The sequence below is a fragment of the Cellulomonas sp. HD19AZ1 genome (assembly GCF_004535805.1).
Classification (GTDB): domain Bacteria; phylum Actinomycetota; class Actinomycetes; order Actinomycetales; family Cellulomonadaceae; genus Cellulomonas; species Cellulomonas iranensis.
The window spans coordinates 461374-553858 of the sequence record NZ_SPHX01000003.1 but is presented as its reverse complement, the minus strand read 5'-3'; the positions used below and the strand labels follow the sequence as shown (position 1 = coordinate 553858).

The following is a 92485-nucleotide window of genomic DNA, read 5'->3' as shown; positions in this document are numbered from 1 at the left end:
GCAGTGGGTGGCGACGAGGTGGGAGGTGCGTTCTTCGATGGTGAGGGGGGTGCTGGTGGTGGTTGTGGTGGCGGTGCCGTTGATGGTGTGCCAGGTGGTGGTGCCGTCGATGAGGTAGCGGCCGGTCCAGGTGGCGGTGAGGGTGATGGTGGTGGTGCCGGGGGTCTCGTATTCGTGGAAGACGTCGTGGTGGGGGTAGGGGTGCCCGGGGCTTCGTGTGGTCAGGGTGTGGCCGTCGCCGAAGTCGTAGGTCCAGGTGGTGGGGGTGGCTTCGACGGTGATGCCGTGGCCGAGCAGGTCGGTGCGCAGGGTGATGGGGTCGGGGTCGGTGGTGACGATGGTGGCGATGTTGATCAGGACCCAGCCGCGGTCGGGTTGCAGGGTGAGGGTGGGTGCGGGCAGGGGCAGGCGGCGGAAGTCGGCTTCGGTGAGGGTGGGCAGCAGGTCGGTGCTGCAGCCGCCGAAGTCCAGGCGGGTCCAGGGGCCCCAGGGTGTGGCGGGGGTGGTGCGTTCGCGTCGCCACATGGGCCACACGACGCTCTGGCCGGGGCCGGCGCACAGGACGGGTGCGTTGGGGGTGCCCTCGCCGTGGGGGCAGGTGCCGTCGCCCGAGCCGCGGATCCAGGTGCCGTCGGGGTTCTGGCAGTTCGGGGCGCGCTGGTAGTCCACGAGCCGCTGCTCCAAGGGGACTGACTGGTTCCGACGCGCCTGCTCCTCGGCACGATTTGCCGCGAGGTGCGCGGCACCGTCCTGCAGGTTTCCCCCGAAGATCGGCGAGCCGGGCCCGTCAGCGTTGGCAGACGTCGCGATGAGCGTCGCGCAGCAGGCTGCCGCCAGTGCCATCAGCCATCGGTTGACCGTCATCGCCGATCACGACTCCGTTGTGGCGGCGGGCCCGATCTCGTCGATCTGCCAACCGTCGGACCACGTCATCACCACATCGATGGCGCGGTCCTCGGCAGGGTGCTCCCGCACCGGCGCGTCCTGCGGGTCTACCTCCGTCGACGGACCGATCGAGACGTGAAGCGTGGCGGAGTACCAGCGGTTGGCCTCGATTTCGAGGCCTGACGCGGAGAGGACCTCGGCCGAGCTGAGCGTGCGGTTCCCGCGACCGCGGACCTCGACGACATCGGATCTCACCCCCGAGCAGAACTGGCATCCAGGAGCCGAGAGGGCGTCCCACTCGGTGAAGTCGCCGGTTGCGTGCACGTAGGGAAACAGCGAGATGAAGTAGCTCGCTGCCGCAGCGGCGCCGTCGGCGTTGGGCGTCGCCATGGCGTCCGGCCGCTCGGGAGGGGCCGTCATGCCCTGCGTCGGGGCCGATGTCGGCGTCGCGCTCGGGGAAGGGGGCGCGCTTCTGTCGGGAGTCGCAGACGTCGTGGGCTCGGGTGTCGGCGACCCCGTGCACCCGAAGGCCGCCAGCGCGACCAGCCCCGTCGTCAGCACCGCGCGCATCGCTCGCCCCTGCATCCGCATGCCGGGAAGGTACCGGTTCGCGACGGTCCGGCGAGAAGGGTTCAGCGGATCTGTGGACGGACCGGGGTGGGGTCGAGGGCGAGGGTCCGTGGGTCAGGAGGGGCTGTCGACCGTGGCCAGCGCGAGCGCGGCAGCGGCTGCGGCGTCCGCCGCGAGCACGTCGCGTGGCAGGTCGTCGCCGTCGAGGAGGCGCTGCGCGGCGTACAGCTGTGCGGGCCGCCCGGCGGGATCGGCCAGCTGGGTGATCGCGGCGCGGAACCCGGCGAGGTACTCGCGCTCGCGCCCGGCGGGCAACGCGGCCAGTGCCGCTCGGGCTCCGGCCACCGGCCCGCCGGCGATGTTGTGGAGCAGGACGAACGCCAGGTCGTACGGGTCTCTGTCCTGCCGTCGGCCCAGCACGGCCGCGGCCTTGGCCAGCAGGTAGCCGCCGAGGTCGGCGAACGGCGCGTCCACGGTCGGCGCCCCCTCGTCCGTCAGCGGGATCGGACGCATCACGCGAGACCCCAGCGCCGCTCCGGGCCCGGCGACGTTCATGACCGCCATCCGGTCGCAGCCGGGGACCGCGATCTGCTGCCCGACGTGGTCGAGCACGTCCACGAGCAGGTCGATCCGGATGGGCACCCCGTCGACGCTCGTCACCCACTGCCACGCCCGCGCATCACCGGTGGGCTGGAAGTCCGCCGCGTCGAGCGCGTGCTCGAGCCACCCGAGGTCGAGCTCGTCACGGTCGTAGACGACGCCGATCTCGATCACGAGGTCGATGTCGGCGGTCCCCTGGTGGGGTGCGTCCGGCACGGGCGCCAGCAGGTCCGGGTTCAGGCCGCCGACGACGACGAACTCCTCGGCGTGCCCGGCGGCGTGCGAGACGAGGCGGGCGAGCGCGCGCTCGGCGAGCGCACGCGTGCGACGGTCGCGCATCAGAACCCGATCCTCTGCTCACGAAGGTGCGTCGCGTACTCCTCGGCGCGCACGCCGCCGCGGCGGCGCAGGTCGCCGTACAGCCGGACGTCGCCGACGGCCGGGAAGGGGGCGGCGGTCGCGGCGGCGCGCGCGAGCGGGAGGGTGTACCTGTCGGCGCGGATCACGCGCACGCGCACGCCCGTCTCGGCGCGGCGCATCCCCGCGGACGCGAGCAGCGTGTCGATCGAGCCGTCGAACTCGGGGCCGTCCAGGTAGAGGTCGATGGGCGACGGCGTGGTCCCCAGCGGTGCGCGTGCGTCGAGCGCGACGAGCCCGGTGACGGCCCACGCCGATGGCGGCCAGGCGCGGGCGACGACGTCGGTGATCCAGGTCTCGGCGTCACGGACCAGGGTGTGCGCACCGACCGCGTCGTCGGCGCGCGACGCGTACCAGGTGCACCAGGCGTCGAGGAGCGCGCCGCGTTCGCTCACCTCGCGTGCCGCGGTCGGGCCGCGGCGGGGGCCGACGGCCGTCGTCCAGCCCTGCGAGTCGAGGTACGCCAGGGCTCGCGAGGTGGCCCCGCGCGACACGTGCACCGTCGCGGCGAGCTCGTCGACCGGGGGCACTCTCGTCTCCCCGGTCGCGCAGCGCTGCAGCAGGTGCTCGGCGACGGCGGCTCCCGCGGCGGTGAATCGTGCGGGCGCAGCAGGCGGCGGGGCGGGCGGGCTCGGGATGCGGATGAGGACCGGACCGGCCGTGAGGTCGATGCCGCCAGCCTCGTCCGCCCAGCTGACGCCGCGTTCGGCGAGCAGCGCACGGCTGCCGGGTGACAGGCGGCGCGCCACGACGACGGGCGTCGCGTGCGCATCGACGGCGTCCTCGATGGTGCGCAGGGCGAGCGCGACGTCGGCAGGGTAGCCCTCGCCGGCCCACACCGGAACGAGGTGCTGTGCGTCGTGGTGCTCCAGGGTGACCGTCGTGCCGTCGATGGTGACCGGACTAGTCGGCACAGCATCCCGCAGGGCGCGAGCGAGTGCGTTGGTTGCCCTGCGCCGGCTCGCCTCCATAGTTGTTCACTGTAACAGTGAACAACTCGGATGCGTGTGATCCGTGCCTCCGTCAGCAGTCGGCGGGCTTGGGGCGGGTGTTGCAGTGGGTGGCGACGAGGTGGGAGGTGCGTTCTTCGATGGTGAGGGGGGTGCTGGTGGTGGTTGTGGTGGCGGTGCCGTTGATGGTGTGCCAGGTGGTGGTGCCGTCGATGAGGTAGCGGCCGGTCCAGGTGGCGGTGAGGGTGATGGTGGTGGTGCCGGGGGTCTCGTATTCGTGGAAGACGTCGTGGTGGGGGTAGGGGTGCCCGGGGCTTCGTGTGGTCAGGGTGTGGCCGTCGCCGAAGTCGTAGGTCCAGGTGGTGGGGGTGGCTTCGACGGTGATGCCGTGGCCGAGCAGGTCGGTGCGCAGGGTGATGGGGTCGGGGTCGGTGGTGACGATGGTGGCGATGTTGATCAGGACCCAGCCGCGGTCGGGTTGCAGGGTGAGGGTGGGTGCGGGCAGGGGCAGGCGGCGGAAGTCGGCTTCGGTGAGGGTGGGCAGCAGGTCGGTGCTGCAGCCGCCGAAGTCCAGGCGGGTCCAGGGGCCCCAGGGTGTGGCGGGGGTGGTGCGTTCGCGTCGCCACATGGGCCACACGACGCTCTGGCCGGGGCCGGCGCACAGGACGGGTGCGTTGGGGGTGCCCTCGCCGTGGGGGCAGGTGCCGTCGCCCGAGCCGCGGATCCAGGTGCCGTCGGGGTTCTGGCAGTTCGGGGCGCGCTGGTAGTCCACGAGCCGCTGCTCGAGAGGAATCGCGGCGTTCTGCTCTGCCCGACGCTCAACGGCGCCGACGGTGATCAGGTAGGCCTTCTGGTCGTCGGAGACCGCAGCGTCGAGGTCGTCAGCCCGTGCGGCAGGGGAGGTGCTGGCCGCGAGAACGGCCGCGACGAGCAGAGCTGGCCCGAGCCTGTGGAGCCCTGCACTACGCACGGGCCGCGTCGATCGCTCGGACGACCCAACCCGACTCCCACCCGAGGGCAACGTGAATCTGGAACCGCCCTCCGTCGCCGTCGGGGACTCGTTCCCCGTCCTTCGTCACTTCGAATGACGGTGCCTGAACGACGACGAGATCGGCCGCATACGTCTCCCCGGGTGCCACTTCGATGCCTTCAGCGGACTCGATCGTGATCTCGGCGCCTTCTCCCACGACTCCGCGTGCTGTCTGGTCTTCGACGCTCCTCCTGACGTTCTGGCAGTACTCGCACGTCTCCGACGACAGCGCCGACCACTCCGTCAGGTCGCCGCTCGCAAAGACGTAGGGGTACAGCGCGAAGAAGTAGGAGGCGGCGGCGGACGCCCCGGTGGCACTCCGGTCCGACATCTCGGCTGGCCGCTCAGGCGGCATCATCGCGTCCAGTGTTGGTGAACTTGATGGCGTCGCGGTCGGCGAGAACGTCGTGTCTGTGGTCGCAGACGTCGCGGGCCCCGGTTCCGGTGACCCCGTGCACCCACCGGCCACGAGCACGACCATCCCCGTCACCACCGCCGCGCGCGTCGTTCGCCCCTGCATCCGCATGCCGGGAAGGTACCGGTTCGCGAGGGTGCGGCGGTGAGGGTTCAGCCGATCTGTGGACGGCCCCTACCCGCCCGGGCTCGTGTCGGCGCGGCGGTGTTCACTGACCCGGTGAGCAGAGCAGGAACCGTGCGCGACGAGCCGCGCAGGTACGTCGGGCTCGACCTCGCGTGGGGACGGGCGGCCCGCACGGGTGTCGCGGTGCTCGACGAGCGTGGTCGGCTGGTGCACTCGTCGTCCGTGCGCACGGACGACGAGATCGACGCGGTCCTCGACCGGCACACGGGCGGGCGGGACGTCGTCGTGGCGGTCGACGCACCGCTCGTCGTGCCGAACCTCACCGGGCGGCGGCTGGGGGAGGCGCTGGTGACGCGGCACTTCGGGCGGTTCCACGCCGGTGCGCACCCGTCGAACCGGGGCCGTCCGCACATGGACCCGCCGCGCGCCGAGACCCTCGCGCGGCGGCACGGCTGGCACGTCGACCCGGACGTCCGGCCCGGACGCGGGGTGTCCGTGGCGGTCGAGGTGTACCCGCACCCGGCGATGGTTGTGCTGTTCGGGCTGCCGTGCGTGCTGCCGTACAAGGCCAAGCAGGGGCGGTCGCTCGCGGTGCGGCAGGCCGCGTGGGCCAAGTTCCTCGACCACGTCGAGGACGTCATGGGCGACACGCTCGGGCTCGGCGACGACGCACGGTGGGCGGCGATCCGCCACGAGGTCGCGGGCGCCGAGCGGGCCGCCGTGCTCGAGCGGGTCGAGGACGAGGTCGACGCGATCGTGTGCGCGTACCTCGCGTGGCTCTGGGGGACGCAGCGCGAGCGGATGATCGTGCTGGGGACGGTGGGCGAGGGGTACGTCGTGGTGCCGGGGCTGCCGACGTGAAATGCCGTGCTGGTACTTCGACGCCTTGGGGCGATTCTTGCTCAAGAGCGTGTCGCAGCCGCCCGATCCTCCGGGTGAGGCCCTTCGCCCGCGCCGCGGACACCTCCGAACGGCGAACGGACCGAGATGACCGAACAGAACACGGAGACGACCGCGACCGGCACGGTGCCTGGGCCCGACCTCGTGGATGCGGCGCGTGGAGCTCTCGGGGCCGAGGGTGTGCAGGCGCAGATCTACAAGGCGATCGCCGTGCAGCGGCCTGTCGTCCTGGAGTACCTCCGTTCCTTGCGCCGCGATGCGCCTGAGGCGACGGCGGCCGAGCTGCGCCGAGAACTCGATCGACGGTACGTGCGGACGGTGACGACCGCGAGCACCGGGGTCGGTCTGTCTGCGGCGATCCCTGGTGTCGGAGTAGCGATCGCGCTCGGACTGGGCGCAGCGGACCTCCTGTTCTTCTACGAGACGACGGCGCTGTACGTGCTTGCGGTGGCCGAGCTGCACGGCGTCGAGGTGAGCGACGCGGCACGTGCTCGGCCTCTGGTCTTCGGGATGATGCTTGGCGAGAAGTCCCAGAGCCAGGTCACGAAGGTGGTCCTCGGGGCGATTCCCGGGATGGACGGTGCCGACGCCCGCACGGTCGCGGCGGGGGTGGTGGGGACGGCACTGCCGAACGGTTGGGGCGAGGTGCTCACCCAGCAGCTGCCAGACTCGGCGCTCGCGCCGGTGCTGACCGTGCTCGCACGGGAAGCGATCAAGGTCGGCGGCAAGCTCGGGGCGGGCACGGTCGGCAAGGTGATCCCCTTCGGCGTCGGAGCCGTGATCGGCGGGGTCGGGAGCTTCACGTTCGGTCGGGACGTGGTCAAGGCGTCACGCGCTGCGTTCCCCGGCGAGCCCGAGACGTTCCCATCCGCGCTCGTGGACTTCGCGAAGGCTGAGCGCGGACCGGCGGAACCGTCTCGCGCGGTGCTCGCACTCCAGGCGGCGGCCGGTGAGGTCGCCGAGCTCGGCGGTGACGTGAGAGCGGCGGCGACACGCTTGACGGACGTGTTCCGATCCGTCGATCTCGACGGGGACGGCGTGCCCGACGAAGCCAGGGCCGTGACGGCGGTGAAGGGTGCCGGCTCCGCCGTGAAGGGCGCGGCGGCCGGTGCTGCCAGCGCGGTCTCGGGTGTGGTCAGACGAGGACGGGGGCGCAAGGTCGGTGCCGATGACCCGACGACGCCCGAGCCTGGGGAGACGTCCGCGGACTCGTGATGGCGTCTGCCGGAGGGAGGGGTCGTTCCAGACGACCTCCGGTGTCACGCGAGGTGCGTGGTGAGCGCTCGGATCTGCGCCCAGATGAGGGCAGGCGGTGTCGAGAGGTCGATGGAGTGCACCATGATGGTCGGCCCGCCGTGGCGCACGACGAGCGCGGGGATGCCCTCAGCTCGTGCGTAGACCAGGTGGCCGCGTTCCAGTGCCAGCGCCGTGCAGTACGCGAGCATCTGGTAGACGTCCGACGGAGGGGCCGACGTGCCGTCGGTGACCTTGTACTTGGTGTCGAGAACGACTGACGGCACCCCGCGGGCGTCGTACACGACGAGGTCCGGTCGGAGGTGGACCGTGCCACGTTCGTCGAGGCGCCACGTGGTGTCCTGCGGGGCCGGTCGACCGCCGCGCCCCGACAGGACGTCTGCGAGCGCGCTGCAGACGAACCGCTCGAAGACGGAGTTCATGTCGACCGCGAGGCCCACGGCTGCGGTGTCGCCGAGCGCCAGGTCGAGGCCGGACCCGCCGAGCACGAGGCGGGCGAGGTCGACGGCGGGCCGGTAGCGGACGTTCAGACGCGTCCAGGCGACGTCCGGGACCGGCCCGTCGATGCGCAGCGGCGTGACGTCGTCGAGTGCCGCGACGATGCGGTGGAGGCTGCGCTGGACGTCGGGGTGCGGCCGGAGACGGGTCAACGCGCGGGCGGCGGTGAGCAGGAGGCGGTTCTCGAGGACGTCCTCGTCGTGCTCGTCGTACCGGACGGCGACGGGCGCCCCTCGTCCGGGGCGTCGGCGCAGCTGCTCGGCGACGTCGACCCGTCCGCGGACGGTGTGACGTGTCTCTGACACCGGTCGGTATCCGCGCAGCACGCCGTCCTGGAGCACCCGCTCGGTGACGCGGGCGAACAGTGCCGCCACCGCGGTGGTGAGGTCGGGCGCCTGCGCGAGCTGGACGACGTCGTCGAGGACGGTGTCAGCCTTGCGGCCGGCGGCCACCCCGAGCAGGAAGAGCACGTTGCCGACCGGCGTCTTCGGTCGGACGACGACGTCGGCGCCGTCCGCAGAGGCCGCACCGACGATGCTCGTCGGAGTCACCGACCACCGCACGGTGCCGTCCGGCGTCCAGGACTCGGCCTCGACCTTTGCCCGGAAGGTCTGCTGGAGCAGCCGGACCTGCGCGGGGGTGAGGGCCAGGCCGCGGGTCGTGCGCCACTCAGTCAGCGTCAGCGTCGTCGACATCTGCCGCCGCCGTGGGTGCCCCCGTGCCTCGCAGCGCGTCGAGCGTCAGGGAGTCGAGCAGGGCCGTCCGTCCCCACAGATGCTCGCGCAGCGTGGGCAGCACGTCGAAGGTCCAGATCCGCTCGACGTGCGCGGCGGTGAGGTCCTTCCGGAGGAAGTGGCTGGGGCCGATCGAGGCGGCGGGGTCGTCGATGAGGCGGTTGGCCTCGCGCAGGACGTCGGCGACCCAGGCGAGCGTGGGCGCGTGGGTCGCGAGGAACGTCGGCAGAACCTCGGACAACGGCGGCTGCTGCGGGTCGAACTCGACGAACGAGAAGCGTCGCCGCAGGGCGGAGTCGAGCAGGGCGATCGACCGGTCGGCGCTGTTCATGGTGCCGATCAGGTACAGGTTGGCCGGCAGGTGGAAGGGTTCGTCCGAGTACATGAGCCGGGCGTCGTCGCCGCGGTACTCGAGCAGCAGGTACAGCTCGCCGAACACACGGGCGGCGTTGCCGCGATTCAGCTCGTCCACCACGAGGACGTAGCTGTGCGCGGGGTCGGCCGCGGCGGCGCGTGCGATCGTCTTGAGCGGACCCTCGCGCAGCACGTACCCGTCCTGCTGCGGGCGGTAGCCCTCGACGAACTCCTCGTAGCCGTAGGACGGGTGCAGCTGGACGATCTGGCAGCGGTCGGGGCTGCCCGCGAGCCACTGGGCGTACTCGCGCGCGACGTACGTCTTCCCCGTGCCGGGGCTGCCGGTGAAGATCACCTGGTTGCGGTCCTGGAGCAGCTCGTCGACGGTCTGGAGGAATGACTCGTCGAGGTGGAGCCGGTGTGCGAGGTCCGCCAGGCTCTCGTCCGTCACGGGAGCGTCAGTGGCCGTGGGGTCGGTCGTCTCGGGGCCGTCAGGCGCGGTCGGGGCTGACGGCGGGTCGACGTGCTTGCCCTTGCGCCACGCGAGCAGCGCGTCGAGCTCGGCCGGCGTGCTCCCGGGCACCTCGGCGGCGTCGACGGCGGTCCAGATCAGACCCTGCGCGTCGAGCCGGTCGCGCAGCGGGGTGCCGCGTCGGTGCATGAGGTCGAGGACGAGGTCGAGGAGCGCCAGGAAGCCGTCGTAGACCTCGCTGTCCGGTGCGGTCGGCTCGCTGCGCCGGTACGCGACGATGTTGGCGAAGCGGCCGACGTAGCGTGACCGCCACGGCGGCTGGACGTCCGCACCGTGGACCATCCGGAGCATGGACGACACGCTGAGGCGTGACCCTTGCTCCGCCAGGACGTCGCTCGGCAGCGCTCGCCGGAAGTCGTCGAGCGCTGCGGCGCTGGGGTCGGTCCACAGGGCGAGCAACGCCCGGCGGGCTGCGGTCTGGTCGGCCTGGACCCACGCCAGCAGCTCGTCGTAGGCGCGGTAGTTGACGAGGTTCGTCCCGCGGAAGGCCTTGGCCAGGTCGGCGGCCCACGACGGGTCGTCGCGTTCGACCAGGTCCCGCACGGCGACGAGGCGCTGCGTCGCCTCCAGCTTGTAGGCGCGCTCGTCGGCCTCGAGGTCGATGCGCTCGGACGTCCACTCGAGCCAGCGCCCCGCGCGCGTCCACGCGGGGGAGGGCGGTGCGTCCCACTCCCAGTAGTGCGGGGCGCGCCAGAGGTTCACGAACCGATCGGGGGCTCCCGCGCGCTCGGCGAGACCGCGGTAGACGTTGCCGAGCCGGACCGACTGCGGCAGGTCCGCCGGCCCGGCGAGGTCGGGCCACGTGGCGACGATCCGGCTGCGGCCGCTGGTGCCGACGACGGGTGGGAAGGCGTCGGGGAAGAGCAGGTGCTCCAGTGCGGCGCGCTGGATCCCGGCGCCCTGGGTGAGGTCGAGGTTCCCCAGCGCGGCGCTGAACCGGTGAGGGTCGTCGAGGAGTGCGCGGCGCTCGTCGAGGGGGAGACTCTTCACCATCGCCACGACCTCGACCAGGAAGCCGAAGAGCTTCCAGCGGTACGTGCCGTAGGCCGTGCCCGTGCGCACGAGACCGGCGTCCAACGCCTGGGCCAGCTCGCTCGGCGGTGGGGTGGTGCCGTCGGCGAAGCCGAGGATCCGGCCGACGATCGCACGCTTCTTGCTGCCGCCGATCACGTCGGAGCGGGCGATCAGCAGGTGGACGAACATCAGCTCGGCGGCGAGCTGCACCGCGCCGCGGGACGACGTCGCCAGCTGGGTCGACAGCTTGGAGACGAACGACCCGCTGCCGGTGTCCGGGCGCTCGACGAAGTCCCGCACCAGCTCCGCGGCCTGGTCCAAGGTCGAGCCGGGACCGCCGCTGAACAGCGACCGGTCGTCGACGAGGCACTCGTCGCGCCAGCGCGCCGCGGCGGCGTACACCGGGCGGGCGGTCGGGTACGGGATGCGCGTGGCCGACATGGGCGACAGTCAAGCAGGGGGCAGTCCCAGTCGGTGGCTGCTCGAGGGTGAAGGTGTACCCGGGATCGAGTCCAGCGGTCTGTGCGGGAGTGCTCTCCGCAGACTGCGCCAGTCGCGGTCGAGATCTGGGCGAGCATGGCTCTTGGTTCCGAGCAGTGGCCTGGCTCCCTGCGGATCCAGGCCGACGACGACCTGAGTGTCTCTCCGGTGTCGAACCGTCAGTAGGCTAACTCGCCGTGATCACCGGCGAGCTGAAGAGCAAGGTCGACCGCGTCTGGGACGCCTTCTGGTCGGGCGGGATCTCCAACCCGCTGGAGGTGATCGAGCAGATCACGTACCTGCTGTTCATCCGGCGGCTCGACGACCTGCAGACCGCCGAGGAGAACAAGGCCAACCGCCTGGGCACCCCGGTGGCGCAGCGGTTCTTCCCGGAAGGGCTCGCGCCGACCGGGGCGCCGTACGCGCACCTGAGGTGGTCATACTTCAAGAACCAGGCGCCGCAGACGGCGTTCGACCTGGTGGACAAGCACGTCTTCCCGTTCCTGCGCACCCTGGGCGCGGACGGCTCGACGTACGCCGGGCACATGGAGGGCGCGCGTCTGACGATCCCCTCGCCGGGTCTGCTGGCCAAGGTCGTCGACCTGCTCAGCGACGTGCCGATGAACCGCCGCGACACCAACGGTGACCTGTACGAGTACATGCTGGGCAAGCTGGCGGCGTCGGGGCAGAACGGCCAGTTCCGCACCCCGCGGCACATCATCGAGCTGATGGTGCAGCTCATGGCGCCGTCCCCGCAGGACGAGATCTGCGACCCCGCGTGCGGCACCGCCGGGTTCCTCATGGCGGCGAGTGAGTACGTGCGCGAGCACCACCCGGCGGTGCTGACCGACGGCGCGCAGCGCAGCCGGTACCACTCGTCGATGTTCCACGGGTACGACTTCGACCGGACGATGCTGCGCATCGGGAGCATGAACATGCTCATGCACGGTGTGGAGAAGCCGGACATCCGCTACCGCGACTCCCTCTCCGAGGCGGCCGGCGGCGACGAGGGCAAGTACTCCCTGATCCTGGCGAACCCGCCGTTCGCGGGCTCGCTGGACTACGAGGCCGTGAGCAAGGACCTGCTCAAGGTCGTCAAGACGAAGAAGACCGAGCTGCTGTTCCTCGCCCTGTTCCTGCGGCTGCTGCAGCCCGGCGGGCAGGCGGCGGTGATCGTGCCCGACGGGGTGCTGTTCGGCTCGTCGACCGCGCACAAGGCGCTGCGCAAGACGCTGGTCGAGGACCACAAGCTCGACGCCGTCATCAAGCTGCCCTCGGGGGTGTTCAAGCCGTACGCCGGGGTGTCGACGGCGATCCTCATCTTCAGGCGGACCGACTCCGGAGGCACGGACAACGTCTGGTTCTACGACGTGCAGGCCGACGGGTACTCGCTGGACGACAAGCGGAACCCCGTCGAGGCGAACGACCTGCCGGACGTGCTGGCGCGGTGGGAGAAGCGCACGACGACGGAACGTGATCGCGCGCGGACCAAGCAGTCGTTCGTGGTGCCGAAGGCTGAGATTGCGGCAGAGGGGTACGACCTGTCGCTGAACCGGTATCGCGAGGTCGTTCGCGAGGATGTCGAGCACCGCAGTCCGCTCGCCATCATTGAGGACATCAAGGTGCTCAACAATGAGATTGCCAGGGGCATCACCGAGCTTGAGGCGATGCTCGGATGAAGAGCGTTGGAGACTGGCTAGAACTCACCTACGGCAAGGCGCTGAAGGCAGCGGACCGCGACGGCGGATCAGTCCCCGTTGTTGGTTCGGGTGGTGTCGTTGGTGGCCACTCCTCCGGACTGACTTCCGGCCCGACGATCGTGGTCGGACGCAAGGGCAGTATCGGGAGCATCACCTGGATAGATGGTCCTGCTTGGCCGATCGACACCGCATACTTCGTCACTCCGCGCCGCAGCGACCTAGATCTGCGCTGGGCGTTCTGGATGCTCCAGTCGCTCGGCATGAGCTCGATGAACAAGTCAGCGGCGGTGCCGGGGCTCAACCGGGACGACGTCTATAGGCTCCCGGTCGACGCTCCCCCCATCGAGGAGCAGCGGCGGATCGCGGCGATCCTCGACCAGGCGGACGCGATCCGCACCAAGCGCCGCCAGGTCCTCGCCCACCTCGACACCCTCGAGCGTTCGGTCTTCGATGCCATGTTCATTTCCGACGCCGCAGGCGATTACATCTCGCTCAAGCATGCCATCAAGTGGAGTAGTGGCAAATTCCTACCTGCCAGCAAGCAGGCAGGTGGGCCCTTCGCGGTGTACGGGGGCAACGGAGTCGCCGGTGGTCATGACGCCTACATGTTCGAGGACTCGCGGCTTGTCGTCGGTCGCGTGGGAGCCTACTGCGGAGCAGTCCACCTGACCGAGCCTATGTCGTGGGTGACGGATAATGCATTGATAGGCACATTGCTCGTGGATGACCTTTCTGTCGAGTACCTTCTCCCGGCCCTTGCGGCGGCCAATTTGAATCAGTACGCAGCGACGTCTGGGCAGCCGTCGATCAGCGCCAGTAGAATCGGCGACGTGCGAATCCCGCGCCCGCCTGTCGCTCTCCAGAACTGTTTCGCCGAGCGGGTACGTTCGATTCAGAAAAGTCGCTCGGTTGCCGCAAGGGCGCTCGCGTTTGACGACGAGTTGTTCGCCTCCCTACAGTCCCGCGCGTTCCGGGGAGAGTTGTAAGCATGTCCGAGCCGAACGCGACGGAGCCCCCTCTACGATTACCGTGTGATAACGACCAGAGTCGGGATGCCAGCCGCGGTCGGTCGCGGTGGCCGCATCGCAGGCAGGTCGGTTGCGACTACGGGCGCTCCGCCGGAGTCAGTCGAGCTGTATTGGGTGATGTCCGGGTGCCCGACGGCCCATCAGGTAGTCCAGACGGTCCTGCGCGGCGTGATGAGCAGCTTGGGCGGCCTTTGTGTACCAACCGATGGCTGCGCTGCGGTCACTTCGCCTCTCCGCCATCAGCCCGAGGTTGAACATCGCGTCGCTGTTCCCCTCCGCAGCAGCTTTGCCGAACCACTTCAGCGCGCCAGCGGTAGCTACTTCGGCGTGCGCGAGGTCTTCCGCACTGATGTCCTGGCCGAGGGAGCGACGGAACGGCACGTCGTCCGAGTCGCTAAGGAGCACCGTCCCGAGCTTGACCATCGCGATCACGTTGCCGGCGTTCGCCGCCCGTTCGTACAGCTCCATCACCTGGGCGCGGTGACCACCCCACCCGAGGTAGACCCGGCCAAGTTGCAACATCGCCTCGACGCTGCCGGCGTCCACTGCGCTGCGCCACCAGCTGACGGCCATGTCGAGGCTGTTATCGGTCGCGCCGAGCGCCAGGTCGCTGGTTCCGATCCTCAGAGGGCTGCGGGCCGCATACCGTTTGCCTACCTCGAGCATCACGTCCGGGTTCTGGGTCGGGTCCGGCGCCTCGCCGCGCTCGACGATGCCCGCCGCGATGGTATGAACCTGCTGCGGCGTGGCGTCGGGCTGTGACTGTCGGGTGCGGGGAGCTGACTGCGCCTTCCTACCGGAGAACCAACCCATGACCATTCCCTCCGCTGTGCAGACCCGGGCAAGCCTGCGTATGGGTGCCGTGGGTCAGCGTCCCACACGCCTCACCGAATGGATGGGGAGGCGCGGGCGTGCTCGACACAAGTTCCTGGCCGGTGCTCCAGGACGCGGAGGACGCCGCCGACCGGAGCAGCAAGAGCGTCGTCCTCGTCGACGGGCAGGAGCTCGCCAGGCTGATGATCCGGTACCGGGTCGGCACGCAGGTCCGGCGGACCGTGGAGATCGTCGAGGTCGACGAGGACTTCTTCGAGTAGGCAGCACTGTCTCACCCGCCCGATAGCCTCCGCGCAAGCCTGGTTCTGGAATGCTGCAACCCGCAGCAGTCGCCACTCGATCCCAGCGCCGTGACCAGGGGGGCACGTGACCAACTTCGGGTTCCTGCGGGACGAGTTCCCGGCGGTGTTCGCCGAGGCCGCGCGCGCAGAGCAGTTCGCCAAGGTCGACCCGCGCACGTCGTGCTTCTACGCGCGCCGCGCCCTGGAGGTCGCGCTCACCTGGGTGTTCCAGTACGACGCGTCACTCCGGCAGCCGTACAAGGCGGACCTGTCGGGGATGATCCACGAGCCGACCCTGCGGCAGCTCGTCGGCAACGACGTCCAGGCAAAGATGGAGATCGTCCGCAAGAAGGGCAACGCCGCCGTCCACTCCACGCGCCCCGCCTCGGCGCAGGACGCCGCCGTGACGCTGCAGCAGCTCTTCCACGTCCTGTACTGGTACGCCCGCACGTACACCACGCACCCGGGCAGCATCCCGGCGAGCCTGCAGTTCGACGTCGCCGCGCTGCCCGATCCCGGGGCGACGAAGGCCAGGACCCAGGCTCAGCTCCAGGCCCTCGCCACCGACCTGGCGACCAAGGACGCGCGGCTCGCCGAGGCCGAGGAGAAGACCACCGCACTGGAGGCGGAGCTCGCCTCCCTGCAGGCGCAGGTCGCCGCCGCGAAGGCCGCGAACGACACGGTCCCCGACACCCACGACTACGACGAGGCCACCACCCGCGACCTGTTCATCGACACGCTCCTCGAAGAGGCGGGCTGGGTGCGCGACGCCGCCGACGGCAGCCCCGCCTACACGATCGAGCACGAGGTCGCCGGCATGCCCAACGCTCAGGGCGTCGGGTTCGTCGACTACGTCCTCTGGGGCGCCGATGGGCGCCCGCTCGCCGTCGTCGAGGCCAAGCGCACCCGCAGCGACCCGCAGGTGGGGCAGCAGCAGGCCAAGCTCTACGCCGACACGCTCGAAGCCCGGTACGGGCGTCGGCCCGTCGTCCACTACACCAACGGGCACGAGCACTGGATGTGGGACGACGCCGCCGGATCCGGCTACCCGCCCCGGAAGGTCGCGGGCTTCCGCACGCAGGACGAGCTGGAGTACCTCGTCAGCCGGCGCGGCCACCGTGCGAGCCTGCTGACGGCACCGATCGACGAGCACGTCGCCGGGCGGTACTACCAGCAGCGCGCGATCCGGGCGATCGACAAGGCCTTCGAGACGGACAACCAGCGCCAGGTGCTGCTCGTCATGGCGACAGGGTCGGGCAAGACCCGCACCGTCGTCGCGCTCGTCGACCAGCTCATGAAGGCCGGGTGGGTGCGGCGCGTGCTGTTCCTCGCGGACCGAGTCGCCCTGGTGAACCAGGCGACCAACGCCTTCAAGGAGCACCTCCCGGACTCGTCACCGGTCAACCTGGTGACCGACCGGCACGGCGAGGGCCGCGTGTTCGTCTCCACCTACCCGACGATGATGAACCTCATCGACACCCGCTCCGAGGGCACCCGCAAGTTCGGACCCGGGTTCTTCGACCTCGTCGTCGTCGACGAGGCGCACCGGTCGGTGTACCAGAAGTACCGGGCGCTGTTCGGGTGGTTCGACGCGCTGCTCGTCGGGCTCACCGCCACACCCAAGGACGAGATCGACCGCAACACCTACGAGCTGTTCCACCTGGAGAACGGCGTCCCCACCGACGCCTACTCCCTGGAGCAGGCCGTCGCCGACAGGTACCTCGTGCCGCCGACGCCCATCTCGGTGCCGTTGAAGTTCCAGCGCGAGGGCATCAGGTACGCCGATCTCTCCGAGGCGGAGAAGGACGAGTGGGACGCCCTGGAGTGGGGTGAGGACGGCCCGCCCGACGAGGTCGACCCCGACGCGGTGAACAAGTGGCTCTTCAACACCGACACCGTCGACAAGGTGCTGCAGACCCTCATGACCCACGGCCTGCGGGTCGCGGGCGGTGACCGGATCGCCAAGACCATCGTCTTCGCCAAGAACGACGCCCACGCGCGGTTCATCGCCGAACGCTTCGACCGCGCCTACCCGCAGTACGCCGGGGAGTGGGCTCGCGTCATCACGTACTCGACGACGTACGCGCAGTCGCTGATCGACAACTTCTCGACGGCCGACAAGGCCCCGCACATCGCGATCAGCGTCGACATGCTCGACACCGGCATCGACGTGCCCGACGTCGCCAACCTCGTCTTCTTCAAGATCGTCCGGTCGTCGTCGAAGTTCTGGCAGATGATCGGCCGCGGCACCCGCCTGCGGCCCGACCTGTTCGGCCCCGGGCGGCACAAGAAGGAGTTCTACGTCTTCGACTTCTGCCAGAACCTGGAGTACTTCGGGCAGAACCCGACCGGCCACGAAGGCTCCGTCCAGCAGTCCGTGTCGCAGCAGATCTTCACCGCCCAGGTCGAGCTGCTCCTGGGCGTCGAGAAGCTGACCGGCGACGCCACAGCCGACGAGGGCGACGACGGCACGACGGCGCTGCCCGCGCTGCGCGAGGACATCAAGGCCACGCTGCACGAGAAGGTCGCCGGCATGACCCTCGACAACTTCGTCGTCCGGCCCCACCGGCCGTGGGTCGAGCGGTTCGGCGTGCGTGAGGCGTGGTCCGGCATCGACCAGCAGACCGCACGCGACGTCGTCGAGCACCTGGCCGGGCTGCCCACCACCGTCGTCGACGAGGATGAGAAGGCCAAGCGGTTCGACCTGACGATGCTCAAGCTGCAGCTCGGTGCCCTCGACCCGACGCTGGCCACCGACCGGCTGCGCCGTCAGGTCCAGCAGATCGCGTCCGGGCTGCTCGAGCAGACCAACATCCCGCAGATCAAGGCCCAGGCCGCCCTGCTCGACGACCTCGCCGGTGACGAGTGGTGGGTCGACGTGACCGTCCCCATGCTCGAGCTGGCGCGCCGTCGGGTGCGGTCACTGGTCCGCCTGCTTGCGCGCACCAAGCAGCCGATCATCTACACCAACTTCGAGGACACTCTCGGGCAGTTCGAGATCATTGACCTCGGGCGCCCGCACGTCGGCGTCGACCCCGAACGCTTCCGCGAGAAGGCCCGCGCCTACCTGCGCGCCCACGAGGACCACACCGCCCTGCAGAAGGTGCGCCGCGGACGCCAGCTCACACCGACCGACCTCGACGAGCTCGAGCGCATGCTCGCCGACTCCGGTGCCGGGACGGACGTCGAGATCGCGGAGGCGAAGGCCGTCGAGGGCGGGCTCGGAGTCTTCATCCGGTCACTGGTCGGCCTCGAGAGGTCGGCCGTCGAGGAGGCATTCGGGGAGTTCCTCGCCGGGGCCACCTACACGGCCGAGCAGATCGACTTCATCCACCTCGTGGTCGCCGACCTCGCGTACAACGGTGTCATGAAGCCCGAGGTGCTGTGGTCGCCGCCGTTCACCGACGACGCACCCCGCGGCCCTGACGATGTCTTCAATAGTGCACAGATCGATCTGATCGTCGGCAAGATCCGATACCTCAATGAGACCGCCGAGGTCACGGAGGCGTCCTAGGGATCTCGGTGCTCGTGTGACCGTCTCGGGGTCGTCCGATCGTGTAGGTGGAGTACCGATCGTTGGTGGGGAGAAACGTCACGGATTTCCCGACCCGTATCGCGTTGGTGAGGGAGATGGCGAGCTGCCGGTGGACCGTGGCGGTGGCGACGACAGGCTGACGCAGCGCCAGACCGACGAGCAGCCCGGCGTCTGAGTCCGCCCTCGGCGGCGGGCGTAGCCGCTCGGAGCGGCCGCACGTCGAGGTCGTCGCTGGCGGGTACGAGGCGCGCAGTAGAGATGACGGAGGTTCTCGGGCAGATCGTGCCCGTAGGTCGGTGAGGGGGCGATCGCCAGTGCTGCTTCTCCCGCGACAACGCAGGCCACCGAGGCGTCGTCGGCTGACCGATACGGCGTCCGGAGAGAAGCTCACGCAGCCCCTTATCCATCTATGCGTGTCTAGGGATGGATAGCGGCCGCCATTACGCACGCTTCTACGATGACTTCCGCGACGACGCCAGGCATCACCGCCCCGCGACCCCCACCCCAGCGAACCCCTCCCACCGCAGCGCCAGCAGCTCCCGGTCCGGCCGGTCCTTCACCTCCCCGGGGAGCGTGAGCCGCCGTCCCTGCATCTCCTGCAGCCCGTGCTTGAGCATCGGGCCGTCGACCTCCGCCATGAGGTCGCGGTCGACGTGCACGACGTAGTCGGGGGAGATGCCGAGCAGGTTCTGGTCGAACGCGGCGTGGTGGATCTTGCACAGCGCGAGCCCGTTGGGCGTCGTGGGGATGCCGCGCTCGGAGGCGTCGGGGGCGATGTGCGCGGCGTCGAGCAGGGAGCCGTGCTTGAGGGTGCAGATCGCGCAGCGCGTCTCGTAGGCGAGCAGGACGCGGGTGCGGAACGCGGGCTGGTGCAGGCGCTGCTTGGCGAGCCGCAGCGCGTACGCCTTCTGCGGCGCGGACAGGTGCCGCACGTCGCCCATGTACCGGAACGACTCGTCGAGCGCGATGAGGAACGCGCGCTCCTCGGCGACGTCGTCGACCACGTAGACCGGTGCGATGGGCGTGTAGTAGTTGGGCTGCTCCTTGCGGAACAGGATGAGCGGCATGCCCGTGGCGATGGCGTTGCGGAGCTTGCGGTTGTCACCGCCGTCCGGGTCGCCGGTGCGGTACGCGTAGTGCAGGAGGCCGTCGTCGGGGTCCTCGACGTCGTCGTACGGGCCGTGCGCGGACTGCACGATCGCGAGCGTCGAGCCGAAGCCCTGCGGGTTGCGGATGCCGCGCGAGTAGTCGATCAGCGGCAGGTCGCGACCGTCGGCGCGGTAGCTCAGCAGGTCGTAGCGGTGGACGTACCCGCCGTTCGCCTCGGCGCGGGCCAGCACCCACGCGATGATCTGCTGACGCAGGGCGGACTCGACGGCGGTCTCCACCCGCTGAGCTCACCAGACGCGCCGGCGTGGCACAACGGCCGTGGCGCCTGGCGCGCCGGCGTCAGCCCGCGAGCATGCGCGGCAGCACCACGTTGACGAGGAACAAGACCGCCCCGAGCCAGAGGACGAGCCGCGTCAGTGCCCCACCGAGCGCGGCCCGCCGTCGTCGCCGCCTGTCCACGGCGCCGGGCAGCCCGCCGGAGGACCGTCCTGCCGACCGCCCGGCAGCCCGCGCGGACGTCCGCCCCGCCGACCCCCGTGGCGTTCGCCCGCCCGTCCGCCCGCCACCCCGCCGCGGCGCGGGGACGGTCGCAGGCGCGGCCGCCCCCAGCTCGGCGTCCAGGTGGCGTGCGATGTCGACGACGTCGTACACCGACAGCCGGACGGGCTGGGCGAGCAGGTGCTCGGGCAGGTGCCACCGCCCGCACACGGTCACGCCCTGCACCGTGACGACCGGCTGGTCCTCCTGCCCGGCGAGGCACAGGACGCCGCGCACGGCGGACCGGTGCTGCGGTGCGAGCAGCGTGGTGACGGCCGCCGCGGCCTGACTCACACCCTCGACGGCGGCGTCCCGCCCGTACCCGTTCTGCCGCAGGCCGTCCGGCGAGACCCGCACGTCGCCGGACCAGTTCTTCGCGTCGACGACGAACACGCCGCCGGGCCCGATCGCCACGTGGTCGAGGTTGGCGCGCTGCCGGCCGGGCCAGCGCACGTCGTGCAGCACGGTCCAGCCGTACCGCGTGAGATGCGCGAGCACGTCGGCGACGCGGCGCTCGCCCTCGGCGCCCGCGGCCCACGCGCGCTGGTCGCGGCGCAGCCGCTCGAGCGCGGCGGCGTCGACCGCCTCGCCACGTTCCTGCGCGTCCCGCAGCTGGGCGACGCGTCGCGCGCGCCGGCTCACCTGCTCCTCGGCGCCGCGCCCGGCGTCGTCCCCTGCAGCCCCCTGCACGACCCGGCCGCCCTACTCGCAGCCCACGCCGTCGTTGTCGCGGTCCAGGTGCGACGCGTACCCGGGCTCGCCACGCCGCACGGGTGCGGCGCCCGCGGCGCGGGCCTCGGTGCAGTTCTTGTAGTACACCGACCCACCTCCCGACGCCGCGGCCGACGTCCCACCGGACGAGCCCGACGAGCCCGACGTCCCCGACGGCCGCGCCGACGACACGCGCGCCTCGCGCGCGTCGAGGTCCGCGGACCGCGCGTCGAGCTGGCTCTGCCGCCCGTCGAGGTCGGCCTGGCGGGTGTCGAGCTCGCCCTGCCGGCCGTTGAGCGCGGCCTCGCGCGCGTCGAGGTCGGCGGCGCGCTGGTCGAGGGCGGCGACCTGGGCGGCGGCGTCGGCGACCTGCTTCTGGGCGGCCGTCAGGTCGTCGCGCGCCTCGGTGAGGTCGGCGTCGAGCTCGTCGCGGTCCTTCGTGAGGTCGTCCTTCTCGCCGGTGAGCGCGGCGATGGCCGCGCGGTCCTCCTGCGCCTGCGAGCTGGCGGACGACGTCGCCCCGACGCCGCCGAGGATCAGGCCGAGCACCAGCGCCCCCGCCCCGACGGCGGGCGTCAGCCACTTCCGACCCCCGGTGCGCGGCTCGACGTCGACCCACAGCTGCCAGTCGTCGGGCGCCGCGGGCCACGCCGGGTCGGGCGACCAGTCGGCCGGCGGCTGCCAGCCCTTCGGCGGGATCGGCCACCCGGGCGGTGGGTTGAAGCGCTGCGACATGGTGCCCCCTGACGTCGTCGATGCCGGAGCATCGACGTCGCGGGCCGACGACTTGAGGGGACCGGCGCCCGCTCGCCGCCCGCCCTGGGTGCTACCGCCCACGGCGGCCGACCCGCCGGCGACCCCGCACCGGCCCGCCCCGGCGCCCAAGGCCACGCCCGCCAAGCCCCGCGCCCACCGCGCCCCATGCCCTTCACGCCCCATGCCCGCGGCGCCCGTTCCCAGCGCCGACGCCTACCCCGCCGGGTCCAGCTGCGCCCACAGCGCGTCGGCGTCGGCGCGCAGCGCGGCGACCCGCGCCTCCTCGGCGGCGATCTCCGCGGCCGTCGCCGCGAGCGTCTCGGCGCGGGCGGCGAGCTCGGCCTCGTCGCGCGCGAGCAGCTCGCGCGCGCGGGCGAGGGTCTGCTCGGCGGGCGAGGACGGCAGCACGGTCCCGTCGCGCCACGTCCACGACAGCAGCAGCCGGTCGCGCTCGCGGGGTGCCATCGCGGCGATCTGCGTCTCCTGCTGCTCGAGCGCCGCGCGGTAGCTCGCGAGCGCCGCGACGTCGGCGTCGTACCGCTGCTGGTCGAGGACCTGGGTGAGCCCGCGCGCGTCGAGCGCACCCTGCGCGGCCGTGACCTCGGCCGACACGGCGTCGAGCATGTCCCGGAAGCCGGTGTGCACCGCGACGAGCGCCTCGCGGTCGGCGACGTACCGCGCGTACAGCTCCTCGACGCGCGGCCCGAGGCCGCCGGGCCGCCAGACCTGCGTGCCGACGTACGCGAACAGCTCGGTGGGCCGGCTCTCGGGGTAGGGGCCGACGGACCCGGTGAGCTGCTCGTGCACGGGGTCGGCGGGGTCGAGCCCGGCGACGACGGCCTCGAGCAGGGGCGTGACCTCGGTGCGCTCGGCGGCTGCGAGGTCGTCCCACGCGGCGTGCAGCAGCTCGTGCGCCGCGGTCGTGACGACGAACCCGTGCAGGCGCGCGTCGGCGGGCCGGTAGACGACGATCTCCCCGTCCGCGTGCCGCAGGTCGGCGCCGCGCGGCCCGACGTAGCAGCCGACGGCACCGCCCTCGGCGGCCGTCGTGTCGGGGCGGTCGCAGCGCCCCGCGAACGCTGTGGCGTCGAGGAGTTCGGGCTGCGCGCGGTACAGCAGGTCGCGGCCGTGCGCGGTGAGGTGCATGTCGTCGGCGAGCGCGACGACGTCGGGCGCGGGTGCGGGCACGCGCCCGGCGACCACGCCGTCGAGCCAGGGGAGGTCCGCCGAGCGCAGCAGGGCGGGGAGCGGGCCGGTGACCACCACCCACCCGAGCAGCGCGAGCGACACGACCGTGAGGATCCGCTGGCCGAGCGGTCGGCGCGGGCGCGCGCCGGGCGGCGGGGTGCTCGGTGCGGGCGCCCACGCGTGCGGCGGCACCCGCCGGTTCGCGGCCTCGTCGACGACCCAATGCGGCACGCGCCCCGTGGGGGAGCGGGGCAGGTCGTCGGTGGTCACGTGGAGGGGATCGGCTCGTGACGGCGCCGCGTTGAGGCCCACGCGCGTCGGATCGTCGGCCGCCGGCCGTGGCTGCGCTCCCACCTGCGGGTGGCTCCGCGCTTCACCCCGCCCGCACCCGGACGAACCCACCTACCGAGTAGGTACTCAGGACCACGGTCCCGCAGGCGCCCCGAGATCCCGACGGACGATCGACACGTCGTCAACCGCCCCCGACGCCGGAGGAGGCCCCCGTGTCCTCGTACCCCCACCTGCTCGCCCCCCTCACGCTCGGCTCGCTCGAGCTGCCCAACCACGTCGTGATGCTCCCCATGGGCACCGAGATGGGCACGCACGAGGGCCTGTTCACCGAGCGGGAGATCGCCTACTACACCGAGCGCGCCGCCGGCGGCGTCGGCCTGGTCATGACCGGCATCTCCGCCGTCTCGCAGGACTACGAGCAGATCAACCCCGGCCTGTGCCGCGTCGACACCGACGACGCGCTCCCCGGCCTCACCGCGCTCGCGGAGTCGATCCACGCGGTCGGCGGGCGCGTGTCGCTGCAGCTCACCGCCGGTCTCGGCCGCAACATCAACGTCGTCGACCCCGAGCGCCTGCCGATCTCGGCGTCCGACAACCCGCACTACGCGCACCCCGAGGTGCTGTGCCGCCCGCTCGAGGTCGACGAGATCGCCACGATCGTCCGCCGCTTCGGCGAGGCCGCCGCGCGCGCCAAGGCCGCGGGCATCGACGCGCTCGACGTCCACGGCCACACCGGCTACCTCATCGACCAGTTCATGAGCCCCGTGTGGAACCGTCGCGAGGACCAGTACGGCGGCTCGGTCGAGAACCGCTGCCGGTTCGCCGTCGAGATCATCCAGGCCGTCAAGGCCGCCGCCCCCGGCCTGCCCGTGAGCTTCCGCCTGTCGGTCGACCACAAGTTCCCCGGCGGCCGCACGCGCGAGGAGTCGCAGCGCATCGCCGTCGTGCTCGCGGAGGCCGGCCTCGACTTCATCCTCGCCGACGACGGGTCGTACGAGGCCATGGACTACGTCTTCCCGCCGTACTACCTGGGCGACGGCTGCATGGTCCCCGCCGCGCAGGCCCTCAAGGAGGTCGTCGACATCCCCGTCGTCGCGTGCGGCAACCTCGACCCCGACACCGCCGAGCAGGTGCTCGCGGCCGGCCACGCCGACGTCGCGGGCGTCGGGCGCGGCCTCATCGCCGACCCGCAGTGGTGCGCCAAGCTCGCCGACGGGCGACGCGAGGACATCCGCCCCTGCATCCGCTGCAACGCGATGTGCGTCGGCAACGCGTTCTTCGCGCTGCCGATCGGCTGCTCGGTCAACGCACAGGTCGGGTTCGAGCGCGAGCGCGCGCTCACGCCCGCCGAGACGCCCAAGCACGTCGTCGTCGTGGGCGGCGGGCCCGCCGGGCTCGAGGCCGCGCGCGTCGCCGCCGAGCGCGGCCACCGCGTCGACGTCTACGAGCGCGACGCCGCGCTGGGCGGCGTGCTGCGCCCGGCCGCGACGCCGGACTTCAAGAAGGAGCTGCACGCGATGATCGGCTGGTGGGAGCGGCAGATCGCGCGCCTGCCCGTCACCGTGCACCTCGGCGTCGAGATCACCGCGGACTCCCCGGAGCTCGTGGGCGCCGACGAGGTCGTGCTCGCCACCGGCTCCACGCCGCTCGTGCCCGGCACGATCCCCGGCATCGACGGCCCGAACGTCGTGGGCGTCATCGAGGCGCACCTCGGCGCCGACCTGGGGCAGCGCGTCGTCGTCGCCGGCGGCGGGCTCTCGGGCGCCGACCTGGCGCTCGAGCTCGCGCAGGCCGGACGCGACGTCACGATCGTCGAGATGACCGACGAGATCGCGCGCGACCTCATCGTCATCAACCGCATCACGCTGCTGCGCGACCTGGCCGCCGCGGGCGTCCGCACGCTCACCGGTCACACCGTGCTGTCGGTCGACGAGGGGGGCGTCGTCGCGCGCGGCCCCGAGGGCGACGTGCGGGTCGACGCCGACACGGTCGTCACCGCGTTCGGCGTGCGTCCCGCGACGACGCTGGCCGAGCAGCTCACCGCCGCCGGCCGCACCGTGCGCACCGTGGGCGACTGCGTGAGCCCCGCGAAGGTCGGCGAAGCCATCAACGGCGGCTTCCTGGTGGGCGCCGCGATCTGACCCCCGCCCGTCGTCGCGCACGCGTCTCTCCCCGAGCGCGTGCGCGCCGACGGCCGGGCGCGAGTGCGGCACCCACGCGCCGACCGCGGCACCCGCGCGCTCACGTGCACTCGCGAGCCCACCGTGGCACCCCGCTCGCCGGCCGCGGCACCCGCTCGCCGACCGTGCCGGAAGCCGTCCGAGCGCGGCAGAAGCTCGCCGACCGCGGTAGAGACGCGCCGAGCGCGGTACCAACGAGTACCGCGCTCGGCGCACGTCTACCGCGCTCGGCGCGTCCGGTGCTCTCCGCGTCCGGTGCGTCCTGCGTCTGGGTCGGCCAGGCGGGCATGTCCCGCCGAGTGCGGCACAAGCACGCCGACCGCGGCAGAGACGTCGCGAGCGCGGTACGAACGAGTACCGCGCTCGGCGCACGTCTACCGCGCTCGGCGCGTGTCGGTGCTCCCGGTGTGCACTCGCTCGGAGCCGCCAGGTGGTGACGGCCCGAGCGCGGTACGAGCACCCCGAGCGCTGTACGAGGTCGCCGACTGCGGCAGACGTGTCCCGAGCGCGGTACGAACGGGTACCGCGCTCGGCGCACGTCTACCGCGCTCGGCGCGTTCGGTGCGCTCCGCGTCCGGTGCGTCCTGCGTCTGGGCCGGCCGGGCGGGGACGTCCCGCCGAGCGCGGTACGAGCACGCCGACCGCGGTAGAGATGCCGCGAGTGCGGTACCAACGAGTACCGCGCTCGGTCGGTGAGTACCGCGCTCGGGGCGCAGGGTCCTGCCGAGCCGCGGCCGCGGGCGCGGTGCGGGTGTGCGGTGTGCGTCGCGGGGTGTTGCCGGTGGGCGCGGTCAGCGGCGGACCGCGCGCGCGGCGAGGTCGGTGAGGGCCGCGGCGTCCAGGCCCGGCCACCCGTGCAGCACGTCCCGCCACGCGGCGGGCACGGCCGACGCACCGTCGCGTGCGCCGACCAGCGCGCCCGCGATCGCGGCGACAGTGTCGGTGTCGCGGCCGCCGCGCACGGCCCGCTCGAGCACGTCGACCAGCGTCGTGCCGTGCGTGATCGCCGACCACGCGGCCTGCAGCGCCTCGACGACCCACCCGTTGCGGTCGAAGTCCCGCGGGCGGCTGACCTCGGCGTCGGCGATCCGCGCCGCCCACGGGTCGCGTCGCGTCGCGGGCAGCCACGGCAGCCCGACGCGGACGTCCGCCACGCCCGTCCGGATCGCGTGCCGCACCGCGAGCGACCACAGCACGCACGCGTCCCCGGCGTCGTCCTCGGCATGCGTGAGATCCGACACCGCGCGCGCCGCGCGGGCCAGGTCGCCCTCGCGGCCGTCACCCAGGTACGCCAGCGCGACGGGTCCGGTGCGCATGAGCGACCCGTTGCCGCCCGACCGCCGGTACGTGTCGTGGAACGCGCGCGCCGAGCGCCTCGCCGCGGCGGCCGTGCGGGGCGCGAGCCCCCCGAGCACGGCGCGCGTCTGGTTCCCGACGTCCTTCGCGTCGACCGCCCACCCGCACCACGCGTCGACGACGCCGTCGAGCGTGCGGTCGTCGTCGAGCGGCTCGCCCGCGGCGAGCGCGCGCAGCACCGCGACGGCCATCGACGTGTCGTCCGTCCACTCGCCGGGCGCCCACGCGAACGTGCCACCGCCGACCATGCCCACGCGGGCGTCGTCGGGCAGCGGCGGGCCGAACTCGTAGCCTGCACCGAGCGCGTCGCCCGCCGCCGAGCCGATCACGGCACCCGCGGCGCGGTCCAGCACGGCGTCGGTGGGAGCGGCGTCGGTCGGCCGGGTGTCGGTGGGCTCGGGGTCGGTGGGCAAGGCGTCCACGGGGCCTCCAGGTCTGCGGTGCGCGTCGGGACGAACGCCGTCCGTCGTCCTCTCCATGCTCCCCCACTCCGCGTTGACCCCTCACTCCCGGACCGTGAGAGTGCGATCCAGTCGCTTGCGGGGACGGAAATGCACTCTCAAGGTCAGGGGGTGCGGGCTGCGGCAGGATCACCAACCGCGGTCGTGAGAGTGCGATCGAGTTGTCGGCGGGCACTGGGAGGTGTCGTGAGCGTGCGATCCAGTTGTCTGCGGGGACTGGATTGCGCTCTCGCGGTCAGGGGGCGTGGGGGTCGGGTGGGGGCGGGCTGCGCCGGGGGCGTGCCGCGGTTCTGGCCCGTGGCGGGCGGGGCGGGGGACCCGGGCGGTGCGGTGCCGTGCGGGTGGGGTGCGGCGGCGGAGTGACTGGATCGCACTCTCGCCGTGGGGTGGGGTGGCGGTGTGCGCAGGACAGCGCACCGTGCCCGTGCCACGATCGATGACCACCCGGACGCAGCGCCGCGCCCGGGTGCCACCCAGCACACCCGAGCACGACGCACGCCCGAGCACTGCCGAGAGCCAGGGAGGCCGAAGATGTCCGTTCCCGACGACACCGTGACCCCGACCCCCGACGAGGTCCCCGACCCCGTGAAGGCCACCGCGCCGCAGGCGCCGCCCGCGCCCGGTGAGGACGGCGACAACAGCGGCCTGCCGGTCATCGAGGAGGCCGTGCTGCCGAAGGACGGCTCCCGCACCCCGGGTCTGCCCGGCAACGCCTGACCCGCCGGTGCCCGGGGCCGCGTGCACGCCCTGCGGCTCGGCCCGACCCCGCGCACCCACCCGCCGCGGGCGCGTCGACGGACAGGCTCCCGGCTCGACGGACACGTGCACGCCCGTGTCCGTCGAGCCGTACCGCTGTCCGTCGACGTCGGAGGGGCGGTGCGCGGGTGCTGGGCGCCTGCGGGCGTGCCGCTCGCGGGCAGGGTGCTCGCTCCGTCGCGGCAGCGGCGGGTCAGGCGTGGCGGGTCAGGCGCGGCGGGTCAGGCGCGGCGGCGCAGCGCGACCGACGCGGCCGCGACCGACCCGACGCCCCACGCGAGCAGCACGACGAGCGAGCGCGTGGGCATGCTGAACGTGTCCTGCGCGAGGCCCGCGCGCACGAGCTGCGCCATGGGCTCGATCGGCAGCCACTCGTGCGCGCTCTGCAGCCACGCGGGCATGCGCTCGGCGGGGTAGGAGACGGGCGAGAACAGCAGCACGATGAACACGAGCGCCTGCGTGAGCAGGTTGGCGAGCTGCGGCGGCAGCACGGTCGCCATGCCGTAGCCGACGGCCGCCGACGTGAGCGAGACCAGCACGGTCGCGGGCAGGAACCACGGGGCGATCGACAGGTGGATGTCGAAGCGCAGGACGCCCGCGAGGATGCCGAGCGCCATGCCGGGCAGCGCGATGAGCGTCCACACCAGCAGGTCGGACACGAGGAACGCGGTGCGCGGCACGGGCAGCGTGCGCATCCAGTCCAGCGAGCCCTCGGTGCGGGCCTGCGACACCATCTGCGGCGTCATGACGATGCCGACGGTGATGAGCGTGATGGTCGGGGCGCCGGTCGCGAGGAACAGCGCCGTCGCGGGGTCGGGGTCGCCGACGAGCAGGCCGTAGCCGACGACGGTCGTCACGGCCATGAACACCTGCACGACGACCATGAGCGGCAGGTACTGCGACTGCCGGCGGAGCTGCCACTGCACGAGCAGCAGGGTCTGCCGGACGGCGTCGAGGCGCGACGACGTGGTCGCCGGGGACGCGGTGAGCGTGGTCATGCGGCGGGCACCTCCGAGGTGGCGTCGGCGGGCTCGCCGACGAGCTGCACGTACACGTCCTCGAGGGACGCGGGGGTGAGGGCGTAGCGCTCGAGGCGCCCGGCCTCGACCTCGTCCTGCGCCCAGCGGACGACCTCGGCGGCTGCGTCGGCGGGCACGGCGGCGGTCGCGCGCAGGTGCCCGGCGGTGACGTCGCGGGCGGCGGCGTGCCAGCGCACGGGCTCGCCGGGGACGGTGTCGACCTCGAGCGTGAGCGCGCCGCTGAGGCGTGACGTGAGCCCGGCGGGGGTGTCGGCGGCGATGACCGTGCCGGCGTCGAGGATCGCGAGGTGGTCGACGACGCGCTCGGCCTCGCGCACGTTGTGCGTGACGAGCAGGACGCCGTGCCCGGAGTCGGCGAGGCCGCGGATCTGCTGCCAGAGCAGGCGGCGGCGCACGGGGTCGACGTCGTTGGTGGGCTCGTCGAGCACGACGAGCGTGCCGGGCACGACGGCGGTCATGGCGAACGCGGTGAGGCGGGCGATGCCGCCGGAGACCTTCTCGGACGGTGTGTCGGCCCAGGGGCCGAGGTCGAGCGCGTCGAGCAGGTCGGTGGTGCGGCGGCGGATGTCGGCGGGCGCGGCGCCGCGGATGCGGCCCACGAGCTCGATGGCACGCCGCGGCGTGAGGCCGCTGATGGGCACGTTGGCCTGCGCCTGGATGGACACGAGCCGGCGGGCGCGGGCGGGGTGCGCGACGGCGTCGACGCCCTGCACGGTGATGGTGCCGGCGTCGGGCCGGACGAGGCCGACGACCTGGTGCACGAGCGTGGTCTTGCCCGCGCCGTTGTGGCCGAGCAGCCCGACGACCTGGCCCGCGGCCACGTCGAGGTCGATGCCGTCGTTGGCCTGCACGCCGCGTCGTCCGCGGTACCGCTTGCGCAGCCCGCGGACGGTCAGCACGTCCGTTGCGTCCATCCCCGCCTCCAGTCACATACCGATGAGTACGTGCCGCACGGTACGCACAAATACTCATCGGTATCAACCCATTGGTATGCGGGTTGCGTATCCTGGTCCCATGGCCGACGACCGGGACACCCTCAAGGCGGCCTCCCGCGCCCTCGCCGACGCCGCCGCGCAGCTCACGCGCGCGCTCGGCACGCAGGCCCGCCAGCACCTCCCCGAGGTCGGCGAGGTCATCGCGCAGGGGCTGCGCGAGGCCGCGCTCGAGCTCGCCGACGTGTCGGAGTCGATGGACAAGAAGTCCGGCAAGGGCGAGGCGCGCCGCCGCAGCAAGGTCGACCGCACGCGCGCCGACCTCCTCGACGCGGCCGCGCGCGTCTTCTCCGCCAAGGGCTTCGAGGGCGCCTCGGTCGACGACGTCGCGACAGAGGCCGGGTACACCAAGGGAGCCGTCTACGCGCACTTCGGGTCCAAGCGCGACCTGTTCCTCGCGGTCGCGAGGTCGGTGCTCGACGCCGAGAGCGCCGGGGAGCACCGGCTGCCCGGCGTCACGACCGACGGCGTCGACGTCGCCGCCCTCGAGACCGCGCTCGCCGCGAGCGCCCAGGACCCGCGCCTGCTCCTGTCGATCGAGCTGCTCGCGTACGCGATGCGCCACCCCGGCACGTCCGAGGAGCTCGAGGTCGTCTACGCGCGCGCGTTCGACGCGCTCGCGTCCCACGTCGCCGACGTGCGCCGCGCACGCGAGGCCCGCGCGGGCCACGACGTGGTCCCCGGCGTCACCGAGCACGACCGCGACACGACGCTCGGCGTGGTCGCCGTCCTCAACGTCGCCCCGTTCGGGGTCCGCCTGCTCGGCGAGCCCTACGCGGGCCCCGCGGCCGGCGCGCGCGTCATCGCGCGGCTCCTCGAGGGCTGACCGCGCGCACCCGGGCGGTCCGGTGCCACGTCACCCCGCCCGCCGCGCCCGCACGTCCGCCCGCCACACCCGCACGTCCGCCGCCCGCCACACCCGCACATCCGCTCGGGCGCCACGCCCGCACGTCGGCCGGCGTGCGGCTGCCCACCGCGCGCCCGGGCGTCGCGGCGTCCGTCAGGCGCCGCGTCGCCGCCGCGTCGCGGCCGCGACCCCGGCCACCCCGGCGGACGCGACGAGCGCCGCGAGCGCGAGGAGCGGGAGCGGCGCGAGCCCCGTGCGCGGCAGGCCGGACGCCGTCGGCGTCGTGCCCGCGGTCCCCGGTCCGGCTCCGACGGGTGCCGTGCCGGCTCCCGTCCCCGGCGCGCCGGTGCCAGGCGTGCCACCACCCGGCGAGCCGCCACCCGGCGTGCCACCGCCTGGAGTGCCGCCGCCCGGCGTGTCGACGCCGACCACGTCGAGCACGGTGCTCGCGGTCGCCGTCCCGCCCACGGTGGACACGGTGAGCCGCACGAGCGCGCCCTCGTCGGCGACCGACGGCGTGAGCGTCAGCACGTGCTCGGTGCGGACCGCCGGGCCCGCCGCGCGCGCCGCCGCATCTCCCGCCGCCGCCCCTCCCGCCGGGCGGGCCGACGTGGCCCACGCGAGCGGCACCGGCTGCCACGTCGCCCCGCCGTCGCGGGACACGTCCCACGTCGCGCTCGCGTCGGCGCCCAGCACCGTCCACGCGAGCGTCGCCGGCACGCCGGTGGTCAGCCGCGTCACGGGGCCCGGGCCGTCGACGACCTCGGGTGCCGCCGCGACGACGAGCTCGGCCTCGGCGCTCGTCACCGACACCGGTCCCGCGACGAGCGTCGCGGTGGCGACGGCCCGCACGCGCAGGCCGTCGTCGGCGAGCGTCGGGGTGAGGCGCAGCGTCGTGCCGGTGCCGACGGCCGCCCACGTCGTGCCGTCGGACGTCGCCTCCCACGTCACGTCCGGCACCGGGCGGCCCGTCACCTCGACCGTGAACGCGACCTGCGCACCGGGCGCCGTCGCGACGTCGAGCGGGTCGCTGACCGTGGGGGCGACGAGCACGCGCAGCGCCGCGTCGGCGCTGGTCACCGACCCGCGCGAGGACGTCGCGACGGCCCGGTAGCGGGTGCCGTCGGCGGCGGGGTCACCGGGGACGACGAGCGTCGTGCCGGTCGCACCGGCGACGTCGTCCCACGTCGTGCCGTCGCTCGAGGACTGCCACGTGACGGCCGGCGCCGGGCGTCCGGCGACGGTGACCGTGAAGGTCGCGTCGGTGCCCGCGTCGACCGTGACGTCGGCGGGCGGCGTCACCACGACGGGCGGCGTCACCACGACGGGCGGCGCGTCGACGGCCACCGTGGCGGGGTCCGACCCGACGGTCGCGAGCGCGTTGCCCGCCACGGCGCGCACGAGCAGGCCGTGGTCGGCGTCGGTGAGGGCCCGCGCGTACGACGGGCCGGTGGCGCCGGGGACGTCGTCCCAGGCCGTGCCGTCGGTGGACGTCTGCCAGCGGACGTCCGGTGCCGGGTTGCCCGTCGCGGCGGCCGTGAACGTCACGACGTCGCCCGCGAGGCCCGTCGCGTCCTGCGGCTGCGTCGCGAACGCGGGCGCGTACCGCACCTCGAGCGTCGCGGCGGCGCTCGTGACCGTGCCGAGCGCGTTGGTGACCACGGCGCGCACCCGCGTGCCGTCCTCGGCGGCCGTCGCGGCCGGCAGCACGAGCGTGGGCCCGGTGCCCGCGGCCGTCCAGGTCGACGCGCCCGCGGCGCTGCGCTCCCAGCGCACGCCCGGCGCGGGGTTGCCGGTGACGGCCACGGTGAACGACGCGTCGTCGCCCGCGTCGACCGTCAGCGGTGCCGGGTCCGTGACCGTCGGTGCGTGGCGCACCGTGAGCAGCACCGCGTCGGACGCGACGGTGCCCGCGAACCCGGTCGCGAGGGCGCGCACCCGCACGCCGTCGTCGGCCGCCGTCACGGTGCGTGTCCACGTTCCGCCGGTCGCTCCCGGGACCGAGGCCCACGACGTGCCGTCGGTCGAGGTCTGCCACTGCAGCGTCGGCGCCGGGAACCCGGCGGCCGCCGCCGTGAACGTCGCGTCGTCGCCCGCGTCGACGGTCACCGCCTGCGGCTGCTGCGTGAACCCGGGGCCGTGCTGCACGTGCAGCGTCGCCTCGGCGCTCGTCACGGTGCCGCGCGGGTTCGTCACGACGGCCCGCACGCGCGTGCCGTCGTCCGCGGCGGTCGCCTCGTCGAGCACCAGCTCGGGGCCGTCCCCGGCCGCGGACCACGTCGCGGCGCCCGCGGCGCGGGTCTGCCAGCGCACGTCGGGTGCCGGGGTCCCGGTGACGGCGACCTCGAAGCGCGGCAGGTCGCCCTCGCGGACGGTCGCGTCGGCGGGCTGCCCGGTGATCGCGGGCGCGGCCTCGACCGTGACGCGCGCGGGCGCGGTCGTGGTCGTGCCCGACGCCCCCGTGACGGCCGCCCGCACGTGCAGACCCTGGTCCTCGGTCGTGAGCGTGCGCGTCCACGTGGCGTCCGTCGCGCCGGGCACGTCCTGCCAGGACGTGCCGTCCGACGAGGTCTGCCACTGCACCGTCGGCGCGGGCGACCCCTCGGCGGACGCCGTGAACGTCACGTCGGCACCCGCGACGTCGGCGACGTCCTGCGGGCCGACCACGGCGTCGGGGCCCCACGTGACCGTCAGCGTCGCGGGGGTGCTCGTCGCGGCGGGGCCGGAGCCGGTCGCCACGACGCGGACCTGCGTGCCGTCGGCGGCGCGGGTCACGCCGGTGAGCACGAGGGTCGTGCCGGTCGCGCCCGGGACGTCCGCCCAGGTGCCCGTGGTCCCCGCGCGGCGCTGCCACTGCAGCGTCGGTGCGGGCGCGCCGCTCGCCGCGGTGCTGAACGTCGCGTCGCCGCCCTCGAGAGCGGTGACGTCGACCGGCTGCTGCGTGATCGTGGGCGGTGCGGTCACGGTGAGCTCGGCGGTCGTCGCCGCACCGTCGACCGTCGACGTGACCGTGCCCGGCGCGGTGGCCACGAAGCGCGCGGACGCTGTGCCGTCGGCGGCCAGCGCGGCGTCGGCGGGCGCGAACGTCGCGCCCGACCAGGTCACGGGCGCACCGGCGACCGCGCGCAGCAGCGCGGCACCCGGGGCGGTGCCGTCGGAGAGCGCGAGCGCGACCCGCGCCGTGACGGTCGTGCCCGCGTCGGCCGCCGTCGGGTCGAGCGTCGTCGCGACCGTCGCCCACGGGGTCGTCGTCGCGCCGCCGGCCGCGTCGCAACCCGCTCCCGCGGGGTCGACGCAGCCCCACCAGGAGCGCACCGCGCTCGTGGCGCCCGCGAGTCCGGCGCGGCTCGTGGTGCCGGCCACGTCGGTGACGTTCCCCGCGAACCGCGAGTCCGTGACGGTGCCGCCGGCCAGGTCGACGGCGGCCGTCGACCCCGCGGCGCCCGTGGCCGTGTTGCCCACGACCGCGACGCCCACGAGCTCGGCCGTGCCCGCGGCGACGCGGACCGCCGAGCCGCGCGCGGGCCGCACGCCCGTCGTGAGCGTGTTCGCCTCGAACCGCGAGCCGGTGATCGTCGTGGTGGGCGACCCCCAGCGCACGTCCACCGCACCGCCGACGTCGGACGCGGCGCCCGCGCCGTGCACGGCGTTGCCCGTGAAGGTCGCGTCGACGATCTCGACGGCGTCGTCCGCGCCGCCGACGCCCGTGTACCCGATCGCACCGCCGCTCGCGCCGTCCGCGGCGTTGCCGTCGAACGTGCAGCGCTCGACGAGCAGCGCGCCGCCCGTCATCGAGACCGCGCCGCCCACGTCTGCCGGCGTGGCCGTGCCCGGCGGGGCGTTGACGCTGTCCGTGACGGCGCAGTCGCGCAGCGTGAGCGCGTCGGCGGCGCCGGGGTCGCCCGTGCCCGCCAGCACGGCGCCGCCGCCCGCCTCGCCGCCGAGCCCGCGCGTGAGCGTCACGCCCTCGACCGTCAGCCGGACGCCGCCGGTCAGCGACGCGTCGACGTCCAGCACGCGCGACGCGCCCCGGGCGTCGATCGTCGTGGTGCCCGCGCCCGCGCCGCGCAACGTCACGTCGGCGGCGCGGCCCGGGTCGACCGTGAGCGCGCCGGCCGTCAGGGCGTAGGTGCCGGCCGGCACGGCGACGACCGACGCGTCGTGCGCGCCGGCGGCGCACAACGCCTCGCGCAGCGACGTGCCGGGTGCGCCGTCGTCGCACCCGGCGACGAGCGGCGCGTCGACCGTGGTGTCGACGGCGATCGCGACCGGAGCGGCCTGCGCGGGCGCCGCGGCGAGCGTCGGCGCGAACACGACGAAGAGCCCCAGAGCGGCAGCAACCGGACGTGGAAGTGCGCTCTGACCAGGCGGCATGGTGCGCACGCTACAGAGTTTCACCCGGGCCGAAAGGCCCCGCGGGCGGGTGAAACTCCTAGGCTCGCGGCGACCGGACCGGGACCGCCCGCCTCCGGCGCGGTCTCAGGAGGTGGTTCGCGCGTGCTCACGGATCGGACGGTCGAGCGCCCGGGCGTGACGCGACGCGCCGTGCTCGCGACGGGTGCCGGCGTGGTCGCCGTCGGGGCCCTCGCGGCCGCCGTCGGCGTCCAGCTCGCACGGCCGCGGCTGCCGCTCGACGCCACCGCCCTGGCGGCGCTGGTCGGGAGCACGTTCGTGGACACCGGCACGGGCACGCGCGTCGTGCTCGACGCCGTCGACGGCCTCGCGGGGCGCGCCGCGACCGCCGAGCGGTTCGCGCTCGTGCTCACCGCCGACGCGCCGCTGCCCGCCGCGACGCGCACGCTGCGCCACCCGGACGGCGACCTGCACGTGTACCTCGGCCCCGTCGGCGCCGACCCCCGCACGCTCGAGGCCGTCGTCGACCGCACGGGGGGCCGCGCGTGACCGGGCTCATCGGCGAGGTCCGCATGTTCGCCGGCAGCTACGTGCCCGCCGGGTGGCTGGCGTGCCACGGCCAGACGCTCGCGGTCGCCCAGTTCTCGACGCTGTTCAGCGTCCTCGGCACGACGTGGGGCGGTGACGGCGCGACGACCTTCCGCCTGCCCGACCTGCGCGGCCGCACGCCGCTGGGCACCGGCACGGGCGTCGGGCTGACCCCGCGGACCCTCGGCGAGACGGGCGGCACCGAGACCGTCACGCTCACGACCGCCGAGATGCCCGCGCACGCGCACGTCGTCCGCGGGTCGGCGGCGCAGGCCACCGACGGCGCGCCCGCCGGCCGCGTCCCCGCGGTCACGCCCGACGCCACGCCGTACCGCACCGGCGGCACCACGTGGCTCGCGGCGCAGGCGCTCGACGGCGTCGGGCAGGGGCAGCCGCACGAGAACCGGTCGCCCGTGCTCGGGCTGCACCTCGCGGTCTGCGTCGAGGGGGAGTACCCCGCCGACGGCGCCGACGACGGCGACACCACGATCGGCGAGATCCGGCTCATGGCGGGCACGCGCGTGCCCGCCGGCTGGCTGGCCTGCGACGGCGCGCAGCACTCGATCAGCGGCAACCAGGCGCTCTACACGCTCCTCGGCGTGACGTACGGCGGCGACGGCGTGCAGACGTTCGGCGTGCCCGACCTGCGCGGCCGGGTCCCGCTGCACCCGGCACCCGGGCGCCCCGCGGGATCGGTCGGGGGCGCCGAGCGGGTCGCGCTGCAGGCCTCCCAGCTGCCGCCGCACGCGCACACCGCGCGCGCCACCGCGTCGCCCGCGAGCACGGGCTCGCCCGGGGGTGCGCTGCACGCCGCCGCGGCGAACGCCCGCTACGCCGCGTCGCCGCAGGTCGCGGGCGCGTCGACCGACACGGCCGGGTCGTCGGCCCCGCACACCAACATGCCGCCGTACGCGGGGATGACGTTCGTCATCGCGGCGTACGGCGAGTACCCGAGCCGGCCCTGAGGAGGCGACGTGTACGAGCCGTACGTGGGTGAGGTGCGCCTCTTCGCGGGGAACTTCGCCCCGCGGGGGTGGGCGTTCTGCGAGGGACAGATCCTGCCGGTCCAGCAGAACCAGGCGCTGTTCGCGCTGCTCGGCACGCAGTACGGGGGCAACGGCTCGACGACCTTCATGCTCCCCGACCTGCGTGGCCGCAGCCCGGTGGGTGCGGGCGTCGACGGTGACCTCACGCCGGTCGTCGCCGGGCAGGTGCTCGGCTCCGAGACCGTCACGCTGACTGCCGCGCAGCTGCCGCCGCACACCCACCGGGTGCCCGCGGCCGACGCCGTCGGGACGAGCGACAACCCGTCCGGCACGGTCGCGGCGCAGTCGCGGCGGGGCCGTGCGAGCGAGGCGCTGTACGGCCCGGCGGCCTCGCTGGTCGCGCTCGCCCCCGGTGCGGTGGCGGACGCGGGTGGCGGGCAGCCGCACGACAACATGCCGCCCTACACGGTGCTGCGCTTCGCGATCGCGCTGGCCGGGATCTTCCCGCCGCGCCCCTGACGGCCCGCTCCCACCCGCGGGCGGCCGTCCGGCCCTGGCGTCGCGGCCCGTCGTGGGCGACGATGCGCAGCGGTGCCGACGTCGTCGCCGTGCGGCCGACCGGTCGCACCCGCCGCCGCGCGACCCCGCGCGGCACCCGACCCGGGAGGCCCCGTGACCGACCCCGCTCCGCGCGCGGCGGCGACGCCCACGCTCACCGAGCGCCTCGACGGCCTGCCCGTCACGCGCCGGCACACGCGCCTGCTGCTCGGCTCGGGCGTCGGGTGGACGTTCGACGCGATGGACGTCGGCCTCATCTCGTTCGTCATCGCGCAGCTCGGCGTGGTGTGGGGCACGACCGACGGGCGGCTCGGGTGGGTCGCGTCCGCCGGGTTCGCGGGCATGGCGGTGGGCGCGGCGCTCGGCGGGCTGCTGGCCGACCGGATCGGCCGTCGTCAGGTCTTCGCGCTCACGCTGCTGGTGTACGGCCTCGCGACGGGGGCGTCGGCGCTCGCGGGCGGGGTCGCGGTGCTCATGGCGCTGCGGTTCGTGGTCGGGCTGGGTCTGGGGGCCGAGCTGCCGGTCGCGTCGACGCTGGTCAGCGAGTTCGCGCCGCCGCGGATCCGCGGGCGCGCGGTCGTCGTGCTCGAGTCGTTCTGGGCGGTCGGCTGGATCCTCGCCGCGCTCGTCGGGTACCTCGTGGTGCCGTCGGGCGACGACGGCTGGCGGTGGGCGCTCGCGCTGGGTGCGCTGCCCGCGCTGTACGCGGTCGTGGTGCGACGCGGCCTGCCGGAGTCGGTGCGGTTCCTGCAGTCGCGCGGCCGCCACGCCGAGGCCGAGCGGGTCGTCGCCGACTTCGAGGGCTCGCGCGCCGTCGGGCACGACGGTCGCACGGGCGCGCAGGTGCGCGACGAGGCGGCGTCGGCACCCGCCGCTGCCGACGTCCCCGCCGCCCTTCCCGCGGCCGACGTCGTCGCCGCCGACGTCCCCGCGCCCGGGACCCCCGCCGCCGACGCCCCCGCGACCGCCGGGCGCACCCGCCTCGGCGCGCTGTTCGCACCCGGCCTGCGGCGCCGCACGATCGCGCTGTGGGTCGTGTGGTTCGCCGTGAACTTCTCCTACTACGGCGCGTTCATCTGGCTGCCGTCGCTGCTCGCCGCCGACGGGCACACGCTCGTGCGGTCGTTCGAGTACACGCTGATCATCACGCTCGGTCAGCTGCCCGGGTACGCGGTCGCGGCCGTGCTGGTCGAGCGGTGGGGCCGGCGCAGCACGCTCGCGACGTTCCTCGCCGGGTCGGCGCTCGCCGCAGGGCTGTTCGCGCTCGCGGCGGGCGACGCGCAGATCATCGGCGCGGGCCTGCTGCTGTCGTTCTTCAACCTCGGTGCGTGGGGCGCCCTGTACGCCGTGACACCCGAGCTGTACCCCACGCGCGTGCGCACCACCGGGGCCGGGTGGGCCGCCGGGATCGGCCGCACGGCGTCGATCCTCGCGCCGCTGCTCGTGCCGCACCTGCGCGCGGCCGGTGGCACCGGGCTGCTGTTCGCGGTGTTCGCGGCGGTGTTCGTCGTCGCCGCGCTCGGCGCCCTCGCGCTGCCCGAGCGTGCGGGCGCGTCGCTGGACTGACCCGCCCGCACGCGGGCCGCGGCGTCAGCCGCGCTTCTGCTCGTCGAGGTACCGCTTGGCCTTGTCGACCACCTCGTCGACCTTGCGGTCCGTGCCGTCGTCGGTGCGGGCCTTGACCGCCTCGGCGGCCTTGTCGAGCGCGTCCTTGGCCTGCTCCTCGCGCCCGGCCAGCGCACCCTTCGCCTTGTTCACCAGGTCGTCCAGACCCATGGGTCGCTCCTTCGCGTGCCGTGGCGTCGGTGGGGACCGACGCCTGCCGTCCAGTGTGCCCCGGCCCGTCCGTCCCGGCGCGGCTTCGGGTGGTGTGGGGCGGGACGTCCGGCACGTCGGGTCCTCACGTCGCGCGGCGCACGTGCCGATGCAGTCTGACGTGACGACGACCACAGGGGGCCCCGCGGCGGGGTGGTACGACGACGGCGTGACGTCGGGCGTCGAGCGCTGGTTCGACGGTGCGGCGTGGACGGAGCACACGCGCCCGGTGCCTCCTGCGGCGCCGGCCGCGCCGGTCGTGGCCCCCGTCGCGCCGACCGGCGGGCTCGCGGGCGCGCCGGCGGGCGCCACGGCGTGGTCGCCCGGCGAGCTGCCGGCCGGGCTCGAGCCGAGCCGCCGGGAGCAGGGGTCCCTCGACCCCGGCTGGGGCACGCCGGGCGGGTCGGTGCGGTTCGGCTCCCCGGCCTGGGCCCCGCACGTCCCCGGCCCCGTCACGGGAGACGGCCGGACCCCTGGCGTGGGCGGTGGCGACCCCCGGTTCGCCGGTCCGGGACCGGCGCCCGGCGGCGGTGCGTGGACCGCCGCGCCGCCGGCCGTCGCGCCTGCGGCCGGTCCGGGCGGTCTCGCCGGTGCGCCGGGCCTCGGCGCCCCCGCGCCGACGGGGTTCCTCCGCCCGCCCGTGGCCGGTGCTGCGCTGCCCGCGGGGTGGGGGACGTGGGCGCCGCCGCCCGCCTACGCCCACTGGGGCTGGCGCGTGCTCGCGACGGTCCTCGACGGGATGATCGTGGGGACGCCGCAGCTCGTCGGACGCTTCTACGCGCGGACCACCGCGACCCTCGGCGTGGACGACCTCGGGCGGCTCGCGTTCGTCCCGACGTCGACGGGCGTCACCGTCGCGCTCGCGGGGATCGGGCTCTCGGTGGTGCTGTGGTTCGCGTCCCGCGTCGTCGCGCAGGGCCGCACGGGGCAGTCGTGGGGCAAGCGCATCGTCGGGGTCCGCCTGGTGCACGAGGACACGGAGCAGCCCGTCGGCGCGTGGTGGGCCTTCGTCCGTGACGTCGGGCAGGTGGTCAACGCCCTGCCGCTCTACCTCGGCTACCTGTGGCCGCTGTGGGACGAGCGCCGGCAGACGTTCACCGACAAGCTGTCGCACGCCGTCGTGGTGCGCGACCCGCGCTGACGCGCCGCGCGGGTCGCGCGCGCACGAGGGCTCAGTCGCCGCGCTCGACGTCCCCGACGGCCGGCCCGGCGTCGTCGCCCGCGGGGGAGACGTGCTCGACCTGCGCGTCGTCCTGCTCAACGACCACCACGTCCTCGGCGTCGTCGGCGTCCTCGGCGCGGGCCGGTGCGGCGTCCTCGTCGGCCGCCGGCTCGGCCGTGGGCGCACCCGGGCCTGCCGCGACCTCGTCGCCGAGGCGCGAGCCCTGGGCCTCGAGCTCGGCCCGCTGCTGCGCGATGGCCTCGCGGATGCGGTCCGCCTGCGTCGCGAGCTCGCTGCGCACGTGCTCGACGCTCGCGTCGACCGTGGCGCGCGCCTGCGCGTCGATGCGCTCGAACTCCTGCGCCATCGCCTGCTCCTCCGCGCGCAGCGCGGTCCGCACGCGCTCGAACTCGTCCTCGACGCCCATGGTGGCCTCCCGGCTCTGATCGGTCGGTGTCACTCGCCCAGCACCCAGCCGGTCGGCCCCACGAGGCGGCGCGCGTCGGCGGGGCCCCAGGTCCCCGGCTCGTACGGTACGACGGGCGGCGGGTCGTCCTGCAGCGGCGCGAACGCGCGCCACGCCGCGTCGAGCCCCTCGGGCGTGGTGAACAGCGTGCGGTCGCCGACGAGGACGTCGTGCAGCAGGCTCGCGTAGGGCGGCAGCGCGTCGCCCGGCACGTGGTCGAGCGACAGCCGCGCCGTGCCCGTCGTGAGGTCGAGCGCCGGGCCGGGGCGCTTCACGGTCGTGACGACGCGCACCTCGCCCGCGCCGGACAGCGAGATCTCGACGCGGTTGGGCCCCGTCTTCTCCCCGAACAGCCGCCCGGGCGAGCGCAGCACGAGCGTGACCTGCTGCGCCGACGCGGCCAGGCGCTTGCCGGTGCGCAGCAGGAACGGCACGCCGTGCCAGCGGTCCGTGTCGACCCACAGGCGCGCGGCGACGAACGTGTCGACGTCGGAGTCGTCGGCGACGCCCTCGAGGTCGCGGTACCCCGCGAACTGCCCCAGCACGACGTCCTCGTGCGGGTCGAGCGGCCGGAACGCGCTGACGACCGCCTCGCGCGCCGTGACGAGCTCGGCGGCGGACATGCCCGCGGGCGGCTCCATCGCGACCTGGGCCGCGACCTGGAACAGGTGCGTCACGAGCATGTCGAGCGCCGCGCCCGTCGCGTCGTAGAACTCGGCGCGGTCGGCGACGTCGAGCGTCTCGGGCACGTCGATCTGCACCTGCGCGACGTGCTCGCGCCCCCACACGCCCCCGAACAGCTCGTTCGCGAACCGCAGCACGTGCAGGTTCTGCGTCGCCTCCTTGCCGAGGAAGTGGTCGATGCGGAACACCTGCTCCTCGTCGAGCGCCTCGTGCACCACGGCGTCGAGCTCGTGGAAGTCGTCGCGCGACGTGCCGTACGGCTTCTCGTAGACCACGCGCACGCCGTCGGTGAGGTCGTGGCGCGCGAGGGCCTGCGTGAGCGGCACGAACGACTCGGGCGGCACCGCGAGGTAGTGGACGACCGTGACGTCGCCGTCGTCGTCGCCCGTGAGCTCGCGGCGCAGGCGCGCGAGCTCGTCGGGCAGCTCGCCCGGGTCGTCGTCGTCCAGGCTGACGTCCCGGCAGTACGCCGTGTGCGAGAGGACGTCGTCGAGCGCGCCACGGCCCTCGTCGTCGCCGAACTCGTCGAGCGCGTCACGGACCACCTGCTCGAACTCGCCCGCGTCGAGCGGGCGGCGGCCGGTGCCGACCAGCGCCCAGCGGTCGGGGAGCAGGCCGCGGGCCGCGAGGGTCGCGACGGCGGGCAGCACCATGCGACGCGACAGGTCGCCGCGCGCGCCGTGCAGCACGAGAACGAGCGGCTGCGCGGCGGAGTCCTCGCCGCCGGGCGCGGGTGCAGGTGCGGTCCCGCGGTCGGGGTCGGTCGCGGTCTCGGGACGGGGCGAGGAGTCGGGCTGACGGTCGGGCACGGGCGACCTCCGGGTGGGGGGTGCGGGCCGTCTCGACGCTACGTGGCCGGCGCGCGCCCCGCGCGGGGAGCGACGCGCGCACGCCGGCACGACGACCGCGCTGCTTAGCGGACGACGCCTCGCTCTCAGTCGGCCGATGCCTCACTCGGCCGAGGTCTTGCGCTCCCTCCCTGATCGCGTGTCGATCAGGAGGGGGAGGGCGAGGCCGGTCACGGCGATGCCGGTGCCGAGCCCGATCCCGATCTGGGAGACGACGTGCAGTGTGCCGTCGCCGAGGGTGTGCTCGGTGGTGAACGGGCCGGAGGAGAAGTCCCACGAGCACTCGAGGGTTCCCCGCGACCAGTCGAACCGTGCAGCCGTCGGCAGGTCGTCCGACGGGACCTCCTCCCCGAGCGCGATGTGCACGTCGAGGCACGCCAGGCGCGGGTCTCCGGCCTGGTGCGCTGCAACGTATGTCGGCGCCAAGGAGAGCACGACGCACAGGGCGGCCAGTGCGGCTCCTCCGCGCATCGCCCAGACCTGTGAGCGGTGGAGATGCACGATGCGACGCATGGTTCAGGCTCCGTTCACCACGAGGACGGCCAGGCAGGGAGGCGGACGTGACGTGCAGCGATCTGGTGCGGCCACGTCCAGGTGTCGGGGAACGGACCGGCGAGAGGCGGTGCGGCGGGGCAGGCTCACCGGGTGACCGGTGCGGCGCCGACGGCCCGTCCCGCCGTCAGTCGCGGGCACCGACCGGCTCCGGCAGCGCCACCACCGACCGCGTCGTCAGCCCGACGAACGCGCCCAGCCGCTCGAGCGACTCGGGCCGTCGCGGCAGCGTCTCGGTGAGGTGCGTGGACCGCACCACGAACGCGGCCCACTGCCCGCGGGACACGGCGACGTTGAGCCGGTTGCGGTCGAGCAGGAAGTCGAGTCCGCGCGGCACCTGCGCGGGCGACGACGCGGCGGTCGTCACGACCGCGACGGGTGCCTCCTGGCCCTGGAACCGGTCGACCGTGCCGACCCGCGTGCCGGTGAACCCGGCGTCGTCGAGCGCGCGTCGCACGGTCCACACCTGCGCGTTGTACGCCGCGACGACCAGCACGTCCTCCGGCGCGAGCGGGCGCTCGGGGGTCGCGGCGCGCGGGTCGCGCCACGTGCGTCCGACGAGGTCGGCGACCAGCCGGACCACGGCGTCGGCCTCCTCCCGGGACGCGACCGCGTTGCCGGTGTGGTCGACGAGCACGCCGTGCACACCGGGTGCGACGCCGTCGAGCGAGCGCGCGGCCGCGGCGGGCGCGGCGTGCAGGCGACCCTCGTAGGACAGCGTCGACACGGCCTCGCACAGGGCCGGGTGCAGGCGGTACGTCACGGGCAGGAAGTAGCCGAGGGACGCGGGCAGCGTGTCGTGGCCGTCGGTCAGCCAGCCCAGCGCGCTGCGGTCCACGGGCTCGGGGTGCGTGCCCTGGCTGACCTGCGGGAGCTGCTGCGGGTCGCCCAGCAGCAGCAGGTTCCGCGCGGCGCCCGCGACCGCGAACGTGTTCGCGAGCGAGAACTGCCCGGCCTCGTCGACCACCAGCAGGTCGAGCGGACCGCCGGGCAGCCGCGTCGCGTTGACGAGGTCCCACGCCGTGCCGCCCAGCACCGCGCCCGCGCCCGAGGCGCCGCCCGGGTGCGCGGCCCAGAACGTGCCGAACCCCGCGTCGGGCACCCACGTCCACGGCGCGTCGGGGTCGACCGCGCGGCCGTCCGAGGCACCCGGCGCCTTCTTCGCGATCGCGTCGCGCGGCACGCCCGCACCGGCGACCCCGCGCAGCAGGTTCTCGACCACGGCGTGCGACTGCGCGACGACCCCCACGCGCCACCCCTGCGCGACGAGCGCCGCGATCACGCGCGCACCCGTGTACGTCTTGCCCGTCCCGGGCGGGCCCTGCACCGCGAGGTACGAGTCGTCGAGGTCGAGCACCGCGCGCGTCAGGGTCGCGACCAGGTCGCCGTCGGCCGCGACCGGCAGCGGTGCGCCGGAGCGCGTGCGCGGCGGGCGACGCGCGGCGAGGTCGAGGACCGCCGCCCGGGGGAGCGCGGGGTCGTGCGGATCCCCGGCGGTCGTCGCACCGGCACCGGCGTCGTCCGCCGCGGGGACCGTCGGAGGTCCGGCGCCGGCGGTCGCGAGCACGCGCTCGGCGAGCGTGCGGATCGCGGCCCGCAGCGGCGCCGTGCCGATCGGCCCGGACGGCGCGAGCGCCATCGGCACCTCGGTGAACGGCGCGGTCCCGCGGGCGCGCGTCTCCTCGACCAGCAGCACGTCCTTCACGCGGCCGCCCGCGCCCTCGGCGGCGACGTCGAGCACGGTCATGCGGTCGCACCAGCCGCGCGGCCCGTCGACCGACGTCTTGAGCCCGTCGGGCAACGGCGGGTCGTACAGCCCGACGGCCGACGCGCCGGCCCGCAGGTCGCTGCCCGGCTCGAGCCGCCCGACCATCCGCAGCACGCGCCGCTCGACCTTCTTGCCCGCGGGCAGGTGCCAGTCCTGCACGACCTCGACCGCGCCCGGACGGTCCACGAGCAGCACGTTGCGACGCTCGGTCCAGTCGCTCGGGTGCGCGCCCAGCCGGTCGAAGTGGCCCCACCAGTACGGCTTGTCCTCGCGCTGGTGGTAGCGCAGCGCGGCGCCGACGAGCGCGACGGCCTGCCGCGCGGGCGTGCGCACGACGCCCTCGCCCGGGCCGGGCCCCGCGAGGTCGAGGAGCGCGTCCTCGAGCGGGTCGGGGGCCGCGAGCTCGGCGGCGCGCGCGGCGGCCTGCTCGTCGAGCACGACCGCACGCGACGGCGCGACGCCCGCCTCGGCCAGGCGCGCGAGCAGCCAGTCGCGCAGGCCGAGCGTCGAGTCGCAGTCGTAGTGGTTGTAGACCTCGATGGCCCGCACGCGCTCGGACCACTCGTCGAGGCGGCCCGCGTCGCGCGCCGCGACGGCCTCGGCGTACTCGACGATCGAGTCGGCGGCCGTCGTCACGCCGTCGCCGCGGCCCGTGGCCATGTACAGCGGCTCGAGCTTCTTCAGCGAGTACGAGCGCTGCCCCGTACGGACCCCCGCCTTCACCGCCGCGTACAGGTCGACGAGCACGCCCTCGCGCAGCAGCGCGTCGACCTCCGCCTCGCCCTCGCCGTGCCGGGCCGCGAGCCGCCGCAGCGCGGTCTTCTCGTACGGCGCGTAGTGGTAGACGTGCAGCCCGGGGTGCCGCGCGCGGCGCTCGGCCAGGTAGTCGAGGAACGCGCGCAGCGCGACCCGCTCGGCCGCGCGGTCGTGCGCCCAGAACGCGACGAACGGCGCGTCGGCCCCGGGCGCGGACGGCGCCTCGACGAGCCCGAACAGGTACTCCAGGCCCCACGCGTCGGGATCGCCCGCGAGCGCCGGGTCGTACCAGAGCGGGTCGCCCTCGAAGTCGAAGAACACGTCGCCCGGGTCGGCGGGCGGCAGCAGCGCGGCGACCTTCTCGGGCCGGTCGAGCACGGCCGGCACGGTCGTCGGGTGCGCCGGGTCCGCGTTGGTCCGCTCCTGCTCGAGCTGCAGCCGCGCCTGCAGCCGCACGCGCGCGAGCACGTCCGGGTGCAGGCCGTCGACCTCGAGGTCGTCGGGCGTCGCGGCCAGCGCGTCGACCGTGTCGACGCCCGCGGCGCGCAGCGCGGCCGACTGCCGCTCGTACACGCCGTGCACGAGCATGACGTCGCGCCGCGCCTCGAGCGCCGCGACGCACAGCGAGCAGCGCCCGCACGCGACGTACCGCGGGTCGTCCCACGCCGCCGTGCCGCCCTCGGCGAGGTGCTCGTCGAGCACGTGCTGCAGCCGCGCGCGGCGCTCGCGGTACACGGGCACGAGGTCCGCGACCGCGTGCCGCGTGACGGCGCCGTCGCCCAGCACGAGCTCGACGTCGCGCGCGACCGGCAGGCCCGCGGCCGCGAGCTGGTCCGCGTACGCGGCCACCTGCAGCAGCGCGGTCGGCTGCGCGTTGCGCGCGAGCTTGGCGTCGCGCACCGACCACGCGCCGTCGTCCTGCCGGACCACGAAGTCGGCACGTCCGACGAACCTGCCGTCGAAGAACGCCGCCTGGTGCACGACGTCCGCGGTCGTGAGCCGGTCGAGCGTCGTGGCGTGCGCCGCCGCGAGGTGCGCGCGGGACCCCGGGTCGCGCGTCGCGGGGACCTGCGCGAGGCCGCCGGTGCGCCCCGGCTCCCACCGGCCGTACCGGGCGAGCAGGCCGCGCAGCACACGCTGCTCGTGCTCGTCGCCCAGGTGGGACACGCGCGCGAGCATCGCGTCCGCGTCGGGCTCGGCGGCCGGACCGCGGCCGAGCCGCGCGTCGAGCCCGCGCAGGACCGCGTGCTCGCAGGCCGCGGCGGCCGTCAGGTCGCTCGCCGAGTACGCCAGGGTGCCGTCGTCGAGCAGGATCACACCGGCAGGCTACGGGCCCCCACCCACGCGGTCCGCGACCGACGGCGCGGACGGCGGATCCCGGTTCCGAGATGCCTCGTCGCGGCGTCCGGCCGACGATGGAGCATGGCCGACCAGACGACACCCCAGGACCCGACCACCCAGCACCCCGACCCCGACACGCAGACCGCCGAGCAGATCCCGCACCCCGGGCACACCGACGACATGCGGAAGGAGCCCGACCACGGCGAGGAGTCGTACGTCGGCTCCGGGCGCCTCGAGGGCCGGCGCGCGCTGATCACGGGCGGCGACTCCGGCATCGGCCGCGCGGTCGCGATCGCGTTCGCGCGCGAGGGCGCCGACGTCGCGATCTCCTACCTCCCGGAGGAGGAGGACGACGCGCGCGAGACGCTGCGCTGGATCGAGCAGGCGGGCCGCCGCGGGCTGCTGCTGCCCGGCGACATCCGTGACGAGGAGCTCGCGCGCTCGCTGCCCGGGCGGGTCGTCGACGAGCTCGGCGGGCTCGACGTGCTCGTCAACAACGCGGCCTACCAGATGGCCCAGACGGGCGGTCTCGCGGACATCACGACCGAGCAGCTCGACCGCGTCCTCAAGACCAACGTGTACGCGATGTTCTGGATCACGCAGGCCGCGCTGCCGCACCTGTCGGCGGGCGCGACGATCGTCAACACGTCGTCGATCCAGGCGTTCGACCCGAGCCCGGGCCTGCTCGACTACGCGTCGACCAAGGCCGCGATCGTCAACTTCACGAAGGGCCTCGCGGCGCAGCTCGCCGAGGACGGGATCCGCGTCAACGCCGTGTGCCCGGGGCCCATCTGGACGCCGCTGATCCCCGCGACGATGAACGCCGACAAGGTCGAGGACTTCGGCGCCGACACGCCGCTGGGCCGAGCGGGCCAGCCCGCCGAGCTCGCGCCCGCGTACGTCTTCCTCGCGTCGCAGGAGTCCAGCTACGTCACCGGCGACCGGATCCTCGTGACGGGCGGGCGGTCCTGATGCGCGTCGTCGTGGTGGGCGGGCACGGCAAGATCGCGCGCCTGCTGGCGCCGCTGCTGGTCGAGCGCGGCGACGTCGTCGTGCCGCTCGTGCGCCGGCAGGAGCACGCCGACGAGCTCGCGGCGCTGGGCACGCAGCCCGCGCTTCTCGACCTCGAGGCGTCCGACGTCGACGCGTTCGCGCAGGTCATGGCCGGTGCCGACGCGGTGGTGTTCGCGGCCGGTGCGGGTGCCGACGGGCAGGTCGAGCGCAAGCGCACGGTCGACCTGGAGGGCTCGCTGAAGTCCCAGGAGGGCGCGCGCCGCGCGGGCGTGCGGCGCTTCGTGCAGGTGTCCGCGATGGGCGTCGACGAGCCCGTGGGCGACGACGCGGGCGAGGTGTGGGCCGCGTACGTGGCCGCCAAGCGCGACGCCGACGCGGCGCTGCGTGGTACGGACCTCGCATGGACGATCCTGCGGCCCGGTGCGCTGACCGACGACCCGGGCACCGGGCGCGTGACCATCGCGGACCGCACCGCGCGCGGCGAGGTGCCGCGCGCCGACGTCGCGGCGGTGGTCGCGGCCGTGCTGGTCGACGACGCGACGACCGGCCACCAGTGGGAGCTCGTCGGCGGCGACACCCCCGTCGCCGACGCCCTCGCGCGCGCCACCGCCTGACCCGCCCGCGCGGTGGGGCCGGGGGAGGTGCCGGTGCGCGGCTCGTCCGTCCGGAGGAGACGCCGGCGCGAGGACCGTCGGTTCGCACGAGGCGCTGCTGCCACCGGCCCCCTACGGTCGCGGCGTGCGCGACGTCCGACCGGCTTCCCCCGTCCACGCCGTCCCCGCCGACCGGACGCCCGGCGCCGGTCCGGCGGCGGCCCGGCCCCTGCTCCCGCGCACCGGTGCGGCCCTCGCCGCGGCGGGGGCCGCGCTCGCGGTCGGTGCGCTCGGTGCGCTGCTCGTGCTCGCGCCGCAGGGGCTGCGGGCGTCGGCCGACGCCGGTGCCCCGACGGTCCCGTACGCGCACGTGCTGCTGCCCGCGCTCGTCGCGGTCGCGCTCGTGCGTCTGCTGCCGCCCCGCGCCCCCGTGCTCTCGCCCGTCGTGCGCGACGCGCGGCGCGTGCTGCTCGGGACGGCGGGCCTGCTCGCGTGCACGGTCGCGTTCCCGGTGGCGGTCGCGCTCACGGGGGTGGGGGACCGGCCGGAGTACCACCTGGTCAAGCTCGCGCTGGTCGTCGCGGTGCCCGCGCTCGTGGTGGCGGTCACGCGCGGCGGCCTCGAGCGCGCGTGGCCGCGCGGCGCGTGGCGGTGGTGGGCACCGGCCGTCGTCGTGCTGGGGTGGACGGCGCTCGCGCAGGCCGCGCCGTGGGTCGCGCACCCGCGCTACGACGACGTGCCGGTCGAGCTGCTGGTGACGGCCGCGGTCGCCACCGCCGTCACGGCGGGCGTCGGCGAGGAGCTGCTGTACCGCGTGTGGCTGCAGACGCGCCTCGAGGCGCTGCTGGGCCGGTGGGGCGGCATCGCGGTCGCGACGCTCGCGTTCGCGCTGCTCCACGTGGGCACGCGCCAGGGCCAGGGGCCGGTCGTCGAGGTCGGCGCCGCGCTCGTCGTGCAGGGGCTCGGGTTCGGGCTCGTCGCCGGCTACCTGTGGTCCCGGTACCGCAACCCGTGGCTGCTGGTCGCGCTGCACGTCCTCGCCAACGGCTACGGCGTGCTGGTCGTGCTGCTGGGCTGAGCGGCCGCGACGTCACGCGCTCGGGCGAGCACGGCGTCGAGCATCGCGGGCGTCAGACGCCCGGTGAAGGTGTTCTGCTGGCTGACGTGGTAGCACCCGAGCAGCGTGAGCGTGCGGTCCTGCGTGCCGTGGTGCAGCGTGACCTCGACGCCGTGCCCGAACACGGGGCGCGGCCGCGGGACGGCCCAGCCCTGCTCGGCGAGGGTCGTGAGGAGCGCCTGCCACCCGAACCCGCCGAGGACGACCGCGACGCGCGGCGCGACGAGCTCGAGCTCGCGCGCGAGCCAGGGACCGCAGGTGCGGCGCTCGGCGGGCGTCGGCGCGTTGGCGGGCGGTGCGCAGCGCACCGGGGCCGTCACGCGCACGTCGCGGAGCGTGAGGCCGTCGTCGACGGCGACCGACGTGGGCTGCGACGCCATGCCGACGCGGTGCATCGCCGCGAACAGGAAGTCCCCGGAGCGGTCGCCGGTGAACATGCGGCCGGTGCGGTTCGCGCCGTGCGCGGCGGGGGCCAGGCCCACCACGACGACGCGCGCCGCCGGGTCGCCGAACCCGGGCGCGGGCCGCGCCCAGTACGTCTGGCCGCGGTAGCGCGCCGGCGGGTGCGCGGCCTGGTCCTCGCGCCACGCGACGAGCCGCGGGCACGCGCGGCAGGTCGTGGACACGGCCGCGAGCGTCTCGAGGTCGGGCGCGGCCGCGGCGGCCCGCACGACGTCGTCGGGCGTGGTGGGGACCGGGGAGCCCGTGCCGGGGGCGGCCACGTCAGAAGCGCGTCGGGTCGCCCGCGCCCTCGCGCACGACCTCGGGCGCGCCCGACGTCCAGTCGACGACCGTGGTGGGGCCGGTGTCGCGCTCGCCGCCGTCGACGACCGCGTCGAGCTGGTCGTCGAGCTCCTCCTTGATCTGCCAGCCCTCGGTCATGGGCCAGTCGTGGCCGGGCATGAGCAGCGAGGACGACAGCAGGGGCTCGCCGAGCTCGCGCAGAATCGCGCACGCGACCGGGTCGTCGGGGATGCGCACGCCCACCGAGCGCTTCTTGGGGTGCGCGAGCCGGCGCGGCACCTCGGGCGTCGCGAGCAGGATGAACGTGTACGGGCCCGGGGTCGCGGCCTTGATGGCGCGGAACGCGCTGTTGTCGAGGTGCACGAGCTGCCCGAGCTGCGCGAAGTCGGAGCACACGAGCGTGAAGTGGTGCCGATCGTCGAGGTGCCGGATGCGGCGGATGCGCTCGGCGCCGTCGTGGTTGTCCATGCGCGTGCCGAGCGCGTACATCGAGTCGGTCGGGTAGGCGATCACCGCGTCGTCGCGCAGCATCGCGACGACCTGCGCGATCGAGCGCGGCTGCGGGTCGGTCGGGTGCACGTCGAGGTAGCGGGCCATGGCGTCCAGCGTAGGAGCCCGGCGGTGACGCCGCGCGTGCGCCCGCCGCCCCGGCCGCGGTGCGCGCCCGGCCGGGGGTCAGCCCCGGCCGACCAGCGTCTCCACGACGGGCAGGCCCAGGTGCGACGCGAGCGCCGGGTTCGCCACGACCCCCAGGACGCTCCCCAGGGCGACCGCCCCCGCGACCGAGCACACACGTCGTAGCAGCGCGAACACCGGGACCTCCGTCTCTGCGGTCCGCCCGTGCGGCGGCGCCGTGCCTCCAGCCTTCCGTCGCGGGCGCCGTCGGGACATCCGGTGCACCCCCGGAACCGACCCCCTGGCTCACCCCACCCCGATGCGGGGGGTGTCCCCGTCGCACCCGCGAGGTCGTCCGACGAATACGGCATAGCGACGCGCTGACCAGGACATACGTCCCCGGGGGTGACCCTGAGGACGTCCAGGGGACGTTCAGGGTCAGGCCCGGGGGTTTACCCGGTGTCGCGCGGGGGGCCCGCGGCGGGACGATTCTCGTGTGACCCTCACCGACACCTCGGCGCGCAGCACCGCGCCCATCGCCACCGCCCGCGGCCTCGTGCGCACCTACGGCTCCGGCCCCACGGCCGTGCACGCCCTCGCGGGCGTCGACCTCGACGTCGAGCGCGGCAAGCTCACCGCGACCATGGGCCCCTCCGGCTCGGGCAAGTCCACGCTCATGCACTGCCTCGCCGGCCTCGACCGCCCCACCGCGGGCTCGGTCGTCGTCGACGGCGAGGAGGTGTCGGCGATGTCCGAGCGGCACCTCACGCGCCTGCGCCGCGACCGCATCGGCTTCGTCTTCCAGGCGTTCAACCTCGTGCCGATGCTCACGGCGCTCGAGAACATCACGCTGCCGCTCGACATCGCGCGCCGCCCCGTCGACCGCGAGCACCTCGACGCGGTGGTGCAGGCCGTCGGCCTCGCGGACCGCCTGCACCACAAGCCGGGCGAGCTGTCCGGCGGGCAGCAGCAGCGCGTCGCGTGCGCACGTGCGCTCGTCACGCGCCCGGCCGTCGTGTTCGCCGACGAGCCCACCGGCAACCTCGACTCGACGTCCGCGCACGAGGTGCTGTCGTTCCTGCGCCGTTCGGTCGACGAGCTCGGCCAGTCCATCGTCATGGTCACGCACGACGCGACCGCCGCGTCCTACGCCGACCGCGTGCTGTTCCTCGCCGACGGCCGGATCGTCGACGAGCTCACCGAGCCCACGCCCGACACGGTCCTCGAGCGCCTCGGCGCGCTGACCCGCCGGCCCGCCGCGTCCGTGAAGGCCGGCTGATGCTGCGGGTGACCCTGCGCGGGGTCCGTGCGCACGCCGTGCGCTTCGCGCTCTCGATCCTCGCGGTCGCGCTCGGCGTCTCGTTCGTCGCCGGCACGTTCGCGCTGCGCACCATGATGTCCGACACGTTCCACGGCATCGTCGACGCGACCGCCCCCGCCGACGCGTACCTGCGCGGCGCGCAGGAGGCGCCCAGCGGTGCCGCACCCGGCGGCGTCGGGGTCGGCGAGGTCCGCACGCCCGTCGCGATCGGGCTGGCCGACGCGGTCGCCGACGTCGCCGGCGTGCGTCTCGCGGGCGCCGACGTGTCCGGGCCGATCGTCCTCGTCGGGGCCGACGGCACGGCCGTGCAGTCCACGCAGGCGCCGTCGCTCGGCATCGCCGCGAACCCCGACGACCCCACGTTCGAGGTCGTCGCGGGCCGCGCGCCGGTCGGCGCGGGCGAGGTCGCGCTCGAGCAGGTGACGCTCGAGTCGTCGGGTCTCGCGATCGGCGACAGCACGCGCGTCGTCGTGTCCGGCGAGGTCCGGGACGTCGAGGTCGTCGGCGAGATCGCCGGCGGCGGGCCCATGGCGGGCGCGACGCTGGTGTTCCTCGACCCGGCCGTCGCCGAGGCCGCCTACGCGCCCGAGGGCCTCGTGCCGACGATCTCGGTGTACGCGCAGGACGGCGTGAGCGAGCAGCAGCTCGTCGAGCGCCTCGACGCGGCGCTCGCGGACGGCACGCTCGGTGCCGACGCGGACGGCGCCGAGGCGGTCGCGGGCGAGACGCTGCGGGCCGACCTGCGGGGCGACATCGACCAGATGCTCGGGTTCGTCACGTCGTTCCTCATGATCTTCGCGGTCATCTCGCTGTTCGTCGGCGGGTACCTCATCTCCAACACGTTCACGATGTCGGTGCGGCAGCGCGTCCGGGAGTTCGCGCTCCTGCGCGCCGTCGGAGCGTCGCCCGCGCAGGTGTTCGCGGTGGTCGTCGGCCAGGCCGTGCTCGTGGGCCTGGTGGGTGCGGCGGTCGGCGTGGCCGGCGGCCTGGGCCTGGTCTCGCTGCTGCGGCTCGTGTTCGAGCAGATGGGCATGGACCTGGTCGGCAGCATCCCGCTCGACGTGACCACGGTCGCCGTGTGCCTCGGCATCGGCGCGGTCGTCTCCGCGGTCGCCGCGGCGATCCCCGGCCGGCGTGCCGCACTCGTCGCCCCGGTCGAGGCCATGCGCGGCGAGGTCACCGTCCCGGAGCGCTCGCTGCGCGTGCGGGGCCTGGTCGGCGGCGTCGTCGTCGCGCTCGGCGCCGCCGCGGTGCTGTTCGCGGCGCTGCGACCCGAGTCGGGTGCCGCCGAGGGGCTGCTCGGTGCGGGCGCCGGGGTCGTGCTGATCGGCGTGCTCGTCGCGGCGCCGTCGATGTCGCGCGCCGTGGTGCGCGTGCTCGCGGTGCCGTTCGTCAAGGCGCTGCCGCCCGTGGGGCGGCTCGCGCAGGGCAACGTCGTGCGCAACCCGCGCCGCACCGCGAGCACCGCGGGCGCGCTCGTCATCGGCATGGCCCTGGTCGGCGGGGTGTCCGTCATCGCGGCCACCACGCAGGCGTCGCTCGTGTCGACGGTCGAGAGCAGCACGACCGCCGACCTGGTGCTCCGCTCCGCGACCGGCACGATCCCCGCGGGGGCCGTCGCCGACGTGCAGGGACTGTCCGAGGCGGGCCGCGCGGCCGCCGTCACGTTCACGACGGCCGCCGTCTCGCCGGAGCCCGGCGTCGACCCGGGGCCGAAGGACGTCGGCGCGGTGCTCGCGAGCCCGGAGGGGCTCATCGACGGCACCGTGAAGGTCGAGGTCGTCGACGGCGACCCCGCCACGCTCGACGCGACCCACGCGGTCGTCAACGAGCGGGTCCTCGGCAAGGACTGGCGGGTCGGCGACGAGGTCACGATCCGCAGCGCCACGGCCGAGCGGACGCTCACGGTCGGCGCGGTCATCGACACCCGCGTGCTCGGCACGGGCGTGCTCGTCACGCCGGGCGTGCTCGACGAGCTCGCCCCGGCCACGTCGCAGCTCACCGACACGGTGTTCATCGACGCCGCGGCGGGCGTGAGCGCCGCGGAGCTGCGCTCGGCCGTGACCGGCGCGGTCGCGCCGTACGTGGTGGTCTCGGTCCAGGACCGCGACCAGTTCGTCGACCAGATGGCGAGCCAGGTCGACCAGCTCCTGGTCATCCTGTACGCGCTGCTCGGGCTCTCGCTGCTCATCGCGGTGCTCGGCATCGTCAACACGCTCGCGCTGTCCGTGATCGAGCGGACGCGGGAGATCGGCCTGCTGCGGGCCGTCGGCCTGGGCCGGCTGCAGCTCGCGGGCGTCGTCACCGTCGAGTCGGTGCTCACCGCCGTGTTCGGCACGGTCGTCGGGCTCGGCGTGGGCGTGGGGCTGGCCTCGGTGCTGCCCCGGGTCTTCGCCGAGGAGGGGCTCGACCGGCTCGTCGTCCCGTGGGGCGGCCTGGCCGCGATGCTCGGCATCGCGATCGTGGTCGGCGTGCTGGCGGCGGTGTGGCCCGGGACGCGTGCGGCGCGGCTGCGCGTGCTCGACGCGATCGCCACGCCCGACTGACGGGCGCGGGCGGGGCCGGGACGGGCCGGGTGCGGTGGAGGGAACCGCACCCGGCCCGTCCGGCCGTCTCAGGCCGGCGTCAGGTGCTCCGGGCAGGGCGCGTAGTGGTCGGGCTCGACCGTGACGTCCCCGCGTCCGCCCGTGAGCGAGCGCAGGTCCAGCACGTAGCGTGTCAGCTCGGCCTCCGGCACGGTCGCCTCGACGACGACGTCCCCGTCGTCGCGCGACGCGGTGTCGATGATGCGCCCGCGCCGCGCGGACAGGTCGCTCATGACGTCGCCCTGCGCGGCGGACGGCACCGTGAGGCGCACGCGGCACACGGGCTCCAGCACGACCGTGCCCGCCGCCGCGAGCGCGTCCCGCAGCCCCGCGGCCGCCGCGGTGCGGAACGCCATGTCCGACGAGTCGACCGCGTGCGCCCTGCCGTCGACGACCTCGACGCGCACGTCCACCACGGGGTACCCGTGCGGGCCGCCCGCGGCCATCGCGTCGCGCACGCCACGCTCGACGGCCGGCAGGTACGAGCGAGGGATCGCCCCGCCCACCACCGAGTCGACGAACGCGAAGCCCTCGCCGCGCGGCAGCGGCTGCACGCGCAGCTGCACGACCGCGAACTGCCCGTGCCCGCCCGACTGCTTCTTGACGCGCCCCTCGGCGGCGGCCTCGTGCGCGATCGTCTCGCGGTAGCCGACCGGCACGTCGGACGTGCGCACGTGCACGCCGAACACGCGCGCGAGCCGTTCGAGCGCCACGCCCAGGTGCGTGTCGCCGAGGCCGCGCAGCACGGTGCGGCCGCCGACCCGGTCGACCGCGAGCGTCGTGTCCTCGGCCACGAGCCGGGCGAGGGCGGCGGACAGGCGGTCGTCGTCGGACTGCGTGACCGGGTCGAGCGCGAGCGCGTACCCGGCGTGCCGGGCGCGCGGCGGCGGTGCGGTGACGAACGTGCCGGGCGTGCCCCTGGCGGCCAGCAGCGACCCCGCGGGGGTGCCCGTGAGCTTCGCGACCGCGGCCACCTGCCCGGCGACCGCCACGTCGACGGGCTCGTGCTCCTTGCCGCGGAGCCGGAACAGTCCCGGCACGCGCTCCTCGACGCGCGTCGTGGTGTTGACCAGCCGGTCGCCGGGTCGCACCGTGCCGGACAGCACCCGGAACACCGTGACCTGCCCGACGAACGGGTCGGCGACGGTGCGGAACGCGTGCAGCAGCGCGGGGCCGTCGGGGTCGGGCGCGACGGGCACCTCGGTGTCGCCGGCGCGGACCGTGCGGGTCCGCGCGTCGGGGCCGGGGCACAGCGCGCACAGCAGCTCGGCGAGGCGGTCCACGCCGACGCCCGTCGTGCCTGACGCGACCAGCACGGGCACGGCCCGCCCCGCGCAGACCTCGCGCGCGAGCGTGCGACCGAGCTCGGCGGGCGTCGGCTCGTCGCCCGCGAGGTAGCGCTCGAGCTGGTCGTCGTCGTGCGCGACGATCTCCTCGGTGACCTCCTCGTGCAGGCGGTGCTCCTCGTCCGCGACGTCCGCGGGCAGCGCCTCGTCGTGGTGCCGCCCGTCCGGGTCGTACGCGTGGCCGGCCTCGCTCAGCACGTCCGCGACGCCCGTGAAGCCGGCCTCGTCGCCGAACGGCAGCTCGAGCGGCACGAGCCGCGCGTCGCCGAACGCCGCGCGCAGGTCGTCCAGCACGCGGTGGAAGTCGGCGCGCGCCTTGTCCTCCTTGGTCACGACGACGACGCGCGGCACACCGGCCTCGCCGGCCGCGCGCCACGCCAGGTGGGTGCCCGCCTGCACGCCGTCGACGGCGCTGACCACAACCATCGCGAGGTCGGCGACGGACAGGGCGGCGTCGACGGCGCCCGCGAAGTCGAGGGACCCGGGGGTGTCGAGCAGCGTCACGTCGTACTCGTGGCCGTCGTCGGCGCGCCAGCGCAGGGGCGCCACGCCGAGCGTCAGCGACACGCCGCGGGCGATCTCCTCGGGCTCGTGGTCGCTCACCGTGCTGCCGTCCTCGACGCGGCCCGCGCGGGGGATCGCGCCGGCGCGGTGCAGCAGCGCCTCGGTGAGCGTCGTCTTGCCGGAGCCGGACGCGCCGAGCAGCGCGACCGTGCGGGATCGGGGCGTCGTTGCCTGGTCCATGAGGACCCTCCCACGCTGGAGGTTGTCGTCCCGTCAGCGTAGGACCGGCCGTCGTGCGGCGGCAGGACGTGGGTCCCGGTGACCGGGGTGCACGACGACGGGGCCGGGCCGTCCGCTCGTGGTGAGCGGCGGCCCGGCCCCGTGCCGGGTGCTGCGGGTCAGCCCGCGGCGAGGATGTCCACGACGAACACGAGCGTCGAGCCCGCGGGGATCGTGTCGCGCTCGATGTCGCCGTACGCCTTGTCCGGGGGCACGACGAGCAGGACCTGGCTGCCGACCTTCTGGCCGACGAGACCCTCGTCCCAGCCGGTGATGACCTGCTGGACGCCGATCCCGAACGACGCGGGCGCGCCGCGGTCCCACGACGAGTCGAACGGCGAGCCGTCCCACAGCCAGCCGCTGTACTGCACGGTGATGGTCTGGCCGGACTCGACCGCGGGGCCGTCGCCCTCGATGAGGGGCTGCACCACGAGCTCGGTGGGCGCGTCGCCGTCGACGGGCTCGATGGACGGCTTGCCGGTGTCGTCGAGCGTGATGGCGGGCAGGCCCGCGGCCGGCTCGACGGGCGTGCCCACCGCGCGGCTGGGGCGCTTGCCGACGACCTCGCCGACCGCGACCGCGGTCGTGTCGCCCGCGGGCACGGCGAACGCGAAGCGCGTGCCGACCTTGTTGCCGACCAGCAGGTCGGAGATGACGGAGACGAGCGCGTCGTCGCTCACGACGACCTGCTCGGGCTTGCCGTTCTTCCACGTCGAGGAGTCGACGGTGCCGTCGGTGCCCTTCACCCACACCGAGTCGAGGTCGATCATGTCGCCCGCCGCGATCTCCTCGCCGGTGCCGTCGTCGAGCAGGCGGGCGACCGGCGCGGACACCGTGAACGGCGTGCTGGGCAGCGTGACGGTCGGCTCGGCGCCGACGGCGCCGTCGACGACGACGGCCTCGAGCGCGGCGACGTCCTCGGCGGTCGCGGTCGCGTCGGGGGCGGGGGTCGCCGCCGCGTCGGTGGGTGCCGGGGTCGTCGGGTCGGCGCCCGCCTCACCGCTGCACGCGGCGAGGGTGAGGCTGAGCGCCAGCACCGCGGCGGCGGCGCGCAGCGCTGTGCGGGCGGTGGTGGGGCGTCGCACGAGGGGTCCTCCGGGGGTTGCGGGGTGCCACCGCGGGGTGCGCGACGACCCAGGCACGGTACGTGACGGACCTGGGAGGTGCCCAGGACGTCCATCCACGAATCGTTTCGGCGGACGGGGTCGGGGCGCGCGCGGACCGCCTCCTGCGGGAGCCGCGGACGCGCGCCGCCGGGTCCCGGCCCGGGGCCGCTTGCCTCTGCCACGGTGTGAGGGTGTGCGGTGACGACATGGATCACGACGGCAGGATGCTGCGGATCGGCGCGTTCTCGACGCTGTCCCGGATCAGCGTGCGCATGCTGCGGTACTACCAGGAGCACGGCGTGCTCGAGCCGGCCGCGGTGGACCCGTTCACGGGGCACCGCTGGTACCGGGCCGAGCAGATCGCCGACGCCCACCTGGCGGTGCTGCTGCGCGACGCGGGGTTCGGGGTCGAGGCCATCGCGGACCTCCTGGCGTCGACGGGTGATCCCGCCGGGGTCGAGGCCGCGGTCGCCGCGCAGCGTGCGGAGCTCGCACGCCGCGCGGACGACCTGCGGTCGCAGCTGACGGCCCTGGACCGTGTCAGCACCGCACTGGGAGGACGCACCATGCACGACGTCACGCTCACCACCTTCCCGCCCGCCGTCCTGGCGGGCCTGCGCCGGGTCCTGCCCGGCTACTCCGACGAGGGCCTGCTGTGGCAGGAGCTCATGCCCCTGCTCGGGCGCGCCGGTGCCGTCCCGGCGCCCGACGCGACGGCCGGCGCCACGTTCCACGACCCCGACCACCGCGAGAGCGACGTGGACGTCGAGGTGTGGATCGAGGTCGCGGCACCGTTCGAGGCGGCCGCGCCGCTGACGTGCCGCACCGAGCCCGCACGCGAGGCGGCGGTCGCGACGCTGCGCGGCGACTACGCGGGCGTCGGCGACGTCATGGCGTCGCTCGGCGCGTTCGTCGCCGAGCGCGGCCTCGAGACGGGCCCGATGTTCAACGTCTACCGGGTGGGGCCGCAGCAGAGCCCCGACCCCGCGGACTGGGTCACGGACGTGTGCCTGCCGGTCGTGCGCTGACGCGGCTCGCCGAGCCGGGCGACGACCGTCGGACGTGCGGGGGTGCCGCCGTCGTCCGGCGGCACCCCCGCACGCGTCGTCGGGCCGGCCTCGCGCCTCAGAGCAGGCGGCGCGAGTCCGGGTGCACGACGCGCAGCCACCGCCACCCGTACCCGTCGAGCTCGACCTCGACGCGGCCCCTGTCGTCCGGCACGTGCTCGTCGTCCTCCAGGAGGTCGATGAGCCGGCACGTGGCGTCGGTGTCGGGCAGGTGCAGCGGCACGCGCACGGCCTCGGGGCCGAGGTTGTGCAGCGCGACCGTCGACGCGTCCTGCCACGTCGAGCGGTGCGCGAGCACCGAGCGGTGCGGCTGGTCGAGGATCTCGACCGCGCCAGTCCACCCCAGCTCGGGGCTCTCGCGGTAGCGCCGCGCGAGCTTCTGCACGAAGTTCAGCAGCGAGTCAGGGTCGCGGCGCTGGTCCGACACGTTGACGTGCGCGGGCCCGAACGCGCCCTCGGTCACGGGCCCGGCCAGGCGCGACGGCGCGGCGGCCGAGAACCCGGCGTTCTTGCCCGACGTCCACTGCATCGGCGTGCGCACGGCCAGCCGGCCCTCGGCCGCGAGGTTCTCGCCCATGCCGATCTCCTCGCCGTAGAACAGCACGGGCGTGCCCGGCAGGGTGAACAGCAGGCTGTAGACCATGCGGACGCGGCGCGGGTCGCCCTGCACCATCGGCGGCAGGCGGCGTCGCAGGCCGCGGCCGTAGAGCTGCACCTCCTCGTCGGGGCCGAACGCGTCGAACACCTCCTGCCGCTCGGCGTCGCTCAGCTGGTCGAGCGTCAGCTCGTCGTGGTTGCGCACGAACGTCGCCCACTGCGCGTCCGACGGGATCGCGGGCCGGGACTCCAGCACGTCGGCCAGCACGCGCGCGTCCTGCCGCGCGAGCGCGAGGTACATGCGCTGCATGAGCACGAAGTCGAACTGCAGGTTCAGCTCGGCGCCCTCGTGCTCGCCGTCGTCGTCGTGGTCGCCGAAGAACAGGCGTTGCTGGTCGTACGGCAGGTTGACCTCGCCCATGAGGATCGAGTCGCCCGTGCGCCGCGAGAGGAACGCGCGCAGCTGCTGCAGGAACTGGTGCGGGTGGTCGACGTCGTCGCCCCGGCCCTTCGCCGCGTCGGCCAGGAAGAACGGCACGGCGTCGACCCGGAACCCGTCCAGGCCCAGCTGCGCCCAGTAGCCCACGACCTTCGCGATCGCGTCCCGCACCTGCGGGTTCGCGGTGTTGAGGTCGGGCTGGTGGCGGTAGAACCGGTGCCGGTACCAGGCGCCCGCCTGCTCGTCGTACGTCCAGATGCCGTCCTCCTTGTCGGGGAAGACGACCTCGTCCGACGTGTCCGGCGGCGGGTCCTCGCGCCACACGTACCAGTCGCGGTACGGGCTGTCCTTCGAGCGGCGCGCGGCGCGGAACCACGGGTGCCGGTCGGACGTGTGGTTGACGACGAGGTCGGCGATGACGCGGATCCCGCGGTCGTTCGCGGTGCGGATCAGCTCGACGAGGTCGCCGCCGTCGCCCAGGCGCGGGTCGACCGCGTAGTAGTCGGTGATGTCGTAGCCGTCGTCGCGGTCCGCCGTCGGGTAGAACGGCATGAGCCACAGGCACGTCACGCCGAGCTCGGCGAGGTGGTCGATGCGCTGCACGAGCCCGGGCAGGTCGCCGATGCCGTCGTCGTCCCAGTCCATGTACGTCTCGACGTCGAGGCAGTAGATCACCGCGGACTTCCACCACAGGTCGCCGGTGTCGCGGATCCTCACGCGCGCACCGCCTTCAGGGCGGGCAGCAGGTGCTCGGCGGCCATGTCGACGAACGCCTCGAGCGACGACGACGGGGACGTGCGGACCTCGGTCGCGTCGGGGTGCTTCTCGTCCGACGGCACCACGTCGGTCGCGACCTGGTGCAGGTAGACCGCGTCGAACCCGATCGCCGCGAGCTCGACGAGCCGTGCGGCCAGTCGCTGCGGGTCGTGCTCGACCAGGACGGACGTGCGCAGCACGTCGTCGCTCACCTTGTCGGCGATCGCGTCGAACGCCTCGGGCGTGTCGAGGTCCCACGCGACGGGCGGGCCGATCGCGTTGCCCGCCCACTGCTGCCGCGCGAGCCGCAGCGCCTCGTCCTCGTCGGGCGCGAACGACACGTGCACCTGCAGCGACGCCTCGCCGCGGCCGCCCGCGTCGCGGTACGCGCCGAGCACGCGGCGCAGCGTCTCGGGCGGCTGGTTGACGGTCACCAGGCCGTCGGCCCAGCGCGCGTGGTTCGCGGCGGTCGCCTCGCTGACCGCCGGGCCGACGAGCAGCGGCTTCACGTCGGGCAGCGTCCACAGCTTCGCGCGGTCGACCTTCACCAGGCCGTCGTGCGTGACCTCCTCGCCGTCGAGCAGCGCGCGGATCACGTCGACGCACTCGACCAGCCGCGCGTCGCGCACCGGCTTGGGCAGCCAGCCGTCCCCGGTGATGTGCTCGTTCATGTTCTCGCCCGAGCCCAGCGCGACCCAGAACCGCCCCGGGTACATCGCCGCGAGCGTCGCCGCCGCCTGCGCGACGATCGCCGGGTGGTACCGCTGACCCGGCGCGTTGACCACGCCGAACGGCAGCCGCGTCGTCGCGAGCGCCGACCCCAGCCACGTCCACGCGAACCCGGAGTGCCCCTGGTGCGCCGACCACGGCGCCCAGTGGTCGCTGCACATCGCGGCGTCGAAGCCGCGCTGCTCCGCGAGCTGCGTCGCCGCCAGCAGCGCGGAGGGATGGACCTGCTCGTGGGAGTTGTGGAAGCCGACGCGCACCATGCGCCCCTTTCCTACCGGCTGGACGCGCGACCCGCTCGTCGAGCGCCGGCCCGGGTCGGCGCCGGACCCGGGGAGCCCGCCGGGACGCCTCAGCCCCGGGCGCCGCGCGCCAGCACCCCCGCCTGCAGCCGGGTGCGCACCCCGAGCTTCGCGAGCACGTGGCTGACGTGCGACTTCACGGTCGTCTCCGACACGACCAGCCGCTCGGCGATCTCGGCGTTCGACAGCCCGTCGCCGAGGCCGTCGAGCACGTCGCGCTCGCGGGCGGTGAGGGTCGCGAGCCGCTCGTCGTCCGGGCTGGGCGTCGGCTCGGGTGCCGCGACGGGCTGCGTCGCGACCGCGTCGAGCAGGCGCCGCGTCACCTCGGGCGCGAGCACGCCCTCGCCACCCGCGACCCGCCGCACGGCGTCGACCAGCTCGGCCGCCCCGACGGACTTCAGCAGGAACCCGGCCGCACCGGCACGCACCATGCCCAGCACGTACTCGTCGAGGTCGAACGTCGTCAGCGCGACCACGTCCGCGAGCCGCTCGCCCACGATCGCCGCGGTCGCCGTGATGCCGTCCGTGCCGGGCATGCGCACGTCCATGAGCACGACGTCGGGGCGCAGCGCGCGCGCCTGCCGCACCGCGACGTCGCCGTCGGACGCCTCGCCCACCACCTCGACGTCGCCCGACTGCTCGAGCATGAGGCGCAGACCCGCGCGGATCGCGGCGTGGTCGTCGGCGAGCAGCACCCGCACGGGCGTCATCGGGGGTCCTCCGGGGTGGGGGTCAGGGGGAGCGTCGCGCGCACGCGCCACACGTCGTCGGCCGGGCCCGCGGTGAGGGTCCCGCCGAGCGCGGCGGCGCGCTCGCGCATGGTCTGCAGGCCCGTCGACGACGACAGCGCGGGGTCGGCGGGTGCGGTCGCGTGCTCCGGCAGGGCGTTCTCGACGACGAGCGCGAGCGTGCTGCCGTCGCGCGTGCAGCGCACCGTCGCACGCCCCGCGCCGTGCTTGCGCGCGTTCGTCGCGGCCTCCTGCAGGATCCGGAACGCCGCGTGGTCGACCGCCGCGGGCAGGGCGTCCGGCACGTCGCCCAGCACGTCGAGGTCCAGGTCGCGCACCCGCGCGAGCCCCGCCGGGGCCGTCGTCGCGTCGGGTGCGGCGCCCTCGCGCAGCACGAGGATCATCGCGCGCATCTCGGTCAGCGCGTCGAGCGCACCCGTGCGCGCGGCCGTCAGCGCGGCGCGGTCGCGGTCCGTGTCCGGCGGTGCGTTGAGCGCCGCCCCGGTGTGGATCGCGACTGCCGACAGGTGGCCCGCGACCACGTCGTGCAGGTCGCGGGCCATGCGCGCACGCTCGTCCTGCACGGCGCGCACCCGGTCCAGGGCGGCGATGCGCGCGACGTCGTCGGCGTGCTCACGGGCCAGGTCGGCGCGGGCCCGCTCGGCGTCCGCGCGGCGCGCCTGCTCGGCCGCGAGGGCCTGCGAGCGGCGCACGTCGGTGCCCCACCACCACGGCGGCAGCAGCAGCGCGAGCGCGACGAGCGTGAGCTGCGCGACGTCCTGGGTCCCCAGACCCGCGACGACCGCCGCGACGGGCGTCGCCACGACCAGCGCCGTCAGCGTGCCCAGGACCGCCGCGCGCGGCCGGCCGGACGCCCGCACGGCGACCGTGAAGATCGCGTCGAACAGCACGAGGTACATGCCGAGGCTGCCGCCCAGCGCCGCGTCGGCCAGCGTGAGCACCGTGACGCCCACCAGCGCGCCCACGGGGTGCGTCCGTTTGCCGAGCAGCACGGTCGTCGCGACGACCAGCAGACCCGCCTGCCACGGCACCGGGCCGCCCGGCACGTCGACCAGCGGCACGTCGCTGCCGACCATGCGGACGTCCAGCGTCAGCAGCAGCAGACCCACCAGCAGCAGCGCCCCCGAGTCCCACCGCGCGGCCTGCGGGCTCTCGCGCGCGAGCCACCACGTCGCGTCGACGCGGCTGCGCAGGGCGGTGAGCATGCGCCCATCCCAGCACGCGCGCCGCCGCGGGCCCTCGTCCGAACGGAGGAGCGCCCGCGCGCAGGACGGTCCGTCCGCCGGACGCGGGCGCGGGCCGGTGCGCGCCACGGTGCTCGCATGGACGTCATCGGGTGGATCCGCGAGAACCCCGTCGCCGCGCTCGTCGTGGCCTGCGAGGTCGCGTTCTGGGTGTTCCTCGCGGCCGCGATCGTCGCGCGGTACGTGCTGCGACGTCGCCGGCTGTCGACCGTGCTGCTGCTGTGCGAGCCCGCCATCGAGGTGGTGCTGCTCGTCGCGACCGTCGGGGACCTGCTGCGCGGCTCCGAGCCCACGTGGACGCACGGGCTCGCGGCGCTCTACCTCGGGTTCACGGTCGGGTTCGGGAAGTACACCGTGCAGCGCGTCGACGCGTGGGTGGCCTGGCGGTTCTTCGACGGCCCGCGCCCGCCCAAGCCCCCGGCGGGCGGCCGCGCACGTCTCGCGCACGAGTGGCGGCTGTGGCTGCGCGTGCTGCTCGCGTGGACCGTCGCCGTGGCCGTGCTCGGCGTGCTGTGGCTCATCGCGAACGCGCCCGACCAGCGCGAGGTGCTGCTCGGATGGGGCGGACGGGCGACGCTCGTGCTCGTGCTGTGGTTCGTCACCGGGCCGGTGTGGCAGCTGTTCGCGGGCGGCCTGGGGGAGCGGGCGTCGGACGACGACGCGGACGGGGCCGCGTCCGACCGGTCGGTGGACCGGGCGTCCGGTCTCGCGCGCGGCGCCGCGTCGTCGGCGGGCCGCGACGGGGCGTCGTGACCCCGCGGCAGGCGGCCCTCAGGCGGTGCGCTCGCCGACGATCGCGTCCGCGTGGTCGACGATCCACGACATGAGCGGCAGCAGCCGCGTCGCGAGGTCGACGCCCAGCGGCGACAGCGCGTAGTCGACGCGCGGCGGCACGGTGGCCGTCACGGTCCGCTCGACCAGGCCGTCGGCCTCGAGCGTGCGCAGCGTCTGCGCGAGCATCTTCTCGCTGACGCCCTCGACGACGCGGCGCAGCTCGCCCCAGCGCAGCGTGCGCTCCGACAGCGCGACGAGCACGAGCACGCCCCACTTCGACGTCACGTGGTCGAGCACGACGCGGCTCGGGCACGCGGCGGGCAGCTGGCCCGCGGCGAGCATCTGCTGCAACGTGGAGGCCGTCGCCGGTGTGGTGGCCGTCACGTCGTCGACCACCGACATCGCTGCTGCCTGCATGCTCACCTCCGGGTAGGTACCCGACGAGAAGGTGGGTACCGGATGGTGGGAAAGTCTAGGTGCACACCGCCGTTGACCCGGACGAGCAACGCAGCACGCGGTCGTCCGGCCGCACCAACCGAGGAGGATCACCATGTCCGTCGTCGTCACCGGGGCCACCGGCCACCTGGGCCGTCTCGCCGTCGAGGGCCTGCTGGCCGCGGGCGTCACCGACGTCGTCGCCGGCGCGCGCGGCACCGACCGCGTCGCCGACCTCGTCGCCCGCGGGGCACGCGCCGCCGAGGTCGACTACGACCGCCCCGAGACGCTCGCCGCAGCCTTCGCCGGTGCCGACACGGTCGTGCTCGTCTCGGGCAGCGAGGTCGGGCGCCGCGTGCCGCAGCACCAGGCCGTCGCCGACGCCGCCGTCGCCGCGGGCGTCCGTCGCGTGGTCTACACGTCCGCGCCGCACGCCGACGCGACCGAGCTGGTGCTCGCGCCCGAGCACAAGGCCACCGAGGAGCTGCTCGCCGCGTCCGGCCTGGTCACGACGATCCTGCGCAACAACTGGTACACCGAGAACTACGTGCAGAGCCTGCAGCAGGCCGCCGCGACGGGTGAGATCGTCGGGTCGGTCGGGCAGGGTCGTGTCGCGTCGGCGTCGCGCCAGGACTTCGCTGACGCGATCGTCGCGGTCGTCACGGGCGAGGGCCACGACGGGCAGGTCTACGAGCTCGCGGGCGACGTCGCGTGGACGCACGACGAGCTCGCGGCCGCCGCGTCGCAGGTGCTCGGCCGTGACGTCGTCTACCGCGACGTCACGCCGGACGAGCAGCGCGCCGGGCTGCTGGCCGCGGGCCTCGACGAGGGCACCGCCGGGTTCGTCGTCGCGCTCGACCAGAACATCAAGGCGGGCACCCTCGCCGACACCGACGGCACGCTGCGCCGCCTCATCGGCCGCCCGACCACCCCCCTCGTCGACGGTCTGCGCGCCGCCTGGACCGCCGCGACCGCCTGACGGCCGACCGCGTCCCGCCCGGCTGCCCGCCGGGTGGGACGGTCCGTCCGCGAGACCGGGCCGGCGTCGTCGATCGCCTCGATGCGCGACACCGGCCCGGTCTCGTCGGATCGGCGTCCCGGCGGGTGGACGTCGGCCCCGTCATCGGTCGCGTGCGGGCGCTCGTCGGCGCGACGGATGACGGTGTCGTTCTCGGGTGTCCGCCGGGTGGGACAGGTCGCTCACGAGACCGGGCTGACGTCCTCCGTCGGCGAGGTTGCGTGACCTCAGCCCGGTCTCGTCGGGCCTACGTCCCAGGTCGTGGACGTCCGCCCCGTCATCGGTCGGCTTCGGGTGCTCGTCGGCACGACGGATGACCGTGTCGTCGGGTCGCAACCTCGCGTCGTCGCGGTCGGCCCTTGTCATCGGCCGCGTCCAGGACCGCGTCGGCGCGACGGACGACGGGGTCGCTCCCAACGCACGTGTCAGACCGCGTCCGCCCATGCCTCCGCGGCCGTGCGGACCTCCCGGCCCGTGCGGGCGGACTCCTCGATCGCGAGCCCGAGCAGGTGGTCCTGGCAGCCGTCGGCGAGCGGGTACGGCGGCGGGGCGTCGCCGCGCAGCCACGCGCCGGACGCGTCGAGCAGGTGCGCGACCGCCAGGTCGTCGTCCGCGAGCCGCGCCCCGACGTACGGGTTGCGGTAGAGCACGCGGCCGTCCACCGACAGGTGCTCGAGGTCGAACCCGTCGAGGTTCTGCTCGAGGCCGGCCTGCCGACGCTCGATGCGCGACGTCAGCACGGTCCGCTCGTCGACGCGGCGCGTGACGGCGTCGTCGACGATCTCGCCGTGCGACCCGCGGACGACGATCCTGTTGGTGCGCAGCGGGTTGTGCCACTGGTTGTCGGTGAAGTCGTAGAGCACGGACCGCCCGTCGCCGAGGTCGAGCGTCGCCAGGACCTGCCGCGTCGGTTCGGCGTCCACCTTGCCCGTCCACCCGTCGCGCTCGAGCGGCGACAGCAGCGGCGCCGTGAACGCCTGCGCGCGCACCGTCACGGGCCCGCGCCCGGCGCCCAGCAGGTGCCGCGCGAGCCCCGCCGCGTGGTACAGGTGCGTCGACGACACCTGCACCTGCGTCGGCTCGCCGATGGTCCCGGCGGCGACGACGGCGCGTCGTGCCTGGTGGGACGGCATGAACGGCGAGTGCTCGGCGACCTGCACGAGCCCCGTGGGTCCGACGTCGGCCCACAGCGCGCGCAGCCCGTCGACGTCGGGCGCGGGCGGCGTCTCGGCCAGCACCGGCACCGCGGCGTCGACGATCTCGCGCACCGCGTCGGGCGTCACGGGCCACGGCGTCGCGGTCACCACGAGCTCGGGCCGGTCGGGCGCGACGCCCGCACCGGGCAGCGCACCCGTCACGAGCTCCTCGATCGTGCGGACCGTCGGCACGCCCCACGCGGCCTCGACCCACGCGCCGCGCTCGGCGGTGCGGGTCACGACGCCCACGCACCGGAACCGGTCCGGCAGGAGGCGCGCCACGCGCACGAAGAACTCGGCCCGCCACCCGGACCCCACCACCCCGAACGTCACCGGCTGCGGCACACGGACCTCCTCGTCGTCGTCCACCGACCCTAGCGGCGCGCCCCGCCCACCCCCCTGCGTGAGAGGACGATCCGGTGTTGACCTGTCGTCGTCGACGGCGGGTGCGTCGCGGTCACGGGTGGTCGGTGCGACGGGATCGACCTCTGACGGGGCGCTGGTGACTGGATCGCGCTCTCGCGGGGGGAGGGGAGGTCGGACCGGATCGCCCTCCCGGGGGAGGGCGGACTGGATTGCGCTCTCGCGGGGGCAGGAGGGGAGGGCGGGACTGGATTGCGCTCTCGCGGGGGAGGTGAGGGGGGAACGCGCGGCTGGATCGCGCTCTCGCGGGGAGGAGGGGGTGGGCGTGGCGGGGTGGGGGCTCGGGATGCCGGATCGTCGCGGTCGGGTCACCCTCGGGGGGTGACGCGATTCGGGTACACCCTCATGACCGAGCAGTCCGGCCCGCGCGAGCTCGTGGGCTACGCGCAGCACGCCGACCGGCTGGGCTTCGACTTCGCGGTGTCGTCGGACCACTACTTCCCGTGGCTCGACGAGCAGGGCCACGCGCCGTACGCGTGGAGCGTGCTGGGTGCGGTCGCGCAGGCCACCGAGCGTCTCGAGCTCATGACGTACGTGACGTGCCCGACCATCCGGTACCACCCGGCGGTCGTCGCGCAGAAGGCCGCGACGGTCGCGCTGCTCTCCCAGGGGCGGTTCACGCTGGGCGTGGGTGCGGGGGAGAACCTCAACGAGCACGTGGTGGGCGAGCGGTGGCCCGCGGTCGGCGAGCGGCACGACATGCTCGAGGAGGCGCTGGAGATCATCCACCAGCTGCTCACGGGGGACCGCGTCACCTACGAGGGCGCGCACTTCCGCGTCGACTCGGCCAAGCTCTGGGACGTCCCCGAGGTGCCCGTGCCGATCGCGGTCGCCGTGTCGGGCGAGCAGTCCGTGCAGCGGTTCTCCTCGCTGGCCGACCACCTGGTCGCGGTCGAGCCGGACGCCGACCTGGTGCGCCGCTGGGACGAGGCGCGCGCGGGCCTGGAGGCGCTCGAGGCGATCGGCCCGTCGCGCAAGATCGGGCAGATCCCGATCTCCTGGGGTCCCGACCGCGACGAGGCCGTCGCGCGGGCGCACGAGCAGTTCCGGTGGTTCGGCGGCGGCTGGAAGGTCAACGCCGACCTGCCGACGACCGAGGCGTTCGACGCCGCGAGCCAGTTCGTGCGCCCCGAGGACGTGGCCGACGCGATCCCGTGCGGACCGGACCTCGACGCCGTGGTCGAGGCGGTCAGCGCGTTCTGGGAGGCGGGCTTCACGGACGTCGCGCTCGTGCAGGTGGGCGACGCGCTGCAGCAGCGTTTCCTGGACGAGGCCGCGGGCCCGCTGCTGGAGCGGCTGCGGGAGGCGGCGCCGGCGGGCTGAGCGCCCGGGAGGGACGTCAGTGGCGCAGCGTCGTCGCGTCGAGCAGCGCCCGCACGGCCTCGGCGTCGCCCGTGACGCGCACGCCGGGCGTCGCGTCGAGGTCGGCGCCGCCGATCACGACGGCCTTGAGCGCGCGCGTCGCCGCCTCGAGCGTCGCGTCGGGGGTGACGTCCGTCGACGTGCCGCGCTCGACGCGCGTGCCGTCCGGGCCGACGACGCCGCGGTAGGTGACGGGTGCGGCGCCGTCGCGTCGCGAGTCCGTGAGGCGCAGCTCGACGCGCGCGGGCCGCGGGCCGGGCCGGGCGTGCGCACGCATCGCGAGCACCAGCGTGTCGGGGCTCATGTCCGCGTCCCACGGCAGCGTCGGCGACCCGACGGCCCACTGCGAGAGTGCGGTGTTGACGGCCTCGAGCCGCTGGCCCCAGGCCGTCAGCGCGTAGACGTCGACGTCGGCGGGCGCGGGCAGGTGCTCGCGCGCGAGGACGCCGTGCTGCTCGAGCTCGTGCAGACGCTGCGCGAGGACCGAGGGGCCGATGCCGACGACGTCGCGCTGCAGCTGCGTGAACCGCTTGGGCCCGAGCAGCAGCTCGCGGACGACGATCATCGTCCACCGGTCGCCCACGACGTCGAGCGCGTGCGCGGCCGCGCACCCGTCGTTGTAGGAGCCGTACGTCCGTCGTCCTGCCACGACCCCAGCGTACGCCCCCTACTACGACTGCCGGATCATCCGCTACGGTTACCGTAGCGATCGTCGGCGCCCGGCCGGTCCGGTCCCACCGCCCGAGGAGCCCGCGATGACCCTGCACACCCCCGAGCGGCTCTGGGCCGCGATCCACGCCGAGCGCACCCGCCTGGCCGACGACCTCACGGGCCTCACCGACGCGCAGTGGGCGCACCCGACCCTGTGCGCCGACTGGACCGTCGAGGACGTCGTCGCCCACCTCACCGCCGCCGCGACCACCGGTCGCTGGGCCTGGCTGCGCAGCATCGCCGGGGCGCGGTTCCGGCCCGACGTGCACAACGCGCGGCGCCTCGCCGAGCACCGCGGCCCCACCCCGGCCGCCACGCTCGCGGCCTTCCGCGCGGTCGTCGACGCACGCGTGGCCCCCACGGGCGACCTGTGGGCGTGGCTCGGCGAGGTCGTCGTGCACGCCGCCGACGTCCGCGAGCCGCTCGGGATCGCGACGGCGCCCGAGCCTGACGCCGTGCTCGCCGTCGCCGAGGGCTACGTGCGCAAGGACTTCGCGGTCGACTCCCGGACCCGCGCGCGCGGCCTGCTGCTCGTCGCGACGGACAGCGGCTTCGTCTCGGGTGCGGGTCTCGGCGTCGAGGGCACGACGCTCGACCTCGTCCTGGCGCTCGCGGGGCGAGCCGCGGTGCTGCCGCGGCTCACCGGTGACGGCGTCGGGACGCTGGCCGGGCGGATCGGCGGCTGACGCCGGCCGACCCTCGGCCGGCGCTCGCAGCTGGTCCCGCACAGCACCGCGTTGGGTCGCCACATCGCTCGGGCCGTCCGGACCACGCGTCTTCGGCCGCCCGAAACCCCTCGTGACGGGTGTGCCACGCGCGTCGTCGCACGCCCTCGCAACCGCGCGCGCTCGCCTACCGTCGACAGGACACCCCCCGTCCTGCCCTGGAGTAGCCGTGCCCGCGTCCCGTTCCCAGCTGCGCCGGTGGCGCCGCAACCTCGCCGACGAGCGCGCCGAGGCCGCCGTCTACCGCGACCTCGCGAGCCGTCGCGACGGTGAGGAGCGCGAGATCCTGCTCGCGCTCGCGGAGGCCGAGCGCCGTCACGAGGCGCACTGGCTCGAGCTGCTGGGCGACCAGGTGGGCCCGCCCGCGCGCGGTGCGTGGCGCACGCGCGCGCTCGGGTGGCTGGCCCGGCGGTTCGGCTCGGTGTTCGTGCTCGCGCTGGCGCAGCGCGCCGAGGCGCGCTCGACGTACGGCTCGGACGCCGAGGCGACGCCCCGCATGGCGGCCGACGAGCAGATCCACGAGGAGGTCGTGCGCGGCCTCGCGATCCGGGGGCGGCAGCAGATCTCCGGCACGTTCCGTGCCGCGGTGTTCGGTGCGAACGACGGCCTGGTGTCGAACCTCGCGCTCGTGCTGGGCATCGGGGCGAGCGGCGTCTCGACCGGCACCGTGCTGCTGACGGGCCTCGCGGGGCTGCTCGCGGGTGCGCTGTCGATGGGTGCGGGGGAGTACGTGTCGGTCCGCTCGCAGCGCGAGCTGCTGGAGGCCTCGCGCCCCGACGCCGACGCGGCGGCCGCGCTCACGCACCTCGACGTCGACGCGAACGAGCTGTCGCTGGTCTACCGTGCGCGCGGCATGGCGGCCGACGAGGCGCAGGCGCGCGCCGACGTCGTGCTGGCGTCGCTCGCCCACTGGGAGGCGCAGCGCGCCGTGACGGGGTCGCTGCTGCGCACGTCGACGACGCTGCCCGGTGGTGCCGACGCGCCCACGCTCGCACCGGACGAGGCCGTCGTGCCCGTCCCCGAGCGGGACGAGCACGAGTCGATCGGCACCGCGTGGGGCGCCGCGATCGCGAGCTTCTGCTTTTTCGCGTCCGGTGCGCTGATCCCCGTGGTGCCCTACCTGCTGGGGGCCGAGGGGTTCACGGCCGTGCTGTGGTCGGCCGGGCTGGTCGGCGTCGCGCTGCTGGGGACGGGGTCCGTGGTGGGGCTGCTGTCGGGGGCGTCGCCGCTCAAGCGTGCGCTGCGGCAGCTCGCGATCGGGTTCGGGGCCGCGGCGGCCACGTACGCGCTGGGGCTCGTGTTCGGCACGTCGGCGCTCTGACGGGCCCGCGCGCCGGGCTCGCGGCGTGCACGGCGCGACGGGCGGGCGTGCGGCGCCCCTTCTTACGACACCTGTAGTATGTTGACGACAGTTGTCGAAAGGAGAGTGCCGTGCGACGCCTGCCCGACGCCGAGCTCGACGTCATGGACGTCCTGTGGTCCGCCACCGGACCGCTCACCACGCGCGCGGTGGTCGAGTCCGTGCCCGCCGACCGCGGGTGGAAGATCCAGACCGTCGCGACCCTGCTCGGCCGCCTCCAGGCCAAGGGCTTCGTGCGCTCGACGCGCACGGGCCGCGACCTGCACTACGTCGCCGAGGTCGACCGTGACGAGTACCTCGCGTTCGAGACCGGCCGGTTCATGGAGCGGTTCCACCGCGGCAGCCTGCGCAGCCTGCTCGCGAGCTTCGCCGCCGACCGGCCCGTCGACGACGCCGAGCGACGCGAGCTCGAGGCGTGGCTCGACGCGCGCGAGCGCGGCACGGACCGGCCGTGACCGCGTTCGCCGTCTGGCTCGCCGCCATGACCGCCGTCACCGCCGCGGCCCTGCACGCCGACCGACGCTGGTCCGCACGGCTGCGGCCGACCGTGCTCGCGGGTGCCTGGTTCGCGCTCGCGGTCGCGTGGCTCGTGCCGTTCCGCCCGGCGCGGCACGTGCCCGCGACCGCGTTCCCGCTCGATCCGACCGCCACGGTCCCGACCGGCGCGCCGCCCACCGCCTTCGCGCCGTCGGGTCCGGGTCTGCCCGGCGTCGGGTGGGCGGTGCCCGGCGCCGGCACGCTGCTCGACCGCCTCGGCACGGCGGGCGCCGCGCGCGCCGCCCTCACGGCCCTCGGCCTCGCGTGGGCCGCGGGCGCCGTCGTCGCGCTGGTCCGCGCCGTCGTCGCCCGTCACGCGATGCGGACCCACGTCGCGCGCTGGGGCGTCGAGGTCGACCCGGCGCTCGTGCGCGACCTGCTCGGCGCGGACGTCGGCGGACCGACCCCGCGCGTCGTCGTCGCACCCGTCCCCGCGCCCGTCGTGCTCGGGCTGCGCTCGCCGCGCGTCGTGCTGCCCGTGATCGACACCGACACGCCCCTCGTGCTGCGGCACGAGGTCGCGCACCTGCGCCGGCGCGACCCCGCGCAGCGCGTCGCGCTCGTGCTCGTCCGCGCCGTGCACTGGTGGAACCCGGTGGTCCGGCGCGCGGTCGACGCCGCCGTCCGCAGCTCCGAGGTCGCGTGCGACGCCGCCGCGACGGCGCACCTCGGCCGGGCGGGACGCGTGCGGTACGCGCGCGCCCTGCTCCACGCGCACCCGGCGGCGCCCGCCCCGGGGCGCCTGCTGGTCCCCGCACTCACGGAAGGACACGACGTGGCACGACGCATCACGACCCTGTTCGAGGACCGACCGCGACGGCGCGGGATCGGGGTGCTGGCGCTCGGGGCCGCGCTCGTGGTCGGCGTCGGCGTGCCGGTGTGGGCCGGCACGGGCGGCGCCGCGACCCCGCCCGGGTGCGTGCCCGGCAGCGTCGTCGAGGAGGACGGCGCCCGCGCGTGCGAGCTCGTCGACGACCCGGCCGTCGCCGCGCCTGCGGGCTGGTCCAGCGAGAACGCGACGTCGCTCGTGCCCGGCGACGGCGTGGACCTCGGGCTGCAGCCGTGGCTCGGCGCCGACCTGACCGTCGACGACCACGGCACCGTGCGCTACCGCGGCGAGGCCGTCCGGGGCTTCGTCGGTGCGCGGGCCGACGGCGCGCAGTCGACCTGGTGGGACGACGAGGGCGACGTGTACGTGCTCGCCGACACCGCCGGGCGCCTGCGCGAGGTCGCGGCGCAGGACTTCCCGTTCGACGCGAGCTGACGCCGCCCGCCTCCGCCGCGCCGTCCCCGCCGCGCCGTCCCCGACGTGGAGCGGCGCGGCACCGACGTCCAGGACCTCTCCGTGGGACCTTCACAGACCCGCTCCACGACCCCCGGCACGCCCCCGACCAGCGCTCCTACCGTCGACGGTGTGACCCAGGACCCCGTCGGACCCCGCCACGCGCGCACGCTGCGACCGTCCGTCGCGCGCGTGCCCGCGCTCGTGCTCACCGGTGTGCTGACGCTCCTCGCGTCGGGCGCCGCGGCCGTCTACCTCGACCTGCGCGGGCAGATCGACGTGTCCGACGTCTCCGGGCTGGTCCTCGCGACGCCGCGCGCCGACGCCACGACCGCGGCCCCCGGCGACCCGTTCGCGGGCGACGCGATGAACGTCCTCGTCATGGGCACCGACCTGCGGGACGCCGAGAACGTGGCGCTCGCGGGCGAGGCCGAGGGCATGCGCTCGGACACGACGATGCTCGTGCACGTCGCGGGCGACCGGACGTGGGCCGAGGTCGTGTCGATCCCGCGCGACTCGCTCGTCGAGCTGCCGGAGTGCGCGCTGCCCGGCGGGGGGCGCTCGAAGCCGCGGACCACCCTGTTCAACGAGGCGTTCTCGATCGGCGCCGGGCCCGAGCAGGACGTCGACCACGCCGCGGCGTGCACGATCGGCGCCGTGCAGGCGCTGACGGGCGTGACGGTCACGCACCACGTGGTGGTGCGCATGACGGGCGTGATCGACGTCGTCGACGCGCTCGGCGGCGTGCGCATGTGCCTGCCCGAGCCGGTCGACGAGAGCCCCCGGTACGGCGACCTGCACCTGCCGGCGGGCGAGCAGCGGCTCGACGGCCGGCAGGCCATCGGGTTCCTGCGCGCCCGGCACGGCACGGGCATGGGGCTCGAGCTCGGCTCCGACCTCACGCGCATCGCGCGTCAGCAGGCGTTCGTGCAGTCGGCCGTGCGCGAGCTGCTGGGCAAGGACCTGCTGGGCGACGTCGACGAGCTCTACGGCGTCGCGCGGGCCGTGCTCGGGTCGCTCAGCGCCGACCCGCAGCTCGCCGACCCGGTGCGGCTCGCGGCGTTCGCGTCCTCGTTGCGCGGCATGGACCGGTCGCGGGTCGTGTTCACCGAGGTGCCCGTGGCCGCGGCGCCGAGCGACCCCAACCGCGTGGTCTGGACGTCGGCCGCCGACGAGATCTGGCAGCGGCTCGCGTCGGACGCGCCGCCCCCGGAGCTGGCCCCGGCGGCGCCCGCGGCGTCGCCGGACGCGACCGGCGGTGGCGCCGGAGGGGGCGTCGAGACGCCGGGCGGGTCCGCGGCGACCACGCCACCCGGTGACGGGTCCGGTGCGGGTGCCGACGGCGGGTCCGGGCAGCCGGGGACGGCCGTGCCGCCCGCCGACGCGCTGCTCCCGGGCGTGTGCGCGACGTGACCCGGTCGGGGGTTGCGCTGTGAGGTGAGGCTCACCTTATGCTGGGCGCGTGACCCAGCCGCCCACGACGACGACCGTCGCGACGACTGCCCCCACGGCGACCCCGTTCCGCATGTTCCACGTGCGCGTCGCCGCGCTGCGCCGCCTGTGCCCGAGCCTGCTGCGCGTGACCTTCACGGGTGACGACCTCGACCGGTTCGCCGACAACGGGTTCGACCAGCGCATCAAGTTCTTCCTGCCGATGGCGGGCGCGTCGTACGCGGACCTCATGGACCTGGGCCGCACCGGCGACTGGTACGGCACGTGGCGCGCGCTGCCCGCCGAGCAGCGTCACCCGATGCGCACGTACACGGCGCGCGGCGTGCGCCCGCACCCGCGCGAGCTCGACGTCGACGTCGTGCTGCACGGCGACACGGGTCCCGCGTCGCGGTGGGCGTCGACCGCGCAGGTCGGTGACGAGCTGGTCGTCATGGGCCCCAACGCCGACCACGCGGGCCCGCACGGCGGCGTCGACTTCGTGCCGCCCGCGCGCACCGACCGCCTGCTCATCGCGGGCGACGAGACCGCGCTGCCCGCGATCGCGGGGATCGTCGAGCGGCTGCCGCGTGACGCCGTCGGCGAGGTCCTCGTCGAGATGCCGTGGTCCGACGACCGCCTCGAGCTCGGCGCGCCCGAGGGCGTGCGCGTGCACTGGTTGGGTCGCGACGGCCGCGAGCACGGCGACCTGCTGGTGCCCGCCGTGCAGGCCGCGTGCGCGCGCCTGCTGCCCGGTCAGGCCCCCGCCCCGGACCTCGAGCTCGAGGACGTCGACGTCGACGCGGGCCTGCTGTGGGAGGTCCCCGTCGACCACGCGACCCACACCGCGCTCACGGCCGAGGCGCACCTGTACGCGTGGCTCGCCGGCGAGGCCGGTGTCATCAAGACCCTGCGCCGCCACCTCGTGCGCGACTGCGGCGTCGACCGCAAGGCCGTCGCGTTCATGGGGTACTGGCGGCAGGGGAAGTGCGAGGCGAACTGAGCCCCACCGGCTCTCGCGATGACTGTCACGACGACCCGAACCGGGGAGGCCAGGACGGTGAGCCTGGTGAGCCCGCACAGGACGAGCGCGGCCGCCTGGCGCGCGCGATGCAGACGTGATCGGGCGCTTCCTGATGCCATCGGGCACGTCAGCCCTTACCGACCGAGGGCAGTGACCTGATGTACCCACGGCTCGCCACGTCGAGGACGGCGAGGACGTACCCGAGCAGGAACACCGAGCACGCGACGATCTGCTGCGAGACCACGGCATCCCCCCAGAAGATCAGCGGGTGGAGACCGAGCGGGTCCGTGGACGACGGTGAGAGTACCGCCGCGCTGCACACCACCACCGCGGGGCACCAGGCGAAGGCGATGCCGCACACTGCGCCGACCCCCATCGTCAGGCCGCTGAGGAGCAAGAAGGTGCGGAGCAGCCCAGGGCCGACGGTGGCCTCTGATACCGCCGCGGCAAGTGACAGGACTGCCAAGGACGACACCGACGCGAGCGCGTAGGACCCCGCCCTGCTCGCGCCTGTGCGCCACGAGCGACGGACTACGGCAGAGGGCCACGTCCCGTGCGCCATGCCCGTGCCCAGTGCGAGCAGGAGCGGCGTGACCATCGTCGCCGCGAACGGAGGTTGGACGGCGATCGGACCGATCTTGCTGATGTACTCCTCACGGAAGAGAAGTCCCACGAGGAGCCCGCTCGCGAGGAACGGCACCACCGAGCCGAATCCCGTGGCGCTCAGCACGGCACGTGCGGTCGTCGCCCCACGGGTCGATCTCTCCCGGCGCATCAGAAGTGGGCGTACGTGCACTGTGCGAACTCCTCCGCCATCACCGATGCCTGGTGGGGAGTGAGGAGCTCACCCTCGTGCGCGACAGCTTCCACGACGTCCGGGTCCGCGAGGCTCACCCAGGTGACGACGAGCGCCTGCAGGTCCTGCCAGTACCGCTCGGAAGGCGGCAGCTCGCCCTTCACCTGGGCGCAGTGGACGGGCTGCACGATGCCGCTAGCGATCTCCCAGAGCGATGGAGCTCGACCTTGCAGGTGCTCGGGCATCACGTACACAGCCGCGGTCCCGTCACGGGCCTCCTGCGGGAGCTCGGTCCGACTCGCCTCGGCGAGCCGTCGTGGTACGAGGTCCTCGTAGCCGTTCTCCCGAGCCGCGGAGACGAGGACCCAGAACTGCTCCTGGAACACCGGCATGACGCGCCGGTGCTGCGGGTAGAAACACGTGGGCACAGTCTGGACGGCCCCGCACAAGGTGGGTGACGCCTCGACCGCGACGAGCCGCTGCCCAGGGAGGTAGGCCGATCCCACCGCCACGGCGACGAGCGCCGCTCCCGCCGCGACGAGATCTGACCGGGAGGGCCGTGGCTTGTGGATCGGATCGACAGGGCGTAGGAGGAGCAGCGCCGCGATGGCGGTCGACAGCAGAACGAGCTGGGAGCTGAGGAAGATCGGCGAGTACGCGTAGCCGATACGTGGGAGCGTGGCACCGCCGAACTCCAGCAGCGCCGGACCGTCACCGGGTGCGGACGCGACGAACAGCAGACCGAAGACCGACAGTGCAGCCAGCACGCCCGCCATCACGACCCCGACGAAGCGCCCGAGCGTCGTCCCGATGGTGGCGAACAGAGTCAGCATGGCCAGCTGGACCAGGACGGCGACGCCGACCCAGGGGTCCCAGACCGGCGGATCGGACACGATGAGCGCCACGCCGAGGACGGCGAGGTGTGCGGCACCGACCACCGTCCCGTAGGCGAGGGTGATCGCGAATGCTGGCGTCCGCGTCACAGGACGTGCGAAGAGGTGGGACGCACCCCGCGCGCTGGACGCCGTGTCGATCGCGGCGAGCCCGGCGACCACGGGACCGACGATGATGAAGGAGACCGGTACCCAGTCGACCGTCCAGATCAGGTCTCCGCGCCACTGCATCCCCCGCTGAAGAGCCACCGACATCTCAGCGGCGATCGTTGCCAACGCTGCCCACAGGACGAGTCCGTTCCGGGCGCAGTACTGGATCACCCGCCAGGTCGTGACGCCCGACGTAGCGGTCCCGTCGGACAGAGCGGCCTGACGTGCACCCTCTGGCAGGACGCGGTTCACGTCCATCAACCGACTCTCACGCATGTGCGGCGCGTCCCTCGATCAGTGCGATCAGGCCCCGCTCGACAGCCTCTGCGCCAGGTCGTCCCGGAGCGTCGTCGCCGGCGAGCGCTCGCGTCGAGCCGGAGAAGACGACGTGCCCCCCGTGCAGCGCCACCACGTTCTTGGCGGTGGCTGCAACATCCTCCGAGAGATGCGTGGACACCAGCACGGTCTTCTGCTCACCTAGCCGCTGCAGCAAGATTCGGATCTCCTGACGTTGAAGAGGATCGAGCCCCACTGTCGGCTCGTCGAGAATAATCACGCCAGGATCGCCGAGAAGTGCCTGTGCAATGCCCAGTCGTTTGACCATGCCGCCCGAGAGCGTCCCGATACGGGAGTCGGCGCGATCTGCCAGATCGACCGCCGATAGCGCGTCGTCGATGTCGCTCTCGCGAATCCGCAAGCCTCCGCCCGACCTGCACCACGCGATAAATCGAAGGTAGTCCCGGACGCGGGGACGTCGAGGTCCGGAGAAGTCTTGAGGGAGGAACCCGGCCGCGCTCACCGTTCTATTCTCCGCGCGTGAGGAGTGCTCGATCGAGCCACTGTCGGGCGCGATGAGCCCGGCCGCGAGCTGCATGAACGTCGTCTTGCCCGATCCATTCGCACCCAAGAGGGCCGAAACCCCGACGTTAAATTCGACATCAACGGGGCCGAGCGCAAAACTACCTCGCTTCTTCACGAGAGACCTAAAGCTCAACATGGGTGCAGCAGCCTGCGCGGCCGGGCTCGTCACTGCATCTCCCCCATCACCAACTGTCGTCATCGGAATAGGATGGGCCGCTCTCCACGTCGGGGCGAAGAGGGATGTCGATAGCCATCCTCACCGCTGCACGCCCTCTGTCGGCGCCAGAGTGGACGCCTGTGGACTTGTTCGCCATCTGCACCCAGGAGTTCGTCGTGTAGTTCAGGCCATCCTGTCTGAAGCCCTCGCCATCGTAGAACGTCTGTGCGCAAGCGGCGCCTGCGGCAACTTGGACACCCTTGTAACCGATGGTCACCGAGACTTCTCGGCATGTTCCGGCGTTGAACTGTGACTTCCCATTGAGGTATGCAGCGTGATTGTCGGCGTCGGTGAACTTGTTCCACGCGTAACTGTGGAGTCGTGTCCCGTTGCTGCCGTTGAAGATCTTGATGTACCCGTAGGCCCTGGCGGTGCTGCCGTAACCGCTGACCTGAAGCGGAGCGCCAGCCGTGTTCCAGTAGCTCGGTGTGTTGTAGGCCGCCGCCGGCAGGGCTGCGGCAGTCCCTGCGGCTAGCGCCACTGCGACGACGAGTGCGGCACGACGTATCGAAAAACCTGTCTTCATGATCTCTCCTAGACCGTCACAGCGAGGGTGGCACTGCTGCCGGAGCAGGCGTCGGGCAGCAAGGGGACGTCGAGGCACGTCTTCACAGCTGCCTCCACCCTGGCCCGCTGAGTGATCGGCGTAGGGTGCAGGCTGGCGCTGGGGCGCGAACGGAACGACGACCAGCTGCCGCTGACGACGTTGTCGTGGCTGGAGTGGACGTTCATGCTGAAGCTGTTCGGGGCTGCCGAGTTCATGGTCACGTAGACGGTGTGGTTGTCCGCGTCGTTGTAGCGGTAGTACGCCGTGGTCAGCAGAGACGTCAGTTGGGTGGACGACACTCTGGTGGCCGACCAGTTTCCGTAGCTGCGCGCCGTGCTGCCGTGCGCTGAGACGGTCTGGGGGGATCCGGACGTCGCGTACAGCACTGCCGTTGCCGAGGCTGCCGGGAGCGCAACGACAACGCAAGCGCCCGTCAGCAGTGTTCCGAGGATTCGTCTAGCTCGTTGATTCGATTTCACAGTGACACCCTTCTCGATCCGCGTCGCCTCATCGCGACCGCATCCAAAAAGTAGCGTGTCTAGGGCGGTCACACAAGAGTCAACGTAACACTCTCGAGTGTGACCGAGAATGCGTCGCCGCATCGCGGTCTGGTCCGCGCCAAGGGGCTCTAGTGAGAACTGGCATGCCGGTAGTTCGCCGACGAGGCGCGTCGCCGAAAGATCCGGTCGATCGTGGGTCGTTGCAGCAAGATGACTTTCGCATCGACTGAACGCGGTTCATGTAGTCGACCCATGACTGCGTCGACTACATCGCACGGTCAAGTGTCCCCGTGATCGGCCGGTGAGGAAGATGGCCGAAAGAAAACCGGCGGCAACCGTGCCGAACAGTGCAAGCAGGGGCTGCTGCGAAAAATAGCAGGGTTGCGCTACCGGCGTGACCGCTCTGGCTGAGCGTCACCCGGAAGGGTGAAAGATCGCGTGCGACGTCCCGCGTCGGGCGGTGTGGGAGCTCTCATCCGCGGGGAGGTCTCGACGTCTGCCCGCCACCGGACGTTCGTCTGCGGTGTGCCAGTGTTGCTCGTCGGGCGGTCTGCTGCCCGGTGTCGAGCACCCGTCCGCGCCCGGCTGCCGGATGCCCGGGGTGCGGCGATGTGTGCGGGCAGGCGCGGTCGGCCTGATCGTGTGACCCGCACCAGGCGCGGCCGTGCTCGACGCGGGCCACGCGTACGCCGTTCTGGTGGGCAGCTGGTCGCTGCGGGACGCGCACGGGGCGCATCGCGGCGCCGTCGCGCTGGGTCGGCGCGACGCGACCGGGCCGTCCCCGCGCTACCACCGTGCGTGGCGGGCGTTGCGGCAGCCCGCGGGGGCGCGACCTCGCAGGACATCACGACGTAGCGCACTCAGGCCGGGCGCCGCGATCCGGGCCGCGCGCGAGGCGGGTCCTGGGAGAGGGTTGCGGTGGAGGGTACTGGCGGCAGGGGCGGTGCGAGTCGGACTGAGGTGCGCGCTGCGCGGCCCCGACGCCACGGGGTGACCCAAGTCCTCGACATCAAGGTGCTTGGGGGCCGGGTCGAGGTGCTGAGGCCGGCGGTGTGACGGCGCCTCACCCGAACCGCAGCCGGTCCACCATCACGTCGGCCTCGTCCAGCACGTCACCCGCGGCCCACGCCATGTCGCGTCGCGACTCCGTGATGCGCCGCAGCACGCCCGCGTCCTCGAGTCGCTCGATCGCCGCGTAGGCCCGTGCGGTCGAGACGCCGGTGAGCCGTGCGACGTCGGAGGCGTCGACGACCGGGTGTCGCGGCAGGACGTCGAGGAGCGCCACGGCGGCGCTGTCGGACCGTGCGCGCACGGTCTCGCGCCACTGCGCGGGCAGGGCGGCGAGCCGCGCGGCGGAGACGGCGGCCTCGCGCGCGGCGCGCGTCGTCGCGTCGGCGAGGAACGCGACGAACGGCTCGACCTCGCCGGTGCGGTAGTCGTTGACGAGGCGGAAGTACGTGTCGCGCTCGGCGACGATCGCCGACGCGACGGGCACGGCCATGCGCCGCGTCATGCCGCGGTAGCGCCACAGCGCGTTGACGAGGGTGCGGCCGACGCGCCCGTTGCCGTCGGTGAAGGGGTGGATCGACTCGAACTGCGCGTGCGCGACGGCCGCGTGCACCACGGGGTCGAGGTCGGTGCGGCGCAGGAAGCGGATCAGGTCTGCCATCAGGTCAGGGACCCGCGCGGGTGTCGGCGGGACGTGCAGGGCCCCGCGCGGTGAGCGGTTCGAGCCGCCGATCCAGTTCTGGACGGATCGCAACCGGCCTGCGTCCCACTTCTCCTCGGGGTCGTCGGCCATGAGGGGGCGGTGCGCCGCGAGGACGTCGCCGAGCGCGATGCCGTCCGTCGCGCGGTCGATCAGGAGCGTCAGGCCGTCGATCGCGCCCTTGACGGTGCGCGCGCTGCGGGGTGCGCGGATGCCGTACTGCGCGCGGGCCAGTTGGTCGACGGTCGTGAGCTCCTCCTCGATGCGGGAGGAGGCGATCGCCTCGGTGCGCAGCAGGAACGGTTCGAGCGTCGCGACCTGGTCGGCGTACGTGGCCTCGAGGACGCCCACCTCCACGGCCGCCGCGCGCGCCGACTCCAGCGCCTCCCGGCCGACCTCGACGACGACGTCGGCGATGAGCGGCGGGATGCTCGCCTCGTACGTCGAGATCTCGGCGCGTCGTCCGCTGGCGGGGACCCACGGCAGGGTCTCCGACTCGTGAGGGGGGACGCCGGATCGAGGGTCGACGTGCGTGCTCATCCGACCTCCGAACCGTGAGCAGGGACGTGGCTATTCTCGCATCCCGCTCTAAGCGATAACAAGGATGCCGTTGTTCTCGCTTCGTCGAGGCTGCTCCGGCTCAGTACGCGTACCGCCGCACGTTCTCCGGGTGCAGCACCAGCAGGACCTGCCGCTCGTCGGCCTGCGCGGCGAGGTCGGCCTGGCGCACGGGGTCGGTCATGTCCCAGTAGCGCGGGGCGAGGCGGGCGGCGAGCGCGTGCGCGGCCGCGTCGTCGTCGTGGATCGTGACGTGGCCCGTGACGGCCACCCAGTGCTCGCGCTCCTCGACGGGCGCGGCGACGACGAGCGACGCGCGCGGGTCGCGGCGCAGCCGACGGACCTTGAGGGCGTCCGCGGCGCTGAACAGCCGGATCGTGCCGTCGTCGGCGAGCTCGAACCACACCGGGCGCGGCTGCGGGGGCGTCGCGCCGTCGGCGGTGGTGAACCAGCCGTGCAGCGGGCGGCGCAGCAGGGTCAGGTCGGCGTCGGTGAACGGCGTGTCGTCGGTGCTCATGGCGGCTCCCGGGCTCGGTGGTGCGACGTCGGTCGCAACGCGCCCGGGCCGCTCGGACTTCCGGCGCGGTCACGGGTCGTGCCGTGCGCGCACGCGTTCTCGTCGGCGGACGGTCCCCTGGGTACCCTCCCGTGGCCGGGCGGACGACGGGGGTGCCCAGCGGCACGCCCGTCGTCGTCCTCCCCGTCCATCAGGAGGACCCCGTGACCCTCGAGACCGCCCCCGCGTCGGCCGGCCGCCGGCCGATCGTTGTCGCAGCGGCCGCGATCCTCGTCGTCGTGCTCGCGGCCGGCGCCGCGTTCCTCGCGCTCAAGGTGCCCGCCGACCGCGCCGCGCGGCTGTTCGCGCACGACGCGTCGGCGCACGTCGAGCGCGTGCTCGCGCTGGTCGGCACGCCGCACGCCGCGATCGCCGCGATCGACACCGGACGCGTGCCCGCCCCGCAGGTCGCCACGGGCGTGGGGCTCAGCGGCGTGCACCGCACGGTGAGCGCGCTCGTCCCGCGGTACGACGACGGGCTCGACGCGCTGCGCGACGGCCTGGCAGCCACCGTGGCGGCGCCCGCGGACGCCTCGCCGCCCGACCTCGCTCCGCAGACGACCGCGCTCGCCGACGTGCGCGCGGCCCTGCTGTCGGCCGTCTGACCCGCCCGGCCCGACGACCGCGAGCGGGCCCGACGACCACCAGCCGGCCAGACGACGGCGGGCGGCCTGACGACCGCGAGCCGCCCCGCGACCGCGGGCGGGGACCGGTCGGCCCCGCCCGCGACCGACCGGGCTCAGCCCGCCCAGGCGACCTCGAGGTCCAGCACCCACGTCACGCCGAAGCGGTCGGTGAGCATGCCGTACAGCGGCGACCATGCGGACGGCGCGAGCGGCACGACGACCGTGGCGCCCACGGCGAGCGCGTCCCAGTGGCCGTGCAGCTCGTCGGCGTCGGTCCCGCGCACCGACACGAACACCGGGATCGTGCCCGGGTCGTAGGGCAGGCGCGAGGGCACGTCGTACGCCATGACGTGGAAGCCCGCGGGCGAGACCACCTGGCCCCAGCTGACCTGGTCGGCCTCGTGCGGCTCGGTCTCGCTGCCGGCCTGCGCGTGCGTGACGACGGTCAGCTCGCCGCCGAACGCGTCGCGGTACAGCTCGAGCGCGGCGCGCGCGTCGCCGCGGAAGTTCAGGTGGGTCGTGGTCGTGAGGCTCATGCGTGCTCCCAGGGGTGCGGGGGTGTGGTGCCGGTCCGTCCGACGGCGGCACGTTCGCAGGCCTTGCGGTCAGGTCCTGTCCGCATGGCCGCCTAGGTTGGGGGCATGACGACGCCCGCCGCGACGACCGCCCGGCTGCTGCGGCTGCTGTCGCTGCTGCAGGCGCGCCGCGACTGGCCCGGGCCGCTGCTCGCCGAGCGGCTCGACGTCAGCGCGCGGACCGTCCGCCGCGACGTCGAGCGGCTGCGGGACCTCGGGTACGCGATCGACGCGACGCGCGGCACCGACGGCGGGTACCGGCTCGACGCGGGCGCCGAGCTGCCGCCCCTGCTGCTCGACGACGACCAGGTCACGGCCGTCGCGGTCGCGCTGCAGGCCGCGCCGCTGCTCGCCACCGACGTCGACGACGCGGCCGAGCGCGCGCTCGCCACGATCCGCCGCGTCATGCCCGAGCGGCTGCGGCGACGCGCCGACGACGTGCGGTTCGTGCCGCTGCCCGACGCGACCCCGACACCGTCGACGACCGACGCGCTCACGTTGCTCACCGCGGCCGTCCGCCGTCACGAGGTCGTGCGGTTCGACCACGACGCGCCCGGCGCCGACCCGGACGCGCCGCCCGGCCCGCCGCGCCGCGTCGAGCCGCACCACGTGGTGGCGACCCGCGGCCGCTGGTACCTCGTCGCGTGGGACCTCGACCGCGACGACTGGCGCCTGTTCCGCGTCGACCGGCTGCGGCTGCGCGCGCACACCGGCGCCAGGTTCACGCCCCGCCCGGTGCCCGGCGGCGACGTGCGCGCGTTCGTCGCCGCCCGGTTCCGGGGGACGACGCCGGACACCACGGGCGCGGGCGGCCCGACCGAGGCGTCCCCGGGGCGCACGCCCGCGGCCCCGCGCGAGGCCGCGGCCTGGCCCTGCACCGGCACGGCCGTGCTGCGTGCGCCCGCGCGCGCCGTCGCGCCGTTCGTCGACGACGGGACGGTCGAGGACCTCGGCGACGGGCGCTGCCGTGTCACGCTCGGCGCGTGGTCGTGGGTCGCGCTGGCGGCGCTGCTCGGCCGGTTCGACACCGACGTCGAGGACGTCGCGCCGCGTGCGCTGGCCGACGCGTGCGCGGTGCTCGCCGCGCGGTACGCGACCGCCGCACTACGCTCCGCCGACCTGCCCTGACAGGCACCGCGCACCGCTGCGACCGTCCGGGTCCCCGCGCGCCGTCGCGACCGTCCGGGTCCCCGCGCGCCGTCGCCGACCGGCCCGGCGCCCGTCGCGCGCCCCGCGGCCACGTGCCCCGACGCGAACGTCAGTCGACGACGACGGCACCCCGCGGCCCCAGCGCCGCGAGCAGCTGCAGCTTGTCGTGGCTGGCGGTGCCGGGCGTCGCGGTGAGCACCAGGAGCACCTGCCCCTGGTCGGGGTCGTGGAGGATCTGGCACTGCAGCTCGAGCTCGCCGAGGTCGGGGTGCCACAGGCGCTTCTCGCGCCACGACGTCGAGCGCACCTCGTGCTCCTGCCACAGCGCGGCGAACTCGGTGCTGCGCGCGAGCAGCGCGTCGACGAGCGCGGCCGCGCGCGAGCGCGGACCCTGCGCGGCGTGCGCCGCGCGCAGGTCGGCGACGAACGCACGGCCGACCTCGGGGTGCTCCGCGTGCGGGTAGACCTCGCGGGCCGCCGGGTCCACGAACCACCGGTAGACGACGCTGCGCATGAGGCCCTGGTGCCGCGTCTCGTCGCCGAAGAGCGCGCGTGCCGCGGCGGTCTGCACGAGCGTCTCACCCAGCGCCGTCATGACCTGGGCGGGCGTGTCGGCGAGCCGGTCGAGCACACGCATCGTCCCGGGGGACACGTGGTCCCCGCCGCCCGCTCGCGCGGGCGCGTTCTGACCGGCGAGGTGGAACAGGTGGTCACGCTCGGCGAGCGTGAGGCGCAGCCCGCGGGCGATCGCCCCGAGCATCTGCGGCGACGGCTGCGGGCCGCGCGACTGCTCCAGACGTCCGTAGTAGTCGACGGACATGTCGCTGAGCGCGGCGACCTCCTCGCGGCGCAGCCCCGCGGTGCGGCGGCGCGGGCCGCGGGGCAGGCCGACGTCCTCGGGCTGCAGCGCCTCACGGCGGCGACGCAGGAAGTCGGCGAGCTCCACGCGGTCCATCCCTCCATGGTGCGGGGTCGGCGAAGCGGCGGGAAGGGATCGGCGATCCCCCTCTGCCGTCGCTCGGGGGTGACTGGACCGCGCTCTCGCGACCTGGGGTGGGGTGGTCGGGGTGACTGGATCGCGCTCTCGCGACCTGGGTCAGGGGGTGGGCGGTGTTCCGGTGAGGCGGTGGGAGACGTCCCAGACGCGGCGCGCGTCGTCGCGGTCGGTGAGCGGCCGGTACAGCGGCTGCTCGGCGGGCGGACCGCCGAGGTGCTGGAACCCGCGCGGTCCGTACAGGTGCCCGCCGCGCGCGTCGGGGGCCGTCGCCGCGAGGACCGCGGGCAGCGCGGCCGACGCGACCGTCCCGACCACCCAGCCCCGCCGCGACAGCCCCGCGATGACGCGCCGCCCGAGCCGCTCGCGATCTCGCCCCAGGCCGGGCTGCGCCGCGAGCAGGTTCGTGGGGGAGACGCCGGGGTGCGACAGCGTGCTCGTGACGCCCCACCCGCCGGCCGCGCTGCGGCGCTGCAGCTCGGCCGCGAACAGCCCCAGCGCGAGCTTCGACGAGCCGTACGCGCGGCCCGGGTGGTAGCCGTGCTCCCAGCCCAGGTCGTCCCAGTGCACGGCGGCCCGCGCGACGGCGATGCTGACCTGCGTCGTCACGCGGCCGCGCGCGGCGGCGAGCAGCGGCAGCAGGTGCGACGTGAGCGCGACGTGCGCGAGGTGGTTGACGCCGAGCTGCAGCTCGAACCCGTCGGCGGTCGTGCGCCGTGTCGGCGGCTCCATGACGCCCGCGTTGTTGACCAGCACGTCGACCGGACGGCCGTCGGCCAGCAGCGTCCCGGCGAACGCGGCGACGGAGGCGAGGTCCGCGAGGTCGGCGTGCCGCACGTCGAGGCGCGCGTGCGGCACCTCGGCGCGCAGCCGGTCGGCGGCGGCACGGCCCTTGGCGAGGTCGCGCACCGGGAGCACGACGTCGGCGCCGGCGCGCGCGAGGTGCCCGGCGACGTGCACGCCGATGCCGTCGCTGGCGCCCGTGACGACGGCGAGCCGCCGGGTGAGGTCGGGGACGTCGGATGCGGCGAGCAGGGGCACGGTGACCTCCGGCGGTGGGTGGCCGCACCGGGCGGTGCGACCGCTCCATGCTCGGCGCCCGGGCGGCGCGGCGGCAGGGCGCGTGCGTCCGGGGACCGCGGGTCCCTGCCTCCCGCGACCTGGGCATCGTGGGTGAGGTGACTGGATCGCGCTCTCGCGACCTGGGGTTGGGGGTGACTGGATCGCACTCTCGCGACCGGGGGTTGGGGGTGACTGGATCGCGCTCTCGCGACCGGGGGTTGGGGGTGACTGGATCGCGCTCTCGCGACCGGGGTGGGCTCCGCGGGCCGGGCGCTCTGCCGGCGCGGCGTGCCGACGAGGCCCTCGAGCGGACGTGCGTGTGCGGAGTTGCGGCTGCCCGGCGGCCGGAACGCCGCACACCCGGTCCGTGGTCCGTGTCCGGTGGCCCGCGGCGTCAGGCGGTGGCGGGGGTACCGCCGCGGTGGCGACGCACGACGACCGCCGCCGCCCACGCCACGAGCGCGGTGACGCCCACGCCGACGACGGCGCCCAGCGCGACGTCGTGCGGGTAGTGCACGCCCTCCATGACGCGGCCCGCCGCGGCGACCGCCGCGAGCCCGACCGACGACCACGCGACCCACGCCGCACGCGTCGCGACCACGAGCACGACGACGGCCGCGAACGCGACCGTCGCGTGGTTGGACGGCAGCGACCAGTCCCCGGGCGGCGGGCAGTGCGCCGCGTACGACCACCGCGTGCACGGACGCTCCTGCGTGAGCACGAGCTTGAGCCCCTCGCTCGTGCCGTACGCGACGGGCACGCCGCCCGCCGCCGCGAGCGTCACGGGGAGCCGGTCGCGGTGCGCGCGCCACGCGTGCCCCACGGCCAGCGCGACCCCCGCGGCCAGCAGCCCGAGCGCGCCCAGCGACACCAGGTCGACCCCCGGCACGCCCGCCGTCACCGACGCGACCGCGCGGTACAGCGTCGGGCTCAGGCTGCCCGGGAACGGCAGGAGCAGCAGCACCGCGACGGCGGCGGCGAGGGTCGCGAACGGGGCCAGCGTGTGGCGGGCGAGTGCGGTCATGCGGGCGACGGTAGGTGCCTGACCTGCGGCGTCGCGTCGCCCCGGGGGTGGTCCGGCGCGGCGCGTGCGTCCGCCCGTGGTGGGGCGTGGCGTCGGCCCGGGGTCCGAGCAGGTGCCCGTGGCGGCGGCGTGGCCGCCCCCGGCGGTGGTGCGGGCGGCCCGGTCGTGGTGCGGGCCGCCCCGGCCGCGGCGCGGGCGCCGCCCCCGACCCGGCCGTCCCGACACGACGTGGACGCCCGCCCAGGGTTCGTCCCACGTGCGCGAGGATGGCGACGTGACGTCCCGCCCCCGCACCTGCCGTCCCCCTCGCGCCGCATGAAGGCGCCCGCCTGGCTCCGGTGGCTCGACCCGCTGACGGCGATGATCGTCGGCGTCCTCGTGCTCGGGCTGCTGGTGCCCGTGCCGGAGGCCGTCGGCGAGGTGCTCGACGTCGTGCGCACGGTCGCGATCGTCGTGCTGTTCTTCCTGTACGGCGCGCGCATGCCCACGCGCGAGGTCGTCGACGGGCTCAAGCGGTTCCGCCTCCAGGGCTCGATGCTCGCGGCGACGTACGTGCTGTTCCCGGTGCTGGGCCTGCTGGTGCAGCTGCTGCCGGACGCCGTGCTCGACCCGGACCTGCGCCGCGGCGTGCTGTACCTGGCGCTGCTGCCGTCGACCGTGCAGTCCTCGGTGCTGCTCACGTCGGTCGCGCGCGGCAACGTCGCGGGCGCGATCACGGGCGCGACGATCTCCAACGTGCTCGGCGTCGTCATCACGCCCGTCCTCGTGGCCGTGCTCATGGGCGCGACGGGTGCCGGCATCGACAGCGGCGCGATCACCGGGATCCTGCTGCAGCTGCTGCTGCCGTTCGTCGCGGGGCAGGTCGCGCAGCCGTGGATCGGCGCGTGGCTGCGCGGGCACGGCAAGATCACGCGCACCACCGACCGCACGACGATCCTGCTGGTCGTGTTCACGGCCGTGAGCGAGGCGCAGACGTCGGGCGCGTGGGACCACCTCACGGCCGGTGCGCTCGTGGTGCTGCTCGTGGTGTGCGCGGTGGTGCTCGCGGCGATGCTGACGATCACGTGGCGCGGCGGCGGCCTGCTGGGCCTCGACCGCGGCGACCGGATCGCGCTGCTCATGTGCGGGTCCAAGAAGTCCGCGGCGACGGGGCTGCCGATGGCGGCCGTGCTGTTCGCGCCCGCGGTCGCGGCGAGCGTCGCGCTGCCGGTGATCGTGTTCCACCAGCTGCAGATCGTGGTGTGCGCGATGCTCGCGCGGCGCCTCGCGCGCACCGATCCTGAGCCGGAGCCCGCGCGCCCCTGAGCCCGCGCCGCCGAGCCCCGCGCAGCCGCAGCGGGGCCCGCGTCACGGCGCCAGCCGGTACCCCCGCGCGGGTTCGGTGAGCAGGTGCCGCGGGTGCGCGGGGTCGGGCTCGAGCTTGCGGCGCAGCTGCGCGACGTACACGCGCAGGTAGTGGCTCTCGGTGTCGAGGTACGGGCCGCGCAGCTCGCGCAGCAGGTCGGCGCGGTCGACCACGCGGCCGACGTTCCGCGCGAGGATCTCCAGCAGGTGCCACTCGGTGGGCGTGACCTGCACGTCGGTGCCGTCGGGGCGCTGCACGCGCCGCGCCGCGAGGTCGACCGTGAACGCCGCGGTCCGCACCTGCGGGCGTCCGGCCTGCGGCACTGCGCGACGCACGGCGGCCCGCAGCCGCGCCATCAGCTCGTCCATCGCGAACGGCTTGGTCACGTAGTCGTCGGCGCCCGCGTCGAGCGCCTCGACCTTGTCGTCCGACGTCTGGCGCGCCGACAGCACGACGACGGGCGTCGAGGACCACACGCGCAGCGCGCGTAGCACGTCGAGCCCGTCGACGTCCGGCAGCCCCAGGTCGAGCAGCACGAGGTCGGGCGGGTCGCCCGCGAGCAGGTCGAGCGCGGCCGCGCCGGTCGCGACGGCGTGCACGTCGTACCCGTGCACGCGCAGGCTCACGCCCAGCGCACGGGCCAGCGCCGGGTCGTCCTCGACGACGAGCACACGGGTCATGCGCCACCTCCGTCCAGCGGGATCGTCAGGACCATGGTGAGGCCGCCGCCGGGCGTGTCCTCGGCGTCGAGCGTGCCGCCGTCGGCCGTGACGAACCCGCGCGCCACCGCGAGGCCCAGGCCGAGCCCGTGCCCGCGGGGTGCGTCGTCGAGGCGCTGGAACGCCGTGAACATCGCGGCCTTGCGGTCGTCGGGCACGCCCGGGCCGTGGTCGACGACGCGCACGACGACGACGTCGTCGACCTGCCCCGCGCTCACGCGCACCGGCGCGCCGCCGTAGCGCACGGCGTTCTCGACGACGTTGGCGAGCGCACGCTCGAGCAGCGCGGCGTCCACCGTGACGAGCGGCAGGTCCTCGGGGACGTCGACGTCGACCGCGCCCTCGGGGACGCCCGCCAGGGCCGCGGGCACGACCTCGTCGAGCGCGACGGGCGCGCGGCGCGGCACGACCACGCCCGCGTCGAGGCGGCTCATGTCGAGCAGGTCGTCGACGAGGTGCTGCAGCCGGTCGGCGTTGTGCTCGGCGTCGCCCAGCAGCGCCGTGCGCTCGTCGGCGGGGATCGCGTCGCCGAGCGAGCGCAGCGCCGAGACCGACGCCTTGATCGCGGCGAGCGGCGTGCGCAGGTCGTGCGACACGGCCGCGAGCAGCGCGGTGCGCATGGCCCCGCGCTCGCGCTCGGCGCGTGCCGTGCCGGCCTCGACGCGCAGCGCGTCGCGCTCGAGCACCGCCTCGACCTGCAGGCCGACGGCGCGCGCGAGCCGCACCTCGTGCGGCGGCGGCGTGCGGCCGGTGAGCACGAGCCGCAGCGCGTCGGTGACCGGGACCTCGGTGGGGCCGTCGTCCGGCGCGTCGTCGAGATCCGCGCCGCGAGCCCCATCGGGTGCCGCATGAAGACCCACGCCGAGGGCAGCGCCGGGCGTCGTCGGCCCGCCCGCGGGTGCGTGCGCTGTCGCGACGTCCACCCACGGCGCGGCGGGGGCCGCCCGGCGCTGCGCCACGACCCGCCGCAGCCGCAGCGCCTCCCGCAGCGCCTCGAGCGCCGCACCCGCGGGGTCCTCGCCGCCGAGCGACGCGGCCGCCGTGGCGGCGAGCGTGTCGGCCTCGGCGCGGGCGCGCGCGGCCTCGGCGGTGCGGCGCGCCGCGAGGTCGACGACCGCCGACACGCCGACGGCGACGGCCACGAGCACGACGATCGCGAGCGCGTTGCGCGGCTCGGTGATGCTCCACGTGCCGACCGGCGGCGCGAACAGCACGTTGCTGAGCGCGCCCCCGAGCGCGGCGGCGACGAGCGCGGGCACGAGGCCGGCGACGAGCGCGACGCCGACCGTGAGCGCGAGGAACAGCATGAGCGCGATCGACAGCGTGTCCCACGTGGTCGCGGCGTCGAGCGCGAGCGCGAGCGCGGGCGGCCCGGCGACGGCCAGCCCCCAGCCGAGCAGGCGGCGCCGGCCCGTGAGCGTGCCGCGGCGCGGCGGGCGCCGGAACCGCCGGCCGCCCGCGTGCGGGTGCGTCACGACGAGCACGTCGATGTCCCCGGCGTCGCGGATCACCTCGGTGCCGACCCCGGGTGACAGCGCCTGCGCGAGCCGCGAGCGCCGCGTCACGCCGAGCACGATGCGGCTCGCGTTGACGCCGCGCGCGACCTCCAGGACGGCGGCCGCGACGTCGTCGGCGACGACCGTGTGCCACGTGCCGCCGAGCTGCTCGACCAGCAGGCGCTGCCGGGCCAGCGCGTCGGGCGGCGCGCCGCGCAGGCCGTCGCCGCGCAGCACGTGCACCGCGAGCAGCTGCCCGCCGGCGGACTGCGCGGCGATCCGCGCGCCGCGCCGCAGCAGCGTCTCGGTCTCGGGCCCGCCGGTGACGGCGACGACGACGCGCTCGCGCGCGGGCCACGGGTCGCTGATGCCGTGCGCGGTCCGGTACGCCTCGAGCGCGTCGTCGACGCGGTCGGCGGTCCACAGCAGCGCGAGCTCGCGCAGGGCCGTGAGGTTGCCGACCCGGAAGTACTGCGTGAGCGCGGCGTCGACGGTCTCGGCGGCGTACACGTTGCCGTGCGCGAGGCGGCGGCGCAGCGCCTCGGGGCTCATGTCGACCAGCTCGATCTGGTCGGCCCGACGCACGACCGCGTCGGGAACGGTCTCCTGCTGGCGGACGCCCGTGATGGCACGCGCGACGTCGTTGAGCGACTCCAGGTGCTGCACGTTGACGGTCGTGACGACGTCGATGCCCGCGGCGAGCAGGTCCTCGACGTCCTCCCACCGCTTGGCGTGCCGGCCGCCGGGCGCGTTGGTGTGCGCGAGCTCGTCGACCAGCGCGATCTCGGGGTGCCGCGCGAGCACGGCGTCGACGTCGAGGTCGGTCAGCGTGGTGCCGCGGTGCTCGACCGTGCGGCGCGGCACCACCTCGAGGCCGTCGAGCAGCGCGGCGGTGCCCGCGCGGCCGTGCGTCTCGACGAGCGCGACGACCACGTCGGTGCCGCGCTCGGCCCGGCGCCGCGCCTCGTCGAGCATCGCGTACGTCTTGCCGACCCCGGGCGCCGCGCCCAGGTACACCCGCAGGCGGCCGCGCCGCACGTCGTCCACGGGACCGATCATCCCGCCGCGGCGGCGAGCGCGGCGTTCAACGT

The 92485-nt window shown here is 74.7% G+C and carries 80 protein-coding genes (1 of these 80 cut by a window edge); 32 read left to right on the top strand and 48 right to left on the bottom strand.

Annotated features, from left to right (window positions below):
• From E4A51_RS18575 to E4A51_RS08685, 6 genes are all read right to left on the bottom strand, one after another.
• Positions 1 to 864: hypothetical protein (locus E4A51_RS18575; protein WP_206120004.1), on the bottom strand; the 864-nt coding region annotated here is incomplete at its 3' end.
• Between the two features lie 6 nt (positions 865 to 870).
• The gene (locus tag E4A51_RS08705) at positions 871 to 1476 is read right to left on the bottom strand and encodes a DUF6318 family protein (protein WP_134851471.1); all 606 of its coding nucleotides are present in this window, start codon (positions 1474 to 1476) and stop codon (positions 871 to 873) included.
• Positions 1477 to 1569: 93 nt separating this feature from the next.
• Positions 1570 to 2394 carry a hypothetical protein gene (locus tag E4A51_RS08700; protein ID WP_134851470.1) on the bottom strand — a complete coding sequence of 275 codons (825 nt, stop codon included), beginning with the start codon at positions 2392 to 2394 and terminating at the stop codon, positions 1570 to 1572.
• Positions 2394 to 3386, bottom strand: a complete 993-nt coding sequence (locus E4A51_RS08695) for a hypothetical protein (RefSeq protein ID WP_134851469.1) — start codon at positions 3384 to 3386, stop codon at positions 2394 to 2396. Before E4A51_RS08695 ends, E4A51_RS08700 begins: the two co-directional genes overlap by 1 nt.
• A 109-nt stretch (positions 3387 to 3495) precedes the next feature.
• Positions 3496 to 4392, bottom strand: a complete 897-nt coding sequence (locus E4A51_RS08690; protein ID WP_134851468.1) for a hypothetical protein — start codon at positions 4390 to 4392, stop codon at positions 3496 to 3498.
• Positions 4385 to 4978 carry a DUF6318 family protein gene (locus E4A51_RS08685; RefSeq protein WP_134851467.1) on the bottom strand — a complete coding sequence of 198 codons (594 nt, stop codon included), beginning with the start codon at positions 4976 to 4978 and terminating at the stop codon, positions 4385 to 4387. The genes E4A51_RS08690 and E4A51_RS08685 overlap by 8 nt, the downstream gene beginning before the upstream one ends.
• Before the next feature lie 108 nt (positions 4979 to 5086).
• Between E4A51_RS08685 and E4A51_RS08680 the strand changes: the two genes are divergently transcribed.
• Both E4A51_RS08680 and E4A51_RS08675 read left to right on the top strand, forming a co-directional pair.
• Complete coding sequence (locus E4A51_RS08680) at positions 5087 to 5854, top strand: DUF429 domain-containing protein (RefSeq protein ID WP_167748867.1); 768 nt, start codon at positions 5087 to 5089, stop codon at positions 5852 to 5854.
• Positions 5855 to 5980: 126 nt separating this feature from the next.
• On the top strand, positions 5981 to 7108 hold the full coding sequence (locus E4A51_RS08675) for a hypothetical protein (protein ID WP_134851465.1): 1128 nt from the start codon (positions 5981 to 5983) through the stop codon (positions 7106 to 7108).
• A gap of 44 nt (positions 7109 to 7152) precedes the next feature.
• On the opposite strand, the gene E4A51_RS08670 is transcribed toward E4A51_RS08675, so the two are convergent.
• Entirely contained in the window at positions 7153 to 8340 is a 1188-nt protein-coding gene (locus tag E4A51_RS08670; protein WP_134851464.1) for an McrC family protein, read from the bottom strand.
• Entirely contained in the window at positions 8315 to 10720 is a 2406-nt protein-coding gene (locus E4A51_RS08665; protein ID WP_134851463.1) for an McrB family protein, read from the bottom strand. The genes E4A51_RS08670 and E4A51_RS08665 overlap by 26 nt, the downstream gene beginning before the upstream one ends.
• A gap of 236 nt (positions 10721 to 10956) precedes the next feature.
• Here E4A51_RS08665 and E4A51_RS08660 point away from each other — a divergent pair, with 236 nt between their 5' ends.
• Together E4A51_RS08660 and E4A51_RS08655 are read left to right on the top strand one after the other, a co-directional pair.
• The gene (locus E4A51_RS08660) at positions 10957 to 12438 is read left to right on the top strand and encodes a class I SAM-dependent DNA methyltransferase (protein WP_134851462.1); all 1482 of its coding nucleotides are present in this window, start codon (positions 10957 to 10959) and stop codon (positions 12436 to 12438) included.
• Entirely contained in the window at positions 12435 to 13445 is a 1011-nt protein-coding gene (locus E4A51_RS08655; protein WP_134851461.1) for a restriction endonuclease subunit S, read from the top strand. Before E4A51_RS08660 ends, E4A51_RS08655 begins: the two co-directional genes overlap by 4 nt.
• Before the next feature lie 138 nt (positions 13446 to 13583).
• Here the strand turns inward: E4A51_RS08655 and E4A51_RS08650 are convergent, their stop codons facing one another.
• Complete coding sequence (locus E4A51_RS08650) at positions 13584 to 14300, bottom strand: tetratricopeptide repeat protein (protein WP_167748866.1); 717 nt, start codon at positions 14298 to 14300, stop codon at positions 13584 to 13586.
• A gap of 98 nt (positions 14301 to 14398) precedes the next feature.
• On the opposite strand from E4A51_RS08650, the gene E4A51_RS18970 reads away from it, so the two are divergent.
• Positions 14399 to 14581, top strand: coding sequence for a hypothetical protein (locus E4A51_RS18970; RefSeq protein ID WP_370297490.1), 183 nt, complete (start codon positions 14399 to 14401; stop codon positions 14579 to 14581).
• Between the two features lie 106 nt (positions 14582 to 14687).
• On the top strand, positions 14688 to 18116 hold the full coding sequence (locus tag E4A51_RS08640; protein WP_134851459.1) for a DEAD/DEAH box helicase family protein: 3429 nt from the start codon (positions 14688 to 14690) through the stop codon (positions 18114 to 18116).
• 503 nt (positions 18117 to 18619) lie between these two features.
• Here E4A51_RS08640 and E4A51_RS08635 read toward each other — a convergent pair.
• The 4 genes from E4A51_RS08635 to E4A51_RS08620 form a co-directional block, all read right to left on the bottom strand.
• On the bottom strand, positions 18620 to 19525 hold the full coding sequence (locus E4A51_RS08635; protein ID WP_134851458.1) for an HNH endonuclease: 906 nt from the start codon (positions 19523 to 19525) through the stop codon (positions 18620 to 18622).
• Between the two features lie 61 nt (positions 19526 to 19586).
• Positions 19587 to 20474: a nuclease-related domain-containing protein gene (locus E4A51_RS18570; protein ID WP_206120002.1), complete on the bottom strand. Its 888-nt coding sequence runs from the start codon at positions 20472 to 20474 to the stop codon at positions 19587 to 19589.
• Positions 20475 to 20486: 12 nt separating this feature from the next.
• Positions 20487 to 21230: an excalibur calcium-binding domain-containing protein gene (locus E4A51_RS18700; protein ID WP_240696425.1), complete on the bottom strand. Its 744-nt coding sequence runs from the start codon at positions 21228 to 21230 to the stop codon at positions 20487 to 20489.
• 234 nt (positions 21231 to 21464) lie between these two features.
• Positions 21465 to 22709 carry a hypothetical protein gene (locus E4A51_RS08620; protein ID WP_134851456.1) on the bottom strand — a complete coding sequence of 415 codons (1245 nt, stop codon included), beginning with the start codon at positions 22707 to 22709 and terminating at the stop codon, positions 21465 to 21467.
• 233 nt (positions 22710 to 22942) lie between these two features.
• Between E4A51_RS08620 and E4A51_RS08615 the strand changes: the two genes are divergently transcribed.
• The gene (locus E4A51_RS08615) at positions 22943 to 24871 is read left to right on the top strand and encodes an FAD-dependent oxidoreductase (protein WP_134851455.1); all 1929 of its coding nucleotides are present in this window, start codon (positions 22943 to 22945) and stop codon (positions 24869 to 24871) included.
• Positions 24872 to 25701: 830 nt separating this feature from the next.
• On the opposite strand, the gene E4A51_RS08610 is transcribed toward E4A51_RS08615, so the two are convergent.
• Complete coding sequence (locus tag E4A51_RS08610; RefSeq protein WP_233421261.1) at positions 25702 to 26688, bottom strand: ADP-ribosylglycohydrolase family protein; 987 nt, start codon at positions 26686 to 26688, stop codon at positions 25702 to 25704.
• Between the two features lie 570 nt (positions 26689 to 27258).
• Here E4A51_RS08610 and E4A51_RS08605 point away from each other — a divergent pair.
• Positions 27259 to 27444, top strand: a complete 186-nt coding sequence (locus tag E4A51_RS08605) for a hypothetical protein (RefSeq protein WP_046529464.1) — start codon at positions 27259 to 27261, stop codon at positions 27442 to 27444.
• Positions 27445 to 27704: 260 nt separating this feature from the next.
• Here E4A51_RS08605 and E4A51_RS08600 read toward each other — a convergent pair whose 3' ends face one another.
• Positions 27705 to 28481, bottom strand: coding sequence for an ABC transporter permease (locus E4A51_RS08600; protein WP_046529463.1), 777 nt, complete (start codon positions 28479 to 28481; stop codon positions 27705 to 27707).
• Positions 28478 to 29437, bottom strand: coding sequence for an ABC transporter ATP-binding protein (locus E4A51_RS08595; RefSeq protein WP_134851454.1), 960 nt, complete (start codon positions 29435 to 29437; stop codon positions 28478 to 28480). Before E4A51_RS08595 ends, E4A51_RS08600 begins: the two co-directional genes overlap by 4 nt.
• A 100-nt stretch (positions 29438 to 29537) precedes the next feature.
• Between E4A51_RS08595 and E4A51_RS18565 the strand changes: the two genes are divergently transcribed.
• Positions 29538 to 30341, top strand: coding sequence for a TetR/AcrR family transcriptional regulator (locus E4A51_RS18565; RefSeq protein ID WP_205601527.1), 804 nt, complete (start codon positions 29538 to 29540; stop codon positions 30339 to 30341).
• 174 nt (positions 30342 to 30515) lie between these two features.
• Here the strand turns inward: E4A51_RS18565 and E4A51_RS18300 are convergent, their stop codons facing one another.
• Positions 30516 to 34736: an immunoglobulin domain-containing protein gene (locus E4A51_RS18300; protein WP_167748865.1), complete on the bottom strand. Its 4221-nt coding sequence runs from the start codon at positions 34734 to 34736 to the stop codon at positions 30516 to 30518.
• Between the two features lie 123 nt (positions 34737 to 34859).
• Here E4A51_RS18300 and E4A51_RS18295 point away from each other — a divergent pair, with 123 nt between their 5' ends.
• The 4 genes from E4A51_RS18295 to E4A51_RS08555 all read left to right on the top strand — a co-directional run bounded on the left by E4A51_RS18295 (position 34860) and on the right by E4A51_RS08555 (position 38413).
• Positions 34860 to 35264 (top strand): hypothetical protein, encoded by a 405-nt coding sequence (locus E4A51_RS18295; protein WP_167748864.1) that lies wholly within the window; start codon positions 34860 to 34862, stop codon positions 35262 to 35264.
• Positions 35261 to 36268 (top strand): phage tail protein, encoded by a 1008-nt coding sequence (locus E4A51_RS18290; protein WP_206120000.1) that lies wholly within the window; start codon positions 35261 to 35263, stop codon positions 36266 to 36268. Before E4A51_RS18295 ends, E4A51_RS18290 begins: the two co-directional genes overlap by 4 nt.
• Positions 36269 to 36277: 9 nt before the next feature.
• The gene (locus tag E4A51_RS08560; protein ID WP_134851452.1) at positions 36278 to 36808 is read left to right on the top strand and encodes a phage tail protein; all 531 of its coding nucleotides are present in this window, start codon (positions 36278 to 36280) and stop codon (positions 36806 to 36808) included.
• Between the two features lie 153 nt (positions 36809 to 36961).
• Positions 36962 to 38413 carry an MFS transporter gene (locus E4A51_RS08555; RefSeq protein ID WP_206119998.1) on the top strand — a complete coding sequence of 484 codons (1452 nt, stop codon included), beginning with the start codon at positions 36962 to 36964 and terminating at the stop codon, positions 38411 to 38413.
• A gap of 24 nt (positions 38414 to 38437) precedes the next feature.
• On the opposite strand, the gene E4A51_RS08550 is transcribed toward E4A51_RS08555, so the two are convergent.
• On the bottom strand, positions 38438 to 38623 hold the full coding sequence (locus E4A51_RS08550) for an antitoxin (protein ID WP_046529457.1): 186 nt from the start codon (positions 38621 to 38623) through the stop codon (positions 38438 to 38440).
• A gap of 160 nt (positions 38624 to 38783) precedes the next feature.
• Here E4A51_RS08550 and E4A51_RS08545 point away from each other — a divergent pair, with 160 nt between their 5' ends.
• Positions 38784 to 39803 (top strand): RDD family protein, encoded by a 1020-nt coding sequence (locus E4A51_RS08545; protein ID WP_167748862.1) that lies wholly within the window; start codon positions 38784 to 38786, stop codon positions 39801 to 39803.
• A 31-nt stretch (positions 39804 to 39834) separates the two neighbouring features.
• Here the strand turns inward: E4A51_RS08545 and E4A51_RS18285 are convergent, their stop codons facing one another.
• The 4 genes from E4A51_RS18285 to E4A51_RS08525 form a co-directional block, all read right to left on the bottom strand.
• Positions 39835 to 40251, bottom strand: a complete 417-nt coding sequence (locus tag E4A51_RS18285) for a hypothetical protein (protein WP_167748861.1) — start codon at positions 40249 to 40251, stop codon at positions 39835 to 39837.
• 29 nt (positions 40252 to 40280) lie between these two features.
• Positions 40281 to 41783 (bottom strand): glucose-6-phosphate dehydrogenase, encoded by a 1503-nt coding sequence (locus E4A51_RS08535; protein WP_240696424.1) that lies wholly within the window; start codon positions 41781 to 41783, stop codon positions 40281 to 40283.
• A gap of 141 nt (positions 41784 to 41924) precedes the next feature.
• On the bottom strand, positions 41925 to 42335 hold the full coding sequence (locus E4A51_RS08530; RefSeq protein WP_134851450.1) for a hypothetical protein: 411 nt from the start codon (positions 42333 to 42335) through the stop codon (positions 41925 to 41927).
• Between the two features lie 166 nt (positions 42336 to 42501).
• Complete coding sequence (locus E4A51_RS08525; protein WP_134851449.1) at positions 42502 to 46215, bottom strand: TM0106 family RecB-like putative nuclease; 3714 nt, start codon at positions 46213 to 46215, stop codon at positions 42502 to 42504.
• A gap of 105 nt (positions 46216 to 46320) precedes the next feature.
• Between E4A51_RS08525 and E4A51_RS08520 the strand changes: the two genes are divergently transcribed.
• From E4A51_RS08520 to E4A51_RS08510, 3 genes are all read left to right on the top strand, one after another.
• Positions 46321 to 47211, top strand: a complete 891-nt coding sequence (locus E4A51_RS08520; RefSeq protein ID WP_046529446.1) for an SDR family oxidoreductase — start codon at positions 46321 to 46323, stop codon at positions 47209 to 47211.
• Complete coding sequence (locus tag E4A51_RS08515; protein ID WP_046529445.1) at positions 47211 to 47867, top strand: NAD(P)H-binding protein; 657 nt, start codon at positions 47211 to 47213, stop codon at positions 47865 to 47867. Before E4A51_RS08520 ends, E4A51_RS08515 begins: the two co-directional genes overlap by 1 nt.
• Before the next feature lie 124 nt (positions 47868 to 47991).
• Positions 47992 to 48924, top strand: coding sequence for a CPBP family intramembrane glutamic endopeptidase (locus E4A51_RS08510; protein ID WP_167748860.1), 933 nt, complete (start codon positions 47992 to 47994; stop codon positions 48922 to 48924).
• Here E4A51_RS08510 and E4A51_RS08505 read toward each other — a convergent pair.
• The 3 genes from E4A51_RS08505 to E4A51_RS08495 form a co-directional block, all read right to left on the bottom strand.
• Positions 48894 to 49685 (bottom strand): uracil-DNA glycosylase, encoded by a 792-nt coding sequence (locus E4A51_RS08505; protein ID WP_134851447.1) that lies wholly within the window; start codon positions 49683 to 49685, stop codon positions 48894 to 48896. The two genes, E4A51_RS08510 and E4A51_RS08505, sit on opposite strands and share 31 nt — an antisense overlap.
• Before the next feature lies 1 nt (position 49686).
• A complete protein-coding gene (locus E4A51_RS08500; protein ID WP_087508809.1) occupies positions 49687 to 50304 on the bottom strand; it encodes an L-threonylcarbamoyladenylate synthase in 618 nt (205 codons plus the stop codon).
• Positions 50305 to 50382: 78 nt separating this feature from the next.
• A complete protein-coding gene (locus E4A51_RS08495) occupies positions 50383 to 50520 on the bottom strand; it encodes a DUF4179 domain-containing protein (protein ID WP_134851446.1) in 138 nt (45 codons plus the stop codon).
• 298 nt (positions 50521 to 50818) lie between these two features.
• On the opposite strand from E4A51_RS08495, the gene E4A51_RS08490 reads away from it, so the two are divergent.
• On the top strand, positions 50819 to 51601 hold the full coding sequence (locus E4A51_RS08490; protein WP_134851445.1) for an ABC transporter ATP-binding protein: 783 nt from the start codon (positions 50819 to 50821) through the stop codon (positions 51599 to 51601).
• Positions 51601 to 54189: an ABC transporter permease gene (locus E4A51_RS08485; protein WP_134851444.1), complete on the top strand. Its 2589-nt coding sequence runs from the start codon at positions 51601 to 51603 to the stop codon at positions 54187 to 54189. Before E4A51_RS08490 ends, E4A51_RS08485 begins: the two co-directional genes overlap by 1 nt.
• 68 nt (positions 54190 to 54257) lie before the next feature.
• On the opposite strand, the gene E4A51_RS08480 is transcribed toward E4A51_RS08485, so the two are convergent.
• Together E4A51_RS08480 and E4A51_RS08475 are read right to left on the bottom strand one after the other, a co-directional pair.
• Positions 54258 to 56318 (bottom strand): elongation factor G, encoded by a 2061-nt coding sequence (locus E4A51_RS08480; protein WP_134851443.1) that lies wholly within the window; start codon positions 56316 to 56318, stop codon positions 54258 to 54260.
• Positions 56319 to 56476: 158 nt separating this feature from the next.
• On the bottom strand, positions 56477 to 57442 hold the full coding sequence (locus tag E4A51_RS08475; RefSeq protein ID WP_167748859.1) for an FKBP-type peptidyl-prolyl cis-trans isomerase: 966 nt from the start codon (positions 57440 to 57442) through the stop codon (positions 56477 to 56479).
• Between the two features lie 227 nt (positions 57443 to 57669).
• Between E4A51_RS08475 and E4A51_RS08470 the strand changes: the two genes are divergently transcribed.
• Entirely contained in the window at positions 57670 to 58491 is an 822-nt protein-coding gene (locus tag E4A51_RS08470) for a GyrI-like domain-containing protein (protein WP_206119994.1), read from the top strand.
• Between the two features lie 97 nt (positions 58492 to 58588).
• Here the strand turns inward: E4A51_RS08470 and E4A51_RS08465 are convergent, their stop codons facing one another.
• The 4 genes from E4A51_RS08465 to E4A51_RS08450 all read right to left on the bottom strand — a co-directional run bounded on the left by E4A51_RS08465 (position 58589) and on the right by E4A51_RS08450 (position 63304).
• A complete protein-coding gene (locus E4A51_RS08465) occupies positions 58589 to 60283 on the bottom strand; it encodes an alpha-amylase family protein (RefSeq protein ID WP_134851442.1) in 1695 nt (564 codons plus the stop codon).
• A complete protein-coding gene (locus E4A51_RS08460) occupies positions 60280 to 61311 on the bottom strand; it encodes a TIGR03885 family FMN-dependent LLM class oxidoreductase (RefSeq protein ID WP_134851441.1) in 1032 nt (343 codons plus the stop codon). The genes E4A51_RS08465 and E4A51_RS08460 overlap by 4 nt, the downstream gene beginning before the upstream one ends.
• An 89-nt stretch (positions 61312 to 61400) precedes the next feature.
• Entirely contained in the window at positions 61401 to 62060 is a 660-nt protein-coding gene (locus tag E4A51_RS08455; RefSeq protein WP_134851440.1) for a response regulator transcription factor, read from the bottom strand.
• Complete coding sequence (locus E4A51_RS08450; RefSeq protein WP_134851439.1) at positions 62057 to 63304, bottom strand: sensor histidine kinase; 1248 nt, start codon at positions 63302 to 63304, stop codon at positions 62057 to 62059. The genes E4A51_RS08455 and E4A51_RS08450 overlap by 4 nt, the downstream gene beginning before the upstream one ends.
• A 117-nt stretch (positions 63305 to 63421) precedes the next feature.
• Between E4A51_RS08450 and E4A51_RS08445 the strand changes: the two genes are divergently transcribed.
• Positions 63422 to 64096, top strand: coding sequence for a hypothetical protein (locus E4A51_RS08445; protein ID WP_082131500.1), 675 nt, complete (start codon positions 63422 to 63424; stop codon positions 64094 to 64096).
• Between the two features lie 18 nt (positions 64097 to 64114).
• Here E4A51_RS08445 and E4A51_RS08440 read toward each other — a convergent pair whose 3' ends face one another.
• On the bottom strand, positions 64115 to 64459 hold the full coding sequence (locus tag E4A51_RS08440; RefSeq protein ID WP_046530895.1) for a helix-turn-helix domain-containing protein: 345 nt from the start codon (positions 64457 to 64459) through the stop codon (positions 64115 to 64117).
• Between the two features lie 208 nt (positions 64460 to 64667).
• Between E4A51_RS08440 and E4A51_RS08435 the strand changes: the two genes are divergently transcribed.
• Entirely contained in the window at positions 64668 to 65531 is an 864-nt protein-coding gene (locus E4A51_RS08435) for an SDR family oxidoreductase (RefSeq protein WP_134851438.1), read from the top strand.
• Between the two features lie 464 nt (positions 65532 to 65995).
• Here E4A51_RS08435 and E4A51_RS08430 read toward each other — a convergent pair whose 3' ends face one another.
• Positions 65996 to 67135: a Gfo/Idh/MocA family protein gene (locus E4A51_RS08430; protein WP_240696423.1), complete on the bottom strand. Its 1140-nt coding sequence runs from the start codon at positions 67133 to 67135 to the stop codon at positions 65996 to 65998.
• A 375-nt stretch (positions 67136 to 67510) separates the two neighbouring features.
• Here E4A51_RS08430 and E4A51_RS08425 point away from each other — a divergent pair, with 375 nt between their 5' ends.
• A complete protein-coding gene (locus tag E4A51_RS08425; protein WP_134851437.1) occupies positions 67511 to 68512 on the top strand; it encodes a TIGR03557 family F420-dependent LLM class oxidoreductase in 1002 nt (333 codons plus the stop codon).
• A gap of 16 nt (positions 68513 to 68528) precedes the next feature.
• Here E4A51_RS08425 and E4A51_RS08420 read toward each other — a convergent pair whose 3' ends face one another.
• Positions 68529 to 69200, bottom strand: a complete 672-nt coding sequence (locus E4A51_RS08420) for a helix-turn-helix domain-containing protein (RefSeq protein WP_134851436.1) — start codon at positions 69198 to 69200, stop codon at positions 68529 to 68531.
• A 106-nt stretch (positions 69201 to 69306) separates the two neighbouring features.
• Here E4A51_RS08420 and E4A51_RS08415 point away from each other — a divergent pair, with 106 nt between their 5' ends.
• The 6 genes from E4A51_RS08415 to E4A51_RS08390 all read left to right on the top strand — a co-directional run bounded on the left by E4A51_RS08415 (position 69307) and on the right by E4A51_RS08390 (position 75597).
• Positions 69307 to 69948, top strand: coding sequence for a maleylpyruvate isomerase family mycothiol-dependent enzyme (locus E4A51_RS08415; RefSeq protein WP_134851435.1), 642 nt, complete (start codon positions 69307 to 69309; stop codon positions 69946 to 69948).
• 208 nt (positions 69949 to 70156) lie between these two features.
• Entirely contained in the window at positions 70157 to 71308 is a 1152-nt protein-coding gene (locus E4A51_RS08410) for a VIT1/CCC1 family protein (RefSeq protein ID WP_046529431.1), read from the top strand.
• Between the two features lie 110 nt (positions 71309 to 71418).
• Complete coding sequence (locus E4A51_RS08405) at positions 71419 to 71802, top strand: BlaI/MecI/CopY family transcriptional regulator (protein WP_134851434.1); 384 nt, start codon at positions 71419 to 71421, stop codon at positions 71800 to 71802.
• Positions 71799 to 73148 carry a M56 family metallopeptidase gene (locus E4A51_RS08400; protein WP_134851433.1) on the top strand — a complete coding sequence of 450 codons (1350 nt, stop codon included), beginning with the start codon at positions 71799 to 71801 and terminating at the stop codon, positions 73146 to 73148. The genes E4A51_RS08405 and E4A51_RS08400 overlap by 4 nt, the downstream gene beginning before the upstream one ends.
• 150 nt (positions 73149 to 73298) lie before the next feature.
• Positions 73299 to 74579: an LCP family protein gene (locus tag E4A51_RS08395; protein ID WP_134851432.1), complete on the top strand. Its 1281-nt coding sequence runs from the start codon at positions 73299 to 73301 to the stop codon at positions 74577 to 74579.
• Positions 74580 to 74628: 49 nt separating this feature from the next.
• Positions 74629 to 75597 (top strand): siderophore-interacting protein, encoded by a 969-nt coding sequence (locus tag E4A51_RS08390; protein WP_370297489.1) that lies wholly within the window; start codon positions 74629 to 74631, stop codon positions 75595 to 75597.
• A 148-nt stretch (positions 75598 to 75745) separates the two neighbouring features.
• On the opposite strand, the gene E4A51_RS08385 is transcribed toward E4A51_RS08390, so the two are convergent.
• The 7 genes from E4A51_RS08385 to E4A51_RS08355 all read right to left on the bottom strand — a co-directional run bounded on the left by E4A51_RS08385 (position 75746) and on the right by E4A51_RS08355 (position 82365).
• Positions 75746 to 76348 (bottom strand): hypothetical protein, encoded by a 603-nt coding sequence (locus tag E4A51_RS08385; protein ID WP_134851431.1) that lies wholly within the window; start codon positions 76346 to 76348, stop codon positions 75746 to 75748.
• Positions 76349 to 76392: 44 nt separating this feature from the next.
• Positions 76393 to 77715 carry a hypothetical protein gene (locus E4A51_RS08380; protein WP_134851430.1) on the bottom strand — a complete coding sequence of 441 codons (1323 nt, stop codon included), beginning with the start codon at positions 77713 to 77715 and terminating at the stop codon, positions 76393 to 76395.
• Between the two features lie 10 nt (positions 77716 to 77725).
• Complete coding sequence (locus tag E4A51_RS08375) at positions 77726 to 78487, bottom strand: ATP-binding cassette domain-containing protein (protein ID WP_167748858.1); 762 nt, start codon at positions 78485 to 78487, stop codon at positions 77726 to 77728.
• 13 nt (positions 78488 to 78500) lie between these two features.
• Positions 78501 to 79061, bottom strand: a complete 561-nt coding sequence (locus tag E4A51_RS08370; RefSeq protein ID WP_134851428.1) for a hypothetical protein — start codon at positions 79059 to 79061, stop codon at positions 78501 to 78503.
• Between the two features lie 8 nt (positions 79062 to 79069).
• Positions 79070 to 79633, bottom strand: a complete 564-nt coding sequence (locus E4A51_RS08365) for a hypothetical protein (protein WP_167748857.1) — start codon at positions 79631 to 79633, stop codon at positions 79070 to 79072.
• 1012 nt (positions 79634 to 80645) lie between these two features.
• The gene (locus E4A51_RS08360; protein ID WP_070320389.1) at positions 80646 to 81830 is read right to left on the bottom strand and encodes a Fic family protein; all 1185 of its coding nucleotides are present in this window, start codon (positions 81828 to 81830) and stop codon (positions 80646 to 80648) included.
• A gap of 100 nt (positions 81831 to 81930) precedes the next feature.
• Complete coding sequence (locus E4A51_RS08355) at positions 81931 to 82365, bottom strand: pyridoxamine 5'-phosphate oxidase family protein (protein ID WP_134851426.1); 435 nt, start codon at positions 82363 to 82365, stop codon at positions 81931 to 81933.
• Between the two features lie 203 nt (positions 82366 to 82568).
• Between E4A51_RS08355 and E4A51_RS08350 the strand changes: the two genes are divergently transcribed.
• Positions 82569 to 83009, top strand: coding sequence for a hypothetical protein (locus tag E4A51_RS08350; protein WP_134851425.1), 441 nt, complete (start codon positions 82569 to 82571; stop codon positions 83007 to 83009).
• Positions 83010 to 83143: 134 nt separating this feature from the next.
• Here E4A51_RS08350 and E4A51_RS08345 read toward each other — a convergent pair whose 3' ends face one another.
• Positions 83144 to 83566: a VOC family protein gene (locus tag E4A51_RS08345; protein WP_070320386.1), complete on the bottom strand. Its 423-nt coding sequence runs from the start codon at positions 83564 to 83566 to the stop codon at positions 83144 to 83146.
• Between the two features lie 105 nt (positions 83567 to 83671).
• On the opposite strand from E4A51_RS08345, the gene E4A51_RS08340 reads away from it, so the two are divergent.
• Positions 83672 to 84733: a YafY family protein gene (locus tag E4A51_RS08340; protein WP_134851424.1), complete on the top strand. Its 1062-nt coding sequence runs from the start codon at positions 83672 to 83674 to the stop codon at positions 84731 to 84733.
• Positions 84734 to 84863: 130 nt separating this feature from the next.
• Here E4A51_RS08340 and E4A51_RS08335 read toward each other — a convergent pair whose 3' ends face one another.
• The 3 genes from E4A51_RS08335 to E4A51_RS08325 form a co-directional block, all read right to left on the bottom strand.
• Positions 84864 to 85709, bottom strand: a complete 846-nt coding sequence (locus E4A51_RS08335; RefSeq protein WP_070320384.1) for a helix-turn-helix transcriptional regulator — start codon at positions 85707 to 85709, stop codon at positions 84864 to 84866.
• Positions 85710 to 85850: 141 nt separating this feature from the next.
• The gene (locus E4A51_RS08330) at positions 85851 to 86789 is read right to left on the bottom strand and encodes an SDR family oxidoreductase (protein ID WP_134851423.1); all 939 of its coding nucleotides are present in this window, start codon (positions 86787 to 86789) and stop codon (positions 85851 to 85853) included.
• Between the two features lie 415 nt (positions 86790 to 87204).
• The gene (locus E4A51_RS08325; protein WP_134851422.1) at positions 87205 to 87834 is read right to left on the bottom strand and encodes a phosphatase PAP2 family protein; all 630 of its coding nucleotides are present in this window, start codon (positions 87832 to 87834) and stop codon (positions 87205 to 87207) included.
• A gap of 315 nt (positions 87835 to 88149) precedes the next feature.
• On the opposite strand from E4A51_RS08325, the gene E4A51_RS08320 reads away from it, so the two are divergent.
• Positions 88150 to 89139 (top strand): bile acid:sodium symporter family protein, encoded by a 990-nt coding sequence (locus E4A51_RS08320; protein WP_046529421.1) that lies wholly within the window; start codon positions 88150 to 88152, stop codon positions 89137 to 89139.
• A gap of 42 nt (positions 89140 to 89181) precedes the next feature.
• Here E4A51_RS08320 and E4A51_RS08315 read toward each other — a convergent pair whose 3' ends face one another.
• The 3 genes in view from E4A51_RS08315 to kdpC are tightly spaced (at most 8 nt apart) and all read right to left on the bottom strand, a layout consistent with a single transcriptional unit that may run on beyond the window.
• Positions 89182 to 89859 (bottom strand): response regulator, encoded by a 678-nt coding sequence (locus E4A51_RS08315; RefSeq protein ID WP_070320382.1) that lies wholly within the window; start codon positions 89857 to 89859, stop codon positions 89182 to 89184.
• Positions 89856 to 92441 (bottom strand): ATP-binding protein, encoded by a 2586-nt coding sequence (locus E4A51_RS08310; RefSeq protein WP_370297488.1) that lies wholly within the window; start codon positions 92439 to 92441, stop codon positions 89856 to 89858. The genes E4A51_RS08315 and E4A51_RS08310 overlap by 4 nt, the downstream gene beginning before the upstream one ends.
• Before the next feature lie 8 nt (positions 92442 to 92449).
• Positions 92450 to 92485, bottom strand: partial view of a potassium-transporting ATPase subunit KdpC gene (kdpC, locus tag E4A51_RS08305; RefSeq protein ID WP_134851421.1) — the 3' portion only. Its footprint extends 543 nt past the window's final position; only the last 36 of its 579 coding nucleotides appear in the window; its start codon lies off the right edge, out of view; the stop codon is at positions 92450 to 92452.

Excerpts from the sequence above, each read along its gene's own strand:
- E4A51_RS08340 (WP_134851424.1), top strand. The coding sequence starts at position 83,672 with ATGACGACGCCCGCCGCGACGACCGCCCGGCTGCTGCGGCTGCTGTCG.
- E4A51_RS08485 (WP_134851444.1), top strand. The coding sequence starts at position 51,601 with ATGCTGCGGGTGACCCTGCGCGGGGTCCGTGCGCACGCCGTGCGCTTC.
- E4A51_RS08480 (WP_134851443.1), bottom strand. The coding sequence starts at position 56,318 with ATGGACCAGGCAACGACGCCCCGATCCCGCACGGTCGCGCTGCTCGGC.
- E4A51_RS08675 (WP_134851465.1), top strand. The coding sequence starts at position 5,981 with ATGACCGAACAGAACACGGAGACGACCGCGACCGGCACGGTGCCTGGG.
- E4A51_RS08320 (WP_046529421.1), top strand. The coding sequence starts at position 88,150 with ATGAAGGCGCCCGCCTGGCTCCGGTGGCTCGACCCGCTGACGGCGATG.
- E4A51_RS18700 (WP_240696425.1), bottom strand. The coding sequence starts at position 21,230 with ATGTCGCAGCGCTTCAACCCACCGCCCGGGTGGCCGATCCCGCCGAAG.
- E4A51_RS08685 (WP_134851467.1), bottom strand. The coding sequence starts at position 4,978 with ATGCGGATGCAGGGGCGAACGACGCGCGCGGCGGTGGTGACGGGGATG.
- E4A51_RS08355 (WP_134851426.1), bottom strand. The coding sequence starts at position 82,365 with ATGAGCACCGACGACACGCCGTTCACCGACGCCGACCTGACCCTGCTG.
- E4A51_RS08520 (WP_046529446.1), top strand. The coding sequence starts at position 46,321 with ATGGCCGACCAGACGACACCCCAGGACCCGACCACCCAGCACCCCGAC.
- E4A51_RS08605 (WP_046529464.1), top strand. The coding sequence starts at position 27,259 with ATGTCCGTTCCCGACGACACCGTGACCCCGACCCCCGACGAGGTCCCC.
- E4A51_RS08515 (WP_046529445.1), top strand. The coding sequence starts at position 47,211 with ATGCGCGTCGTCGTGGTGGGCGGGCACGGCAAGATCGCGCGCCTGCTG.
- E4A51_RS08655 (WP_134851461.1), top strand. The coding sequence starts at position 12,435 with ATGAAGAGCGTTGGAGACTGGCTAGAACTCACCTACGGCAAGGCGCTG.
- E4A51_RS08595 (WP_134851454.1), bottom strand. The coding sequence starts at position 29,437 with ATGGACGCAACGGACGTGCTGACCGTCCGCGGGCTGCGCAAGCGGTAC.
- E4A51_RS08345 (WP_070320386.1), bottom strand. The coding sequence starts at position 83,566 with ATGAGCCTCACGACCACGACCCACCTGAACTTCCGCGGCGACGCGCGC.
- E4A51_RS08705 (WP_134851471.1), bottom strand. The coding sequence starts at position 1,476 with ATGCGGATGCAGGGGCGAGCGATGCGCGCGGTGCTGACGACGGGGCTG.
- E4A51_RS18565 (WP_205601527.1), top strand. The coding sequence starts at position 29,538 with ATGGCCGACGACCGGGACACCCTCAAGGCGGCCTCCCGCGCCCTCGCC.
- E4A51_RS08335 (WP_070320384.1), bottom strand. The coding sequence starts at position 85,709 with ATGGACCGCGTGGAGCTCGCCGACTTCCTGCGTCGCCGCCGTGAGGCG.
- E4A51_RS08650 (WP_167748866.1), bottom strand. The coding sequence starts at position 14,300 with ATGGGTTGGTTCTCCGGTAGGAAGGCGCAGTCAGCTCCCCGCACCCGA.
- E4A51_RS08460 (WP_134851441.1), bottom strand. The coding sequence starts at position 61,311 with ATGGTGCGCGTCGGCTTCCACAACTCCCACGAGCAGGTCCATCCCTCC.
- E4A51_RS08670 (WP_134851464.1), bottom strand. The coding sequence starts at position 8,340 with ATGTCGACGACGCTGACGCTGACTGAGTGGCGCACGACCCGCGGCCTG.
- E4A51_RS18285 (WP_167748861.1), bottom strand. The coding sequence starts at position 40,251 with ATGGGCGTCGAGGACGAGTTCGAGCGCGTGCGGACCGCGCTGCGCGCG.
- E4A51_RS08315 (WP_070320382.1), bottom strand. The coding sequence starts at position 89,859 with ATGACCCGTGTGCTCGTCGTCGAGGACGACCCGGCGCTGGCCCGTGCG.
- E4A51_RS18300 (WP_167748865.1), bottom strand. The coding sequence starts at position 34,736 with ATGCCGCCTGGTCAGAGCGCACTTCCACGTCCGGTTGCTGCCGCTCTG.
- E4A51_RS08700 (WP_134851470.1), bottom strand. The coding sequence starts at position 2,394 with ATGCGCGACCGTCGCACGCGTGCGCTCGCCGAGCGCGCGCTCGCCCGC.
- E4A51_RS08455 (WP_134851440.1), bottom strand. The coding sequence starts at position 62,060 with ATGACGCCCGTGCGGGTGCTGCTCGCCGACGACCACGCCGCGATCCGC.
- E4A51_RS08445 (WP_082131500.1), top strand. The coding sequence starts at position 63,422 with ATGGACGTCATCGGGTGGATCCGCGAGAACCCCGTCGCCGCGCTCGTC.
- E4A51_RS08415 (WP_134851435.1), top strand. The coding sequence starts at position 69,307 with ATGACCCTGCACACCCCCGAGCGGCTCTGGGCCGCGATCCACGCCGAG.
- E4A51_RS08360 (WP_070320389.1), bottom strand. The coding sequence starts at position 81,830 with ATGAGCACGCACGTCGACCCTCGATCCGGCGTCCCCCCTCACGAGTCG.
- E4A51_RS08435 (WP_134851438.1), top strand. The coding sequence starts at position 64,668 with ATGTCCGTCGTCGTCACCGGGGCCACCGGCCACCTGGGCCGTCTCGCC.
- E4A51_RS08325 (WP_134851422.1), bottom strand. The coding sequence starts at position 87,834 with ATGACCGCACTCGCCCGCCACACGCTGGCCCCGTTCGCGACCCTCGCC.
- E4A51_RS08600 (WP_046529463.1), bottom strand. The coding sequence starts at position 28,481 with ATGACCACGCTCACCGCGTCCCCGGCGACCACGTCGTCGCGCCTCGAC.
- E4A51_RS08370 (WP_134851428.1), bottom strand. The coding sequence starts at position 79,061 with ATGAAGACAGGTTTTTCGATACGTCGTGCCGCACTCGTCGTCGCAGTG.
- E4A51_RS08530 (WP_134851450.1), bottom strand. The coding sequence starts at position 42,335 with ATGCGTCGCATCGTGCATCTCCACCGCTCACAGGTCTGGGCGATGCGC.
- E4A51_RS08380 (WP_134851430.1), bottom strand. The coding sequence starts at position 77,715 with ATGGACGTGAACCGCGTCCTGCCAGAGGGTGCACGTCAGGCCGCTCTG.
- E4A51_RS08500 (WP_087508809.1), bottom strand. The coding sequence starts at position 50,304 with ATGGCCCGCTACCTCGACGTGCACCCGACCGACCCGCAGCCGCGCTCG.
- E4A51_RS08550 (WP_046529457.1), bottom strand. The coding sequence starts at position 38,623 with ATGGGTCTGGACGACCTGGTGAACAAGGCGAAGGGTGCGCTGGCCGGG.
- E4A51_RS08450 (WP_134851439.1), bottom strand. The coding sequence starts at position 63,304 with ATGCTCACCGCCCTGCGCAGCCGCGTCGACGCGACGTGGTGGCTCGCG.
- E4A51_RS08665 (WP_134851463.1), bottom strand. The coding sequence starts at position 10,720 with ATGTCGGCCACGCGCATCCCGTACCCGACCGCCCGCCCGGTGTACGCC.
- E4A51_RS08470 (WP_206119994.1), top strand. The coding sequence starts at position 57,670 with ATGGATCACGACGGCAGGATGCTGCGGATCGGCGCGTTCTCGACGCTG.
- E4A51_RS08440 (WP_046530895.1), bottom strand. The coding sequence starts at position 64,459 with ATGCTCGCCGCGGGCCAGCTGCCCGCCGCGTGCCCGAGCCGCGTCGTG.